Raw genomic sequence first — 102,685 nt, forward strand, 5'->3', positions numbered from 1 at the left:
AGACAAGGCCAATGAGCGAGATATTTATCGGACTGGGCGGCAATGGCGAGCGGCAGGTGCTCGACCTTACGCGCGCGAACCGGCACGGCATGGTCGCCGGCGCCACCGGCACCGGCAAGACCGTCACGCTCCAGGCCATCGCGGAGCAGTTCTCCGCAGCAGGCGTGCCGGTGTTCCTGGCCGACGTGAAGGGCGATCTTTCGGGCATTGCGATGGCGGGAAGCCCGCAGTTCAAGCATGCCGACACGCTGGAGGCGCGCGCCAAGGAGATCGGCCTCACCGACTATGCCTACAGCGACAATCCGGCGGTGTTCTGGGACATTTACGGCGAGCAGGGCCATCCGGTGCGCACCACCATCTCGGAGATGGGGCCGCTGCTGCTCTCGCGCCTGATGAACCTCAACGAGACGCAGGAGGGCGTGCTCAACATCGTCTTCCGCTATGCCGACGAACAGGGCCTGTTGCTGCTCGATCTGGAAGACCTGCAGGCGATGCTGGCCTATTCCGCCGAGCACGCCGCCGAGCTTTCCGCCAAGTACGGCAATATCACCAAGGCCAGCGTCGGCACGATCCAGCGCCAGTTGCTCTCGCTCGAAAGCCAGGGCGCGGCGCAGTTCTTCGGTGAGCCCGCGCTGGAGATCAACGACTTCATCCGCTGCGACGAGCAGGGGCGCGGCATCGTCAATATCCTCGCTGCCGACAAGCTGATGCGCAGCCCCGGCCTCTACGCCACGTTCCTGCTGTGGTTGCTGTCCGAACTGTTCGAGGCGCTGCCCGAAGTGGGCGATCCCGAAAAGCCCAAACTGGTGTTCTTCTTCGACGAGGCCCACCTGCTGTTCGACGAGGCGCCCAAGGCGCTGGAGGACAAGGTGGAGCAGGTGGTGCGCCTGATCCGCTCCAAGGGCGTGGGCGTCTATTTCGTCACCCAGAACCCGATCGACGTGCCCGAGGACGTCGCAGGGCAGCTCGGCAACCGCGTCCAGCACGCGCTGCGCGCCTTCACCCCGCGTGACAAGCGGGCGATCAAGGCGGCGGCGGAGACGTTCCGCATCAACCCGCAACTCGATGTCGAGAGTGCGATCACCGAACTGAAAGTGGGCGAGGCGCTGGTCTCGACGCTCGATGGCGAGGGCGCGCCGTCGGTGGTGCAGCGGACTCTCGTGGCGCCGCCGCGCTCGCGGCTGGGGCCGGTGAGCGACAAGGAACGCGCGGTGATCCAGTCGGTCAGCCCCTTCGCGGGCAAGTACGACACCCGCGTCAATCGCGAGAGCGCCGAGGAAGTGCTGGCGGCCAAGGCGGCGGATGCCGCGGCGACGGGCGCGGAAGTGGCCGACAAGGGGCGCGAGGAAGTCGGCAAGCGGGAACGCATCAGTCCCGGTCTGTGGGACGGCATCGGCGGCAAGGTCGCCAAGGCGGCGGCTGGCGCTGCGGCGGCCAGCGCGGGCTCGATCCTGGCGCAGACGATCCAGGGCAAGACCAGCCGTGCCAGCCCCAAGGCTTCGGCCGCCAGCGCGGCGGCGGGCGCGATCGGCGATACGCTGGGCCGCGCGGTGGGTTTTCCGGGGCTTGGCCGCTTCGCACGCAACCTGATCGGCGGGCTGATGCGCTGAGGTGAGCGCGGGCTGGGTTCAATCCCGGCCCGTACTCTCGATCAGTCCGAGGGGATTTCCAGCCGCGCCGTCAGGCCGACGATGGCGCCTCGCGCGTCGCGGCGGTTCGACAGCCTGAGCGCGCCGCCGTGCTGGTCGGCAATCGCGCGGGCAAGGGCAAGGCCCAGCCCCGCGCCGCCGGTGGCCGAATTGCGCGATGGATCGCCACGCGTGAAAGCGTTCATCATCAGGTCGATGTCCGCCTCGGGAATGCCGGGGCCGTCATCGTCGATCAGGATCACCGCGCGGCCCTGTTCGTGCTCCAGCGAGACGCGCGCGGTCTGGCCGTAGCGCAGGGCATTGCTGATAAGGTTGCGCAGCGCGCGGCGCAGCCATGTCGGGCGCACTTGCGCGGCGATGCGGCGCGTATCGAGCAGATCGACCGGCTCGCCCATGTCCTCGTATTCCTCGACCACCGAGATCACCAGCGAGGAGACTTCGGTACGCTCGATCGGATCACTCGGGCGGCCGACGCGGGCGAGCGAGAGAATGTCGTCGAGCGTGTGGACGATATCCTCGATGGTCATCGCCATGCGGGCGCGCTCGGTCTCGTCCTCGACCGATTCGATGCGGACGCGCAGCGCGGTCAGCGGCGTCTTCAGGTCATGCCCGATGGCGCCGAGCATCACGTCCTTTTCGTCCAGCATGGCCGAAATGCGCGATTCCATGGCGTTGTGGGCCTCGATCAGGCGGCGCATGTCTTCCGGGCCGGTCGGCTCCAGCTGATGCCGGACCTCGGGCGCGACGGCGAAGGCTTCAACACGCTTCGTGAGTGCCGCCAGCGGCCGGGTGATCCGGCGCAGGATCAGTGCCACTGCGCCGACCAGCACGATGTAGATCACCAGCGTCTGGAGGATGATCGGCACCAGCAGCATGTTGGCGGCCTGGGGGCTGCGGACCCGCGAGACCAGCCAGCTGCCGTTGCCGGTCGGTCGCACGCCGACAACCAGCAGATGATCGGCGAGCATGTTCTTCACCATGTCGGCGGAGAGATTCAGCCGTTCTGCCCGGTGGCGCGTGCTCTGCGCCGCGAAGGGATCGCTCGCCACGGTGCGATGCAGGACGACGATTTCGCTTGCCGGGAAGTTCTGGTTCTTGAGGATCTGGCGAAGGATGCCCTCGGCATGGGCGTCGCGCGTTTCGCCCTGCTTCTGCGGGGAATTGGTGCTGTATTCCAGACGGAAGCCGCGCGGCGGTGGTCCGCTGAACGGACCGCCCGGTCCACCGGGGCCGCCGTCACTGCCATCGCGATTGCGGTGGTGTCCGAAGGAACCCGGTCCGCGCGTCTCGTTGAGCAGGTTGAACGTCGCCCCGTTGAGCATGCCCGCCTCGTAGCCGTCGCGCTGGGCGCGATAGACCAGCGCGGCGCCGAGGCCCTGCACCAGCAGCAGCGCGGCGGCGACGGCCAGCAGCATCTGCCCCATCAGGCTGTGGGGGCGGGGCAGGCTGAAACGGCGAGTCGTGCTGGCGGTCATCGGGCGATCGTCACTCCGGCAGTGTTCATTCGGGCGCCTGTGGCCCGTTTCATTCGGGTGCCTGCGGCACCTTGCGCACGTCGGCTGCCAGCATGTAGCCGCCGCCCCACACGGTCTGGATCATCTGCGGATTGCGGCTGTCGACCTCGATCTTGCGACGCAGGCGGCTGACCTGATTGTCCACCGCGCGGTCGAACAGGTGCGCCTCGCGGCCCTGCACCATGTCGAGCAGGCGGTCGCGGTTGAGCACCTGACGCGGGTGTTCGAGGAAGGCCATCAGCAGCCGGAACTCGACCGAGGAGATCGCCACGGTGGCGCCGTCGGGATCGGTCAGGCGGCGCTTGAGCGGATCGAGGCGCCAGTTCTCGAACATCAGGTCCTCGTTCTCGACCGCAGGCGTGGGCACGCGCGAGGCCCGGCGCAGCACCGAGCGGATGCGGGCGACCAGTTCGCGCGGCTCGAACGGCTTGACCACGTAATCGTCGGCGCCGATTTCCAGCCCGACGATCCGGTCGGTCGCCTCGGCACGCGCGGTGAGGAAGATCACCGGGGTATCCTTGGCCTCGACCAGATGGCGGCACAGCGAAAGGCCGTCCTCGCCCGGCATCATGATGTCGAGCAGCACCAGTTCGTAGGATGTATCGCGCAGGCGCGAGCGGGCCTCTGCGGCGTTCGAGCACTGGTCGAGCGTGAACCCCTGGCGCGAGAGGTACTCGGCCAGAGGTTCGCGAAGGGCAGCCTCATCGTCGACAAGCAGCAGTCGGGGCAGCGCGGTATCGTTCATCACACTCCTGTTCCGCGCCCGCCGGTCACTGGCCGGGCGCCTGCTGGGCGGCTTCGGGCCGGTCGCCGTCGCGACGGTCCTTGCGCTCCATCCTCATTTTCTGGAACGCCGCCTGACGCTCCGCCTTGGTTACAGTGCCATCGTGGTTCGCGTCGAGCATGTCAAAGCGCTTGAGCGCGGCCGCGACGAATTCCGCCTTGCTGACGGCACCATCGCCATTGGTATCGGCCTTGCGCTCCATATCTCTGGCCATGCCCATGGGGCCCATCGGGCCATGACCATGCGGCGGGCCCTTGCGACCATGCCAGTCGCCATGATGCGGGCCGGGCTGTCCGTCCTGCGCGCCGGGCGGCGGGGGAGGCGGCGGCGTACCGTCATCGCCATCGGGGCCGCCGGGAGGCGGAGGCGGCATGTCGCCCTGCGGACCGCCATCGGGGCCATGATCGCCCTTTGGTCCATGGTCGCCATGCGGACCATGGTCGGCCATGAATTCGGCCTTGGAGATCGAGCCGTCGTGATTGGTGTCGAGGCGGTCGAACATCTTTTCGCGCATCTGCTGGCGCATCAGTTCGCGATCGGCCTTGTCGAGCTTGCCGTCGTGGTTGACGTCGAGGCGGTCGAACAGCTTCTCGGCGCGGGCCTGCGCTTCGGCGCGGGTTTCATCAGCCATCATCGGGCCGTGTCGTTCGCTGCCGGGGCCGTCGGGGGGCGGGCCATCGGGCGCCTGCGCATAGGCGAAACCGCCAAGGGAAAGTGCTGCGACCGAGAGGCCGAGCGAGAACTTGAGCATTCCAGTCATCGCGTGTCCCAATCCAACGTTAAAGTTTTCGGGAAAGCCGCGCGGCCAGTGAGGGGGTGGGGGGAAGTACCGCCGCGCGACTTTCTGATGTCCCGTCTAAAGAGGGACTGTCGCGCAGGTATCCCGGCAGAGCGCTTTATTGTCGCGATTTGTCACACGGGGGAACGGTCGTTCATTTTGCAGCAAAGTCCCGTAAAGATGGGCGTCAGTGTCGCCCGCGATGCCGGGTGCCTTGACCCGAGGTCACGAACAGTGCCTCTGCCGGGCCAAGCGTATTGGCGGTGTGCCACACGCCTGCGGGATTGATCGCGTACTGGCCGGGTTCGAGCTCAATCCGCCGCTGTCCGCCTTCGGGCAGCTCCTGCCACAAGGTGAACGCGCCGGAGAGGCACACGACCAGCTCGTCGCCGTCGGGGTGCATTTCCCACATCGCCCAGTCCTCGGCGAAGGCGTGGACCGAGACGAGGTGCCCGGCTGCACCGTCCTTCGCGGTGCTGGTCGCATAGTCCTCGTACCACCCCGCGCTGCCGGTGAAGGCTGCAAGCATGGCCGCGCCGCCCTTGCTGTCGAGATGGACGGGAAATTCGGAGAGCAGGGGCGCAGCCGGGGCTTCGGCGGACGGATGATCGTCTTGGAAGCCCCGGTTGCCCATCGCTATCAGGCCCTCAGAGCGCGGCGCACTGCGCGTCGAGCCAGGCGAGCGCCTCACCTTCGAGCTGCGGGGCGATGATCGCGTGGACCTGTGCGTGGTAATCGTTCCACCACGCGATCTCGGCGGGCGTCAGCAGGCCGGTATCGACCAGACGACGCTCGATCGGCACGAAGGTCAGGGTCTCGAAGCCGTAGTACTCGCCTTCCATCCCGGCGATGTCACGCTGTTCGACGAGCACGAGGTTCTCGATACGGATGCCGAATTCGCCGCTCTTGTAGTAGCCCGGCTCGTTCGAGATGATCATGCCGGGGCGCAGATCCTGCATGGTCCCGGCCTGTCCACCGGCAGGCTTGGCGATGCGCTGCGGGCCTTCGTGGACCGCCAGGAAGCTGCCGACGCCGTGGCCGGTGCCGTGGGCATAGTCGATCCCCGCCGACCACAGCGCATGGCGCGCCAGCACGTCGAGCTGGCCGCCGGTCGTGCCCTTGGGGAACACCGCCGTGGCGATGGCGATATGGCCCTTGAGGACGCGGGTGAAGCGGTCCTTCATTTCCGCCGTGGGCTCGGCGCCCGTGGGCGTATCGACCCAGACGGTGCGGGTGATATCGGTGGTGCCGTCGGGGTACTGGCCGCCCGAATCGACCAGATAGATGCTGCCCGGCGCCAGCGTCAGGCTGCTTTCGTCGCTCACCCGGTAGTGCGGGATTGCGGCATTAGGCCCCGCGCCCGAGATCGTGTCGAACGAGAGGTCGCGCAGGTCGCCGCAGGCCTCGCGGAAGGCGTGGAGGCGGTCCGATGCGCTCATTTCGGTGACGGTGCCCTTGGGTGCCTCGACGCTCAGCCAGTGGAGGAAGCGCGAGACGGCGGCGCCGTCGCGATGTTGCGCATCGCGGTGGCCCTGCTGCTCGACCGGGTTCTTGATCGCCTTGGGCAGCACGCACGGATCGCTCGCCTCGACGACGATCGCGCCCGACTGGTGCAGGCGCTCGAAGATCGCGGCGACCGCGCTCTGCGGATCGAGACCGACGCGCAGCCCCGCCAGCGCGTCGAGCCCGGCGACGAAATCGTCACGGTTGGCGATCTTCACCGCGTTGCCCAGATGCTGGCGCAGTTCGGGCGTGACTTTCGCCTCGGCGATGAACAGCTCGGCGGTGCCGTCCCTGCGCGCGATCACGTAAGACAGCGCCACCGGGGTACGGTCCACATCGGCACCGCGAATGTTGAGCAGCCAGGCGATCGAATCGAGCGCGGTGACGATCGTCGCGTCGAGGCCCTGTTCGGCCAGCCATTCGGAGACGGCGGCGCGCTTGGCCTCGCTCGATACGCCGGCCAGCGCATCGGGCTGGACGAAGGCGAGCGCGGGCGAGGGCAGCGGCTGGTCTTCCCACACCGCGTCGATCGGGTTGGTTTCCACCGCGACGAGCTTGCCGCCCTTTGCGGCGATGGCTGAATCGGCAGCCTCGACCCACTTCGATCCGTGCAGCCAGGCGTCGTAACCGATCACCGCACCTTGCGGGGCGTGCTGCTTCAGCCACTCGGCAGCGCTGGTCTGCGGCACGCTTTCATAGGCATAGAAGCGTCCGTCCACCTGATCGCGAACCTGCAGGGTATAGCGCCCGTCCACGAACATCGCGGCGGCGGGAGAGAGCGCGGCGTCGGTCAGCACCACGGCGGTTCCGGCCGAGCCGCCGAAGCCGGTCAGCCAGGCAAGGCGCTGGGCATAGCCGCCGACGTATTCGCTCATGTGCTCGTCCGAGATCGGGATCACGAAGCCGTCGAGGCCGCGCGATTTCAGCTCCTTGCGCAGGGCATCGAGACGGGCTTCGTGGGTATTCATCAGCATGGGTTTTGGTATCCGACTTGCGGGTGTGATGCGGCCAACATAGATGGTGGTGATGGTCAATTCCACCCAGACCCTGTCCGGTCCTCCATCGGCGGTGAAAAAACCGCACTCCTTCACCCATCACGGACGCACCGTGGCCGACGATTACGCCTGGCTGCGCGATCCCGGCTACCCGGAGGTGAAGGATGCCGAGGTGCTGGCGCATCTGGAGGCGGAGAACGGCTGGTTCGAGCACCGCATGGCGCCGCATCAGGGCCGGATCGACGCGCTGTTCACCGAAATGCGCGGGCGCATCAAGGAAGCCGACACCTCGGTGCCGCAGAAGGATGGCGACTGGCTCTACTGGATCGAGTTCGAGGAAGGCGCCGAATACAAGAAGTGGTGGCGCCGCGCTGTCTCGGCGGGCGACGATGCTTCCGCGAACGAGCTGATCCTCGATGAAGTGGCGCTGGCCGAGGGGCTGGAATACTTCCGCCTCGGCGCCATCGCCACCAGCAACGACGGGCGCCTGCTGGCCTATTCGGTGGACGACAACGGCTCCGAGCGGTTCACCGCGCGGATCAAGAACCTGGAAACCGGCGAGCTTCTGGCGGACGAGATTCCCGGCACGCTGTCGGGTCTGGTCTGGGTCGCAGGCGACAAGGGCATCGTCTATTCGCTCGCCAACGAGCAGTGGCGTACCGACAACGCCCGCCTGCACTGGCTGGGCGAGCCGCTCGACAAGGATGTCGAGCTGTTCCACGAGGATGACGAGGGCTTCCGCGTCGGCGCCTCGCTGTCCGCCAATGAGGAATGGCTGCTGATCGGGACCAGCGATCACGAGACCAGCGAAGTGCGTCTGGTCCGCGCCGCCGATCCGCTGGGCGAGCAGATCCTTGTGCGCGAACGCGTCAAGGGCGTGGAATACGATGTCGACGTCCACACCGACACGCTGTTCATCCACACCAACCACACGCACGAGAACTTCGCGCTGGCGACCGCGCCGCTCGCCGATCCGTCGAACTGGACGGTGGTGATCGAGGGGACGGACCACTTCTACCTCACCGGCGTCGACGTGTTCCGCGACTTCTACGTGATCGAGGGCCGCGAGCGCGGGCTCGACCGGATCGAGGTGCGCTATTACGACGATCCCGCACGGATCGAGCCGATCGCCTTCGCCGATGCCAGCTATTCGGCAGGCCTTGGCAGCAATCCCGAATGGCATGTCGAGAAGCTGCGGCTGTCCTACGAATCGATGGTGATGCCCAGCTCCGTGCTCGATTACGAGGTGGCGACGGGCAAATTCGAGACGCTCAAGGTCCAGGAAATCCCCTCGGGCTACGACGCCGATCTCTACGCCACCGAGCGGCTGGAAATCACCGCGCGCGACGGTACCGCGATTCCGGTCTCGATCATGTATCGCAAGGACCGCGCGGAGAACGGCAACGGAGCCGGCCCGCTGCACCTCTATGGCTATGGCGCCTACGGCATCAGCATCGATCCGGGTTTCTCGACCACGCGGCTCAGCCTTGTCGATCGCGGCTTCGCCTATGCCATCGCGCATATCCGGGGCGGCGACGACATGGGCCGCGCCTGGTACAAGGCGGGCAAGCTGGAGCGCCGGACCAACACGTTCAACGATTTCGTGGACGTCGCCAAGGGGCTGGTCGACCTCGGCTTCACCGCGCCGGGCCAGATCAGCATCTCGGGCGGTTCTGCGGGCGGCGAGCTGATGGGCGCTGTCATCAATTCCGATCCCGAGCTGTGGGGCGCGGTCGTCGCGCATGTGCCCTTCGTCGACGTGCTCAACACGATGCTCGACGAAAGCCTGCCCCTGACGCCGGGCGAGTGGCCCGAATGGGGCAACCCGATCGAGGACGAAGCCGCCTTCGACCTGATCCTGAGCTATTCGCCCTACGATCAGGTCTCGGCGCAAGCCTATCCGCCGCTGATGGTGACGGCAGGCCTCAACGACCCGCGTGTGACCTACTGGGAGCCCGCCAAGTGGGTCGCGAAGCTGCGCGAGTTGAAGACGGACGGCAACGAGCTGATCCTCAAGACCAATATGGGTGCAGGCCACGGCGGCAAGTCCGGGCGCTTTGAAAGCCTGAAGGAAACGGCGGAGGAATTCGCCTTCATCCTGTGGCAGCTGGGCATCGAAGGTTAAGTCTGCCGCTTTCTCCCCTCCCCTTCAGGGGAGGGGCAGGGGGTGGGGGATTGCCTCTATCGCAAAGGTACGATCATTGAGCGCCGATCGCTTCACACTGACCTTCACCGCGCAGGCAGAGCACATCGATGTGATGGGCCACGTCAACAACGCGGTGTGGGTGCAGTGGATGGAAGCGATGGCCACCGCGCACTGGGAAGCGGTGGCACCGCCCGAGCATCAGGCGGTATGGGCCTGGGTCGTCACCCGGCACGAGATCGACTATCGCGGCAATATCCGCGAGGGCGAGAGTGTGACCGGGGAGACGTGGATTCCCGAGGGGCCGCAGGGCGCGCGGTTCGACCGCTGCGTCGCCTTTCGCAACGCGGCGGGCAAGGTGATCATCTCGGCACGCACGACATGGGCGCTGATCGAGATCGCCAGCGGCAGGCTCCACCGCATCCCGCCCGAGGTCGCCGCGCCTTTCGCGCCGGTGGAGGGATAGACCCTCCTATCTCGGCTGGCCCTATCTCGGCTGAGGCGAGGTGATGATCCGGTCCTGCGCGACGCGCAAGGTGCCCGCCTCGAACTGGGCGGCGAAGCGTTCCTCGTCGTTGGTGCGGTACATCGCCTCGGCGCGCTCGATCTCCTGCACCGAAAGGCCCATGCCCTCCAGCGCCTGACGGGCGAGCACCACGGCGGATTCGACCACTTCGCGCACCATGAACGTCACGGGTGCCTCGTGCAGGCGCAGCACGGTGCGGCGGTCGAAGGCGCGCACGTGGATCGCGGCCTGCGGGAAGGCGGTGTTGACCGAGCGCAGGAATTCCTCGTCCAGCTGGTCCCCGTCCATGCAGAAGGCGATCAGCTGCGCATCCGCCGCGCCTGCCTGCCGCAGCAGGTCGATGCGGCGACCATCGCCGAAATAGACCTTGGCACCGAAGTTTCCGGCAATGTCGATCATCTCGATGTCGGTGTCGATCAGCGTCACCTCGATATCGGCGGCATTGAGGATCTGGCCGACGGTCTGCCCGAAGCGGCCATAGCCGACGACCAGCGCGCTGGCGCCGTCGGCGTTGGGGCCTTCGCGGGTCTCGGCCTTGCCCTGCGGCGCCTCGCGGATGCGGCGCGTGGCCATCATCAGGAACGGCGTCGTCACCATCGAGAGGGTGACGATGGCGCTGAACAGGCTGGAGGCTTCGGGGGCGATCAGGCGCGCGTCCTGCGCCTGTGCGAACAGTACGAAGCCGAACTCGCCGCCCTGGCTCAGCAGCAGGCCGAAAGCCAGCGCCTGCCGCCAGGGCATGCGGAACAGCATGCCAAGCCCGGTGATGATGCCGCCCTTCGCCGCGATCAGCGCCACGGCCATCGCGATCACGAAGACCGGTCGCTCGGCAATGGCGGACAGGTCCAGCATCATGCCCACCGACATGAAGAACAGGCCCAGCAGGATCGAGCGGAACGGCTCGACATCGGCTTCCAGCTCGTGGCGATAGGGGCTGTCGGCCAGCATGACCCCGGCGATGAAGGCGCCCAGCGCGGTCGAGAGGCCCAGGTACTGCATCAGCGCGGCAGCGGCGATCACCGTGAACAGCGCGGCGAACACGAACATCTCGCGCTCGCCCAGATTGCCGATCAGGCGGAACAGCGGGCGGATCACGAAGCGCCCGGCAACGATCAGGCCGACGATCGCGGCGACCGTCGTCAGCGCCAGCTGCCAGCCCGGAGGGCCTGCGGGCAGGTCCGGGTTTCGGTTCAGCGCGGCGATGAAGGTGATCATCGGGATGATCGAGAGATCCTGGAACAGCAGCACGGCAAAGGCACGCTCGCCCATCGGGGTATGCAGGCGGCCCGCGCTCTGGAGCATCGGCAGGACCTGCGCGGTCGAGGACAGCGCCAGCGGCAGGCCCAGCGCCAGCGAAGCGTCGAGACTGAAACCAACCACGAAATGCAGGATGCCGGTGATGGCAAGGCCGCAGAGCACCACCTGCAAAAGGCCAAGCCCGAAGATCTCGTGTCGCATCTGCCACAGGCGGCGCGGCGCCAGTTCCAGCCCGACGATGAACAGCAGCAGGGTGATCCCCAGCTCGGCAATGCCCATCTTACCTTGTGCATCGCCGACGAGGCCCAGCGCATAAGGCCCCAGAATGGCACCGGCGAGCAGATAGCCCAGCGTCGCACCCAGACCCAGCTTGCGGAACAAAAGGACGAACAGCAGGGCCGTGCCCAGCAGCATCGTGCCTTCGGCCAGAAGGAAGGTTTGTCCGCTATCGTGCACGCATCGCCTTTCGGGGGAACCGGGGCCTTTTGGGGAACCGGGGATCGCGACACCGCCTGCGCGACCTTTCGGCGTACCCTAGGCGGGAACGCCGCGCGGGCCAACCCATGCACGGGTAGGGGGGCGTTTTGTCATGACCGCCCGCTTGCGCCTCTGCCCAGGGCTCTGTTCGCATTGCAGGCTTGCATTGATCGAGGTCCGTGCGATGGTTGCGTTCATATACGACAGGGGGATTTTTCCGGATGCGACAGACACTTCTCGCGGGCGCCGCCACGGCGCTGGTGCTGCTTCCCATGGGCGCGGTGGAGGCCGCGCCATCGACGCAGAGCACGCCCGCACAGATCGACATCATCCTCGATCAGGGTCTCAGCCATAGCCAGGCGATGCTCGATGCAGGGCAACTGATCGATGTGATCGGCCCGCGCCTGACGGGCTCGGAGAGCCTTGCCAGGGCGCAGGACTGGGCGATGGCGCGCTTCAGCCAGTATGGCCTCAGCAACGTACACAAGGAAAGCTATCCGTTCGGCACTGCGTGGAATCTCGATAGCTGGCATGCCCGGATGTTGACGCCGCGCGGGCTCGACATGCGCTCGATCCCGGTGGCGTGGTCGCCCTCCACCGATGGTACGCTGCGCGCGCAGGTGGTGCTGGCGCCGATCACGAAGAAAGACCAGTTCGCAGACTGGAAGGGCAAGCTGGCGGGCAAGATCGTGCTTGTCTCGCTCCCCGGTACCGGCAGCGAGCCGGACAAGCCCGCGTTCCGCCGCTACGATGCAGCCGACATCGCCAAGCGTGACAGCTACGATCTGCCGTCCGACGATCAGGAGCCCTTCGCTGAATTCGCCGAACGCGTGCATTTTGCGCATGATCTATCGGAGTTTCTCAAGACCGAAGGCGCCGTGGCCATGGTGCGGATCAGTTCGCGCGATGGCGGGCTTGTGCATGGCGAGGGCTATAATTTCGTACCGGGACAGGGTCTTGCGCTGCCGTTCATGGAGTTGGGCGCGGAAGACTATCGCCGCCTTGCCCGCCTGACGATGATCGGCACCGCGCCCGAGATCGAACTGGCCATCGCCGCGCACGGTTCTGCCGGGATGACCGATGCCGCCAACGTGATCGCGGACATTCCGGGCCGTGATCCGAAAGCCGGATACGTGATGGCAGGCGGCCACTTCGACAGCTGGATCGCGGGTGACGGTGCCACCGACAACGGTTCGGGGAGCATCGTCGTGCTGGAGGCCGCGCGCATCCTCGCCACGATGCCGAAGCCCCGCCGCACCATCCGCTTCGCGCTGTGGACGGGCGAGGAGCAGGGGCTGCTCGGCTCGATCGCCTATATCGAACGACACTTCGCCACCCGCCCGCTTGGCGCCGATGTGCTGGGACTGGACCGTTTCGCGAAATGGACCACCGCCTGGCCGATCACCACGAAGCCCGAATATGGTGAGATGAAGGCCTACTTCAATCTCGACAACGGTTCGGGCAAGATCCGCGGCATCTATGCCGAAGACAACGTGGCTGCCGAGCCGCTGTTGAAGAAATGGCTTGCTCCGTTTGAATCGATGGGGGCTGGCAGTGTCGTGACCGGGCGCACCGGCGGCACCGATCACGAATATATGCAGGCGATCGGTCTGCCGGGCTTCCAGTTCATTCAGGACCCGCTCGACTATGGCAGCCGGGTCCATCACTCGAATCTCGATACCGTCGATCACATGAAGGCCGACGACATGCGGCAGGCCGCCACGATCATGGCCGCAATGCTGTGGCAGGCTGCCAATTCCGACGAAGAGCTGCCGCGCGGCCCCCTGCCAACGCAGCCGAGCAAGGCTGATCCCTTCGCGGTGAAGGATCCGGCGGAGAAGTAAGCGCGGAAACTTTAATTCCGAAGCAACTGGGCGATGGCAGCCCCAAGCTCGCCATCGCCCAGCTCGAGGCTGGCCGGGCCCATCGAGAGTTCGACCGAAAACCGGCCGGTCTCGCCCGGCACGGGTTTGAGATTCGCAAACAGCCAGATGCCGGTCTCGCCCGCCACCCGGTCACGCGCGGTGAGCAGGTCTTCGCGCTCACCGTCCAGATGCAGGTGGAACATGCTCGTGTGCGGCGGGTCGGGCAGCACATGGGCGCGGGGGTGGGCGCCGAACAGCGCGGCGACCTCGCGGGCGCGCTCGATCAGGCGCGGCATGCGATCGAGGCAGGCGGAAAGCCGCATCCGGGCCGAGACGATGTTGGCCATGGCCGAATGCAGCGTGCCGCCCTGTCGGCGCTGCCACACGGCCGCCTCGTCGATGAAGTCCTTCGGGCCGAGCAGCATGGCGCCCGCCAGCGCGCCGACGTCCTTGTAGAACGAGACGTAGACCGAATCGAACAGCGCGGCGATCTCGGCAAGGCTGCGGCCATAGGCGGGAGCGGCCTGCCACACCCGCGCGCCGTCGAGGTGCAGCCGGATGCCGCGCGCGCGGCACAAGCGGCTGAGCGTGGTCAGTTCGTCCCATGACGGCAGCTGGCCGCCGATCTCGCGCGCGGGCAGTTCGATCAGCAGGCTGGCGAGCCCCGTGTCGTGTGCCGCGCCGCCGGGCTCGATCAGCGCGAGCAGGTCGGCGGGTGTCGTCGGGCGGTGTGCCTCGCCCAGCAGGTGGGCGTGAAGCCCATGAAGTTCGCGGTAGCCGCCTTCCTCGTGCAGTTCGAGGTGCGAGGTGGGGTGAAAGGCGGTGGCCCTGTTGCCCGCGCGGTCGCTCCAGATGCGCAGCGCGATCGGCTGGGCCATGCAGCCCGACGGCATGAAGCGCGCGGCAGGCAGGCCGAACAGCGCGGCGACTTCGGCCTCGAAGTCCTCCACCATTGCGCCGGTCCCGTAGTTGTCGGGTTCCAGTCCGGGGGCGAACCCGGCGTCGGTGTGATGGGGGCCGTTTTCGCGCAGCCAGCCCGCGATGGCCTCGAAATGCTCGGCGGGACGGATAGGGCCAGCCCCGGCGAGGTGGCGGCAGGTCAGGCGCAGCCGGGCGCGTTCGGCGGTCAGGGCATCGGTATCGGTCATGCCCGGCTTCATGCGGCGGCGCTGGAATGCCTGCAAGCCCCTCCCTCTCGCCACTGCTGGGCAGACGGATGGGCTTGCCGCGCCTTTAGAGTTGATCGATCCTAGAGCGGGTTGCCGTTCTCGTCGCGGTAGATATCGCGGCGGCCGACGTGGTTGGCGGGGCCGACGAAGCCGTCGTTCTCCATGCGCTCCACCCACTTGGCGGCGGTGTTGTAGCCCACGCCCATCTGGCGTTGGAGCCACGAGACCGAGACTTTCTGGTTCTCGAACACCAGATGGCACACCTGCCGGTACTTGCGCTCTTCCGGCTGGTCCGAAGCCGTGGCGTCGAGGTCGTCGAAGCCGAAGCTGCCTTCCTCGGGCTCTTCGGTGACGGCATCGATGTAGTCTGGCTTGCCCTGCGTGCGCCAGTAATCGGCGACATGTTCGACTTCCTCGTCCGAAACGAACGGACCGTGGACGCGCTTCACCGGGTCGGAGCTGGGCTTGTAGAGCATGTCGCCCTTGCCCAACAGCTGCTCGGCGCCCTGTTCGCCCAGGATCGTGCGGCTGTCGATGCGGCTGGTGACGGCGAAAGAGATGCGCGTCGGCAGGTTGGCCTTGATGACGCCGGTGATGACGTCGACCGACGGGCGCTGTGTCGCCATGATGAGGTGGATGCCTGCCGCGCGGCTCTTTTGCGCAAGCCGCTGGATCAGCACTTCGATTTCCTTGCCGACCGTGACCATGAGGTCCGCCAGCTCGTCGACGATCAGGACGATCTGCGGCAGCACTTCGTAGTCGAACTGGTTCTCTTCGTAGAGCGGCTCGCCGGTTTCCTGATCGAAGCCGGTCTGCACGCGGCGGCCCAGCGGCTCGCCCTTGGCGGCGGCCTTGCGCACCTTGTCATTGAAGCCCGAAAGGTTGCGCACCGAAATCTCGCTCATCTGGCGATAGCGGCGCTCCATTTCCTCGACCGCCCACTTGAGCGCGCGCACCGCCTTGGGCGGCTCGGTGACGACGGGCGAGAGCAGGTGCGGAATATCGTCGTAGCTCTTGAGTTCGAGCACCTTGGGATCGACGAGGATCAGGCGGCACTGCGCGGGCGTCAGGCGATAGAGCAGCGAGAGCAGGATCGCGTTGAGACCCACCGACTTACCCGAACCGGTCGTACCGGCGACGAGCAGGTGGGGCATCGTCGCGAGGTCGGCGACGATCGGCTCGCCCGCGATATCCTTGCCCAGGATGATCGGCAGCAGGCCCTTGTGCGCGGCGAAGGCTTCCGAGGCGACCATCTCCTTGAACGAGACCATCTGGCGATTGGCGTTGGGCAGTTCGATACCCATCACCGTGCGTCCCGGAATCGAGGAGACGCGGGCCGAGATCGCGCTCATGTTGCGGGCGATATCGTCGGCGAGGCCGATGACGCGGCTGGCCTTGATGCCGGGCGCGGGTTCCAGCTCGTACATGGTGACGACCGGGCCGGTGCGCACGGCGGTGATCTCGCCCTTCACGTTGAAGTCGTCGAGCACGGTTTCGAGCAGACGCGCGTTGCTCTCCAGGCTCGACTTGTCGATCTTGGGCTGCGAGTTGGGCGGCGGATCGGCGAGCAGTTCCAGGCTGGGCAGCTCGTACTTGTCGAACATGTCCTTCTGGCGCGCGCCAAGGGCCAGCTGCGCGGGCGCGGGCGAGGCCTTGGGATCGCTGATCTCGGGCGCGCGGCGGGGCTTGTCCGGCGCGGAAGCGAGGTTCGCTTCGGGACGGGCCTTGGCCTTGGCGCGGGGAGCGGCGTCCTCGTCGTCGGTTGCGTTTTCCTTGGCGCCGCGCGCGAAGGGCAGGTCGGAAGCCGAGGGCAGCGCGTCGGTGACGCGGCCGATCTTGCCGGGCAGCGTCAGCAGACGCGCCCAGTCGAACGCGAAGACCCGGCCGACCAGCGCCACGCCGATCGAGGCGCAGGCGAGCGCGAGCACCAGCTTGATCCAGCCCGCCACGCCATCGGGGGCAAGGCCCGCCAGCGCGTCGATCCCGTGCGCGCCGAGCAGGCCGGCAAGGCCGCCCCACGAGGCGGGCAGGGTGCTGCCGGGCTGGGTGAACAACAGCGAGAGCACCGTGCAGATCAGTGCGATGCCGATTGCCAGCACCAGCACCGGGCGCCACCAGCGCTGGTTGCTATGCTCGATCTCCTGATCGTCTTCCTCGACCAGCAGCCACAGCTTGCGCGCGAAGACGTAGAGCAGCGGAAGGAACAGCGCGGAAACCGGCCCGAAGAAGAACAGCGCGCGCTCGGCGATCCAGGCGCCGGGCGTCCCCATCCAGTTCTGCACCGCGCCGCTGGCGGCGGCGGTGGAGGCGGACGGGTCGGTCTGGTGATAGCTCACCAGCGCCAGCGCGAGGTAGACCATCACCGCGAACAGCGCGATCGCGCCGCTCAGTTCGGTGGCGCGCCGCAGCGACCGGCGCAGGACGGCACGCCAGTCCGGCTTGGTCGCCCTTCGGCCGCTGCCCATGGGTCGTGTCGCCATTACAAAAATACCTTCCGAAATCTGCCCCGATTATGCCCGCCGGGGGGACTCGGCGTCAAGAATGGACCGTGAACATCGCTGTGGGCGGGAGATTTGGTTAAGCCCGTGCGGCGCTTGAGCATTGCCAAGGCGTGATGCGTCAGCATCTCAGCGCCTTGATTATAAGTGCCCATCGATGGCGGCCCATGCGTGCGGGGCCAGCGTAGTAGCGCGATGCTTTGTCATGCCGCCCAGCGCGATTACGGGAAGTCCGGCGCGCGCGGCCAGCAGGCGAAAGCGCAAGGGGCCGAGCGAAGGCGCGCCGGGGTGGGAGTCCGTCGCGAAGACCGGTGAGAGCAGCACTGCAACGGCGCGGGATCGCCGGGCTTGCGCCAGTTCGCGCAGCGAATGCGCGGTGACGAGGCGCAGGCCTGCCGCGCCGCGCGTGAGGCGTTCCGGCGCGCCATAGGCGCCGTCGGCGTGGTGGCGGCGCGCTTCGGCCATGGTTCCGGCGAACACCGCGCAGTGGCCGAAGCGGCGTGCGATGCGCTGCAGCCTGCGCCAGCGCGCCAGCCGTTCCTCGGGCGAAAGGTGGTAGTGGCGGAACACGAAGCCCGATCCGCGCGGCAGGCGGGCAAGCACGCGCTCCAGCCGCGCATCGTTGCGGGCGTCGCTGATGAGCCACATCGCGGGGCATTTGAAGGGCCTTGCGGCAAGAGGCGGGTGGCGGTTCGGCACGCAGGCGCTATAGCACCTGCCCATGGATCGAGAAGACATGACGACGCCCGCCACTCGCCCGCTCACCGCTCTGGAAGACATCCGCGCCCGCATCGCGCAGGCTGCCCGCATTGCCGGTCGCCCGGAAGACGCGGTCGAGCTGATCGCGATTTCCAAGACCCACCCCGCCGAGCTGATCGCGCCGCTGATCGCGCAGGGCCAGCGGGTGTTCGGCGAGAACCGCGTGCAGGAAGCGCAGGCGAAATGGCCCGCCCTGCGTGAGGCGCATGAGGGCATCGCGCTGCATCTCGTCGGCCAGCTTCAGTCGAACAAGGCCGAAGATGCGGTTGCGCTGTTCGACGGCATTCATTCGCTTGACCGGCCCTCGCTGGTCGAAGCGCTGGGCAAGGCGATGGACAAGGCGGGGCGCCGGGTGCCGTGCTTCGTGCAGGTGAACATCGGCGCCGAAGAGCAGAAGGGCGGCTGTGCGATTGCCGATGTGCCCGCGCTGCTGGGCGCCGCCCGCACCGCAGATGTGCCGGTGTCGGGCCTGATGTGCGTGCCGCCTGCCGACATCGAGGCGGCGCCGTTCTTCGCGCTGCTCGCCAAGATCGCGGTCGACAACGGCGTCTCGCAGCTGTCGATGGGCATGAGCGGCGATTTCGAGGTCGCGGTGATGCTGGGCGCGACGCATGTGCGCGTGGGCAGCGCGCTGTTCGGCGCGCGCGGATAGCACCTGACGGAGGGCGCCTGATGGCGGAGCGCAGCGAAAAGCAGAAGATGCTGGCGGGCGAGCCCTATCGCGCCTCCTGCCCGGAAATCGTCGCCGACCAGCGCGCCGCCGCCGAATGGATGATGCGCTACAACGGCCTTGTCGATGCGGACGAGCGTTTCGCGATGCTGCGCGAGCGCTTCGCCAGCGTGGGCGAGGGCGCGACGATCCGCCCGCCGTTCCACTGCGACTACGGCTTCAACATCGCACTGGGCGCGGGCGTGTTCCTGAACTTCAACTGCGTGATTCTCGACGTGGTGGCCGTCACCATCGGCGAGGGCACGCAGATCGGCAGCGGCGTGCAGATTCTCACCGCCGACCATCCGCGCGATCCGGTGGAGCGCGCCAGCGGCCTCGAATGGGGGCGTCCCGTGGTGATCGGACGCAACGTGTGGATCGGCGCGGGCGCCATCGTGCTGCCCGGCGTGACCATCGGCGACGATGCTCTTGTCGGCGCGGGCGCGGTGGTGACGCGCAACGTGGCGCCGGGCACGACCGTCGTCGGCAATCCTGCCCGTCCGCCTTACTCGTCGGTGGTGAGCGGCAAGTGTCAGGCTCCGCGATGACCGGCAAAGGTTTTGCATACCGTCTCCGCGCTCGTCTGACGGCGCTGGGCGAGCGCTATTTCGCGCCGATGCACTGGCGCGAGGGGCTGCTGGCGCTGCCCGCGCTGCCGCTGATCTTTCTGGGCGGCGTGGCGCTGGGCAACCCGGTGGGCGGGGCGATGGCGGCGGGTTCCGCCTTCAGCGTCGGCTTCGGTTCGGCGCACGATCTGTTCGGACGACGCTGGGCGGCGATGCTGGCCGCGCTCGCAGGAATGATGGCGGCGAGTTTTGCAGGCACGCTGCTGGGCGGGATCGCGCCGGTCTATGTGCCGATGACGGCGCTTCTGGCGGTGATCGTCGCCTGGCTGGCACTGCGCGATACCCAGCAATGGTGGGTAGCCTTGCAGGTCGCCATCGTGTTCCTGATCGCCGGGCACTTCCATGGGCCATTGCACAATGCGCTGTTCCGCACCGAGATGGTGCTGGTGGGCGGTGGCATTCAGGCGGCGATGGTGATGGCGCTGGCGTGGCTGTTTCCGCGCGCGGCGCATGCCTATGCCGGTGGCCCCGGTGAGCACGACGCCGACCCGCGCCTGATCCGCGCCCACATGTTGCGCGCCGCGCTCTGCGTGGTGGCGAGCCTGCTGGCAGGCGACGCGCTGGGCCTCGTCAATGGCTACTGGGCGCCGATGACCGCACTGTTGGTATTGAAGCCTCGCCTGCACGAAACCCGCACGCGCGGGCTGGAGCGGCTCGGCGGGACGTTCGTCGGCGCGGGTCTCGCCTCGGTGCTGTCGATCGCCTGCCGCAACGATACCTGGGTGCTGGTGACGGGCATGGCCATCGCTTCGTGGTGCGCGTTCTCGCTGCAGAAGGCGCACTATGCCGGGCTGTCCACCGCGATCACCGCCAGTGCAGTGCTGCTGGTCTCGCTGGGAGGGCTCGCCACGCCCGAGATCAACGCTGTCCATCGCCTGATCGCGACGATGCTGGGCGGCGGGATCGCGCTTGGCGTGGCGGCGCTGTTCCCGCACAGCCCGCTTCGGCCCTGGCGGCAGGCCGACGATACGCCGATGGGGTGAGGGAAAGCGGGAACGCCCGGTCCTGAGCGCTCCCGCCTATTCGGATTACTCCGCCGTATCCAGCTCGTTGCCGGTCAGCGTGACGACATGCAGCAGGTTGGTCGAGCCCGGCACGCCGAAGGGCACGCCGGCCAGCGTCACCAGCTTGGTGCCCGCCGCGCCGAAGCCATGGCGCAGCGCCATGCGCTTGCCCTTGGCGATCATCTCCTCGAAGCTGCCGATATCGCGGGTGGCAACGGCATGCGTGCCCCACAGCAGCGCGACGCGGCGCGCGGTGTCCATCGACGGGGTGAGCACCAGCATCGGTACCGAGGGACGCTCGCGCGCGACGCGGCGGGCCGAGATGCCCGAGCCGGTGAACACCACGATGCCCTCGATCGGCAGGGCATTGGCGATGCTGGCGCAGGCTTCGGCCAGCGCGTCCGCCGTGGTGGCATCGGGTGGTGTCTGCGTCAGGTGGATGCGCTGGCGATAGGTCTCGTCGGCCTCGGCCTTGGCGGCGATGCGGTCCATGATCGTGACCGCCTCGACCGGCCACTGCCCCGCCGCCGTCTCGGCCGAGAGCATCACCACGTCGGCGCCGTCATAGACCGCGTTGGCGACGTCGGAGACTTCGGCGCGGGTGGGCGAGGGGCTGGTGATCATCGATTCCAGCATCTGCGTTGCCACCACCACCGGCTTGCCGCTGGCGCGGGTGCGGGCGACGATGTGCTTCTGGATCGGCGGCACTTCCTCGGGCAGCAGCTCGACACCCAGATCGCCGCGCGCCACCATGATGCCGTCCGACAGTTCGATGATCGCATCGAGATTGCCGACCGCGGCGGGCTTCTCGATCTTGGCCATCAGTGCGCCGTGATTGCCCATCAGGCTGCGCGCCTCGGCAACGTCCTCGGCGCGCTGGACGAACGACAGGCCGATCCAGTCCGCCTTCTGCTCCACCGCGAAGGCGAGGTCGCGGCGGTCCTTCTCGGTCAGCGCGGGCACCGGCACGATGGCGTCGGGGATGTTCACGCCCTTGCGGTCGGAGATCGGCCCGCCGACTTCGGCGCTGCACAGGATCGAGTCCGGTTCTGCGCGAATGACGACGAGGCGCAGCTTGCCGTCGTCGATCAGCAGGCGCTGGCCCTTCTGGAGGATGCCGAACAGCTCGGGATGCGGCAGGCAGACGCGGTTGTCGTCGCCCGGCTCGGGATTGTTGTCGAGCGTGAAGTGCGCGGAATGGCGGATGAACGCCTTGCCGTCCTTGAACGTGCCGACGCGCAGCTTTGGCCCTTGCAGGTCGCACAGCACCGCGACCGGGCGGCCCACGTCCTTCTCGACGGCGCGGATGTTGGCGATCGTCTCGCGGTGGGTTTCGTGGTCGCCGTGGCTCATGTTGACGCGGAAGGCGTCGGCACCTGCGCGCAGCAGCTTCTCGATGGTCGCCTTGTCCCGGCTGGCAGGGCCGAGCGTGGCGAGAATTTTTACCTTGCGCTGGCGCGTGATCCCCCGGTGGTGCGGCGAGCGGCGATAGGTCTGAATGGCCACGGTGGTTCTTTCCTCTTTGCGTAGTCCCCGCGCGATATGGCAAAGCCTGCCCGACAAACCAAGGACGAACCGCCCACGATGACCGAAAACCGGACCGACCCGCTCGATACTCTCGACGATGCAACCGCCGCTGCCGCCTTCCGCCATCTGGTGCGCCATCTGCGCCACCGGCACGATGCGCAGAACATCGACCTGATGGGGCTTGCCGGGTTCTGCCGCAATTGCCTGGCCGACTGGATTCGCGAAGGCGGCTACGAAGGTGACAAGGTCGCCGCGCGCGAAGTGATCCACGGCATGAGCGCCGAGGAATGGAAGACGAAGCACCAGACCCCCGCGACGCCCGAGCAGCTCGCCCGGATGGAAGAGAGCCTGAAGAAGAACGGGTGAGGGGGCAGGGGGGGGTTTGTGTGAGAACACCCGCTGAATGCTGCCATCGTTTTCTAAATCTTCGTCATTCCCGCGTAGGCGGGAATCCAGCTTCGCTCTCTCGGTTTTGTCGAACGCTGCGTTGAATACGCCGACTGGATCCCCGCTTCCGCGGGGATGACGAAACGAGGGTGGGGAAGTCTGGATCTTGCCATTAGGCCAGGCAGAGAAAGCGTGTGGGTTTTGCCCCATTGCGGGCACGCAGATAAACAGGCAGCATCGCTGTATGACTTGGAAGCGCATTGCTTTTGCCATGATTTCAGGAGCGATCGCTCTTCCACTTGGCTACCTTGTGAGCGAAAGCGCCTTGACGCGATGGTATATGTATACCGAGCCCCATGGTGATGGGCAGGTTGGTTTATCAATCGTCTTTGGCAGTATGTTCAATGCGTTAATCTGTACAGTAGTGGTGGTGGGAATTATTCTGTTCCAAGGCCGTCGACGTCGATAACGGATAGTCTGCTCCCCACCCAAAGTCGCCCAGTATTCCACACCTCACAAGGCTCCGCCCCTCACGCCTCCACCAGCAGGCGTTCGTCGAAGGCGGCGCGGGCCTGGTCCACCTCGGCCATGTTCTCCATGGTCCAGCGATAGAGCGCCTTGAAGGGCGCCTGCAACGAGCGGCCAAGCGCGGTGATTTCGTACTCCACCGCGACCGGCGAGCCGGGGATGACCCGGCGATGGAGCAGCCCGTTGCGCTCCATCCGGCGCAGGCACAGGGTCAGTGATTTCTGCGTCAGTCCCTCGATCTGGCGGCGGATCGCGTTGAAGCGCATCGGTCCCTTGTCGAGCACGGTCAGCACCATCATTGACCACTTGTCGCTGATCTGGTCGAACAGCAGGCGGCTGGGGCAGTCCACGGTAAAGTGTATGCAATCGGGTTTGAGAGCGACGGACACGGGAGCGGTTTCCTTGGGTATACCTGGGTTATTCAAGGTGCGTTCTTGAACCCAGGTATCCATGATATACCTAACAGGCTTTCCCGGCAACGGAGCCAAGCCTCTCTCATGACCCAGACTTCCCCCGACGTCCTGTTTCGCCCGTTCTCGCTCGGCGCGCTGGAACTGCCCAACCGTATCGTCATGGCGCCGATGACCCGCGCACAGGCCGCAGACGGGATCGTCGGGCCTGCGCAGGCGGACTACTATCGCCGCCGCGCCGAGGGCGGTGTCGGCCTGATCCTGTCCGAAGGCACCGTGATCGACCGTCCCTCCTCGCGCAACGAGCCGGGCATCCCCTTCATCCACGGCGAGGCCGCGCTGGCGGGCTGGAAGCAGGTGATCGAGGCGGTCCACGGTGCAGGCGGCCGCATGGGCCCGCAGATCTGGCACACCGGCGCCACCAAGGGCATGAGCGGCTGGGAGCCCGAGAACCCGGTTGAAAGCCCCTCGGGCCTCAACGCGCCCGACCAGCCGCGCGGGGTGGCGATGAGCGAGGAAGACATCGCCGATGCCGTCGCCGCCTTTGCCTCTGCCGCAGCGGATGCCAGGAAGGTGGGCTTCGACGTAGTCGAACTGCACGGCGCGCACGGCTATCTGATCGACCAGTTCTTCTGGGCGGGCACCAACCAGCGCGAGGACCGCTATGGCGGCGCGACCATCGGCGAGCGTTCGCGCTTCGCCGCCGAAGTGATCGCCGCAGTGCGCGCCGCCGTCGGCCCGGACTTCCCGCTGATCATTCGCCTCAGCCAGTGGAAGCAGCAGGACTATGCCGCGCGCCTCGCCAATACGCCTGCCGAGATGGAAGCCTGGCTGACGCCGCTGGTCGAGGCGGGCGCGAATGTGCTGCACTGCTCGCAGCGCCGCTTCTGGCTGCCCGAGTTTCCCGAGATCGACGGCGAGCAGGGCCTGAACTTCGCAGGCTGGGCCAAGAAGCTGACGGGCGCGACCACCATCAGCGTCGGCTCGGTCGGTCTCTCGGGTGATTTCATGGCGGCCTTCGGCGGCGAAGCCTCGCAGGCGACCGGGCTGGACCAGCTGGTCGAGCGCATGGAGCGCGACGAGTTCGACCTCATCGCGGTGGGCCGTGCGCTGATCTCGGATGCGCAGTGGGTGGCGAAGGTACGCGACGGCCAGACCGATACGCTCAAGGGCTTCGAAGCCTCGGCGCTGGCTGAACTGGTGTAAGAAGGCGGCGGAGCGCGGCCGATCGGGGCGCGCTCCGTCCACCCCGTTCCCGTTTTCCCCCATCAACGCACCGATAGCGCTTTGCCCGAATCCGTGAGGGGCGCTATCAGCCCGGCCAACTGATTCTCACAGAACCTTGACCGGAGCACCAAACCCGATGGCCGAAAACACCGACGATCGTCTGCGCCTGCTGATCGAGCGCGTCGAGCGCCTTGAAGAAGAGAAGAAGGGTATCTCGGACGATATCCGCGACGTCTACAACGAGGCGAAGGCCGTGGGTTACGACGTCAAGATCATGCGCCAGATCGTGCGTATCCGTAAGCTCAAGCCCGACGACCGTCGCGAGATGGAAATGATTCTCGACACCTACAAGGCCGCGCTCGGCATCGAGTAAGGCCAAAGCCCGTGCGGCGCTTGAGCCTTTCCAAGGCGTGATGCGTCAGCATCTCAGCGCCTTGGCATAAGGCCTTGGATCAACGGGAAGGAAGGGCGGCCCTGCATGGCCGCCCTTTTTGATTCATCCGCCGATGATCTGCGCCACAAGGATCACCGATCCGTTGGCGAGAATATGCTGGAGCATCGAGGCGGGAAGTCCCAGTCGCTGGCGGGTGAAGCCCAGCATGATCCCGGCCCACAGTTGCGGCAGCACCAGCACGGCAGTCAGCGGTTTCGGGGCCGCGTAGTTCATCAGGTGCGCGCCTGCGAACAGCAGCGCGACGATCCAGTAGATCGCCGGAAACGCAGCCGCGAAGCCCGCGACCGGCGCCGACTTGCGCCGCAGGACCAGCCAGCCGACAAGCGCGGCCACCACGCACAGCAGCAGCACGCCCGCCGCCGCCAGCGGGGCAAGCCCGTGCGTCGAACCGTAAAGTGCAGCGCCGCCGACGATGGCGCACAGCAGCAGCCACAGCGCGCGCGGTCGCCCGGTTTGCCAGCCGCGAAACAGCATTTCCTCGATCACCGGCGCGATCAGCAGGGTGATCGGCAGCAGCCAGCCGGCGGAAATCTTGTCGAAGGCATCCGGCGCGTCGAGCCCCAGTCCCTTCTGCGCCCCGATGGACAGCGGCAGCAGCACCAGCAGCAGTACGGCCAGATGCAGCGCCAGCAGCGGGGCGAACGCGCGCCAGCCTGCGGCAGAGCGCAGCCCTTCGGGCGTCAGCAGGCGCGGACGGCGCAGGAACGCGGCGAGTTCGCGCAAGGGGGAGAGGAAAGGGCGGCGGGGGTCAGCCTCGGTCTCGGTCATGCAAGCGGCGTAGCCTTGCCAGCCTTGCCAATTCGTTGTCTTTTCCTGTGTGGAAGGGAATTTCGCACCATGTCCGCTCCTGCCGCGCCGACAATCCGCAACGCCACCGCGCAGGATGCTGCCGCCTGCGCGGCGATCTATGTCCCCTTCGTCACCGACACTTGCGTCAGCTTCGAACTGGAGGCGCCGGACGCCGAGGAAATGGCGCGGCGAATCGCGCGCTATGGTGGCTCCCACGGCTGGCTGGTCGCCGAGCGGGGTGGGGAAGTACTGGGCTATGCCTATGGCTCGCCGCACCGGGACCGGGCGGCCTATGTCTCTTCGTGCGACGTGGGTATCTATGTCGATCCGGTGGCGGCGCGGCAGGGGGTAGGGCGGGCGCTCTATGGCGCGCTGTTGCCCATGCTGGCCGCGCAGGGACGCCACGCCGCCTTCGCCGGGATCGCCTTGCCCAATGCCGCCAGCATCGCCCTGCACGAGGCCATGGGATTTTCGCCGCTGGGCATCTATCGCGAAGTCGGCTGGAAGCTGGGCGCGTGGCACGATGTCGGCTGGTGGCAGCGTCTGTTGTAGAAAGGGCTGCTCCGGCGCCCCTGTTCTCCAGCCGTTTCGCGCGAAGGTTGCCCTGCGGGGTTCGGCTGTTGTAAGGGCGCCCTCAACTTTACATGGACACAGCGCCCGCCGTCTTTCCTGGCCGGGCCAGAATGATGGGCAGACCAATGGCAGGCCATTCCAAATTCAAGAACATCATGCATCGCAAGGGTGCGCAGGACAAGAAGCGCTCGGCGCAGTTCTCCAAGCTCAGCCGCGAAATCACCGTGGCTGCCAAGATGGGCATGCCCGATCCGGACATGAACCCGCGCCTGCGCGCCGCCGTCAACGCCGCCAAGGCGCTGTCGATGCCCAAGGACAACATCCAGCGCGCGATCGACAAGGCTTCGAAGGGCGATGCCGAGAACTACGAGGAAGTGCGCTACGAGGGCTACGGCCCGGCCGGTATCGCCATCATCGTCGAGGCGCTGACCGACAACCGCAACCGCACCGCCACCAACGTGCGCACCGCCTTTGCCAAGAACGGCGGCAACCTTGGCGCCTCGGGCGCGGTTGCGCACGGGTTCGAGCGTCTCGGCCTGATCGAGTACCCCGGCAGCGTGGGTGACGAGGACAAGGTTCTCGAAGCCGCGATCGAGGCCGGTGCCGAAGACGTGCAGAGCGACATGGGCGACGGTGACGAGAATCCCGGCAGCCACCAGATCTGGGTCTCGGTCGATGCGCTCCACGAAGTCGCGCGCGAGCTGGAAAAGACGCTCGGCGAGGCCGAGGGCGTGAAGCTGGCATGGAAGCCGAACATCACTGTCGATGTCGACGCCGACACCGTCAGCACGCTGATGAAGCTGGTCGATACGCTGGAAGACGACGACGACGTCCAGACCGTCTGGGGGAACTACGCCATCTCCGACGAAGTCATGGAAACGCTGGGCTGATTTGGCCCATGCCGGGCTGCGAAAGACCCTCGTCTGCGCTTCCGGTGCTCACGTACTGAAGTACGCTGCGCGCCGGTTCTCGACGAGGGCCATTCTCGCTCCGGCCTGACCCAAATCCCCGAGCCATCCGGGCGGGGAAGCTTTAGACATGATCATCATCGGTCTTGATCCGGGTCTGACCTGCACGGGCTGGGGCATTGTCGCCAAGAGCGGCAGCCGCCTCAGCCATGTCGCCAACGGGCAGATCCGCACCGATGCCAAGGCCTGCATGGCCGACCGGCTGGTCGAACTCGACGCCGCGCTGACCGACGTGATCCTCCACCATCGTCCCGATGCGGGCGCGGTGGAGGAGGTCTTCGTCAACGTGAACCCGCAGTCGACGCTCAAGCTGGGGCAGGCGCGCGGCGTGGCGATGCTCTCGATCGCGCGGGCTGGCCTTCCGGTGGCCGAGTACTCCACAAAGGTCATCAAGAAGGCGCTGGTCGGCACCGGCAGCGCCGACAAGAAGCAGATCCAGGCGATGCTGAAAGTCCTGCTCCCCGGCGTGAAGCTGGCGGGCGAGGATGCCTCCGACGCGCTCGCCGTGGCGATCACGCACGCCAATATGCTGGGCAGCCACCGCTAAACCAGCGCGGCGGCACCGACAGGCCATGGGATACAGGGGTGGTAAACCCCGGTATGGCCCTCTTTTCCACTGGCCCCGCAAAACGCTTCCTGCCATAGAACAAACCATGATCGCGAAGCTGACCGGCCTCCTTGACGACACCGGACCCGACTGGGCGGTGATCGATGTCCACGGCGTGGGCTATCTTGTCCATTGTTCCGCCCGCACGCTCGACCATCTGGGCATTCGCGGCGACAAGGTCGTGATCCACACCGAGATGCAGGTGTCAGAGACCGATCAGCGCCTGATCGGCTTCGCCTCGGCGGCGGAGCGTAACTGGTTCCGGCTGTTGACGGCGGTGCAGGGCGTCGGCTCCAAGGTGGCGCTGGCGATCCTTTCGGCGCTCAATACCGAGGAATTGCAGCGCGCCTGCGCGGGAGGCGACGCGGCGATGGTGGCACGCGCCAACGGCGTCGGCCCCAAGCTCGCCAGCCGCATCGTCAACGAACTGAAGGACAAGGCAGGCGGCATGCCCACCGCACCGGGCGCGCCGGGAGCAACCATCGCCGCACCTGCGGGCTCGGCCAGCGCCGATGCCGTCTCCGCGCTCCAGAACCTCGGCTTCAAGCCCAACGTCGCTGCGATGGCCGTCGGCAAGGCGGTGGAGGAACTGGGCGAGCACGCCGGGCTCAATGACCTCGTGCGCGTGGCGCTGAAGCGGGCGGCAGGGTGATGGGGAATCAATCAGATGTTGGGCTCTGTAATGCTGCGTTGCGGGAAGCAGATGCTTTAGATGATTTAAGAAAAGGAATTTTGGAGCAGCATTCCCATTCCTACAAGTGGATCACAGCATCTTTGCTCGCGATAAACGGTGGTGCGGCTCTCGCAATTCTCGGGAAAGATAATCTAAATCCGTTGTTCAGATTATATTCTGGAGCGGCTTTTTCTGGCGGAATTTTATTGGCGTTGCTTGTGGCTGTGGTGTCTCAAAAGATAACTATCAGAATGATCCCTCCCCTTCAGAAGCAAATTGGGTATTGGGTTGGCGTGGCATCTGACGGTCAGCGTTCGGAGCAATTTGAATCGAGTTTAGCGCGCGAGTTGAAGAATTCGGCGCGTTTCACTTGGATCGTGCCCGCGATTGGATGGTGCTCTGCATTTTTGTTTGTCGTCGGGTTGCTGACTACCTCGTTAGCAATTTCAAAACAGATTGTACGGGGGGCTAGTGATAAAGATGCTCGCGTCAGTGCCGTTTGTGATCAGCCCCATGACCGATAACCCCATCCTTTCCCCCAATCGCCAGACCGAGGACGCCGATGCGGCGCTGCGGCCCAAGTCTCTCGAGGAGTTCGTCGGGCAGATCGCGGCCAAGGACAATCTGCGCGTCTTCATCGAGAGCGCGAAGTCCCGGCGCGAGGCGATGGACCATACGCTGTTCTTCGGGCCGCCGGGCCTCGGCAAGACCACGCTGGCGCAGATCATCGCGCGCGAACTGGGCGTGGGCTTTCGCGCCACCTCCGGTCCAGTCATCGCCAAAGCGGGCGACCTTGCTGCGCTGCTGACCAATCTGGAGCAGGGCGACGTCCTGTTCATCGACGAGATCCACCGCCTCAATCCGGTGGTCGAGGAAGTGCTCTATCCGGCGATGGAAGACCGCGCGCTCGATCTCATCATCGGCGAGGGGCCGTCGGCACGCTCGGTGCGGATCGATCTGCCGCCCTTCACGCTGGTCGGCGCGACGACGCGGCAGGGCCTGTTGCAGACGCCGCTGCGCGACCGTTTCGGCATTCCTGTACGCCTGCAGTTCTACACCGTCGAGGAACTGGAGAAGGTCGTCGCGCGCGGCGCCGGGCTGCTTGGCATCGGTATCGACCGGGGCGGCGCCACCGAAATCGCACGCCGCGCGCGCGGAACGCCGCGCGTGGCGGGGCGCCTGCTGCGCCGGGTGCGCGACTTTGCGCATGTGGCGGGTTCGGACCTCGTCACCCGCGCCATCGCCGACGATGCACTGACCCGTCTGGAGATCGATTCGATCGGTCTCGATTCGCAGGATCACCGCTATCTCCGGATGATCGCGGAGATCTACAAGGGCGGCCCGGTCGGTGTCGAGACGCTTGCGGCAGGCCTGTCCGAGCCGCGCGACACCATCGAGGAAGTGATCGAGCCTTACCTGATCCAGCTCGGCATGGTGGCGCGCACCGCGCGCGGACGCTGCCTCAACGATCGCGGCTGGACCCACCTGGGCATGACGCCGCCGATCCCCCCCGGCATGGCGGGGCCACAAGGTGGATTGTTCGAGGGCGAGGACTAACACCCCGAAATTACGCGCCTCGCGAATCACGTCCGATGTCGGCTGGGTGGGCGAAAGTCTGCCGACTTTGTTCACTGGAGCACGCAAGCGCGCGCAATTCCGTCCCAAATCAGTACAAGGGACTGGCGAAATCGCTCGTTAACCAATATTCGTCCCGCTATCGGGCAATTTCAGGCGAAACAGCGTTGCCCGGTTAACGCCTTCCTGCGTTGTCTCTGGCATAGAGAAGCAGGGCACGGCGTCTTGGCGGCGTTGTGCAGGGGTTTCGCGCAAGGGTCCGGGAAGGCCTTTGCCATGGGAAGAAGAAAGCAAGATCATGTCGGTACGCATGGCTCTGGCCAAACTGTCTGCATGTGCCGCCGGATGTGCGATCATCGGCGGTGGTGCAGTGCATGTTGCTGAAACGCAGTCCGCGGGGGAACTGCAGTACAGCAAGCACAAGCAGGCCAAGGTTGCGGCAGTCCAGAAGCCGCGCCCGCGTATCGCCCAGCGCCAGATCCCCAAGCGCCCGCCGCTCAAGCGTGAGCGCGAGATCGTCAAGCCGCCCGCACCGCAGATGGCGATGATCCCGCTGCCCCCGCCCTATATCCCGCCCGCCGCCCCGGTGAGCGCGGGCGGTGGTCCTGCTGCGCCTGTGGGCTGCAACTGCGGCGGTGGCAGCTTCGGTGGTTTCGGCGGCGGCTTTTTCGGCGGTTTCTTCGGTGGCAGCAGCGGCGGCGGTGGCGGCAACGTCATCATCAGCTCGACCACCACCGGATCGACGTCCGGCTCCAGCTCGACCTCGGGTTCCAGCTCCAGCTCCAGTTCGAGCGGCGGGGAAGGCACCACGACGACGACCACGACGACCACGACTTCGGGGAACGTATCGAGCACGTCCTCGACTTCGGGCAACGTGACCAGCACGTCTTCGACTTCGGGGAACGTGTCGAGCACGACGAGCACGTCTGGTAACGTATCGAGCACGACCTCGACGACTTCGGGCAACATCAGCAGCACCACGTCAACCACGTCGGGCAACGTGACCAGCACGACTTCGGGGAACATCACCAGCACCTCGGGCAACATCACGAGCACGTCGGGCAACATCACCAGCTCGACGACCACCTCGGGGAATATCTCGACGACCTCGGGCGATTTCAGTTCGAGCACGACCTCGTCGAGCAGCTCCAGCTCGTCGTCGTCGTCCTCGTCCAGTTCCAGCTCGTCTTCGTCGAGTTCGTCGTCGGGCGGGCATGACGGGCATCACCCGCACGATCCGCATGACGTGCCTGCGCCGCCGATGCTGATCCTGTTCGGCGCGGCCGCCGCAGCGGTGGTCGCACGCGGGCGCTTCGCAAAGCGCAAGCAGCAGGCCTGATACGGAGAAGGCGGGACCGCACATGGTCCCGCCTTTTGCTTGTGCCAGCGTGCCGCGCGGCGCGGTGAGGCGCGGGGCTTACCGATACTTGTCGGCGTTGATCTCGCGCCAGCGGTCGAGCCGATACCACTTGGTCAGGACGTGCTTCACGCCGCGGATCACCGGGGTTCCGGCGTGGATGGTGCGATCGTTCGGCTTCCCGTCGCGCCCCATGTTGTTCCAGATCACCAGCGTGCCGGGCACCGGCGGGAGGGCGACGCCAAGCTTGGTGAACTCGGTCTCGCCGCCTTCTTCGGGGGTGTTGAGGAACAGCATCGCGGTCCAGCTGCGCTGGCCGCCGCGCGGGGCTTCCTGCTGCCAGTAGGCCTGTCCCTGATGGAAATAGTCGTGATGCGGCTTGTACTGCTGCCCCACCTGATAGCGCTGGCCCTGGATCATCTCCGAATGGGCATCGTCGATCCCCATCAGTTCGGAAATGCGCGCTTCGATCCCCGCCGTCTGCTTGTCGCGCATCGAGAAGTAGTGGGTGAAGCTGGTGCGGAAGCCGTCGGGCTGGGGGCCTTTGAACAAGGTGGAAGGCGTCGCCTCCTTGTCGATCGCGCGTACCAGCTTGCGGCATAGCGCCGCGTCGGCAAAGCCGGGGAGGGTGAACAGATCCGCGCCTGCACATATGACCCGCTCGACGCCGGGCGTGCTCTCCAGCCGCGCCATGACCGTGCGCCCGACTTCGGCCAGCCGCTCGGGATCGGCGAACCGGGCGGTATCGTCGGTCATCGTGCGCGCCAGCCGGTGAAGCGGCCCGGACTTGTCGGACTGGAGCAGGGCGGAAAGGAACGGCAGCTTGGGCATCGGACAGGACTATAGCGGCTGGGCCGCGTTTGTCGCGGGGGTGTGTGTTTCCGAGTGTCGTCATCCCCGCGCAGGCGGGGATCCAGTTGCGCGCCACATGTAACAAGCCGCTACGACCGGGCCGACCGTGGTCCACTCTGGATTCCCGCCTGCGCGGGGATGACGAAGACGGGGCTGTCGCGCGTGGCCTTCGACAGGCTCAGGCTGAGCGGTTGTCGGGGGAGGGGCAGGGTGCCAGCCTGCTCTTCCCACGAAAAAGCCCCGCCCGGCGTGTGCCGGACGGGGCTTTTTTCTGTTTCGGACCTTAGCGGTCGAAGCGGATCAGGCCGCCAGCTTGCGCAGCACGTACTGCAGGATGCCGCCGTTCATGAAGTACTCGACTTCGTTGGCGGTATCGATGCGGCACAGCGCGGTGAAGGTGAAGGTCGAGCCGTCCTTGCGGGTGACTTCGACTTCCACGTCCTGGCGCGGCTTGAGGCTGGCAACGCCCTTGATCGTGAACGAATCGTCGCCGGTCAGGCCAAGCGACTGGCGGGTGTCACCGTCCTTGAACTGGAGCGGGAGCACGCCCATGCCGACCAGGTTCGAGCGGTGGATACGCTCGAAGCTCTCGACGATGACGACGCGCACGCCCAGCAGGTTGGTGCCCTTGGCAGCCCAGTCACGCGACGAGCCGGTGCCGTATTCCTTGCCGGCCACGACGACCAGCGGCGTGCCGTCGGCAGCGTGCTTCATCGCGGCATCGTACACGGCCATGGTCTCGCCGTTATACGACGAGAAGCCGCCTTCGGTGCCCGGAACCATCTCGTTCTTGATGCGGATGTTGGCGAAGGTGCCGCGCACCATGACATCGTGGTGGCCACGGCGCGAACCGTAGGAGTTGAAGTCCGCCTTGGCGACTTGACGCTCCATCAGCCACTTGCCCGCCGGGCTGTCGGCCTTGATCGAGCCGGCCGGCGAGATGTGGTCGGTGGTGACCGAGTCGGCCAGGATCAGCAGCGGCTTGGCGCCGATGATGTCCGAAACCGGTGCCGGGGTCATCTCCATGCCCTCGAAGTAGGGCGGGTTGGCGACGTAGGTCGACGCGGCCTTCCACGAGTAGGTTTCCGAACCGGTGACGTTGATCGCCTGCCAGTGCTCGTCACCCTTGTAGACGTCGGCGTAACGGGCCTGGAACATGGCGCGGTCGACGCAGGCGTTCATCGTCTCGTTGACTTCGAGGTTGGTCGGCCAGATGTCCTTGAGGAACACGTCCACGCCGTCCTTGCTCACGCCGATCGGGGTGGTGGTGAAGTCTTCCACCACGGTGCCCTTCAGGGCGTAGGCGACGACCAGCGGCGGCGAGGCCAGGAAGTTGGCGCGCACGTCCGGCGAGACGCGGCCTTCGAAGTTGCGGTTGCCCGAGATGACCGCCGAGGCGACGAGGCCGTTCTCGTTGATCGCCTTGCTGATCGGCTCTGCGAGCGGACCCGAGTTGCCGATGCAGGTGGTGCAGCCGTAACCGACGAGGTTGAAGCCGATGTTGTCGAGGTGCGACTGCAGACCGGCCTTGTTCAGGTAGTCGGTGACGACCTGCGAACCCGGTGCGAGCGAGGTCTTGACCCAGGGCTTGGGCTTGAGGCCCAGCTCGTCCGCCTTCTTGGCGACGAGACCTGCTGCCACCAGAACCGAGGGGTTCGAGGTATTGGTGCAGCTGGTGATGGCCGCGATCATCACGTCACCGTCGGTGATCGAGAAGTCCTTGCCTTCGACCTGCACGGTCTTGGGCGCCTGCTTGTAGGTCTCGGCCATGTCCTTGTTGAACACGTCGTCGACGTCGGTGAGGATCACCTTGTCCTGCGGGCGCTTGGGGCCTGCGAGGGTGGGGACGACGGTCGACAGGTCGAGTTCCAGCGTCGAGGTGAACACCGGATCGGCTGCGCCCGGCTCCATCCAGAAGCCCTGCTCCTTGGCATAGGCTTCGACGAGCGCGATCTGGTCTTCCTCGCGGCCGGTGAGGCGCAGGTAGTCCAGGGTCTTGTCGTCGATGCCGAAGAAGCCGCAGGTGGCGCCGTATTCGGGGGCCATGTTGGCGAGCGTCGCACGGTCGGCGAGGGTCAGCGAGGCGAGGCCCGGACCGAAGTATTCGACGAAGCGACCGACCACGCCGTGCTTGCGCAGCATGGCGGTGCAGGTGAGCACGAGGTCGGTGGCGGTGACGCCTTCCTTCAGCTCGCCCACGAACTTGAAGCCGACGACTTCGGGGATCAGCATCGAGACCGGCTGGCCGAGCATCGCGGCTTCCGCCTCGATGCCGCCGACGCCCCAGCCCAGCACGCCCAGGCCGTTGACCATGGTGGTGTGGCTGTCGGTGCCGACGCAGGTGTCGGGATAGGCGACCAGTTCACCGTTCTGGTCCTTGTCGGTCCATACGGTCTGGGCGATGTTTTCCAGGTTCACCTGATGGCAGATGCCGGTGCCCGGGGGAACGGCGTAGAAGTTCGAGAGCGACTTGGAGCCCCACTTGAGGAAGTCGTAGCGCTCCATGTTGCGCTGGTACTCGATCTCCATGTTCTCTTCGAACGCCTTGGGGTGTCCGAATTCGTCGACCATGACCGAGTGGTCGATGACGAGGTTCACGGGAACCTGCGGGTTGATCTTGCTGGTGTCGCCGCCGAGCGCCTTGATGCCGTCGCGCATCGCGGCAAGGTCGACCACGCAGGGAACGCCGGTGAAGTCCTGCAGAAGAACGCGGGCCGGGCGATACTGGATCTCGTCACCGGTGGTGGGGTTCTTCTGCCAGTCGGCGACGGCCTGAATGTGCTCGACTGCGACGGTGAAGCCGCCATCCTCGAAGCGGAGCAGGTTCTCAAGCAGCACCTTCATCGAGAAGGGAAGCCGCGAGACGTCGCCGATCTTTTCGGCAGCCTTCTTGAAGGAGTAGTAGGCGATCTGCTTGCCGCCGACTGTCATGGTGCTGCGGGTGCCGAGCGTATCCTGTCCGACCTGGGTCATGGTGGGCTTTTTTCCCTTCTTGATTATGCCTGCCGCGACAGTTCTCGAAATCGGGGCCCGGAAACCCCGGTTCCGTGCTGCACTGCGACAGGCGGATTCGTCGCCCCGCCGATGCGCGCTCCGGGGCCTCAGGTCAAGGGGGGCGCGTCGGGTGCAGAAGCGGGCGCGACCCCATCGTGGGACGGCTTGCCCCATGTGCCCACCCAGCAGCCCAGTACGATCAGCACGGTTCCCGCGATCGTGAGGCTGTCCACCCGCTCATCGAACATCAGCCAGCCGAGCAGCGCGGCCCACAGGAAGGCGGTATATTCGATGGGCACCAGAACCTGCGCTTCGGCACGGGCATAGCCCCATGACAAAAGCATCAGCGCGACGGTTGCCAGAGTTGCTGCGGCGAGGATTTCCGCCCACGTTCCGCTCTGCGGCATGGTCCAGAGAAATGGCGAGAAAACAAGGAAAATCAGGGCTACGCCAAGGTTCTGGAACAGCGCGACTTCCACCGGGCCCGCCACCAGCGCCTGCTTGCGCTGGACGGCCAGATTGGCGGCATAAAAAGTTGCAGACAGAAGTATTGCGATCACGCCTTTCAGGCTCTCGACATCGGCATGGCCGGTGCCGAGGCGGCCCGAGGCGATCACGACCACGCCGAGGATTCCGAGCAATGAGGCCCAGATCGCGCGGGGGCGAATGCGCTCTCCCAGCATTGCGGCGGCAAAATAAAGTGCAAGGATAGGTGAGATAAATGAAATCGCCATGCCCTCGGCCATCGGCAGTCGGACGAGGCCGTAGAAGAACAGCCCGGCCATCGCGGATGTGAGAATGGCGCGGAAGGCGTGGACGCGCAGCAGCACGGATAGCGTGGGCATGGGGCGCCCGGCGGCCAGCCACAAAGGCAGGGTCAGCAATGTTCCCAGTATGTTACGGCCCAGAAGCGCGCTGTAGACACCTACCGCCAGCGAGGCGCTCTTGATCGCGGCGTCCATGCCGCTGAACGTCGCGATACCGGCGATCACGGCCAGAACCGCCGCCAGAGTGTGCGGCTGCGGGGCATGGAGGCGGGGGGCAGAGACAGTCATCGTTCCTGCGCATTGTCGGGGAGCGGCGGCGGCTGCAAGCGATTCCCGCGCTCGCTGCAGGCGATTCCCTGGCCCGCTGCAAGCGATTCATCGCAAGGTCAGGACGAATGCTTGAAGATCACCGGCAAACGGGGCTAAGTCGGCGGCAACGGCGTCTTTTTACCGTGCGCCAAGGCTCTTGGCGGAGCGTATCTGGCGGGGGCGGGAACGCACCGCCATCCGGGGCATTTTGACCCCATAACATTTGGGCAGGTTTCTTCGATAATGGCAAATTTTGTTCGGGCAGTGCGGTGCGGTTCGCTGATGGCGGGGTCTGTTCTGGCCCGCAAGGTGATTCCCGCGCTGACCGTGACCGGTCTCGTGGCACAGCCGCTGGTGGCCGAGGCCGCGACCCAGCGACAGCCGGCCGACCTCCTGCCCCAGCAGATGTCGTCGCCGGAACCGACCGCGACCGCCACGCCAGCCACGCCCAGGGCGAAGTCGGGCAGCGCGAAAGCCGCTCCGGCTGCGGTGGCGACGCCTGCTCCCATCGAGACCTCGAAGCCCGTGGTCCAGCCGCTTCCGGCACCGGGCACCCCGGAAAGCGCCAACGGCCAGATCGTACCGGTGGTCGAGCCGGTCATGTCGTGGACGGTGGCGGACGCCAAGGCGCTGCTCAAGCTGATCCGCGGGATCGGTTCGGAAGGCCTGATCCCGGCGGATTACCAGCCCGACGCGCTCAACACCGCGATCATGGGCGGGGCCGGCGACGCGCTCGACCAGCAGGCGAGCCGCACCTTCGGCTGGCTGATCGAGGACCTGCGCGACGGGCGCACGCCGATGACCGATCGCGTGCAGTGGTTCGCGGTCGATCCCGATCAGGATACCACGCCGACCGAACAGGTCATGGCGCAGGCGCTGTCCAGCCATGACATCGCCGGGGTGGTGAGCGAACTGGCGCCGACGATCCCCGATTACCAGATCCTCAAGGACGCGCTGGCCGCCACGCCCAAGGCGCAGGTCGCCAAGCGCGCGCTGATTCAGGCGAACATGGACCGCTGGCGTTGGCTCAAGCGCGATCTGGGCGACGTTTACCTCATCACCAACATCCCCGAGTTCCAGCTGCGCCTGACGGTGAAGAACAACATCATCCGCACCTACAAGACGGTGGTGGGCAAGCCGGGGCGCACCGCGACGCCGCAGCTGGCCGAGACGGTGACGGACGTGGTGTTCAACCCGACCTGGACGGTGCCGCAGTCGATTTCGAAGGGCGAAGGGCTTGCCGCCAAGGTCGCCGCCAATCCGACCTGGGCGAAGAACAACGGCTACAAGCTGGTCCAGAACGGCACCGGTCCGGCGTGGGTGGTGCAGCAGCCCGGTCCGAACAACGCGCTGGGCATGATGAAGATCGACATGCCCAACCCGCACGCGATCTATCTGCACGATACGCCCGCCAAGTCCTACTTCAACGCCAAGGTCCGCGCCTTCAGCCACGGCTGCGTGCGTACCGAGCGGGCGGTGGAGCTGGGCATGACGATGGCGATCCTCGGAGCCCAGATGGACCCGGAAAAGGCGGCGGAGATCTCGCGCTCGGGCAAGTACACAAAGGTGAACATGACGCGCACCTTCCCGGTGTATCTGGTCTACTTCACCTATGCCCGCAACATCGACGGCACGCTGACGCAGTTCGACGACCTCTATGGCCGCGACAAGCCGGTGCTCGACAGCTTCAAGGCCCCGCGCGAAGTCCACACCACCCAGCGCGCCAGCGACGAGGCGGTGATCAAGCTGGACAATCCGCTCTGATGTGATGTGCCTCCTGCGGATGCAGGAGGCTTGCGGCACCGGCCCACGCCCCCACCCACCACCCGTTCAGGATACTCTCGTCGGGTGGTGGGTGGGGGCGTGGGCCGGTGCCGTACCGAACGGGTCTTAACCCGTTCGCAAAAGCCCCCTCACTTCAGCAGCATCCACAGCGCCATCGCCACCATCATCACGTTCTCGGTGAGCGAGACGAAGCCCAGCGGCACGTTCGAGCTGCCGCCCACGCAGGCGCACTTCAGCTCGCGCTTCTGGATATAGACGGCGTAGAACACCGAGACGGCGCCGACGCCGCCGATCACCAGCGCGATGGGCGCGGCCACGAACGTCAGCGCGCCCGAGATCATCAGCACCGCCGCCAGCGCCTCGGCGAAGGGATAGATCTTCGCATAGGGCACCCAGCGGCGGGCCAGCAGGTCGTAGCCCAGGAACATCGTCGAGAAGCTCTCGATATCCTGCAGCTTCTGCGTGGCGAGGATCGCCATGGAATAGGCGATGAACCATTCGCCCGCGCGCATCGTCAGCAGCGCGCCCGAAGTCGCCCAGCTGGTCGCCAGCGCCATCAGCGCCGCCATTGCGAAGATCGCGAGGACCGGGCGGTAGCTGGTCGCCTTGGGATCGCGCACCGGCTTGCCGAGGAACCGGCGCAAGTCGTCATGACCGCCGATCCGCTCGCCGTTGATGAAGGTCTGTGGCGTCGTCTTCACGTCATGCTCGCGCTTGAAGGCGTCCACCTCGTCGCGGTTGCGCAGCCAGTGGTCTTCGACCGCATAACCCTGTTTTTCGAGCAGGTACTTTGCCCGCAGACCCCAGGGGCAGACGTGCTTGTCGAACACCATGCGATAGAGCCGGGCGACGGGCTTGCCCGAAGGCGCGGTCTGGGCGGGAGAAGTAGCAGCAGTGGTCATCGTTTCACTTTCTCGAACAGGTCGACGAGTTCGGCGAACTTGGCGGTCTGTGCCGCCGGATCGCCCGAAGCGATCGCCTCGGCCACGCAGTGCGCGGTATGCTCGCCCAGAATTTCGCTCTCGGCCTTGCCCAGCGCTGCCTTCACCGCCTGCAACTGGTGCAGGACGTCGATGCAGTAGCGCTGGTCGACCAACATCTGCTGAAGCCCACGCACCTGTCCCTCGATGCGTTTCAGCCGGTTTATGGTGCGGGTGCGGTCGTGATGCATGATGTGAACTCGTCTATGCTTAGGGCTCAAAAATACCCATAGGGGGTATATGGGGTGGGGGTGGGACGTATCAAGACCCCACGCGCTGTTGCGCGAAGCCGCATCTGGCGGCACAAGAGTGACGACTGCGGTGGGGACCGATATGACAGATGCGATGATAGCGCTGCTGCTCGGCGGGACTTACGACGGCAGCGTGCAGCACTGCGTCATCAACTATGCGCTGTTGGCCGCGGGTGTCGGTCTTCACACGGTGCCGGAAGCATCGCCGGTCGAACAGCGCGGAGGCTGGGTTCCACTTGCTGTCGGTATAGCCATCTTGCAGGTGTTCCTCTGGCTGGCGGTCCATGCCGAAGGCGTATCGCTGGTGTGGTCGGCGCTATATGGCCATGCCTTTGCTGGCACCGTCTGGCGCGGCAGACCTTTGCGTCTGGCATTGCTGAGCGCCGGCGCGCTGGGCCTTGTTTATTACGCCGTCACATTCCCGCCGGTGACGACGGTGGCGCACCTGCTGGCGGCGCTGATAGGCGCGGGCTGGTTCTGGGGCTGGCGCATGATGGCTACGCGCAAGGTCGCGATTTAGGCATCGCTCGAAGCAGCGCGTCCTGCTGCTCGCCCGGCATTTCTCGGCCCTTCAGTTCTCGCGGATAGCCTGCAGGAACGCCTCGCCATAGGCATCGAGCTTGTAGGCGCCGACGCCGCCGATCGCCGCCAGATCGCTGCGGCTGGCAGGGCGCGTCTCGGTCATCTCGCGCAAGGTGGCGTTGGAGAAGATGTGATAGGGCGGCACGCCGGCTTCGGCGGCGAGCGAGCGGCGCAGTTCGCGCAGCGCCTCGAACAGCGGATCGCCGAACGGATCGGGGCTATCGTTGCCGCCCCTGCTGCCGCGCTTGCGGCGTTCGCTGCGCGGCGGCACGACGATCATCACGCTCGCCTCGCCTTTCAGGATATCGCGTGAATCGCCACCCAGCGCGAGGCCGCCGTGCTCGGTCGGCACCAGACTGCCGCGCGCCTGCAGGGCACGGGCGAGCGGCTTGAGCAGCGGGCGCTCGTCTTCGGTCAGGATGCCGAACACCGAAAGCTGGTCATGCCCGCGCTGGAGCACGCGGTCGTCGCTGACGCCGCCGAGCACTTTCTCCAGATGGCCGAGGCCAAAGCTCTGTCCAGTGCGGTAGACGGCGGAGAGCAGCTTGCGCGCCAGTTCGGTGACATCGTTGACCGAAGGGGGCGTCAGGCAGTTGTCGCAGTTGCCGCAAGTCGTGGGCGGTTCCTCGCCGAAGTGGCGCAGCAGCACCGCGCGGCGGCAGGCGGCGGTCTCGACCAGCCCGGCGAGCGCATCGAGGCGCTGGCGCTCGCTGGCAAGGCGATGCGGCTCGATCTCGGACAGGCGCTGGCGCGCGCGGGCGAAGTCGTCCGCGCCCCACAGCATGATCGCCACCGAGGGATCGCCGTCGCGCCCGGCGCGGCCGGTCTCCTGATAGTAGCCCTCGATCGACTTGGGGATACCGGCGTGCGCCACGAAGCGCACGTCGGGCTTGTCGATGCCCATGCCGAAGGCGACGGTCGCCACCATCACCATGTCTTCCGATGCCACGAAGGCGGCCTGATTGCGGGCACGCACTTCGGGGGAAAGCCCCGCGTGATACGGCAGCACCCGGCGTCCGGTATCGCGGGCAAGGCCTTCGGCCAGCTGCTCCACGCGGGCACGAGTGGAGGCATAGACGATGCCGGGGCCGGGGTTCTCGTCGAGCACGGCCTTCAGCTGACGCTGCACGGTCTCGCGCGGGCGGATCGCATAGCGGATGTTCGGGCGGTCGAACCCGGCGACGATCAGCCCGTCTTCGGCAATGCCCAGTTGCGTCAGGATATCGGCGCGGGTGTGACGGTCTGCCGTTGCGGTCAGCGCGAGGCGCGGCACGTCCGGGAAGGCATCGAGCAGCGGTTTGAGCAGGCGATAGTCGGGCCGGAAATCGTGGCCCCATTCGGAGACGCAGTGCGCCTCGTCGATGGCGAACAGCGCCACGCGCGCGCGAGACAGCAGTTCGCGGAAATGCGGCTGGCTGGCGCGTTCGGGGGCGACGTAGAGCAGGTCCAGCTCCCCTGCGCGAAAGGCGCGCATCGTCGCGTCGCGGTCGGTATCGGCGCTGGTGAGCGCGGCGGCGCGAATGCCGTTGGCGCGGGCCGAGCGCAACTGGTCGTGCATCAGCGCGATCAGCGGCGAGACGACGACGCAAGTGCCGTTCAGCAGCACGGCGGGCAACTGGTAGGTCAGCGACTTGCCCGCACCGGTCGGCATCACCGCCAGCGTGGAGTGGCCCTCCAGCACGCGGCCGACCACCTGATCCTGTACGCCGCGAAAGCCGGAGAAGCCGAACGTCTCGTGCAGCGCGCGCGAGACATCTTCGGGCGAGGGCGGCGGTCCGGCTTCGAGGATGGGAGCAGGAGCGAAGTCTTCGTAGTCGGCTACCGGCGCCCAGCCGTGGTCGCTGCCGTCATCTTCGGCGTACCAGGAGGTGGCCCAGGAGGTGGCGTCTGGCCAGTTGTCGTCGTTCTCGTGCTCGGTCACGGAGGCAGCCTATGCCAGATGCGCCGGGGCGATGGGAAGGCGGTGCAGGCGGTCATGCCCCGAATTTGCCGCCCTCTTTTTCGGCTCTCTTTTCCGGCGCCTTTACCCGCCACTTCGGGCGCGCTCCGGTGTTGCCCGGATGCCGCATTTTGCGCGGGCTGTTATGCCCATGCCGAAACCCGGGCACTTTTCGCGGCCACGGGAGTTTTACCAAAGACGAATGGACAACAGGGAGTCTTGCTTATGTCTGCCTACGTTTTCCGCAGCAGCCGCCCGCACGAGTCGGTGCTTCCTCGTTCGCACCGCGATGCGCACCAGCGCCTCAATACGTATGGACCGATCCAGCCGATGGACCAGCCCACCGGAATCCTGCGACGCCTGTTCGGTCGGGGGTGAGACGAGATCCTGCCGCACGAGCCGAGTCGGGTCGCACCACTTTTGTTCGGGTACGGCAAAGGTAAATTTTAAACGATTGCACTTCTCGTCGATCCGCGCTCTCGTCCGTTAGACGCGGCTTTGCGGCTGTGCGTCCAGAACGCCTCTCCAGAGGCGGCGGGCGATTCTCTCCCGTCGCGCAGGAACGGGAGTATCGCGTTATGGGTATCGACTGGAACGGCGCCTTCGTGCGGCGCCAGGAATTGCATGCGGCATGGCTCGGCGAGCATGCCTTTGCCGAAGACGCGCGCGCCGTGAAGGCGCTTGCGCGCCAGATGGGGCGAGACACCGCGCCGGCGCTGGATGAACTCGCCGCGCGCGGCCTTGCCTCGGCGCTGGCGGTCCTTGCGATGCAGGATGCCGCCGAGCTGTAGCCTTGTAGGCTGTTTGATAAATGCCCAGATGGGCATTTATGAGCCGGCACCGGCCCTCTCCCCCACCCGCAGGATAATACCGTTGGGTGGTGGGTGGGGGAGAGGGCCGGTGCCGCAAAATTCGCGTTCTGCGAATTTTCAAACGAACTCTTAGTGTAGCCTTACAGGCCTGCGCTCAGCAGCCACTCGTGGAAGATGCGCACGGGGCGGGTTTCCAGCGCCTTGGGGCGGCAGATGAACCAGTAGCGGTAGGGGCTGTCGACCTCGATATCGTAAAGGCGGGCAAGCCGGTCGTCATGCGCGCGGCGGAAGTGGTCGTCGTGCATGATGGCGATGCCGAGGCCCTGCGCCGCCGCTTCCAGAACCAGCTGGCCCGAATTGAAGCGGTCGACCGAGGCGGCCTCCAGCTTGTTCATGCCGATGGCGGTCTTCCACGCATCGAGGCTTTCGGGCAGGTCGTTGTGGATGAGGAAGGTCTGCTTCGACAGCTTCTCGCGGTCAGGCACCGGGCCGATCGCTTCGGCCAGCTCGCGCGAGACGATGGCGTAGACCTTGTTGTGATCGAGCTGCACCTTGTAGAACGCCGGGTCCGGTTCCTTCGAGAGGATCACGGCGGCGTCCAGCGTATCGCCGACGCGGCCTTCGAGGTTCGATCCGGTGTCGATGTCGATGTGCAGGCGGGGATGCAGCTTGCGCAGTTCGGGCAGGCGCGGGAACAGGCGCTGGCCGCCGAACAGCGCGGGCACGCCCAGATGCAGGCGCAGCACCTGACCGCGATCGATCTGCGATTCCACCGCTTCGGCCAGCTCTTCCAGCTTGGGGCCGACGACATTGTAGAACGCCATGCCCTCGTCCGTCAGCTTCATCGCCTGATGCTGGCGCGTGAACAGCCGCTTGCCGGTGAAGTCCTCCAGCGCCGCGACCCGGCGCGAAAGCGCGGAGGGGCTGAGCGCGAGTTCGTTGGCAGCCGCCTTGGCCGATCCCAGACGGACCACACGGACGAAAGCTTCAAGAGCGCGAAGGGGGGGGAGGCGACGAACGGGCAAGGTCTGTTCTTTTCTTCCGCTGGGCACCCGGTGAAGGGCGCACGTTTCAGGTTTGGGGGTCTCTCGCCAAATCGTCCTCGGGCGGATGGAGCCTGAGCCGGGAGACGTGGCGCTCGTTGCCGTCGATCACCTCGATACGCCAACCGCTGTCATGCTCCAGGATCGTGCCGACCTCCGGGACTTTCTCCGCGAGGACAAAGGCCAGTCCGCCCAAAGTGTCAACTGCTTCCTCCACTTCGGCGAGCCGGGTGTCTATTCTTTGCGCCACTTCTTCGAGTTCGACGCGGGCATCGGCCTCCCACATGCCGTTTTCCAGCGGCACCAGCAGGTCTTCGGGAGCATCGTCGTGCTCGTCCTCGATATCGCCGACGATTTCCTCGACCAGATCCTCGAAGGTGACGATGCCGTCGGTGCCCGAATATTCGTCGATCACCACGGCCAGATGGGTGCGGCGCGCGCGCATGTCGGCCAGCACGTCGAGCGCACCGCGCGCCTGCGGCACGAACAGCGGCTGGCGCATCAGCACGGTCCAGTCGGCGGGCGGCGCTGCCTTGCGGGCGAGGATGGGGAACACGTCCTTGATGTGGATCATGCCGCGAATCTCGTCGAGCGTCTCGCCATAGACCGGCATGCGGCTGTGGCCATGCTCGGCAAAGGCCTCGACCACTTCGTCCCAGCTGGCCGAGGCGGGCAGGGCGATGATCTCGCCGCGCGGGATCGCCACATCGTCGGCATCGTGTTCGGAAAAGTGCAGGAGGTTGCGCAGCATCTGCCGCTCGATCGGCGAAAGATCGCCCGATCCTGCAACTTCCGGAGTCTCGTCGCCCTCGTGATCGTCGATCACCTCTTCGAGGCGGGCGCGCAGCGACTGGTCGGCATCGGACTGGAAAAGCCTGCGGAAGACACGCCAGAGCGTGCCGCTACTGTCCGGTTCTCCCGAGCCGGTCTCGGTGGTGCGGCCATTGTCGGCCATGGTGGTGGAAATCCCCTGTAGAAGTGTCAGTTTCGATGCATTGCAGGCAATTGCGAAAAACGCCAGCCCTTAGGTGCGATCCCCATATGGGTCGGGAAGCCCGAGCAGGGCAAGCGCCTTTGTTTCGAGGGCTTCCATCGCGATAGCGTCCTCCTCGGAAATCTCGTGGTCGAGCCCCGCAAGGTGCAGCAATCCGTGGACGATCAGGTGGCTGGCGTGGTCGGCAACGGATATGCCCTTGTCCGCGGCCTCGCGCGCGCAGGTCTCGAAGGCCAGCGCGATGTCGCCCAGCATGTCGGGCGCGCCGTCGGGGGCGAGATCGAGCAGGTCGTCGCGCTCCATCATCGGGAACGAGAGGACGTTGGTGGGCTTGTCCTTGCCGCGCCACTCGCGGTTGAGCACCTGCACTTCGGCATCGCTGGTGAACAGCAGGCTGACCATCAGCCGCACGTTGTCGATTTCGGGAGCGACCTGCGCCAGCGCCTCGGCGGCGCGTTCCGCAAGGTCCGGCCAGTCGGTATCGCCGGGCCAGGGTTCTTCGATGTCGATTTCGAGATTCATCGCATCCGTCCTAGCCTGTGGGGCGGAGCGAGGGAAGCGGGGATGGCCGGGTTTTAATTCGTCTGTGGCGCGATGACGAAGCGGAAGAAGAAGGCGGGAATCCAGAGGCACAGGCGCGGCCTGCCCTCAATGCACCTTCGCCACGTCGGCAGCGTCGATCGGGCCTTCGTAGGCCTCGACGATGCGCCCGACGATCGGGTGGCGCACCACGTCCGCTGCCGTGAAGCGGGTGACGGCGACGCCTTCGACGCCCTCCAGCCGGTTCACGGCATCGGCAAGGCCCGACATGCGGTCGCCACCGGGGATGTCGACCTGGCGCGGGTCTCCGCACACCACCATGCGGCTGTTCTGGCCGAAGCGCGTGAGGAACATCTTCATCTGCTCACGCGTGGTGTTCTGCGCCTCGTCGAGGATGACGAAGGCATCCGCCAGCGTGCGACCGCGCATGAAGGCGATCGGGGCGATCTCGATCTCGCCATTGGCGAGACGGCGCTCCACCTGCTCGGGCGGCATGCAGTCATACAGCGCATCGTAGAGCGGGCGCAGGTAGGGATCGACCTTGTCCTTCATGTCGCCGGGCAGGAAGCCGAGCTTCTCGCCTGCTTCCACCGCCGGGCGCGAGAGGATCAGGCGCTGGACCGATCCGGTCATCAGCTGGCTGACCGCCTGTGCGACGGCAACGTAAGTCTTGCCGGTGCCTGCCGGGCCGAGCGCGAAGATCACGTCGGCCTTGGCCAGCTGGCGCATATAGTCGATCTGCGTGGCCGAGCGCGGCACGATCGTTTTCTTGCGCGTGCGGATCATGATGGGTGGCACGCCGGCCCCGGCATCGCCGGTGATGATGCCTTCGAGCGTGGGCTCGGTGCTCATCGCGATCAGCGATTCGATCGCGCCCGAATCGAGATCCTGTCCCTGCTCCAGACGGCGGTACATGCCGGTCAGCGTCTCACGCGCGCGGGCCACCGAATCATCGGGGCCTTCGATCATGATCTTGTTGCCGCGCGCGGAAATGTAGACGCCGAGGCGGTTTTCCACCTGCACAAGGTTGGCATCGAACTGGCCGAACAAGGCCCCCAGCAGCACGGGTTCGTCGAAATCCAGTTCGGCTCGGGCACGACGATGGGTTTCGGGACGGAGTTGCGCCGGGTCTACGGCACGGGCTGCTTTTCGGGCCATGCGCTCCTTTCGGGGTTCTCTCGCAAAGGACGGATGGAAAACGCCATTCGTCCTGTCCTGAAGATGGCTCCGCACATCGCGCCGCGCAAGGGCGCCCGTAGGGAGGAAAATCGTTTCATGGGGGATAATCGGTCGTTTCGGCGTCCTGTTACGCAACTGTAGCGCTGCTGCGACATTTCTTGCCACATGCTGCATTGCCGGTTCGATGCGAATTCAGCTTGGCAGGGGCAAACATGAATGCGTGGTCCCCGAACAAGGGGGCTCCGGAATAGAGAAGGAGAGCAACCATGAAGAAGATCCTGATGGCCGCCGTTGCTGCAAGTGTCGCGCTGCCCGCGCTGGCAGCACCCACGATCGCTTCGGCGCAGTCGCGTGCCGAAGTCCGTCACGACAACCGCGAGATCCGCCAGGACCGCCGCGACCTGCGCCATGACCGCCAGGAGCGCCGCGAGGACTGGCGTGACTATCGCAATTCGCACCGCGACGCTTTCCGCCGTCCCGCGTATGCAGGGCCGCGTGGCTACCGTTATGTCCGCGTCGGCGTCGGCCACCGCTTCGCGCCTGCCTATTACGGCCAGCGCTACTGGGTGAACGACTATGCCCGCTATCGCCTGCCCGCGCCGCGCGCCGGTGCCCGCTGGATCCGCTACGGCAACGATGTGGTGCTGGTGAACACCCGCACCGGCGTGGTGCTCCAGGCCTATAACGGCTTCTTCTGGTAAGCCGCCCTCAAAAAAGACACCCAAGTACGTTCTCCCGTACGCAGGAAGGCCCCGGTTCGCGCCGGGGCCTTTTTCGCATGCGACGAACGGGCTCAGCGGTCTGGCGAAACGGGCACCGCGCGCCGTTGCGGCAAGGCGGCGGCGGCGCTATCCCTTGCGCCATGAACACGCTTCGCATCATCGCCTGCTCGCTCGCCGCCGTTTCGGCGCTGGCTCTCGCCTCGTGCAAGGACAAGAGCGCGCCGCAGCCCGCGCCGACGCAAAGCGCCGCGCCGAGCGAGGCCGTGGTAACGCGCCAGTCGCCCGAGGCCTGGCTGAAGGCGCACTTTGCAGGCGATCTGCGCTCCGAGATCGATTCGCTGCGCTATGCCAAGGCGAGCGTCGACCTCAATGGCGACGGCAAGGACGAAGTGCTGCTCTACGCGGGCGGCTCGATGCTGTGCGGCAGTGGCGGCTGCGACCTGATCGTGCTGACGCCGGACGGCGACAGCTGGCGCATGGTCGGCGATCTCTCGGTCGTGCAGATGCCGGTGGGCGTACTCGACAGCAAGACCAACGGCTGGCGCGATCTGGCCGTCAGCGTGTCTGGCGGCGGCGCCGATGCGGGCGTGATGCGGGTGCCGTTCGACGGCAAGGCCTATGCCGACAATCCCACCGTCGCCCCTGCCGAGCCGAGCGACACCCTTGGCAAGGTGCTGATCCCGCAGGCCGAACTCCAGCCGCTTCCGGCATCGACGGCAGTTCCGGTGGACGGCGCCAGCCCTGCGAACTGATCCCTACCGCGCCAGCCATTCGCGCAGGGCGGCGTTGACCGCCTCGGGATGCTCCATCGTCGCCATGTGGCCGCAGTCGGGAATCTCGACATAGGCGCAGCCGGGAATCGCGTTTGCCATCTCGCGAGCGCGTTCGGGCGGGGTCACGCGGTCCTCGTCGCCGACCACCACCAGCGCGGGAACCGTGATGGTCGTCAGCGTCTCGCGCGAATCGATACGGTCCATGATCGCCTGTTGCTGCGCCATGTAGGTGCCAAGGCCGACGCGTTGGGCCATCTGCAGCACGCTCTGGAAGATCGGCTCCGGGCAATCGCGCGCGACGAAATGGCGCAGGCCGTTTCGCAGCATTTCGGCGTAGCCAGTGGTGCGGGCGCTGGCGATCGCCGCTTCGCGCAGGCGCGTGTCGCCCTCGGTATCGGCGCGGGCGCTGGTATCGATCAGTGCAAGGTGGCTGATCCGCTCGGGCGCCTGCCGCCACACTTCCATCGTCACGTAGCCGCCCATCGACAGCCCGGCGATGGCGAAGCGCTCGGGCGCCGAGGCCAGCAGGCGCGCGGCCATCAGCGCAATCGAATCGTCGTTCAGCGTATCGGCGATGGAAGCGTCCGCCACGTCGGCAAGGCCTGCCCGCTGCGCGGCCCACAGCGCCGCATCGCAGGCAAGGCCGGGTACGAGAACCAGCGGTGTCTTCACGGTCATGCGGTGATTTCGGCCGGAACCTTGAGCACACCGGCCAGGCTGTTCGGCCCGGCGCTGGCGATCTCCACCGTCACCAGATCGCCGATCGCCGCCTCACCGATGAAGTGGACCGACTGCAACCACGGCGACTTGCCCAGCCACTGGCCGGGAAGCTTGCCGCGTCGTTCGACCAGCACGGTGCAGGTCTTGCCGACGGTCGAGGCATTGAAGGCGGCCTGATCGCGGTTGAGCGCGGCCTGAAGGCGCTGGAGCCGCTCGTCCATCACGGCGGCGGGCACCTGATCGCCCATCGTCGCCGCAGGGGTTCCGGCGCGCGGGGAATACTTGAAGCTGTAGCACTGCGAATAGCCGACCGCGTCTACCAGCTTGAGCGTATCCTCGAACTCGGCCTCGGTCTCGCCAGGAAAGCCGACGATGAAATCGCCCGACAGCGCGATGTCCGGGCGCACGGCCCGCACCCGGTCGAGGATCTTGAGATAGCTTTCCACCGTGTGGCTGCGGTTCATGGCTTTCAGCACGCGGTCATTGCCCGCCTGCACCGGCAGATGGAGGAACGGCATCAGCTTGGCGTTCTCGCCATGCGCGTCGATCAGCCCCTGCGTCATGTCGTTGGGGTGGCTGGTGGTGTAGCGGATGCGCGCCAGCTCGGGGATTGCCGCCAGTTCGCGGGCGAGGCCATCGAGGCCCACCGGGCGACCCTTCGCGTCTTCGCCGCTCCACGCATTGACGTTCTGGCCCAGCAGCGTGATCTCGCGCGCGCCCGCCTCGACCAGCCGCTTGGCCTCGTCGATCAGGGCCGCATAAGGCCGCGAGATTTCCGCGCCGCGGGTATAGGGCACCACGCAATAGGTGCAGAACTTGTCGCAGCCTTCCTGCACCGTCAGGAACGCCGACGGACCGGACCTGCGACGACGCGGCAGCGCGTCGAACTTGGTCTCGGCAGGCATGTCGGTATCGGTGGCGCGGCGACCGGCGACGGCCTCGGCAACCATCTGCGGCAGGCGGTGATAGGCCTGCGGGCCGACGACCATCTTTACGGCGGGCGCGCGGGTCATGATCTCCTCACCCTCGGCCTGCGCGACACAACCGGCGACCGCGATCAGCGGCGAGGTGCCATCGTCGCGCTTCAGACGGCCGATGTCCGAATAGACCTTTTCCGCCGCCTTCTCGCGAATATGGCAGGTGTTGAGCACCACGAGATCGGCATCCTCACCCTCCGGCGCAGGGGCGATGCCCTGTTCGGCCAGCAGTTCGGCCATGCGCTCGCCGTCATAGACGTTCATCTGGCAGCCGAAGCTCTTGACCCGGTAGGTCTTCGGATTGGCAACAGGAGAGGAAGGTGTCTGCATGGCCGCGCCGATACCGGAAAACTGTGGGCTTGGACAGGGGGGGGGTGGACAGGGGTTGGACAGGGGGGGGTGGACAGGGGTTGGACAGGGGGGAGGGCAGAACGCAAAGCTGACATGGCCTGCCTGTTTGCAGAACAGCCGCCTTCCAATCCGTTTTCCTACAGCCTGTGCCTTCCGGTATTTTCGCGGGCATGGATAGCTCTCCCCGCCCCGCTCGCCCTTGCTCGCAACCCGTGCCCAACAGCGAATATCGCTGGACGCAGGAGAAGGTGCTTGTGTTCCTGCGCGCGCTGGCTTTCGGGCACTCGGTCGCGGCGAGTGCGCGGCTGGTGGGGATGAGTCGCCAGTCGGCCTATCGCCTGCGCGAGCGGCTGGGAGAGGTATTTGCCGAGGCGTGGGACGAGGGGCAACGCGTCGGGGCGCTGCGGCGGGCGCAGCACTATGCACGGGCGCCGCAAGGTGACACTCCGGGGCCAAGGTGACACTTTGCCTCTGGACCGTGTCAACTGTGTCAACCAGAGTGTCACCTTGGGTGAAGGGGGCGCCTGCATTTCGGGTCGCATAAAGCGTGATTTCCCGCTATCCGCGCGCGTCATGAGCAAGACCGAAACTTTGTACGCCGCCTTTGCAGGCCACCTGAACGCCGCGCTCGATGCGCTGGAAGCGGCCGGTTCGCTGCCGGGCGGCCTCAAGCGAGGGGCGATCACGGTCGAGCCGCCGCGCGATCCCTCGCATGGCGACCTGTCCACCAACGCGGCGATGGTGCTGGCCAAGCCTGCGGGCATGAAGCCGCGCGACGTGGCCGAGGCGCTGGTGGCCGAACTGGCCAAGCTGGAGGATGTCACCTCGGCCGAGATCGCCGGGCCGGGCTTCATCAACCTGCGCCTCTCGCCCGCCGCCTGGATCGCCGAACTGCGCGCGATCGGCACGCTGGGCGCCGATTACGGCCGCTCGACGATGGGCGGCGGCAAGGTGGTGAACGTCGAATACGTCTCGGCCAACCCCACCGGTCCGATGCACATGGGCCACTGCCGCGGCGCGGTGGTCGGCGATGCGCTGGCCAGTCTGCTGGAGTTCGCAGGCCACAAGGTGGTCAAGGAATACTACGTCAACGATGCGGGCGCGCAGGTGCAGGTGCTCGCCCGCTCGGCGCATGTCCGTTACCGCGAGGCACTGGGGCATGATGTCGGCGCGATCCCCGAGGGGCTCTATCCGGGCGAATACCTGATCCCGGTGGGCGAGCAGCTCGCCGCCGAGTTCGGAGACAAGTACGCAGCCGCTCCCGAATCGGAGTGGCTGGTGCTGTTCCGCGAAAAGGCGGTCGCAGCGATGCTGGTGATGATCAGGCAGGATCTCGCCCTGCTCGGCATCCACCACGACCTGTTCTCGTCGGAGGCCGAACTGCAGGCCTCGGGCAAGCCGGACGAGGCCGAGGCGTGGCTGCGCGCCAAGGGCCTGGTCTATGACGGCGTGCTCGAAGCGCCCAAGGGCAAGACGCTGGACGATTGGGAAGCGGTGGAACTGCCGCTGTTCAAGTCGACCGCGTTCGGCGACGATCAGGACCGCCCGATCAAGAAGTCGGACGGCACCTGGACCTATTTCGGCGCCGATCTCGCCTATCACTTCCAGAAGGCGCAGAGCGCCGATGCGCTCGTCGATATCTGGGGCGCGGACCACGCAGGCACCGTCAAGCGGATCAAGGCCGCCGTTGCGGCGATGACCGGCGAGAACGGCGAGGAGACCCCGTTCGAGGTGAAGCTCGTCCAGATGGTCCAGCTGCTGCGCGATGGCGAGCCGGTCAAGATGTCCAAGCGCTCGGGCAACTTCGTGACGCTGGCCGATGTGGTGAACGAAGTGGGCAAGGACGTGGTGCGCTTCACCATGCTCACCCGCAAGCCCGAAGCGCAGATGGACTTCGACTTCGCCAAGGTCGTCGAAGCCTCGAAGGACAACCCGGTGTTCTACGTGCAGTACGCCAATGCCCGCGTCCACTCGACGCTGCGCAAGGGTCTGGCCGAAGGCAACTTTGTGCCCTCGGCGGACGATCTGGAGCTGCTGGGGCCTGAGGAGCTGGAGCTGGTCAAGCTGGCCGCGCAGTTCCCCCGCATCGTCGAGGCGGCAGCGGTGGCGCGCGAGGCGCACCGCATCGCCTTCTTCCTCGGCGATCTGGCCGCCGCGTTCCATGGGTACTGGAACCTCGGAAACGACCGGATCGAAAAGCGCTTCGTTAACGTGCAGGATGGTAAGCTGACGGCAGCGCGGCTATTTCTGGCTGCACAGATGGGGCAATTGATCCGCAACGGTCTGGCCCTGCTCGGCGTCGAGGCCGTGGAGGAAATGTAAGGGCAATGGTGAATCCGTTCGGGGATCAGGCGTTCGGCGCGCAGGGCAATGGTCGCGACGAGGCGGGCCGCAACGCGGGAGACGGGTTCTTCCACGAGGCGCCGCCGTCCGGCGTGCAGGGCTTTGCGCCGGAACCTTTCGACGAGCCCGAACGGCTGAACCCCCAGTTTTCGGAGGCGCCCTCGGAAGCCCGGCGCCTCGACATGGGCGAGCCCGAAGTGCGTCTGCCCTGGCTCGAAGGCGACGACGAGGACGAGGATGACGAGCGCGGTGGCCTGAGCGCGCAGGGACTGGTGCTGATCGGCCTCGGTCTGGTGGCGGTGATCGCCATCATCGGCGCGGTGATCTGGGCGACGCGCGGCCATGGCGATCAGGAACTGGTGGCGGTTGGCGGCGTGATCGAGGCGCCCAGGACGCCCTACAAGGTCCGTCCCGACGATCCGGGCGGTCAGGTGGTCGACGGCACCGGCGATTCGAGCTTCGCGGTCGCCGAGGGACAGAGCCGCCCCGCGCGCATCGATGCGATGAACGGCGATGGCGGCAATGCTGCCGCGCCCGCGCAGCCCGGTTTCGACAGTGTCGGCGCCAAGCCCGGTGCGGCAGCTTCGCCTGCGCCGACGGCTTCGGCCACCCCCGCACTGGCCGGTGTCGGCGTGCAGGTCGGCGCCTATGCCAATACAGCGGCGGCGGAAGCGGGCTGGGCGGTGCTCAAGAAGCGCTACGACGGTCTTTCGGCTTTCCAGCACCGTGTGGTGCAGGGCACGGCGGATATCGGCACGGTCTATCGCCTGCAGGCGGTGACGGAGAATGCGGCGGCCGCCCGCACCTTGTGCGCGGGGCTCCAGCAGGCAGACATTCCCTGCCAGGTGAAGAACTGAGACGCTGAAGACCTGAAAAAGCGCCGGGAAAACCCAAGGGCATAGGGTATCCATCTCCCGCGATCTTGCGGGAGGCCCCCTGTTCGTGCGACGGATCGGCCATGGTTCCTGCAATCTTCGGCCTCTCCGGCCTGACCCTCAGCGCCGACGAGCGCGCCTTCTTCGCCGATGCCGATCCCGCGGGCTACATCCTGTTCGGCCGCAATATCGAGAGCCGCGAACAGGTTCGCGCACTGACGGATGAGTTGCGCGCGATCCACGGGCGCGACCGGTTGCTGATCTCGATCGATCAGGAAGGGGGGCGCGTCGCCCGGATGAAACCGCCGGTCTGGCCGGCCTATCCGGCGGGCGAGGCGTTCGACCGGCTCTACGAGATTGCGCCTGCCAGCGCCATCGAGGCCGCGCGGCTCAATGCCGAGGCGCTGGGGCTGGACCTTGCCGAAGTGGGCGCCACGCTCGATTGCCATCCGCCGCTCGACCTGCGCCAGCCCGGTGCGCACGATATTGTCGGCGACCGTTCGCTGGGCCACGACCCGATGCGCGTCGCCGCGCTGGGCCGGGCGATCCTCGAAGGGCTGGCGCTCGCCGGCGTTGTCGGGTGCGTCAAGCATATCCCCGGCCATGGACGGGCGATGGCGGACAGCCACAAGGAACTTCCCACCGTCACCGCCAGTGCCGAGGAACTCGAACGCGATATCGAACCCTTCCGCACGCTGAGCGCCGGGCCTTTCGTCGCCCCGGTCGGCATGACCGCGCATGTGCGCTATACCGCGTGGGACGATGCGCTGCCCGCCACGCTTTCACCCACGGTGATCGCCGAGATCATCCGGGGACGGATCGGCTTCGACGGCCTGCTGATGAGCGACGATCTCGACATGCAGGCGCTGTCGGGCAGCGTGCCGGATCTCGCCGGGCAGGCTGTCGCGGCGGGCTGCGACATCGCGCTCAACTGCTGGGCGAAGATGGAGGACATGACCGGTATCGCGCGGGCTCTGCCCGACATCGCCCCTCGCGCTGCCGAGCGGCTGGCGGCGGCGATGGCTTCGGTCACACCGCGCGTCTTCACCGAAGCAGACCGCGCGGCACATGCCGATCTCATCGCCCGGCGCGATGCGCTGCTTGCGCTGACGCCTGCGCCCGCCTGACCGCGATGGAGCAGGGGGCGCTACCGGGGATCGAGGAACATCATGCCGAGGCGCGGGCGGCTGCCGAACGGCGCGATGCGCTGTACCTCGAAATCGACGGCTGGGAAGGTCCGCTCGACCTGCTGCTCGATCTCGCGCGGCGTCAGAAGGTGGACCTGCGCACGATCTCGATCCTCGAACTGGTCGATGCCTACCTGACTTATGTCGAGGAGGCCGAGGCGCTGCGGCTGGAACTGGCCGCGGACTATCTGGTGATGGCGGCCTGGCTCGCCTACCTGAAATCCGCGATGCTCCTGCCCAAGGAGGAGCAGGAAGACCCCAGCCCCGAGGAACTGGCGTTGCGCCTGCAGATGCGTCTGCAACGCCTCGCCGCCATGCGTGAGGCGGCGGCGCGGCTGATGGGGCGTGACCGGTTGGGGCGCGACGTGTTCCTGCGCGGCGCGCCCGAAGGGCTGCGGGTGGAACGCAAGGCCCTGTGGCAGGCCTCTTGGTACGACCTTGTGCGGGCCTATGGGGACGTCAAAGTGCGTTCGCAGCCGGTGGTCCACATGGTGCGCGAACGCATGGTTATGAACCTCGACACTGCGATCGAGCGGGTGTCCTCGATGCTCGGCGTGGCGGTCGACTGGATGGAGCTGCGCGATTTCCTGCCGCCTGCGCACGACGCCTGGGCGAACCCGCAGCTGCGCCGGTCCGCGCTGGCCTCCAGCTTCGTCGCGGCGCTGGAACTGGCGCGCACGGGGCGGGCCGAGATCGTGCAGGAGCAGGTGTTCGGTCCGCTGCGGCTGAAAGCGATGCCTAGGGAGAGCCGGGCATGAGCGCGGGCGATCCGGCGCTCGATGCGCTTGTCCGGGCGGTCGAGGCGACCTTGTTTGCGGCGGAAACGCCGATGAGCGTGGAGCAGATTTCGACGCATCTTGGCGGCGCGGCGGTGCGACCGGCGCTGGTGGAATTGCAGCGCCATTACGCGATGCGCGGCGTGCATCTGGTCGAGCGCGGCAGGCGCTGGCACTTCGAGACCGCGCCCGATCTCGCGCACCTGTTGCGGCGCGAGAAGGAAGAGCCGCGCCGGTTGAGTCGGGCGGCCACCGAGGTGCTCGCCATCGTCGCCTATCACGAGCCGGTCAGCCGCGCGCAGATCGAGCAGATCCGCGGGGTGCAGACCGCCAAGGGCACGCTCGACGTGCTGATGGAGGCGGGCTGGGTGCGTGCGGCAGGGCGGCGCGAAGTGCCGGGACGCCCGGTGATCTATGCGACGACGCCCGAATTTCTCGACCATTTCGGCCTTGCCTCGCTGCGCGATCTTCCGGGTGTGGACGAGCTGCGCGCCTCGGGCCTGCTCGATCCGGTGGACGACGACATGATCGAGCGCGCGCTTGGTGGGGGCAGTGAAGGTCCCGATGAGGATCAGGACGATCACGCGACTGGGGACGAAGAGGGCCTGTAAGGCTTCCTGCGCAATAGTCGGGCTGGTATCGGGGCCGGAAAGTGCCTAGATGAATCGAGGTGGGCCCGGAATCGGGCATTCGATTACTGGAGTTAGGTTTATGGGTAGCTTGTCGATCTGGCACTGGCTGATCGTTCTGGTGATCGTGCTCGTGCTGTTCGGTCGCGGCCGCGTCTCGGAAATCATGGGTGAGTTCGGGAAGGGCATCAAGAGCTTCAAGGAAGGCGTGAACGAGGAAGAGGCGAAGAAGGGCACGGTAACGCCGCCGCCCGCGCCGGTGGCTCCGCCTGCGCAGATTACCTCGACGGAAGTTCCGCCTGTCGCGCCGCCAGTTGCCCCTCACGTCGGCACCACCGAAAACAAGACCGAGCAGAACTGACCGCAAGACCGAACGGATAACAGGCGATGTTCGACATCGGCGGCTCCGAATTACTGTTGATCGTCATCGTGGCGGTCGTGGTGATCGGCCCCAAGGATCTGCCCGTGGCGCTGCGCGTCGCGGGCCGGTGGATCGGCAAGATGCGCAAGGTCTCCAACCACTTCCGCGCCGGCATCGATGCCATGGTGCGCGAGGCGGAGCTGGAGGACATGGAGCGCAAGTGGCGTGAGCAGAACGAGGCGATCATGAAGGCCGCCCCGCAGCTGACCGGCACCGGCGCCGAAAGCGCAGAGGCGATGCAGCCGCCGATCGCGGAGCCCGATCCGGTGCCCCCGCTCCCGGCTGCCGCACCGGCACCGACGACGGCTGAGACCGCAACTCCGACGCCCGCAGCACCAGCGACGCCGGTGGCCGAAGCAAAGCCGTCCAGCGAACCGCAGCTCCCGCTCGATACCCCGCAGGAGCATCGCTGACGTGGCCTTTCGTATCTCCGACATCGACGATTCGCAGGCGCCGCTGCTTGAACATCTGGTCGAACTGCGCACGCGGCTGCTGCGGGCGTTCATGGCCTTCGCCGTGGCGTTCGCGGTGTGCTTCTATTTCTCGGGCAAGCTGATCGGTTTTCTCGTGCGTCCGCTGGTCGAGGCCGGGCAGGACAAGCTGATCTACACCAAGCTTTACGAGGCGTTCTTCGTCGAAGTGAAGGTGGCGCTGTTCGCGGCGGTCTTTGTCAGCTTCCCGGTGATTGCCAACCAGATCTGGGCGTTCGTGGCACCGGGGCTCTATGCCAAGGAAAAGCGGGCGTTCCTGCCGTTCCTGATCGCGACGCCGGTGCTGTTCACGATGGGCGGCGCGCTGGCCTACTATGTGGTGATGCCCACTGCGTTCCACTTCTTCCTGGGTTTTCAGGGGCAGACCGGCGGCCTCAAGCTCGAAGCGCTGCCGGGCACGGGCGACTATCTGGCGTTGGTGATGCAGTTCATCCTCGCCTTCGGGATCAGCTTCCTGATGCCGGTGCTGCTGATGCTGCTGAACCGCGCGGGGATCATCACCCGCGATCAGCTGAAGGGCGCGCGGCGCTACGCCATCGTCGGCATCTTCATTATCGCCGCCGTGGCCACGCCGCCCGATGTCGTCTCGCAGCTATTGCTCGCGGTGCCGTTGCTGATGCTGTTCGAGGGCACGCTGATCGTGATGTGGTTCACCGATCGGAGCGCGGCAAAGGCCAGGGCAGCGGAAGAGGCCGCTGCGGAAGCCGAAGCTCCTGCGGCCTGATACCGAGCATTTCTATCCGACATAAAAAAGGGCCGGTTTTTCCGGCCCTTTTTCGTATCAGCGGGGTTTGTCCTTGTCGCCTTCGCCGATGACGGTCTTGGCGTCCTCGGGCATGACCTTGTCCTGCGCGGCCTTGTCCTGCGCCGCGCTCCACGCCATCTGGCCGCCGATCCAGGTTTCCTCGACCCTGGCGATGCGCAACTGCTGCGGGGTGGCGGCGGTCGGGTCCTGATCGACGAACAGGAAGTCCGCGCGATAGCCCGGCGCGATACGGCCCAGCCGGTCGTCGGCGAGCAGTGCATGGGCACCCCCGGAGGTATAGGCCGTCAGCGCGGCCTCGCGGCCCAGCACTTCCTGCGGCTGCCATCCGCCGAACGGCTGGCCGCTGGCATCGGCGCGGCTGGTAGCCACGGCCATGCCGACGAAGGGGGCCGGAATACGCGCAGGGGTGCCTGAGCCGAAGGCCAGCGTCGCCCCGCCGGTCGCCACCGACTTCCACGCGAAAGCCTCGTTCAGACGCGGAGCGCCCAGCGCGGCCTCGGCCACGGTGCGCTCATCCGCCATGTCGCCCGGCTGCATCGCGACGGTGACGCCGGCCTTGCCGAGCCGCGCCACGTCGAGCGGGTCGATGGCATCGGCCCCTTCGATCCGCCAGCGCCGGTTGCCCTTGTAGGTGTCCGACAGTTCCTGGATCGAATCGAGCACGGTGCGCACGGCGGCATCGCCATTGGCCCGCACGGCAACCTGGAAGTTGTCGATTGCCGCGCGGCTCATCAGGTTGCCGAGCTGCGTCTCGTTCATCTGCGGCAACCCGCTGGACGCAGCGTCATCGGCATAGGGCTTGAGCAGCCACGCCCCGTGCGAACCGAGGCCGCCGTCGAGCGTCAGTTCCACGCCGTTCATCTTGAGCCGGTCGTCGTAGAGCCACGGCGAGGGGCCGGGGCCGCCGATCAGTGCCATGTCGGCCACATTGTCGGCATAGGCGACCACGCGCAGGCGCAGGCGTCCGGCGTCGGCGGCGCGGCGCATCGCCTGCCAGTCCTCGATCGAAGTGCCCATCGCCGAGACCGTGGTCACGCCCTGTGCCAGGAACAGCAGTTGCGCGCGGCCCAGCGCGGAATCGATATCCTCCGGGCGCGGGCGCGGCACTCTGGCTTCGACCGGGGTCATGGCGGTGGCCATGAGCACGCCGGACGGTTGCTTGCCGCCTGCGATCCGCTCGATCCGACCGCCCACAGGGTCCGTGCTGGCGGCAGAGACGCCGCCTTCCCGGAGTGCGGCGGAGTTCGCCCATCCGGCCTGTCCGTCGGCACTGAGCAGCCATGCCGGGCGCCCGCCGGTTACGCCGTCCAGGTCTTTCGCGCTCGGCATATGGCCGAGGCCCCAGGCGTTCTGGTCCCATCCGCGCCCGAGAATCCACGGCAGGTCGGGGTGGGCCGCAGCCCACGCCTGCACGCGCGAGAGGGCATCCTCCAGCGAGCGGGCCTGCGTCAGGTCGAGCGTCATCTTCGCGATGCCGGTGGCGATCACGTCTGCATCGGCATCGATCATGCCCGGCACCACGATGCGGTGCTTGCCGTCGAGCTTGTAGCGCACGCGCTCGGGCAGCTTGTCGCCGTGCTGGAACGTCTGCACCACGCGGCCATCGTCGCCGATCAGGAAAGCCTCGAAGCGGGCGATGCCGCCGTGGCCGTCGGGCGTCAGGCCCTGCACGTTGTCGATCAGCGTTCCGGTGGCGGGAACCTCCGGCACCTTCTTCTTGGCGAACGCGGTCGTCGGCAGCACACCGCAGAGCGCGGTGGCGAGGAACAGGGCGCGCAGGGCGCCGCTCTTGGATGTCACTTGGAGCCTTTCCGTGGCAATCGCTTGATGATGGCGCTGGTATCCAGACGCCCGCCGCCCATCGCCTGGATGTCGGCATAGAACTGATCGATCAGGGCTGCGACCGGCATCGACACGCCAAGGCTGCGGCCCTCTTCCATCGAGAGGCCCAGATCCTTGCGCATCCAGTCGATGGCGAAGCCGAAGTCGAAGCGGTCCTCGTTCATCGAATGCCAGCGGTTGTCCATCTGCCAGGACTGTGCGGCGCCGCCCGAGATCGCCTCGTAGACCTTCTCCATGTCGAGGTGCGAGGCCTGCGCGAAGCGGACCGCTTCGGCCAGCGCGGCGACGTTGCCCGCGATGCAGATCTGGCAGGCCATCTTGGCGGTCTGCCCCGCACCTGCCTTGCCGACGTGGACGATACGGGCCGAATAGGCCTCCATCACCGGCTTTGCACGCTCAACGGCATCCTTGCGGCCTCCGCACATCAGCGTGAGCGTGCCGCGCTCGGCGCCGATCTGCGATCCGGTCATCGGCGCATCGATGCAGTGCAGGTGCAGATCGCGCGCCTCGACCGAGATCTGCCGGGCGATCCGCGCCGAGACGGTGGTATGGTCGATGAACACGCTGCCCGGCGCCATGGCCCGGAACACGCCGTGGGGGCCAAGCACCACTTCGGCCAGATCGTCGTCATTGCCGACGCAGGTGATGACGACATCGGCGCCGCGCGCGGCGTCGGCGGGGTCTGTCGCGACGCGCACCGCGAATTGCGGGTTTGCCGCCTGCCACGCGGCGATGCGGCCGGGCGAGCGGTTGTAGATCGTCAGTTCGTGGCCGGCCTCGGCGATGTGGCGCGCGATCGCGCTGCCCATCACGCCCAGGCCGAGGAAGGAAACCTTGCGTCGTTCGCTCATGCGATCCGTCTTCTACTGCTTTGGCCGCGATTGCAAATCGGCTTCGCGGTGGATTCGGAAATGTTCCGTACGCGCGTGAGTTGCGCATTTTTCTTTCATCACCGCCCCCTCTTCGCTTTTCATCCGTTCCGCTTTCCGGTAGTCGCGCCTGCACTATGGAACAGCCAGAGCTACAGATCGCTACGGCCCCCGAAAGGGCGCTGCTGACCGCAGAGGACGTTCGCGGAGCGGCTCGGCGAATTAGCGGCAAGGTCGTTCGCACGCCGACGATGCACAGCAAGACGCTGAGCGCGATTACCGGCGCCGACATCTGGCTCAAGTTCGAGAACCTGCAGTTCACCGCCGCCTACAAGGAGCGCGGGGCGCTCAACGCGCTGATGTTGCTGGAGGATTCGCGCAAGGCCCGTGGTGTGATCGCCGCGTCTGCAGGCAACCACGCACAGGGGCTGTCGTATCACGGCACGCGTCTGGGCGTGCCGGTCACGATCGTCATGCCGCGCACCACGCCGATGGTGAAGGTGATGCAGACCGAGAGCGTGGGCGGCAAGGTCGTGCTCGAAGGCGAGACCTTCGACGAGGCCTATGCCCATGCCCGCAAGCTGGAAACCGAGCTGGGCCTCACTTTCCTGCATCCGTTCGACGATCCGCATGTCGCCGCAGGGCAGGGTACGGTCGCGCTCGAAATGCTCGAGGATGTGCCCGAGATCGATACGCTGGTGCTGCCGGTGGGCGGTGGCGGCCTTGCCACCGGCATGGGCACGATCGCGCGGGACATCCGCCCGGACATTCGCCTGATCGGTGTCGAGGCACAGCTCTATCCCTCGATGTTCAACCTGCTCAAGGGCACGCGTCTGCCGGTCGGCGGCGATACGCTGGCGGAAGGTATCGCGGTGGCGGAGCCGGGGCATTTTACCTCGAAGGTGCTGAAGGAATCGCTCGACGATTTCCTGCTCGTCAGCGAGGCCAGCATCGAAAGCTCGCTGGCGCTGTTGCTGCAGATCGAGAAGACGCTGGTCGAAGGCGCGGGCGCGGTCGGCCTTGCCGCCGTGCGCGACAACCCGGAACTGTTCGCCGGTCGCAAGGTGGGCATCGTGCTGTCGGGCGGCAATATCGACACTCGCCTGCTGGCGAACGTGTTGCTGCGCGATCTGGCTCGCTCGGGCCGTCTCGCACGGTTGAAGATCGGCCTTCAGGATCGTGCAGGCGCGCTGTTCAAGGTGGCCAAGGTCTTCCACGAGCACAACGTCAACATCATCGAAGTCTTCCACCAGCGCATCTTCACGCACCTGCCCGCCAAAGGTCTCGTCACCGAGATCGAGTGCGAGGCGCGCGACAGTGCGCAGCTTCACGCCCTGATCGGAAGCCTTCGCCGCGAAGGCTACGAAGTGAAGCTGGTCGAGACCGAGTAGGGAGAGGCGGGCGCGCGCCCGGTCCGCAGACGCCCCGAGCCGGCTTCAGACCGGCCGTGGGCAGATCGGAGCGCGCCCGCACGATCTCTACCGGAAACCACTTTGCGTCCTGAAGCATTGCAAAGGGTGAACGTTTCGCTCTGACGTAGCCGGATGTGCAGGTATCGCAGGCTGTTTGTTAACGTTTGTCGGTGCCTTCTGGGCTGAGGAACGCCCCGAACCGGGACAGGAGAGTACGTCAGAGTGCCATCCTGGGGCAAATTCGGACCCGATGGCTCCGAATTTGTGGTTAAGGCTCTTTCAAGCCGGTGCCAGTGTGGCATATTTGGCTTTCAGGCGCAGGGCGTAGACCCCATTGGCAGGGCAAAAGCCCGAATAAAGGACAGCAGGCCTCGTGACGGCTCCGGTTCGATTTCCCCGCTTCTTCGTGACGAGCCCCGCGCCGTGCCCCTATCTGCCGGGCCGCAGTGAGCGCAAGGTATTCACGGAACTCAAGGGGCCGCAGGCGGATTCGCTCAACGATGCGCTGGGCCGGATCGGCTTCCGTCGCAGCCAGACCGTCGCCTATCGTCCCTCGTGCCTTGACTGCAACGCTTGCGTTTCCGTGCGCGTGGTAACGGGTGAATTTGCGCCGTCTGCTTCGCAGAAGCGCACGATGAAGCGCCATGATGACCTGATCGTCACCGTCTGCCGTCCCTGGTCCACCAGCGAGCAGTTCGAACTGCTCCAGCGCTATCTCGCCTCGCGCCATCCCGATGGCGGCATGGCGAACATGGACGAGGTCGATTTCGCCGACATGGTGGAGCATACGCCGGTCACGACATATTTCATCGAATATCGCGAGCCGTCCACGGACGGTATCTCCCCCGGTCGCCTCATCGGCGCCTGCCTGACCGATCGGCAATGCGATGGGCTTTCGATGATCTACAGCTTCTACGAGCCCGATCATCCGGCACGCGGCAGCCTTGGTAATTTCATCATCCTCGACCATATCCGACGCGCCGGGGAGATGGGGCTGGATTACGTCTACCTTGGCTATTGGGTCGAGGGGTCTGGGCGGATGCAGTACAAGATCCGCTACCGCCCGATGGAGCGCCTTGGTCGCAACGGTTGGGAACGGATCGGCTGCGAGGAGCATGACCGGCTGATTGCGGGGGCCGTGGCGCCGCGCAAGGACAGCGATGAGCCTGTCTCGCATGGCGCCAAAGACGGAATGCCGCGCGTCGGCATCTGATCGAGGCCGCCAGATACTTTTCAGGCGCCGTTGTCAGGTGTCGTCGGGCCGGGCGTAAAGCGCCGCCTCTTCCGCGCGGCGGCGGCGCAGTCCTTCCATCGCCCGGCCGCCTGCATTGATCCAGCGCAGGAATTCGGCCCGTACGCCTTCATGGTCGCCCGCGCGGTGTTTGCGGGTGAGAGTGGCGCTGGCGATCTGCCCCGTGTTGTAATGGAAGGACACGAGGGCATCGAACTGGTTGCCGGTGGTGGGCGCTGAACCGATCGCGCGGCTTACTTCCCTGGCGAACCGCTGAAGATCGCTTTCCAGACGGGCATCGCATTGCGCCTGTGTCCATACTGTTCCGCGCACGATGCCTGGCCCGGTCGCGCCCCAGCCGATCGTCCATGGCGCTCCGCCTGTACCGGGATCGGGATACGCCTCTATCCTGCCATCGCTGCGTTTGCGTGCGCAGCCCTCCCATTTTCGGACGAGCGCGATTCCGGCCGCACCGACAGGGCGAACGGAGGCGGCCAGCGATTTGAATTCGCTCTTGATGGCAACGGCTGGCGCGAAAGTGGCGGACATGGGCAGGACTCCGGCTCAAGAGGGTGGCCGAGGGAATCCTGCACAGGTGTCCCGGTTGTAGGACAGTTACCGTCTTGTAAAGCTTGCTGTGCCGCCCGGGCCGGGGTCACAGCTTCTTCAGGACGGCATCGACAGGCAGCGCCAGACTTTCCTTGCCGGCCACGGCGTCGCCGGACAGGGTGGCGGTGCTGCCGTCGGGCGCGGTGACCGTGATCACGTCGCCGGTCCTGGTGAAGGTGAGCGTCGTTCCTGCCATGTCGGTCATGGTCGCAGCCGCCTTGCTGCCGCTGGCCTCGATCGCGGCGGCGATGTCGTCGCGGGTTACATAGCCGGGCAGGATGTGTGCCTTGAGCAGCGCGGCGAGCGCGGACTGGTCGGTCGAGCCGGTGATTGCCTTTGTGGCATCGCCCGCCGCCGCGAAGGCATCGTCGCTGGGGGCGAGCAGGGTATAGCTGGCCTTGCCTGCGAACACTTCGTCAAGCCCGGTAGTCTTGAGAGCTTCCGCCACCGTCTGGAGGCCTGCGGCATTGTCGAGCGCATCGGGAAGCGAGGTATCGCCGGGGACGACAGCGGCCAGATCTTCTGCCGCACTGGTGGAGGCATCGGCGCTGGGCGTCCTGCCGGAACAGGCAGAAAGCCCTGCTGCCAGCAGCAGGACAAAGGCGGTGGTGCGGGGTGTCATGCGCATAGGGGGCTGTCCTTGCTCTGGCCGTCAGTCGAGCATTTCGATGGCGGCGCGCACCATCCGGGTTTTCGGGTCGAGTTGGTAGATATATCCGTCGCTGTAGCGATAGAGCGCGTCTGGCCCGTCAACGTACTGGTCGCGATAGCCATAGGGCACGTTGTAGATGTCATAGCCGGCAGGCATCACCTTGCCGACCGCGATGGTGTTTCCCGTCAGCAGCGCGGCAATGGCGGTTATCGCATTGCCCTGCGGGTTCACGCGGTAAAGTGCATCGTCGTAATAACGATAGGTGTCCGCTGCCCCCAGACCGAAATAGGTGCTGTAATAGTCGGGCAAGGCAGCGCTCTGCACAGCGGCAGGCCAGATCGCGCCGACGGCCAGCGCCCCACCCAGCAGTGGCACATAGCTGGCGACGGTGTTTCCGGTGCCCATGCGCAGCAGGTAGCCATCCGAGTACGTATAGGCCTGATTGCGGTCATAATCGCGCAAGTACCAGTCAGGCTGGCTCCAGGCGCTCGGCGGTGCCGGGGTGGCGAGCGAGGCAGGCAGAATTGAAGGCGTCGGTGGGGCGCAATTCGGCCCCTTGGTCAGGGCCGGAGGGCACCCCTGCAACGTCTGTCGCTGGTCCAGCGCACCCCAGTCGAACGCCTTGCGGTCGGTGACGACCCGGACGCGGGTGTTGGTGGGCACCTGAAAGGCACTGCCATGGGCGTCGCGAAAGCGGCTCTGCTTGAGGTCATGGCGCAGCGCGCGACGGGCTGCTGCGCGGCGCTCGGTGTGGGCCGCTTCACTTCGCGCGCTGCCGTGTGGCTCGGGATGCGGCACGGTTGCGACTGCGGAAGGCGCGGCAGGCTGCGATACGGTTTGCGATGATGCCTGACCGCCGCGATCCGAGACGGGCGTTCCGGCACGCCCGGCGTTCGTCGATCCCGCGCTGGTATCGCGATCTTTCGAGGAAGCGGGTTGGGCGGTCTGGTGTGCAGGACCGGTCATGCCGGAGCCGGGCGATCTGGTTGCCGGTGCCGTCTGTCCACCTTGTTGGGAATTGTCCTCCTGGCGAGGCTTCCCCGATGCTGTCGCGGCGGTGGCAGGATTGTGGGCTCCATTCGCAGCGTCCTGATCGTGCGGAGCAGCCTGAATTTGCGTTCCTGACTGAGCGCTAGCCACGGTGCTCAAGGCCAGCGAAGCCGTGGCGGTGCCGACCGAGAGGGCGATGAGCACGGGCCGCAGGGCCGGGACGGGAACGGTCGGTCGCATCGGGCATCTCCTCTGGCCAGAGCAAACGCGGAAGCGTCCTGTCAGGTTCCTCCCCGTCGGGTGCTCTCCGGCTGTGGCGAGAGGTTCGATGGCCTTGCCGTGATGAACCAAGGCTTGCCGACCGGTGTCGGCTCGACGTTCGTGGCGAGTGTTTGCAAACAAAAGGAAAGGGCGTCCGGATCGCTCCGGACGCCCCCCTCGGTGATCTCTTCTTTCCGTGCTCGCAAGAGCGCAGAAAAGCGCGATCAGGCGCTGTAGTACATGTCGAACTCGACGGCCGACGGCGTGGTTTCCCAGCGCAGCACTTCGGGCCACTTGAGTTCGAGGTAGGCTTCGATCTGGTCCTCGGTGAACACGCCGCCTTCGAGAAGGAAGGCGTGGTCGGCCTGGAGCGATTCGAGAGCTTCACGCAAGGATCCGCACACGGTCGGAACTTCGGCGAGCTCTGCCGGCGGCAGGTCGTAGAGGTTCTTGTCCATGGCTTCGCCGGGGTGGATCTTGTTCTTGATGCCGTCGAGGCCAGCCATCAGCAGCGAGGCGTAGCACAGGTACGGGTTGGCCATCGCGTCGGGGAAGCGGAATTCCACGCGCTTTGCCTTGGTGCCGGCACCGTAGGGGATGCGGCACGAGGCCGAACGGTTGCGCGCCGAGTAGGCGAGCAGAACCGGAGCTTCGTAACCCGGAACTAGGCGCTTGTAGCTGTTGGTGGTCGGGTTGGTGAAGGCGTTCAGGGCCTTGGCGTGCTTGATGACACCGCCGATGAAGTACAGGCAGGTCTCCGACAGACCGGCATAGCCGTTGCCCGCGAAGGTGTTCTCGCCCTCGTTCCAGATCGAGATATGCGTGTGCATACCCGAGCCGTTGTCCTTCATGATCGGCTTGGGCATGAACGTTGCCGTCTTGCCGTAAGCCTGTGCGACCATCTGCACGACGTACTTGTAGATCTGCATCCGGTCAGCGGTGGTGACGAGCTTGCCGAAGGTCAGGCCGAGCTCGTGCTGGGCAGCCGCCACTTCGTGGTGGTGCTTGTCGCAGGGCAGACCCATCTCGATCATGGTCGAGACCATCTCTGCACGGATGTCGACAGCCGAATCGACCGGCGCGACCGGGAAGTAGCCGCCCTTGGCACGCGGGCGGTGGCCCAGGTTGCCGACTTCGTATTCCTTGGCGGTGTTGGTCGGCAGCTCGATGTCGTCGATCTTGAAGCCGTTGCCGTCGTAGCCGTCGTAGAACTTCACGTCGTCGAACATGAAGAACTCGGCCTCGGGGCCGACGAACACGGTGTCGCCGAAACCGGCCGACTTGACGAACGATTCGGCGCGCTTGGCGGTCGAACGCGGGTCACGGGCGTAAAGCTCGCCGGTCGAAGGCTCGACGATGTCGCAGAACAGGATCATCATCGGGGTGGCCGAGAACGGATCGGTGTAGACGGCTTCGAGGTCGGGCTTGAGGATCATGTCCGACTCGTTGATGGCCTTCCAGCCTTCGATCGACGAACCGTCGAACATCAGGCCGTCTTCGAGCTCGTCCTCACCCAGGACGCTCGAAACCATGGTCAGGTGCTGCCACTTGCCCTTGGGGTCGGTGAAGCGAAGATCGACCCACTCGATCTCCTCGTCCTTGATCTTCTTCAGGACGTCCTTTGCAGTTGCCATCGGCTTGGTACTCCAGTGTTGCTCCCCCGATCCCGGAGAAGTCGTGAGGGTATTGGCTGTCCGGTCGGCCGGCCCCCCTGCCAGCGTGAACCCGGTCCGGTTTCAACCGGAAATGTATGACCGGCGATCCCGGCCCAGGCCTCCCATCCCATCGTCGTGACGCGGCCGGAGCCGGGCAAGCGCGATGCGATGGATGCCGGTCGGAACCGGGACGGTGCGCGGCTTAGAGCGCGTCGTCGTCCCGCTCGCCGGTGCGGATGCGCACGGCGGTCTCGATCGCGGTGACGAAGATCTTGCCGTCGCCGATGCGCCCGGTCTGGGCGGCGTCGGCAATGGCTTCCACCACGCGGTCGGCCAGAGCGTCGGGAACGACGACTTCAAGCTTCACCTTGGGCAGGAAATCGACGACGTATTCGGCGCCGCGATAAAGCTCGGTGTGGCCTTTCTGGCGGCCGAACCCCTTGGCTTCGGTGACGGTAATGCCCGACACGCCCACTTCGTGGAGGGCTTCCTTCACCTCGTCCAGCTTGAACGGCTTGATGATGGCTTCGATCTTCTTCACGCGTATTCGGACCTTTTGCATGTGCTCTCGGACGGCGAATTTGGTGCTGTCCGCGACCAGATGCCTCGCGCGCGAATCCAATCAAGATTCGTGCCAAGGCCAATGCGCTCTTGGTAGGACATGGAAGGGGTCGCGAAAAGAGCGGAATTGCACGATTTGCCGGGTCAACTAACGATTGTGCCCGTTTTTCTGCATCGCGATCGCGCAAGGATTGTTCAAGATTTGTGCAGGTGCTGCCTTGAAATTGTGCATCTGCGTCGAGGAGGGCAATTAGCGGGCAATTATCGCGTAGACCCGGCGCGGGCATGAAAAAGCCGTCCATCTGTGAGGATGAACGGCTATTGCGTGCATATGAAACTTTTATGAAGCTTCGCGCAGGAAAGTTCGCGCGCCTGCGATCACCCCAGTCGCAGGCCTGCGGTCTCGGGCAGGCCCGCCATGATATTGAGGTTCTGGACAGCAGCGCCGCTCGCCCCCTTGCCGAGATTGTCGAGGCGGGCAGCGAGGCGTGCCTGCCTGCCGTCGGCTGCGGCGAAGACCGAGAGTTCCAGCGTATCCACAGGCTGCATCGAGGGGCGCAGCAGCAGTTCGCTCGGGCGCTCCTCGCTGACCGAGACCACAGGGCTGCCGCGATAGGCCTCGACAAGTGCCGCGTGCAGCACGTCGGGCGAAGCGGCATTGGGCATGGCTTCGAGATGCAGCGGAACTTCGACCAGCATGCCCCGGTGCGCGGGCACCACGGCGGGCGCGAAGATCGGGGCGATGGTGATGCCGGTGTGCGTCTGCATTTCGGGCACGTGCTTGTGGCCCATCGCCAGACCATAGGCGCGATAGGCGATGTCGGTGTCTTCCTCGAACCGGGCGATCAGCGCCTTGCCGCCGCCCGAGTAGCCCGAAACCGCATGGCAGACATAAGGCCACTCGCGCGGGAGCATTCCTGCCGAGGCCAGCGGAGCCAGCAGGCCGATGAAGCCGGTGGGATAGCAGCCCGGATTGCTGACGCGCTTGGATTGCGCGATCAGGTCATGCCCGATCACCTCGGGGAAGCCGTAGGTCCAGCCGATCGCGGTGCGGTGGGCGGAGCTGGCGTCGATCACGCGGGTACGATCGTTGCGGATCATCGCCACCGAATCGCGCGCGGCATCGTCGGGCAGGCACAGGATCACGAAGTCGGCGTCGTTGATCGCCTCGGTGCGGGCGGCCTCGTCCTTGCGGCGGGCCTCGTCCAGCGTAATCAGCGCGAATTCCTCGCGGCCCGCGAGCCGCTCGGCGATTTCGAGGCCGGTGGTGCCGGCAGCACCGTCGATGAATACGCTGTGGATCGTCATGCCGAAATCACTTCCAGTTCGCCAAGGGCTACGTAGCCGACCGGACCGTCTTCGCCGAGCTGGCCCCAGGCCCATGCTCCGGCGATGTCGAGAACCTCGAAGGTGGCGCCTTCGTCGAGCGTGCAGATGGTCTCGCCATCCGCATGGCCGGTAGCGCGCAGCACGGCACCGGCGCGCGCGCTATGCGGCATCGGCACGGCATAGTGCGGCACGAAGTAGCGACCGGCGAGGCGGATATGCGCCAGATCGCCGCGCACCGGCAGATGGCCGGGCTCCACCGAGACGCTCGGGCCGGTCATGGCAAGCATGCCGTCGATCGCATAGGGGCGGTTCTGGGTATCCTGGGTCGCCAAGGCGCGTCATTCTCCGTGTTCTGGGATGCGCGCGCTTAGCCTTGGACCGTCGATTCCGCAAGGTTTGCGTCGAATTGGGCCAAGCCTGTGGCGAAATTGCCATCGGGCAGGGCCTTTGCGACCCCGCCCGACGACTTCTATTTCATGCCGTAGCGGGCCTTGAGCATGTGCCATGCAGCGCGCAGGGCCAGCGCTTCGCCGCCCTTGGGCCGACCGGGCTTGGAGGAGGGACGCCAGGCGAAGGTGTCGAAATGCGCCCAGTCGATCCCTTCGGGCACGAAGCGGTCCATGAACAGCGCAGCGGTGACGGCGCCTGCGAACCCGCCCGATCCGGCGTTGTTGATATCGGCCACGTCGCTTTTCAGCATTTCGCGATAGCCGTCGTGCAGCGGCAGGCGCCAGACGGGATCGTCATACGCGGTGCCTGCATCGAGCAGTCCTTGCGCGGTTTCGTCGCGGCGCGCGAACAGCGCGGGCAGATCGGGGCCGAGCGCCACGCGGGCGGCACCGGTCAGCGTCGCGAAATCGAGCAGGAGATCGGGCTTGGCCTCGCCCGCGCGGGTCAGCGCATCGCCCAGGATCAGGCGGCCTTCGGCATCGGTATTGCCGATCTCGACCGAGATCTTCGCGCGGCTACGCAGCACGTCGCCGGGGCGGAAGGCATTGCCCGAGATTGCGTTCTCGACCGCAGGCACCACCAGATGCAGCCGCACCGGCAGGCGCGCGGTCATCACCAGCTTCGCCAGTGCGATGGCATGGGCCGCGCCGCCCATGTCCTTCTTCATCAGCAGCATGCCTGCCGAGGGCTTGATGTCGAGGCCGCCCGAATCGAAGCATACGCCCTTGCCGATGATGGCGAGGCGCGGATGGGCCGGATCGCCCCACTCCAGTTCGATCAGGCGCGGGGCATGACTGCGGCCCGCCGCGCGGCCGACGGCATGGACCATGGGATAATCGCGCTCCAGCACGTCCCCGCGCACGACCTTCACGTCTGCGCGGTGTGCCTTGCCCAGGGCCTCGATCTCGGCTTCGAGCTGGGCAGGCCCCATGTCCTCGGGCGGCGTGTTGACGAGATCGCGCACCAGCTCGACGGCTTCCGCCTCGGCGATGGTCGCCTCGATCCCGGCGACGGCAGTGGTGAGGAGGACGCGCGGGCCTTCCTCGGACGGTTCGCTGAGGTAGCGGTCGAAGGCGTATTGGCCGAGGATCCAGCCGATACCAGCCACCATGGGCTCGGCGCCGGTGCAGCGATAGGTTCCGGCGGGGAGCACCTCGGCGAGTTTCGCAAGGCACCAGGTGCCGGGCGCAGCGGCATCGGTCACGCCTGCGGCGACGAACCAGCCTTCGCCATCGGGCACGATCGCATGGCTGCCGGGCGAGGCCTTGAACTTCTGCGCCTCCAGCGCGGCACGCTGGCCGCCGCTGCGGGCCTTCACGAAGGCGTCGAGCCCGGCCTTGTCCACAAGGTGGATCGCCGTTGCGCTCTGTCCGCGGTCAGGTTGTATCAATGCGGGCTTTATCAAAGGGGTCTTTTCGCTCATGTCGGGGGTGATCCTAGTCCCGACCGGGCGCAAGTTGCGAGAGAAAAAATGTCCCGTCCCGTGCTTCTTCCGCTCCTCGGTCTGGCGCTGTGCCTTGGTCTTGCCGCCTGCGATTCCTCGGTGAAGCAGGCGGGCGAGAACAGCGACGGCAGCCAGTCCGATTCGCTGACCGGCGTGGAGACGCCCAGCGCGCCCGATACACCGCCGATGCTGGGCCCTGCGCCCGATGCGCCGACCGATGGTGCCAGCGATGCGCCGGGCGTCGGGGCAGGGCGCTCCGTGCAGGTGCAGAACGACCTGTACAACTTCGCCTACAGCTATCCCGATGCGGCAGGTGGGCTGCCGGGCCTGAAGGCGATGCTCGATGCCGATCTGGCCCAGCAGCAGGGCAAGACGCGCCGTCTGGCGCAGGCGGACCGCGATGCCTCGGACAAGTCGGCGGCGGATCAGATTGCCGGCAGCACGAACACGCCGATCCCGTTCCATGCGGGTGAACGGCAGATCAACTGGAAGGTCGTGGCGGACCTGCCGAACTGGCTGAGCCTTTCGGGGCAGGGCTATGCCTATACGGGCGGCGCGCACGGCAATTCGTGGTTCGGCGAAATCCTGTGGGACAAGAACACCAATCAGGAGCGCAAGCCGATGGACCTGTTCACATCGCCTGCGGACTTCCTGAATGCGATCAACGCCCCGTTCTGCGCGGCACTGAACCGCCAGCGGGCAGCCAAGCGCGGCGGACAGGCCAACATGGGCGGCACCATCAGCGAGTTTTCCCAATGCATCGACCCGACCAAGGAGACGGTGATCTTCGGTTCTTCCAACGGGCAGGCGTTCGACCGCGTCGGCATCCTGATCCCGCCTTACGAGGCCGGGCCGTACTCGGAAGGGACCTATGAAGTGACGCTGCCCGTCACGCCTGCACTGATGAATGCGCTCAAGCCGCAGTACCGGGCGAGCTTTTCGCCGGCCGGGTAATCGCTGACGAGTGGGGGGGAGCGCTGAGCCGCCCCCCCTCTCGGTCTTACTTGCCCAGCGCGCCGTGCAGCAGGGTGAGCGTTTCGTTGAGGTCCGAGACCTTGATCTGGCCGGGCGCCGAAGGATCGCCGAGCGCGCCGAAGCTCAGCGACGATCCGAACATCTCGCCCGCCACGCGCGACACGGTGCCAAGGCCGCCCATCGCCATGGTGATCAGCGGGCGGTCGCCATAGTCGCGGCGCACCGTCCACGTCGCATCGAGCAGGCGCAGCACGTCGCCCGGATCGTGCGGCATCACCGCGATCTTGCAGATATCCGCGCCCAGCGCCTGCTGGCGACGCAGCAGCGCGACCATGACCTCGGTCGAAGGGGTGGTCTGGAAATCGTGGTGCGACATGATGACCTTGCGGCCCATGCCCTGCACGCGTGTCTTGAGCGCGGCGACGGCGGGATCGGCCATCAACGCGGCTTCGATGTCGATCAGGTCGCCCGCGCCGCTGTCGAGCACGGCATTGTAGACGGCGGCATACTGTGCAGGGGTGATGGCCTTCTGGCCGCCTTCGGCCTTGGTGCGGAACGTCACGACCAGCGGCTTGCCCTTGATGGCATCGGCGACGGGGCGCATCGTGGCGGCAACGGCCTGCGGGTCGAGTGCGGCATCGAGGAAGTCGATGCGGTATTCCACCACGTCGATCTCGGCCATGGCGCCCATCAGCCGTGCGCGCGACAGCACCGCATCGGGAGTCGCCTCGATCAGCGAGACGATGGTCTTGGTGCGGCCGGTGCCGATCTCGACATCGCGGATGCGCACGGGCTGCATCTGGACGGGAACCGGAGCTGCCTTGGTGGTGGTGGCGCTCGCCGCGCTGGAGAGCAGGGGAAGCATCCCGGCCACAGCTCCAAGGGAAAGGGTTTCGCGGCGCTGCAACAGGGGCATTTTTCCTACTCCACTTATAAAGACGGCGCGATTTGATGCTCGCGCCCTGACTATGAACTATCCGGTACAAACATATTTTGGTCCTGTCACCGGGTGTTTTTTGCAAGTGTGTGGAATTGAGCGAGGACAACCGTTTGCATCGATCACGGTTATTATTGCTTTTGCACGCTATGAATATCGCAGGAATGGCTCTAGGCCGACTGGGTAGCGGCGGTTGGTCGCGCAAAGTCAGGAGAGCGGCCGAAAGTGTCCGAGCAGCAACGCGCACAGGGTGCGACCGCAGGCGACGTATTCCGTATCGCCAGCGGCAACTTCCTCGAAATGTACGATTTCATGGTGTTCGGCTATTTCGCCGCCGCCATCGGGCAGGCCTATTTCCCGAGTGGAGACAATGCCAGCGCGCTGCTCAAGTCACTGGCGACGTTCGGTGCCGGGTTCCTGATGCGTCCTCTCGGCGCGATCGTGCTGGGCGGGTTCACCGATCGCCATGGCCGCCGTGCAGGGTTGCTGCTGACGCTGGCGCTGATGAGCGTGGGGATCGTCACGCTGACCTTCACGCCCGCCTATGCGACTATCGGCGTGCTGGCGCCGGTGCTGGTGCTGTTCGGGCGCCTGATCCAGGGTTTCTCGGCAGGCGCGGAACTGGGCAACGTCTCGGTCTACCTCGCCGAGATCGCGCCGCCGCAGCACAAGGGCTTCTTCGTATCGTGGCAGTCCGCCTCGCAGCAGGTGGCGGTGGTGTTCGCGGCCGTGGTCGGTGTGGCGCTGTCGCGCGTGCTGGGGCCGGATCAGCTTGCGGCCTGGGGCTGGCGCGTGCCGCTGGGCCTCGGGTGTCTGCTGGTGCCGCTGCTGTTCCTGCTGCGCCGCCATCTGAAAGAAAGCGACGAGTTCGAGAACCGTCCGCCGCCCGCCAGCCTCGGCACCGTGCTGGGCCACCTGTGGAAGTCCAAGGGCATCGTGCTGACGGGCCTCGGCATGGTGATGATGACCACGGTCAGCTTCTACATGATCACTGCCTACACCCCGACTTTCGGCACGCTGCTGCACCTTCCTGAAGAAGCGAACCTGTGGGTGACGGCGGGCGTCGGTGCCTCGAACCTGATCTGGCTGCCGCTGATGGGCGCACTGTCCGACCGGATCGGACGCAAGCCGATCCTGCTCGCCTGCACGGTGCTGATGCTGCTGACCGCCTACCCGGCGATGGTCTGGCTGGCAGGCGAGCCCAGCGTGGTGCGTCTGATCGTGGTCGAGCTGTGGCTTTCGGCGCTCTATGCCAGCTACAACTCGGCGATGGTCGTCTACCTGACCGAGATCGTGCCTGCCGAGGTGCGCGCCTCTGGTTTCAGCCTCGCCTACAGTCTGGCGACGGCGGTGGGCGGGTTCACCCCGTTTCTGGTGACCTGGGCGATCGGCGCGACGCATAACCGCGCCATTCCCGGTGTGTGGCTGAGCGTCATCGCGCTGGTGAGCCTGATCGCCGTGCTGGCAGCGGGACGAGCGCGCCGGAGCGCTTGAAACAGCGGCGCGCCGACCCTCGCAATCCGCGACCATCGGCGCTATATCGCCCGGCATGACCGAATATCAGACAGTCGAGCCGGGCGACACGCTGCTGCGTGACGGGACCATCAAGCTGCACGGGCCGGACGGCTTTGCGGGCATGCGCAAGGCCGGCGCGCTCGCCGCCGCGATCCTCGACGAGATCGCGCCGCTGATCCAGCCGGGCGTCACCACCGCCTCGATCGACGACAAGGTGCGCGAGATGACGCTCGATGCGGGCGCGGTGCCGGCGACGATGGGCTATCGCGGCTATGCGCATTCGTGCTGCATCTCGATCAACCATGTCGTGTGCCACGGCATTCCCTCGGAAAAGACCTTCAAGAGCGGCGATATCGTCAATGTCGACGTGACCCCGCTGGTCGATGGCTGGCATGGCGATACCAGCCGCATGTACCTTGTCGGCGATGTCCCGCTCAAGGCGCGCAAGCTGGTCGATGTCACTTACGAATGCCTGATGATCGGCGTGAACATGGCGCGTCCGGGCATCCGTCTGGGCGATATCAGCGCGGCGATCCAGGAGCATGCCGAGGCCAACCGTTATGGCGTGGTGCGCGATTTCTGCGGTCACGGCGTTGGCCGCCTGTTCCACGACGCGCCCGAGGTCGTCCACGCCGGGCGCCCCGGCACCGGCCCGGAACTGCGCGAGGGCATGTTCTTCACCATCGAGCCGATGATCAACCTCGGCAAGCCCGCCGTGAAGATGCTTAATGACGGCTGGACGGCAGTGACGCGCGACAAGTCGCTCTCGGCGCAGTTCGAGCACTCGATCGGCATCACTGCAGACGGCGTAGAAATCTTCACCCAGAGCGCCAAGGGCTGGCACCAGCCGCCTTACGTGTAAGGGGCCCCTTTTATTTCGTCATTCCCGCGCAGGCGGAAATCCAGCTTCGACGTTTCGCCTGCGCGCAACCGCAGACTGGATCCCCGCCTTCGCGGGGATGACGAACAGTAGTTTACCCCCGTGCCTCACGCATAGGCATAGCGCCCGCCCGCTTCGAGCGCGCGCTGATAAGCCGGGCGCGCGTGGACTTTCGCCAGCCACGCAGCGGCGTGGGGATAGCGCTGGGCGTCCATCCCCGCGCGGGATCGGGCGGCCTCCACCGGAAAGCTCATCATCACATCGGCCGCGCTGATGCTGTCCCCGGCAAACCAGGGCCGCTGCGCCAGTTCGCTTTCGATATAGTCCAGATGCACCGCGATCATCGGCGCCACGCGCCTGAGCGCGATCCTGCCCATGATCGGGATGCGGCTGAGCACCAGCTTGAGCAGCAGCACCGGCATCACCGATCCTTCGGCATAGTGCAGGAAGAAGCGATAGCGCCGGGCGCCGTCATCGTCGGCAGGTGGACCGAACCGGCCACCCGCCTTCTCCACCAGATATTCGACGATGGCGCCGGTTTCGGCGAGCGTCAGGCCGGTCTGGCTATCCTCGATCACCGGAGACTTGCCCAGCGGATGGATACGGCGCAACTCGGGCGGGGCGAGCATCGTCTTGCGGTCGCGCGCATAGCGGCGCACCTCGTAAGGCAGGCCCAGTTCCTCCAGCAGCCACAGCACACGCTGTGAGCGCGAGTTCTCCAGATGGTGGACAAGGATCATGCGTCGGGCCTCCCCATGCGGCGCGGCGTCACATCCGCCGCACCTCTTGAGGAAATCAAGCGCGCGAGCGCCTCACCCGTTCCCGAACACTTCAGAACCGCGCGGCAGCCTCGGCGATGGCGGCCCATACGCTGTCGAGCTGATCGTCGGAGATGCCGTAGGGCGGCATCACGTAGACGGTATTGCCCAGCGGACGCAGCAGCACGCCCTGTTCACGGAAGAAGGCGACAAGGCGCGGCTGGCGGGTGTCGAGATAGCCGCCGCTGGTTTCGCGCACCGGCAGGTCCACCGCCGCGATGGTGCCGCAGCGGCGCGGGTTGTCGATGGCGCCGGTGGCGGCCAGCGCGTCCAGCCGCTGCTGCTGGCGGGCGCCGAGATCGGTGATTCGCTCCAGCACCGGCTCTTCGCGCCAGATGGCGAGGTTCGCGGCCGCCGCCGCGCAGGCGATCGGGTTGGCGGTGTAGCTGGAGGAGTGGAAGAACATTTTCGCCCGGTCGTTCGACCAGTGCGCCTGGAAGATTTCCTCGCGCGCCATGGTGACGGCAAGCGGGACCGAACCGCCGGTCAGCCCCTTGGACAGGCACAGTATATCGGGCACCACGCCCGCCTGCTCGCAGGCCAGCAGCGTGCCGGTGCGGCCCCAGGCGGTCATCACCTCGTCGGCGATGAACAGCACGCCGTGCGCGGCGCAGATCGCCTGCATCGCGGCGAGCATCTTGGGCGAATAGAACAGCATCCCGCCCGAACCAAGCACCAGCGGCTCAACGATGAACGCCGCCACGTCGCCCTGCGCGCACAGCGCTTCCAGAGCATCGAGCGTCGCCTGCTCCGCGCCTGCCGCCGGAAAGGGCACGCGGCCCACGTCGAACAGCAGCGGGCCGTAAGGCTGGGTGAACACGCCGCGCTCGCCCACCGACATCGCGCCGATGGTGTCGCCGTGGTACGAATGCTCCATCACCACGATGCGGTGGCGCGCTTCCTTGCGGGCCTGCCAGTAGCCGAGCGCCATCTTCAGTGCGACTTCGACGCAGGTGGAGCCGCTGTCCGAGAAGAACACCCGCGTCAGGCTTCCGGGCATGATCGCGCGCAGGCCTGCCGCGACCTCCTCGGCGGGGGCGTGGGTGTATCCGGCGAAGATGATCTGGTCGAGCTTGCCCGCCTGCGCGGCGATGGCCGCCATGATGCGCGGGTTGGCATGGCCGTGAGTCGTCACCCACCATGAGGAAATCGCATCGATGAGTGTGCGCCCGTCGGCCAGATGGAGCAGCGCGCTCTCGGCCCGGTCCACCAGCGGGATTTCCTCGCCCAGACCATGCTGCGTGAAGGGGTGCCAGATGGAGGAGCCGCTCATGCGAGGAAGTCCTCCAGCCTGAACGCAGCAGCGAAGGCCGCGCGCAGCGTTTCGGGATTGAGCGAATCGAGTTTCGGCAGGCGGCCGAGGCGCTTTACGCCGCCCATCGCGCAGATCGTCGCCTCGCTGTCTTCCACGTTGTCGCCCACGAAAGCGACGCCGAGGATCGCGATCCCGCGCGAACGCAGCGCCTCGATGGAGAGCAGCGCGTGGTTGATCGCGCCCAGTTGCGTGCGCGAGACCAGCACCACAGGGGCGCCCCAGCGGGCGAACTGGTCGGCATAGGTCGTCTGCCGGTCGAGCGGGACCAGCGCGCCGCCCGCGCCTTCGACCACCAGCGGCCCGCCGACCTGTGGCAGCGCGAGGCGGGCCGGGTCGATGGTCACGCCGTCGATCTCGGCGGCGAGGTGCGGAGAGCAGGGGGTGGTCAGGCGATAGGCGTCGGGCAGCACCCGCTCGGAGGGCAGACCGGAGAGGCGCGCCACGCGGTCGCGGTCGCCACCGTCGGCTTCGAGCCCGGCCTGTACCGGCTTCCAGTAATAGGCGTTGCCCTGCGCGTTCAGCGCGCCTGCCAGTGCGGCAGCGAAGACGGTCTTGCCGATTTCGGTATCGGTGCCGGTAACGACGATGGGGCGGAAAGAAGAGAGGGTAGTCATGCCTGCTCCCTGCCAGCTTGCAGGTGTACCGTCACCACCTCGTAGTCGGCACAGGCTCCCGATTTCTCGAACTGCGCCATCACCGCGCGCAACTGGCGCGGGCTGAGCGGGCGGTGTTCGCTGGCGGCATGTCCTGCACCGATGGCCTTGACCGCGCGCAGGAAGGCATGGGCATCGGCGTGCTGCTCGGTCAGGGTTTCGACGGTGATTTCTCCGAGCGCACGGAACGTGTCTATGGGCGCGAAGGCGGGGGTGCCGGGGGCAAGCCCTTGCGCTTCGTGCGCCGCGCGCCAGTGCGAGAAGGTCTTCGGGCCGAGGGTCGTCACCATGAGATGGCCACCGGGGGCCAATTGCTCGGCCAGCCGGGCGAGCGCGGCGGGCGCATCGTCGAACCACTGCACGGCAAGGCTGGAGACGATCAGGTCGAACGGGCTGCCCTCGGGCGTCTCGCGCTCGCCGTCGAGCACCGCGAAGCGATGCGCTGCGCTGCCTGCCATGCGCGCCTCGCACCGCGCAACCATTTCGGGGGCAAGGTCGGTGACGAGCCACTCGCCCGCGATACCGCGTTCGTGCATGGCCTGCGTCAGGAAGCCGGTGCCGCAGCCGATCTCCAGCCCGCGCACGGGGCGGGGCAGGCCGAGGGCGGCGATCCGTGCGGCGAGCGCTTCGGCGATGCGCTTCTGGACATGGGCATTGCCGTCATAGTCGCGCGCGGCGCCGAAGCGGTGGGCGACTTCCTCATGCGGGATCGGGCTCATGCCGTCGCGGTTCCTGCGGGCAGCGAGGCGATCATGCCCCGGATCGCGGCGGCACACAGCGCCGGGTTCTCGCGCGGCAGCAGATGCCCGCCCTCGGGCGAGTCCATCCGCCGCGCCGGATGGGCTCCCCGCGTGAACGTGGCGGCGCGCAGGTCCGGGGGAAGCAGCGGATCGGCGCTGCCGTGGATCGCCAGCACCGGCACCGGGCTGACGACAAGGTGGGCATCGCGCATGGCGAGCAGGTCTTCGCGCAAGGGCTCGGGCTCGCACATCTCGAAATCGTCGTGGCAGCCGATCTGGCGGCGGAACTCGGCGAGTACGGGGGCCGGGTCTTCGTCGAAGCGGCGCAGCATCCGGTCGAGCACGCGCATCGGCACGCCGGGACGGTCGGGCCGGGCGGAGAAATGGTCGAAGCCGTTGATGGCGACAAGGCCGACAAGGCCCGGCGGCGGATCGACGAGCAGGCGCATGGTGCCGAACGAGTGCGTCACGGCCAGCAGCGGAGTGCCCATGCGGTCCGGCGTCAGCGTGCGCGGATCGCCGAAATAGCCGCGATCGTCGGCTGCCTGCGCATATTCGGGCAGGGCCGCGCGCAAGGGTTCCCAGAACGAGGCGTCGAAGCCCCAGCCGTGGAGGAACAGCAGCTTCATGCAGGGTTTGCCTTCACCGCCTCGGCCAGCGCGATCAGCAGCGCGTCGACGTCTGCCAGCGCGTGGGTGGCGCGTAGTGCGATGCGCAGGCGACTGGTTCCGGCAGGGACGGTCGGCGGGCGGATCGCGCCGGTGAGGAAGCCTGCGGCTTCCAGCGCGGCGGCGACGGCCATCGTGCGCGCCTCGGTGCCCAGCACGGCGGGGACGATCTGGGTCGAGGACTCGCCATGGTCCAGCCCCAGTGCAGTCAGCCCCCCGCGCAGCCGCTCGCCCAGCGCGGCCAGATGCGCGCGCTCGGCGTCCATCGTCGGCACCAGATCGAGCGCGGCATCGAGCGCGCCGAGCACGGCGGGCGGCGGCGCGGTGGTGAAGACGAAGCCGCTGGCGGCATTGGAGAGGTAGTCGATCAGCACTTGCGATCCCGCGACATAGGCGCCGAACCCGCCCAGCGCCTTGCTGAACGTGCCCATCACCACGTCCACGCCCTCTGGTACTCCGGCGCAAAGCCCCGCGCCCTGTGGCCCGAGCACGCCGGTTGCATGGGCCTCGTCGACATAGAGGATCGCATTGTGACGGCGGGCGATGGCGGCGAGTTCGGCCACATCGGCGCGGTCGCCGTCCATCGAGAACACGCTTTCGGTCAGGATCAGCCGGGCCGGGGCCTCGGCGCCTTTCGTGGCGAGCAGTTCTTCCAGATGCGCGAGGTCGTTGTGGCGGAAGCGCTGCTGGCGCACGCCCGACGACGCGATCCCGGCGTGCATTGAGGCGTGGATCAGCCGGTCGCTGAACACCGCGACGCCAGGCATCGCCGCGATCAGCGCGGGGATCGTCGCGGCATTGGCCTGCCAGCCCGAGGCGAAGATCATCGCCGCCTCGCAATGCTTGAACGCGGCGAGCCGGGCCTCCACGGCGAGATGGGCCGCGCTGGTGCCCGTCACGAGCCGCGAGGCGCCCGAGCCTGTGCCCAGTTCCTGCGCCCACTCACTCGCGCGCTGTGCGGGCAGCGGATGGGTGGCAAGGCCGAGATAGTCATTGCTGGCGAAGTCCACCAGCTCGCGCCCGTCGCGCACGATGCGTCCTTGCGGAGCCATGGCGGCAGCACGCAGCACGCGGCGGCGGCCAGCCTGTTCGATCTTGTCGAGCGCCTGGCGAAGAGGGGCATCAAGGGGGGAATGGGGCCTGCTCATGATGCTGCCGGGTAGGCCAGAGGGCGCAGCGGGGCAATGGGATTAGGAGGCATTGTGGGGCAGGGCACTTGCGCGAATTGTCGCAGGCGGGCGGCGGGATGGCGCTGCGGTTCTGCGCCGTGCGGCACCTTCGGGAGATCTTGTGCGTTATCGGGGCATGGACAAGACCAATACCATCCTGATCTCCGGTCGCCTTGTCAGGGGCCGCCTTCCGTTGCTCTCGTGTGCGCTCGTCGCCGGACTGCTGGCGGCGTGCCATCCCGATCCGGGCAAGGCCGAGAGCGATCAGCCCGGCGCCGCGCCTGCCGCTACTCCCGCCCCGGCGAGCGCCCCCGATCCGGGCGTGGCGCTGGCCACCAGCATGGCCTTCCGCCCGGTCGCCAATCCGGGGCCTCCGCCCGCCGCCGCGACACCGGCGATGCAGGCACAGGTCGTGCTGGATCGGCTGGGCTTCTCTCCGGGCGTGATCGACGGCAAGCCGGGCGCTTCGTTCAAGAAAGCGCTGGCCGGTTTCCAGAGCGCCAACGACATCGCCGCGACGGGAGAGCTGGACGATGCAACCCGGCAGGCTCTCGCGCGCTGGCAGCAGGTGGCGCCTGCCGTGCTGGTGACGGTGCCCAAGGCATTCGTGACGCAGAAGTTCTATCCCGATCTTCCCACCAGCGAGAGCGGCATGGCGAAGTTCGACCACCTCGGCTACCGCACCATGGCCGAGGCGCTGGCCGAGCGGTTCCACACGACTCCCGAAACGCTGATCGCCCTCAACGGCGCGCAGGCCATGATCGCGGCGGGCAAGCCCTTGTGGGTGCCCAATATTCCCGACGTGAAGCCCGAAGGGTTCGAGAAGGACGCGCGCGACTGGAACGAGACGCTGGTCTCGCTCGGCGTTTCGCCCCGGCAGGCAAAGGCCGATCATCTGGTGGTCGACAAGTCCGACGGCGTGCTGCGCGTGTTCGACAGGCAGGATCGTCTGATCGGCCAGTTCCCCGTCACCACCGGGTCCGAGCACGATCCGCTGCCGATCGGCACCTGGACGATCCAGGGCGAGGCGCGCAATCCCGATTATCAGTTCAACCCCAAGCTGTTCTGGGATGCCTCGAAGAACGCCAAGGCCGCGCGTCTTCCGCCGGGGCCTAACGGGCCGGTCGGCGTGGTGTGGATGGACCTGTCCAAGCCGCACTACGGCATCCACGGCACACCTGAGCCGCAGAACATCGGCCACACCGAAAGCCACGGCTGCGTGCGTCTGACCAACTGGGATGCCGCGCGCGTGGCCGAGATGGTTTCGGCGGGTACGAAAGTGGTGTTCCAGCCCTGATGCAGCACGCCTGAGGGACGAGGCGAGTCCTGCGCGGGGCGAGCCGCGACGGCAGGGCTTGTCGCTCGTCGCCCGGCGGGAGTAGCCGGGTCAGGACAGGGGAAGGCGCGGAAATACGCGCTTTCAACACGATATGAGGGAAGTTTCGTATGAACAACGCACGCGTGGTGCTGGCAGCGGCGCTGTCGGTCTCGGGCCTTGCGGTCATGGCAGCGCCTGCCTCGGCGCAGGTCACGGCAGAAGCCAATGTGGCCAAGTCCGAAGGCCAGTGGGGCGGTGAACTTGGCGTCGGCATGCCGATCGTCAACGACGGCCCGATCAAGGTGACGCCGATGGTCGGCGTATTCGTCTACGACCGCGATCACCCCGGCTATTACAAGGACGACGGCGCCTGTTATGCCAATTCCGACGACAGCGAAGTGGGCGGGCACCACTGCGACGGCAGCGGCACCAAGCTCTATGCCCGCGTCGAGGCGACCTACAGCCTGCCGATGGCATCGGTAGGCCTGGGCGCGCGCTGGATGGGCGACAACCTGCGGCCTTACGGCACGGTCGCGGTGCCGATCGCGCCGCTGTTCTCGGTGAAGGGCGACCTTGGCGACCACTATCTGGCGGCGGGTATCACGGCCCACTTCTGAAGATTGGGAGCGGGGGCTGGCAGCGACCTTACCCCGTTCGGGTGATGCCCAAGGGCATGCGCGAACGGGGGTCAGCTCTCGATCAGGTCGAGATAGGCCACCACGTCGTTGTCGGTGGCGATGAACAGGCCGTCCTGCACCTCTTCGGGCTGAAGCTCGGCGATGCGCAGCGCTTCGGTGAGCGAGCCGTAGAACAGGGTGTTGGCAGCACCGCCTTCGGCTCCGCCATCGAGGTGATAGAGCCGGACGGTGGCCTCGCCATAGGTCGTGCGCATCAGTCCTGCTCCTTCTCGCGTTTCGCGCCGTCCAGAGCCTTGCCGATCCGGGTGACTTCGGCGCGGGTGGCGGTCTTTTCGGCCTTGGTGCGACCATGCTGCGCGCGGGCGGTGTCTGCCTGAACGCTGGCGGTGGCGCGGGCCTTGGCCTTGCGGGCCATGCGAAGATTGACGATTTCGGCCATGACAGCCGCTACTCTACGCCTCGACCGGGGCCGTCGTCACCCCCAGATCGGGCAGCGCGACCGAACGCTTGCCCGAAAAATCGGTGCGCACAACGATCAGGCCGTCCTTTTCCAGATAGTCGAGCAGGCGCTGCACGCGGCGCGGGCTGCTGGTGCCGTAGATCCGCGCCAGTTCCATGTCGTCGGGGCAGGGGCGGTTGTCCATCGCGAACTTGGCGATGGTGTAGAACGTCGCCAATGCATCGTCGGGGACGTGCTTGGCCAGATTGACCAGATCGGTCCAGCGCTCGTCGTCAGGGTCTTCGATCCCGGCGAGTGCGGCAGCGAAGCCCCGGCGGAAGGCGGTGGCATCGAGGCCGCGCACCGAGATGCCCTTCATCCGGCAGCGGATCGTGTAGTCCTGGAACAGCGTGGTGGCCGACTGGAAGGTGCAGTCGGGCTCTGCCGCCATGCCGTTCAGGATTTCGAGCATCGCCGCGCGGTTTTCTTCGGGCTCGGGCTCGGCGCGTTCGGGGCGCGGCACGGCGCCGCCAAGGCTGTCGAGCGCGGAAATCCGCTCGGACAATTCCTCGACATCCTCGACCACGCGCGGGGCGGGGCGGGGGAACTCGGGGCGCTCGGTCTCCACGTGCAGGTTGGCGTGGAGCAGCTCGCGCATGTCTTCGGTGCTGGCGGTCGGCAGCGGGGCGAGGCCGGGTGTGACCGACTTGGCGCCGGTACGCACCGCGCCGATGTTCACCGCCACCGGACGGCGGCTGATCGCCGGGCCGAGGCCGAGGAACTGCCCGCGCGCAAGGTCGCGGATCTGCTCGGCCTGACGGCGTTCCATGCCCAGCAGGTCGGCAGCGCGGATCATGTCGATGTCGAGGAACGTGCGGCCCATCAGGAAGTTGCTGGCTTCCGCCGCCACGTTCTTGGCCAGCTTGGCCAGGCGCTGGGTGGCAATCACGCCGGCCAGACCGCGCTTGCGGCCACGGCACATCAGGTTGGTCATCGCGCCCAGCGAGATACGGCGTGCTTCCTCGGAAACCTCACCGGCAGCGGCGGGCGCGAACAGCTGCGCCTCGTCCACCACCACCAGCGCGGGATACCACTGGTCGCGCGGGGCATCGAACATGGCGTTGAGGAACTGCGCGGCGCACTTCATCTGCTGGTCGATTTCCAGCGAATCGAGCGCCAGCACCACCGAGGCGCGATGCTGGCGGATGCGCGCGCCCAGCCGCACGATCTCGGCCTCGCCATAGGCGCCCGCGTCGATTACGACATGGCCGAATTCCTCGGCAAGGCTGACGAAATCGCCTTCCGGGTCGATCACTACCTGCTGGACGATCCCGGCGCTCTCTTCCAGCAACCGGCGCAGCAGGTGCGACTTTCCGGACCCGGAATTGCCCTGCACCAGCAGGCGGGTCGCGAGAAGTTCGGTGATGTCGATGTCGATCGCGTCCCCGTTCGGGGTCTGGCCGATCACGATGTTCGCTTTCACAAGCGGCGGGATACGCAAAGCAAGGCCGCGATGCAAAGGGGGAGGGGGCGGCTTTCCCCAGAGCGTCGTGCCATGGCCTGTACCTGTCGCGTTGGCGATACGATTTAGCGCTTGAAGGTCTACGCGAAACTGCCACTCTCACGCGATTGAGAGGCGCTCGCAAGCAGTGCCCCAAGGGATGCCCAAATGGGCGTTCCAGTGGACAAGGGACTTGAGAATAACCATGACAAGCGTGGAGAAATACAACGGCGTCGCGCGGGCGTTGCACTGGTCGATTGCGGTGCTGATCATCTGCAACCTGCTTTCGGGCATCCTGCACGAGCCGCTGCATATGGGCGCGGTGCTGATCCCCTCGCACAAGGCGATTGGCTTGACCGTGCTGGTGCTTTCGGTCGCAAGGCTGCTGTGGCGCCTGACCTGGACGCATCCGCCGTACCCCTCGCACATGCCCGGCTGGGAGCGTGGGGCTGCCACGCTGGTCCATGTGCTGCTGTATGTTGGCATGATCGGGATGCCGTTGTCGGGCTGGATCTTCGCGTCGGCCAGTCCGCGCGATCTTTCGTGGTTCGGGCTGTTCGACTGGCCCAAGCTGCCGTTCGCCAAGGGCGATGCGCTCGTCGGCTTCAGCCACGAATTCCACACCGTGTTCGGCTATTCGATGGCGGTGGTTCTGGTGCTGCACATCGCGGCGGCGCTGCGCCATCACTTCGTGCTGCGCGATACCGTGCTGCGCCGGATGCTCTGAGGGATACTTGACGGGCACCGAACCCGCCTTGCGGGAATTGTGTGCAGTTTCATGCGTTGTACGCCTTGCGATCCGGGGCTGCGTACCCAGATCGCAAGGCATACCTTGTTGCAGAACGGAGCCCGTCGCATGTCCAGTCCAGTTCAGCCCAGTCCGGCCCTGATCGTTACCTACCTGACCCACGACGGCGCGCATTTCGACCGCGCCTATTACGACGAGCATCACATGGGGCTGGCACGCGAGGTCTGGGGCGCGCACGGGCTGACCGGCACCGAGGTGTTCTATCCCACCGATCCCGCGCAGCCCTATGCCTGCATCTCGGTCCTGCGCTTCCGTGACGAGACGGCCATGGCCGCCGCGCTTGCCGACGCGGGCACGGCGAAGCTGGTTGCCGACGTCGCCAATTTCACCGACATCGTGCCGCTGAACTATACTGCGGCCAGCTGAACCGCCGGGAACCTGCCGCCAAAGTCACATCGATGTCATGTCGGCGGGGCATAGGCGATGGACCATGCAGCGCCGTTTTCCGCCGTTTCTTCCTGATTTCGTTCCGCAATGTCCGGAGCTGACGGCATGACCGCGCTGGATAGTCCGGTGTTGCTGGTCGTGCTGGCGGGACGCCGCGCGGGCGAGGCCGATCATCTGGCGCAGCGCTTTGCGGTCAGCCACAAGTGCCTCGTCCCGCTCGGCGATCGCCCGCTGATCGCCCGCGTGCTCCAGACCGCTGCGGCACATCCGCGCATCGACAGTCTGGCCGTTTCGGTCGAGCCCGAGGCGTTCGCGCCGATCTATGACGTGCTCACCCACCTGCCGGGGCGCGGCACCTCGCGGCTGGTCGATGCAAGTGCCGACCTTGCCGACAGCGTGCGCGCGGCGGCAGAAGGCTGGGACGGGCGCATTCTCGTCACCACCGCCGATCACGCGCTGTTGACCGCCGGGGCGATCGATACCCTGATCGATGCGCTCGACCGTGCCGACCTGGCGCTGGCGCTGGTGGCGCGGCGCGATGTTCTGGCGGTCCATCCTGCGGCACACCGTCGCTTCCTGCGCTTTACCGATGGTGACTATGCCGACTGCAATCTGTTCGCGGCGTCCGGCACGCAAGCGCTTGGTGCGGTCGAGCTGTTCCGGGGCGGCCCCAGCGGGGCGTGGAGCGCGTGGAGGATCATGCGCGCGTTCGGGCTCGGCGCGGGCTTTCGCTTCGCCATGGGCCTGCTGTCTTTGGAAGACGCGCTCGAACACGCTTCGCGCCGCCTTGGCCTGAAGCTGCGCGCACCGGTGCTGGCGGACGGACGGCAGGCGATCGATGTCGACGATGATCGCACTTATGCCATCGTCAGCGATCTGCTGGCGGGGGAGAACGAGCCGGTCGATCCCGCGATGAAAGCCCCGGCACGCTCGATCGCCTGAAGACAAAGCGATCGCTGGCAACAAAAAAGGCCCCGCCGGATGATCCGGCGGGGCCTTTTTGCGACATCCTTCCCCCTTACATCGAAACCGAGATGTTGAGGAAGGCAGAGCGTCCGGCCGAGACCCAGTAGAGCGGATCGTCGGTGGCCGACTGCGTGCCTGCGTAGTCCACGATCTTGTGCAGGTTGAACAGGTTGGAGACCTTGAGGCTGATCGTGGTCTCCTTCTTCATGTCCAGCAGGCGATCGAGATGGACGCCGAGCGCGAGGTCGGTGGTCATGTAGGTGTCGAGCCTGGTGGTCGGATCGTTGGCGAACACCGGCTCGCCGTTCGCATCGGTGCCGTCGGTATCGAGGCCGTAGCGCGGGCCGATCCACTTGGCGATGATCGAGGCATAGGGACCGGTGCGGTTATCGTAGAGAACGCCCGCCGCAGCCGTCCAGCGCGGGCTTTCCGCGATCCAGACGTCGGTGTGCTTGTACTTGGCCGAATTGAGCGAGGCGTTGCCGTAAAGCGAGAAGCCCTTGCCGACGACGTACTGCACTTCGGCTTCCAGGCCCTTGTACACCGCGCCGCCGCCGTTGGTGTAGGTCGAGACCACGCCATAGTCGGGATCGTCGATGTTCACCGAGGTGATGTAGTTGTTGAAGTCGATGTAATAGGCATCGGCGCCAAGCACGAGGTTGCCGATGTGGGCAGCGGTGCCGACCTGGTAGTTGGTGGTGCGTTCGGGCGAGACGCGCTGGATCACCTGCGTCTGGAAGGTGTCGAGCGGCGGCGCGAGGAACCCGCGCGCGACCTGCGCATAGACCGACCAGTTCTTCAGGATCTTGTAGTTCGCCGCGATCGACGGCTGCCAGGCGTGATAGCTTTCGGTGAAGTTCTCGGGCGCGGGCGGCGAGACCGAGTTCAGCGCGGCGTCCAGCTTGCGCTGGAAGTAGGTGAAGCGCACGCCCGGCGTCAGCGTCAGGCCCGAGGCGGGCGTCAGCACCAGTTCGGCATAGGGCTGCAGCGTGTTGGCGGTGTCATGGTAGATGTACTTGTACGGGGTGCCGTATTTGGTGTTCACCAGATCGCCGGTCATCACGTCGGTGGTCGCCGACCAGCGGTCGTCCACGGTGTGCTCGGCCCAGAGCCCGACATTCAGCTTGCCAATGGCGCCCAGATCCTTCGAGACGCGCAGGGTGTCGCCATAGGCGCGGTAGTGCGCGTTGGTCTGCTTGCCGGTGATGTCGGTCGCGGCATTGGCGGGCTGCGGCGAGAGTTTCTTGCCGTTGTCGTCGTAATAGGTGACGCCCACATCCGCCGGATTGTTGTCCGAGGCGTCCTTCGATTCCTTGTAATCATGCGTGAAGGACGTCGTGTAGAGCGTGTTGTCCACCGACCAGCCGCCGCCAAGCCCGGCTTCCAGACGGGCATATTCGAAGTCCGAGGAATAGTTGCTGGGCTGGTACTTGTAGTAGTTCTGCAGGCTGGGATCGTTGCCCAGCGAGTAGTTCCAGCCGTATTCCTTGATGTTCGCCAGCGTGGTGCCCTGCGTGGTGTACTCGTGCGAGTGGTTCCAGCTGGCCAGCAGCGTCAGCTTGATGTTGGGCGCCAGCTGCGAGACGGTCTTGGCCTCGATGTTGGTGCGCTGCTCCTGCGCATAGGAGAGGTAGCCGTCACTCTCTTCATGCTGGACGTCGATGAAGGCCTTGCCGAACTTCGTCTCGCCGGTGTCGACCTCGGTGCCGAGCGACCAGGTGTCGAAGCTGCCGACCGTCAGATACGGATTGACAGTGAAGGTATCGAGCGGTGCCTTGGTGTTGAAGTTCATGCTGCCGCCGAACGTCGCGTTGCCGATCGTCGAGGCGGTGCCGGGGCCGCGGTCGACCGAGGCGTCGAGCAGGTCATGGGCGATGAACAGCGCCGAGGAGGTATGATGCAGGTCGGTCGAATCGCCGAACGGGATACCGTCGTAGGTGACGTTGAACTGGCCGTCCTGAAAGCCGCGCAGGCTCAGCGTTTCGGACTTGCCGAGGCCGGGGCCGTTGGGGCTCTGGTCCCACACGCTGGGGGCGAACTTCACCACGTCGTCATAGCTCGACAGCGGGGTGATGTTGTTCTTGATGAAGCTGCGGTCGATGTTCGAGGTCGGCTGGAGCGCATCGAGCGGCGTCGTCGAAGGGGCGACGGCGATGGCCTGGCCGATCACGACGATCTGGTTGGCGCGCGCACTGTCGTCATCGGTCTGGGTATCGGCCGAAGACGCGCCGACCGGCTCCCCCGCAGGGGCCGCCGTCAGGTGCAGGCTGATGGTGTTGCCGCTGCGGCCTGCGACCGAAAGGCCGGTGCCCGCCAGCAGCTGGGCCAGCGCAGCGTGGGTCGGAAGATCGCCGCGCACTGCGTTGGTGCGCACGCCGTCGAGATGGGCGGCGGGGGCCACGATCTGGATACCGGCCTGACGCGCGAAAGCAGGGATGCCCTTCAGCGCGCTCTGGGCGGCAAGGTTGAAGTGGCGCGGGCTGGACAGCTCGGCATCGGCCTGAGCGCCGGTTTGCGTGCCGGTCTGGGCAAGGGCCGGGTTGGCGATGCACAGGGCGGCAACCGAAGTCGCCAGCCCGAAAAAGGCTACTTTCATGAAAGTCCTCACAGCAACCGGCGCGATCGCGCGGGTTTCAGGGGCTAGATGCGTGAGGGAGAAAGTTCCGCCCGTGCCTTGGGCAAATTTTTTTACGAAGCAGCAATGATGTTGACCAAGGTTCGTTGGGCAGGGCCGTTTTTCAGCGGGTCAGACGGATCACGCCGTCCTGATGCGAGACATGGGCGTCGAGACTGAGCGCCACGGCATCGGCGAAGCCGGCAGGGTCGGTCGCCGCGAACAGGCCGGTGATCGGTTCGCGCGCGAGTTCGGGCGAGGCGATCTCGATGGCCGGGCTGGCATAGCGGCGAAAGGTCTCGGCGGCATGGGCCAGCGTCTCGCCTTCGAACGCGAGTTGCCCCTGCCGCCATGACAGCAGCCGATCGACTTCGGCAGGCGGCAGCGGTGCAAGGCGCGTGGGCAGGGCATCGGCGGCTTCGCCGGGAAGTCCTGCGCTCTGCACCGCGCGGATACCCGGCCCGATGCTCTGGCGCAGGTCGTTGCGGGCGCCGTTGCTTTCGGCGCGCGCAAGGGCGCGGATCACGCCGCGCGTCACCAGCACCGTGACCGGCACGCCCGACAGCGCGTGGACCGAGAACGCCGCCGCGCCTGCTTCCAGCGAGAGTGCGCCTGCCTCGACAACGAACGGGCGGGCCTCAGCCGCGGCGGTCTCGAAGTAGGCACCGCCGGCATGCAGCAGGACGCGGCGTTCGGTGTCGGTGAAGCGCAGCGTCAGGCTGGTCGCGGTGTCGAGCGTCACCACGCTGCCGTCGAGCAGCGGCACCCGGCGGATCTCGCCGATCCCGGTCGCAAGCTGGCGCCCCTGCGGCCACAGGCGCAGCGGCGAGAGCGTCAGGGCAGCAGCACTTGCTGCCAGCGCGCCGATGCCGATCAGGGCATTGCGGCGGGACAGGGCATTGTGGGGAAACAGGGCGTGGCGGTGTGCGGCGGGATACTGTTCGGAATCGGGACGCAAGTCGATCAGCGGCGCCAGCGATCCGGCCTGCTCGGCATGGACCCAGATCGCCCGTGCCCGTGCCAGGGCGCCGACGTGGCGGCTGTTCGCGGCCAGCCACGCTTCGAGCTGCGCTTCCTCGCCCGCGCTCAGCCCGCGATCCATCCGGGCCGCCCAGGACGCGGCATCGGCGTCGATGGCCTTGGCGGGCGAGGGAGGAATCATGGTGGGACGGGTGGCTCCGGTGGGACTTTGCTTCGTGCCGGATTTTCCCGGCGCGAGCCCTAGATGCAGCGGGATCGATGTTTCCGCCACCGGGGCGCGAAATATTTCCGGTCAGGAGGCTTCGGCGCGACGGGATGCGTGCTCGGGAGCCACGATGGAGGCAGGTGCGACGCGCTGGTCCCGCCGCCCGAACTGCTTCATCAGCGCGCGGATGCCACGGGCGATGTGCTTTTCGACCGTGTTCTCGGACAGGCCGAGAGCCCCTGCGATCTCGCGCTGCGACAGGCCCTCGACGCGGCGCATCTGGAACGCGCGGCGGGTCTGGGGTGGCATGGCGGCGATGGCGGCGGCCACGCGGGCGAACTCGTCGCGCGCCAGGGCCTGGTGCTCGGGGGAGGGCGTGTCGGTAGCAGCGCCCAGCCGGTCGAGATCGTCGAGCGCGCCCAGCGCCACCACGCGCGAACGGCGCAGCTGCTGGAGCAGCACCGAGCGCGCGACCTGAAACAGGTAGCTGCGCGGATCGCGGATCGAATCGACTTCCGCACGTCCGACGAGAATCGCGTAGGATTCCTGCACCAGATCGTCGATCTGGTCACCACCGATATCCGACGAGCGCGCCAGCCAGCGGCGCAGCTCGGGTTCGTGGGGCAGGATGTGGCGCGCGAGCCAGGCACTGCGCGCTTCGACGGCGTGAAGCATCCGCGCCCTTTCGCAGAGCAACATGACACTTTTAAAACGCTGTCGGAAAAAGTTGCAGATGCGCGCTGGGCGCTATGCTGCCGGGCGCGGCCGGAAGTCGCCCGAGAGACAGGCGCAGGCTTTAAGTCGTAGCCAGCCAGTGGCCCGAAGGCGTTGATTGTTCCGAATTTTCAGGAAAGATGGTGCGGTCGAGAAGACTCGAACTTCCACGGGCTTTCGCCCACAACGACCTCAACGTTGCGCGTCTACCAATTCCGCCACGACCGCACGATCGACGGGGCCGTTTGACGGTGCCCCGTGGTAGGAGCGCGCCTCTAGCAAAGGGTTTCGGGGTCGGCAAGCGCATTAGCTGCGGATCGCGAATTTTTTTGACGTTTCGTTGACGGAGCCGGGAAAACCGCCGGATTTCCGGGGCTTTTGGGCACGTCTCGGCGTGCCGCTCACAGTCCTGCGGGCGCTGCGAGGCGTCGATCGGAAGAGAATCAGTCGGGCTTCCAGCCGATTTCGGCAGCCGAAGCGGCCTTGGGAATGTCGGTCAGCGCTTCGTTGATCGTCTCGGCCTCGCCCGGCATCAGCTTGGCCTTGGAGGGGACGATTTCCTTTTCGTAGACGATGCGGTCGCGCTTGTCGCGCAGCACTACCAGGATCGAGGGGACGTCGCGCGTCTCGCCGCCGATGTTGGTGACGGTGCCGCTGACGCTGAAGAACTGCGTGCCGTCGGGCAGGGTTTCGCGATCCTGGCGGCGGGCCGGGAAGTCCAGTTGCAGGTCGCTCTGGCCTTTCACGAAAGTCGGGTGCGGCAGCGGCAGCCAGTCCGGCAGGCCGAGCATGGCAACTGCGCCCGCCAGTGCCAGCGTGACGACGGCGAAGATGCCCGCCGCGTATGTCCCGATCTTCGTCCAGTTGCGGCGGGGGCGGAACGGCGGCGAATGCTCGAAGCTGGAGGTCTGCTCGTCGGCATACCGCCCGTTCGCCGCATCGTCGTAGAACGCGGGCGGCGCGGCGCGCTTTTCCGCCGCGCGTGCCTCGGTGGCGGCGGGGGGGACGCGAACCGGGGCGGGACGGGCCTCCTCGTGCCCGGCGAACGGCACCGGCGTTTCGGGAACCGGAGGCGGCGGGGGAGAAGGCGGAGGTGGTGGGGGCGGAGGCGGAGGCGGAGGCGGAGGCGCCGCAACCGGTTCGGCATAGACGGGTGCCGCTGCTGCCGGGGGCGCCATCGGTGCTGTCGCCGGTGCTGCCGCTGGTGCTGCCATGGGCGCGGCATGCGCCATGACCGGGGCGGTCATCGCGGGAGCAGGTTCAGGCGCGGGCTGGGGAACGAAGTCCGGCCCTTCCTGGAACCAGCTGTGCCTGCACTTCGCACAGCGCACCGTCCGGCCTTCGGGGCCGATCGCGCTATCGGGCACGGCGTAGCGTGTCGTGCAGGCGGGGCAGGCGATAATCATCGTTCATCAGCTAAAGCACGCTTGCACGAAGCGCGACAAGCAGCCTGTGCACGACTAAGCGGCGCATGGCCCTTTTTTCCACATACATTGCTCGCTATAGCCGCGCCAACGGCCTCTTCGGGCCGCTTCGCCTGCTTGTCCTGTCCGCCCGTCAACGGAAGTAACGCCGCTCGATGACCACCGCCGCCGATGGGGAGATCGTCCACTTCGACAATGTGGGGCTGCGCTATTCGGCCGAGCGCGAAGTTCTGGCGGACCTGAGCTTCACGCTGTTTGCCGGGCGTTTCTATTTCCTCACCGGGGCGAGCGGTGCTGGCAAGACCTCGCTGCTCAAGATGCTGTATCTTGCGCAGCGCCCGTCGCGCGGGATGATCCGCATGTTCGGCACCGATGCGATCACCCTGCCGCGCCGACGCCTGCCGGCGATGCGCCGCCGCATCGGCGTGGTGTTCCAGGACTTCCGGCTGGTGCCGCACCTCTCTGCCTTCGACAACGTGGCGCTGCCCTTGCGCGTCGCCGGGATCGCCGAGCGCGAGATCGAGAAGCCGGTGGCCGATATTCTCCAGTGGGTGGGGCTGGCCGAGCGCCGCGATGCGCCGCCTGCCGCGCTTTCGGGCGGGGAGCAGCAGCGCGTCGCCATCGCCCGCGCGGTGATCGCGCGCCCTGCCATGCTGGTGGCGGACGAGCCGACCGGCAACGTCGATCCCGAGATGGCGCTCAAGCTGCTGCGCCTGTTCGAGATGCTCAACCGGCAGGGGACCACGGTGGTCGTCGCCACCCACGACCTGGACCTTTTGCGCAAGGTGCCCGACAGCCTCATCATGCGGCTGGACAAGGGGCGTCTGTCCGACCCCACCGGCATGCTGCGCTATCCGCCGAGGCGCACGCCATGAGCGGTGCCCTGACGAAACGGACCGACAGCGGCGTGCTGTCGCGCCTGATGGCGCCTCTGCACACTGGCCGCCTGCAGGGCGGTGGCGGGCAGCGGCTGGCCGGGCGCGACCTGTTCCCGCAGGCGCGGCTGACCGGGCCGATGCCCTGGGTGATCGCCATCATGGTGGCGCTGACCGCGATCGCGCTGGCGGGCGGGCTTTCGCTCGGCAACGCCGTGTCCGCCGCGCGGGCCGAGATCGATGGCGGCGTGACCGTGCAGGTGCTTGAACCGCGCCCCGAGATCCGCGATGCGCAGGCCCGCGCAGCCACGCGTCAGCTGGAGCACATGGCCCATGTTACCGGGCTGCGGCTGGTGCCGCAGGCCGAGACCGATGCGCTGATCGCGCCGTGGCTGGGGACGGGTGCCAGCGACGAGGATGGTGTCTCGGTGCCGGTGCCTGCGCTGATCGACGTGCGTCTCGATGCCGCCGCAACGCCGAGCCGCGTCGCGCTGATCGCCCGCGCGCTGCACGATGTGGCGCCGGCGGCGCGCGTCGATGCGCAGTCGGACTGGCTCAAGCCGGTGTTCCGGGCGATGCAGTCGCTGCGCCTGCTGGCGGCGGCGCTGATCGTGCTGTTGGCAGGAGCGCTGGCAGCCGCCGTGCTGCTCGCCTCGCGCTCGGCGCTGGGGGCGAGCCGCGAAGTGATCGAGATCGTCCACCTGCTCGGCGCGACCGACCGGCAGGTGGCAGGCGTGTTCCAGCGCGCGACGGCAACGGATGCAGGCGCGGGCGGAGCGCTGGGGCTGGCGCTGGCGGTCGCGGTGATTCTCGGCCTCGGCCAGCGCTTTGCCGGGCTGGGCGCGGGGCTGGTCGATTACGGCGCGCTGGTGTGGAGCGACTGGGCGCTGATCGTGCTGGTGCCCGTTCTGGCAATGCTGCTGGCAATGGTGACCGCGCGCATGACGGTGCTGCACGCGCTGCGCAAGATGCTATAGTGGACACAGCATGTTTCGCCGTACCGCCGCCTTTGTCCTGCTGATCTGGCTTTTCGGGTTCGTCTGGTTCGCCGTCGCACTGCCGGGGCCGCTGGGCGCGCGCCAGACCGACGCGGCCATCGTGCTGACCGGCAGCGGCGGGCGGATCGAACAGGCGATTGCCGTGCTGAAGCGTGGTCAGGCGCCGCGCCTGCTGGTCTCGGGCGTCGGGCGCGAAGTGAAACCGCGCGAGTTTCGGGTGGAATACAAGGTGCCGCCGCGGCTGATGGCGTGCTGTATCACGCTGGGGTACGAGGCCTTCGACACGCGCTCCAACGCCATCGAGGCGGGGGACTGGGTGGCCGCGCATCATGCGCGCACGGTGCGTCTCATCACCGCAGACTGGCACATGCGCCGCGCCGAACTGGAACTGCGGAGGGAACTGCCCAAGGGCGTTACGCTTTACCGCGACGCGGTGCCCTCGCGGCCGAGCCTGGGCACGCTGTTCCTCGAATATCACAAGCTGCTCGCACGCGAGCTGACGACACTGTGGGGCGCCTGATGCGAACGAGCGCGGCGGACGTGATCCGCTCCCTTGCCTTCTATATCATCTTCTATCTCGGCACGCTGGCGATGGTGCTGGTGACGCTGGTCGCCGCGCGGATCGACCATGATCTGCTGGTGCGGATGGTCGCGCACTGGGCCGGGTTCCACCGGGGCTGCGCGCGGATGCTGCTGGGCATCGAGGTGCGGGTCGAGGGCCAGATCCCGACCGACGGCGTGCTGGTGGCGATGAAGCACGAGAGCTTCTTCGAGGCGATCGACCTGCCGCTGCTGTTCGACCGTCCCGCGCCGTTTCCCAAGGCCGAGCTGACGCGCCTGCCCGGCTGGGGCAAGGCCGCGCTGGCCTATGGCGTGGTCCCCGTGGAGCGCGATCAGGGCGCGAAGGCCTTGCGCGCGATGGTGGCGCAGGGGCGCGCCTTCGCCGCCGAGGGCCGCGCGCTGGTGCTGTTTCCGGAAGGGACGCGCGTGCCGCATGGACAAAGGCCGCCACTGCAATCGGGGTTTGCGGGGCTCTACAAGATGATCGGCGTGCCGGTGGTGCCCATCGCGGTCGACAGCGGGCGGCTCTATCACCGGCTCTGGAAGAAGCCCGGCGTGATCACCTTCCGGGTGGGCGCGCGGATCGAGCCCGGCCTGCCGCGCGCCGAAGCCGAAGCGCAAGTGCTCGCCGCGATCAACGCGCTGAACGGGTAAGAAGAAGGCATCCGGTCATGGCTTTCCATCACCGGCTGATCGGATCGCTGGCCCGCCTGTTCTGGCGCGTGACGAAGCCCCGCACCATCGGCGTGCGCGCGGTGCTGACGGACGCGCAGGGCCGGGTCGCGCTGGTGCGGCATACCTACACCGCGCAGTGGTATCTGCCCGGCGGCGGCGTGAAGAAGGGCGAGAGTATCGCCGATGCCCTGCTGCGCGAGTTGCGCGAGGAAGTGGCGATCACCGATCCGGTGATCGAGCGCGTGCTCGGCGTTTACCACAGCCGCCGCGAGGGCAAGGACGACCACATCGTCATCTTCGCCGTGCGCACCGACGCGCTGCCGACCGCCGATCTCGCCAAAGCCGACCCGCTGGAAATCGCCGAAGCGGGCTGGTTCGCGCTCGACGACCTCCCCGACACCACCTCCCCCGCCACCCGCCGCCGCATCGAGGAATACCGCAAGGGCGTGACGGGACTGGGGGGTGGTAGGGTTCTGGCCGGCAGACGACTGACCGGTTTGGGGTCAACACGCAGGGATAGCTGACGCTCACGCAGCGTCGTAAACCTAGACTACACAATCAGAACATGACAAAAGTTCATGTTCAATGATCGAGCTACAGCCCCTTGCGATTTTGCGCGAAATCAGCCGATCCGGCAGCCTTACCCAGGCGGCAGAGCAGTTGTGCCTCTCGCAATCGGCAGTCAGCCACGCGATCCGACGGTTCGAAGATCGCTACGGCGTCAAGCTGTGGGAGCGTGAAGGGCACAAGTTGCGCTTTACACAGGCAGGCGAATATCTCCTGAGCGTGGCGCAGCGCGTGTTGCCGCAACTGGAGCATGGTGCTGCGGTCCTGGAAGATTATGCGCGCGGGCGCCGCGGGGCGATCCGGGTGGGGATGGAATGCCATCCCTGCCAGGACTGGCTGATGCGGGTGGTGGACCCCTTTCTCGCCGAATGGGAGGATGTCGAACTGGATGTGACGACGGCATTCCAGTTCGGCGGGCTGGCCGCGCTTCTGGGACATGAAATCGACCTTCTCGTCACTCCGGACCCGATCGATCGGCCGGGCATCTTGTACCGGTCCGTGTTCGATTACGAACTGGTGCTGGCTGTGGGGGAGGGCCATCCTCTCGCAGGGAAGGCCCGGATCGAACCGGCAGACCTCGCAACCGAAACCCTGATCACGTATCCCGTCTCGCCCGAGAGGCTGGACATCTACACCCAGTTCCTCGTCCCCGCCCATGCCTTGCCGCGCCGTCACCGGACCGTCGAGACGACGGATCTGATGCTGCGCCTCGTGGCCTCGGGCCGCGCTGTCAGCGCGACGCCCAACTGGCTGTTGCGCGGGGTTCAGGGCGTGAAGGGAGTGCGGATCGGAAGGGGCATCTTCAAGTCGATCCATCTGGGGCATCGCATCGGGGCTACCCCCCGTTATCTCGATGCCTTCGTGGATCTGGCAGCGACCGTCCGGGTCTGAATCGTGCCAACATGACGGTGCGTCATGGTTTTTCAAATTATTGTCATTTGAGTTCATGTTCGATCTTCAGGATAGCGGCCTCGCAAGCACCGCCCTGCTGTTGAAGGCAGGCGGCGGCACCCTGATCGAGAAACCGGACCCCGCTCATGACGACCAAGGATTTCACCTTCACGACCTCGCGCACGCGGTTCGATGAGGATTACTCGCCGGCTGACGGCACCCGTCTCACCACCAATTTCGCCAATCTGGCACGCGGCGAATGGCGACAGAAGAACCTGCGCAATGCCTTGCGGATGATCGACAACCGCTTCAACGATCTTGCATCGTGGGATAACCCCGAGAATGACCGCTATACGGTCGAACTCGACATCATTTCCGCCGAGCTGCATATCGAGGAGGAAGGCAAGACCTTCCCGACCATCGAGGTTCTCAAGACGACGATCCTCGACCGCAGGACCGATGCGCGGATCGATGGCATCGTGGGGAACAGCTTCTCGTCCTATGTGCGGGACTATGACTTCAGCGTTCTGCTGCCCGAGTATAACAAGGGACGTTCGGGTTTCGGTATTCCCGGCGATTTTGGCGAACTGCACGCAAAGATCTTCAAGGCGCTGGTCGAATCCCCCGCTTTCACGCAGCAGTTCGCCAAGTCCCCGGTGGTCTGCCTCAGCGTCTCGGAGAACAAGGTCTATCACCGTACCGCGAACCGGCACCCCGTCCTCGGGTTTGAGTACGCGGTCAACGAACCCTCGCTGACCGAGCAGTATTTCCGGAAAATGGGCATGCAGGTGCGCTATTTCATGCCGCCCAAGAGCGTCGCCCCGCTGGCGTTCTACTTCTTCGGCGATCTGCTCAACGATTACACCAATCTGGAACTGATCGGTACGATCAGCACGATGGAGACTTTCCAGAGGATCTATCGTCCCGAAATCTACAACGCCAACTCGGTGGCCGGCGAAGTCTTCAGGCCAAGCCTGAAGCATGAGGACTATTCCAACACGCGGGTGGTCTATGACCGCGAGGAACGCGCTCGCCTGGCTACCGAGCAGGGCCGGTTTACCGATGAGCATTTCATCAAGCCGCACCGCGCTTTCCTCGACCAGTGGTCCGCCCAGTACGCCCTTTGAATTGAGACGTAACTTTTATGAATGAAATTCTTCCTACCTCGACCGCCGGCAGCCTTCCCAAGCCTTCCTGGCTTGCAGAGCCGGAGAAGCTCTGGTCTCCCTGGAAGCTGGAGGGCGACGAACTCGTCTCCGGCAAGCAGGATGCCCTGCGTCTGGCCGTGGACGATCAGCGTCAGGCCGGCATCACCATCGTCGGTGATGGCGAGCAGACCCGCCAGCACTTCGTCACCACGTTCATCGAGCATCTGAGCGGCGTTGATTTCGAGAAGCGCGAGACCGTGCGCATTCGCAATCGCTATGATGCCAGCGTGCCCACCGTGGTCGATGCCGTCTCGCGCCCGAAGCCGGTGTTCGTCGAGGATGCCAGGTATCTGCGCGCCCAGACCGATCAGCCGATCAAGTGGACGCTGCCCGGCCCGATGACGATGATCGATACGCTCTACGATGCCCACTACAAGAGCCGCGAGAAGCTGGCCTGGGAATTTGCCCGGATCCTCAACGAGGAAGCCCGGGAACTGGAAGCTGCGGGCGTCGATATCATCCAGTTCGACGAGCCTGCCTTCAACGTCTTCTTCGACGAAGCCAACGACTGGGGCATCGCCACGCTGGAGAAGGCCGCCGAAGGGCTGAAGTGCGAAACCGCTGTCCACATCTGCTATGGCTACGGCATCAAGGCCAACACCGACTGGAAGAAGACCCTGGGTTCGGAATGGCGGCAGTACGAGGAGACCTTCCCCAATCTGCAGAAGTCGAAGATCGACATCATCTCGCTGGAGTGCCACCACTCGCACGTGCCGATGGACCTGATCGAACTGATCCGCGGCAAGAAGGTGATGGTCGGTGCCATCGACGTGGCTTCCGACACGGTCGAGACGCCCGAGGAAGTGGCGGACACGCTGCGCAAGGCTCTCCAGTTCGTCGATGCCGACAAGCTCTATCCCTCGACCAACTGCGGCATGGCGCCGCTCTCTCGCGAAGTGGCGCGCGGCAAGCTGAACGCGCTTGGCGCCGGTGCCGCGATCGTTCGCAAGGAACTTGGGGTCGCGTAACCCTTGATCGTACTCGGAACCGGTTTGCCTGCGGGCAGACCGGTCCGCGTTCTTCCATCCCATTACAGCAGCAAAGCCGCCCCATGTCCGACATCGCCGAAATCGACACCATCGACCCGCGCGCCTTGCGCGATTGCTGTGGCCGTTTCCCGACAGGCGTCACCGTCATCACAACCCGCACGCCCGAGGGGGATCACGGCATGACGGTCAGCGCTTTCATGTCGGTCTCGCTGGAACCGCCCCTGATCTGCATCTCGATCGACAACCGTTCGAAAATGTTGCCCAAGGTCCGCGCTTCCGGGCGATATGCGGTCAATATCCTTTCCGATGCGATGCGCGACCATGCGCTGCATTTCGCAGGCCGCTCGAACGAGGCGTTGACGGACCTGTTCCACGAACAGCACGGCCTTCCTGTGTTGCGTGGCGCGGCGGCTGTTCTTGTGACCGACGTCGCTCAGGAGATAGCAGCAGGCGACCATGTCTTGCTTGTCGGTCAGGTCCGCTATCTCGACAGCGAGCCTGCCGCGAAGCCTCTGGTGTATCATGGCGGCCAGTTTGGCGCCATGTCTGCCTGACATTTGCGTTGAAAAGGCAAACTCAAGCGCGATGGCTGGTCTTTCCGTCCATTCCAACCCGGCAGCGATCGCGCAAAGTCTCTTGAGCGGCTATTCGCTGGAGGTGACGGCAAAGGACATGCCGGGCCTCACGCTGGCTGCATCGGGTATCACCCCCGGTACGTTGGTCTTCATCCCGTACTTGCCGGGGGAAAGTGACGCAGAACGGATCGCTGCGGTGCGCACCGTGCGGGGCCTTGGCTTTGAGCCTGTGCTGCACCTTTCAGCCCGGAGAATGGTGTCATCAACGGTTCTTGAAGGCATTCTGGCGGCTTGCGGCGATGCTGTGCTCACGCATTGCCTTGTTCTGGGGGGCGATCCATCCACTCCCCAAGGCCCGTTTGCTGACAGCGGATCGCTGATCGCTACCGGCCTGTTCGAGCGTTACGGGATCACGCATATCGGTATTGCGGGCCATCCCGAAGGTCATGCGGCGATGGATGAGGATCAATGCTGGGCTGTGCTCGAGAGCAAGTGCGCCGACATTGCAAATCGCGGCATGATGCCGTTTATCGTTACGCAATTCGCTTTCGATGCCAACCGGATACTGGTCTGGCTGGAGGTGTTGCGTGAACGCGGGTTGGACTGCCCGGTCCGGATCGGCGTTCCAGGCCCTGCGGGCGTCGCCACTCTCATGCGCTTTGCGGCCCGATGTGGCGTAGGCGCCTCTGCATCGATCCTGTCGAAATACGGCATCTCGATTGGCAAGCTGTTGGGAAGTGCGGGACCGGAAAGCTTCCTCAATTGCCTGTCGACAACCTTGGTCGCCGAGCATGGCTCGGTTCGCCTGCATTTCTATCCCTTCGGCGGAACTGGCAGGACAGTGGACTGGATCGAGCGTTATGCAGGCCTTGCTCCGTTGCCGGTTCGCGAGCTTGACTCCGCAGGGTGAATGCCTTTTACCGCTCCTGTCGAGGTTCCCCCTCCTTGCTCTGAAAAGGGTGGGTCGGGGCTAAGATGGGAAGCCGGTGCGATGCCGGCGCTGCCCCCGCAACTGTAAGCGGCGAGCGGGCGATCCAATAATGTCACTGGTGGCTTCGCCGCCGGGAAGGCCGGATCGTCAGCGTTGACCCGCGAGCCAGGAGACCTGCCAGCGACGCGATAACGTTCCTCCGGCGGGGTGTCCGGGCGAGACGCTCTTGCGGCGCGCCGGGTTCTTCGATGCGTGACGCACTTGCGTTCGTCTGTCTGCTTCGCCTTGTAACAGGCTGAGACGATGGGCACGCAAGCTGACGAAGCAAGCATCATGGTGACGGGAACAGGCGTTCAACTGATCGACATGGTGTTCCCCACCGACACCAATCATCACGGTACGTTGTTTGGCGGAATGGCCCTGGCGCACATGGACAAGGTCGCCTTTCTGGCTGCGACACGTCACGGCCGCGCGCCTTTCGTCACGGCATGCAGCCAGCAAATCGACTTCGAGGCCCCCGCCCGCGTCGGCGACATGATCGAGGCCACCGCCCGCGTGGTTCGGGTCGGTAACAGTTCCCTCGATGTCGAGGTGGAACTGGTCGCCGAAGTCCCCGTCAGTGGTGAGCGGCGGCGCTGCACGCGTGGGCGTTTTACGCTGGTCGCGGTCAAGGGGCCGGGCGTGCGCCTCCCGCTGCCACCGTTAGGGGCCAGCCAAAGCGTCGACGAAGCCGACGGGTTGCGCATGGTGGAGATGATCTTTCCCCAGCAGACCAACCACTACGGCACGCTCTATGGCGGCGATGCGCTGAAGATGATGGGCAAGGCGGCCTTCATCGCGGCAACGCGACATGCGCGTGCCGTGATCGTCATGGCGGCATCCGAGCGCATAGATTTCCGCTCGCCGGTAAAAGAAGGCGAAATGATCGAACTGGTCGCCCGGATCGCCAGGGCCGGGCGCACCTCGATGACGGTCGATGTGGATCTTTGGGCCGAAGTCCTGCTGACAGGCGTGCGGCGCCATGCCGCCACGGCGCGCTTCACCATGGTAGCCGTCGATGAGTCCGGGCGACCAACCTCCATTCGGAATGAAAAGGTGTTATGATGAGTTCTCTCGATCGCCCGATGCTGGCTCCGCCGGCGGGAGAAAAGAAGGTGCTCCTGCACAGTTGCTGTGCGCCGTGCTCAGGCGAGGTGATGGAGGCGATGAGCGCGAGCGGAATCGACTATACGATCTTCTTCTACAATCCCAACATCCACCCCAGGGAAGAGTATCTCCTGCGCAAGGACGAGAACATCCGGTTTGCCGAAGAGCACGGGGTTCCCTTTATCGATGCCGATTACGATACCGCCAACTGGTTCAAGCGTGCCCGTGGCCTGGAATGGGAGCCCGAGCGCGGCGAGCGATGCACCATGTGTTTTGACATGCGTTTCGAGCGGACAGCGCTTTACGCCCATGAGCAGGGGTTCCCGGTCATCACGTCCTCGCTCGGAATCTCGCGCTGGAAGAACATGACGCAGATCAACGACTGCGGGGAACGGGCTGCGGCCCATTATCCCGGCATCGCCTACTGGACATTCAACTGGCGCAAAGGCGGCGGGGCCGCGCGGATGATCGAGATTTCCAAACGCGAGCGGTTCTACCAGCAGGAGTATTGCGGCTGCGTCTATTCCCTGCGCGACAGCAATGCGCACCGCGTCAGCCAGGGGCGCCCGGAAATCGACATCGGCAAGCTGTTCTATGGCGATGAGCCCGGCGATCAGGAAATCTGAGCATTTATGGCAAGGTCCACGCCATGTCTTCCAGATACGCGGCATTGTCAGCACCGCCCTCAGCCGCGTACGGTAAACCCCGGCCGGAGTTCGGAGCGGCGGTATGACACGATCGCCTCGGGTATTACGCTGATCCCGCAAGGCGGGGCGATCGGCGTATCCTTTAACAGGTTGCGGAAAAAGGCTTGGCAGAGCCGGCCATTGGCCCCGTTTTCGCGGTTTTCTAGCCCACAGCGTCAGTCATTCCGGGAGGTAACTTCCCGAAGCCGGTCGTTTTTGACCGG

General features: G+C 66.2%; 104 protein-coding genes, 1 tRNA gene and 1 riboswitch. Of the genes, 55 read left to right on the plus strand and 50 right to left on the minus strand.

Features of this window, described 5'->3' with window-relative positions; all coding sequences use genetic code 11:
- The first annotated feature begins 11 nt into the window (after window positions 1-11).
- Entirely contained in the window at window positions 12-1,610 is a 1,599-nt protein-coding gene (locus tag AC3EC3_RS13700; protein WP_488490161.1) for a helicase HerA-like domain-containing protein, read from the plus strand.
- Window positions 1,611-1,651: 41 nt separating this feature from the next.
- On the opposite strand, the gene AC3EC3_RS13705 is transcribed toward AC3EC3_RS13700, so the two are convergent.
- From AC3EC3_RS13705 to AC3EC3_RS13725, 5 genes are all read right to left on the minus strand, one after another.
- A complete protein-coding gene (locus AC3EC3_RS13705) occupies window positions 1,652-3,124 on the minus strand; it encodes an ATP-binding protein (protein ID WP_488490162.1) in 1,473 nt (490 codons plus the stop codon).
- 49 nt (window positions 3,125-3,173) lie between these two features.
- Window positions 3,174-3,908 (minus strand): response regulator, encoded by a 735-nt coding sequence (locus AC3EC3_RS13710; RefSeq protein WP_488490163.1) that lies wholly within the window; start codon window positions 3,906-3,908, stop codon window positions 3,174-3,176.
- 25 nt (window positions 3,909-3,933) lie between these two features.
- Window positions 3,934-4,707 (minus strand): EF-hand domain-containing protein, encoded by a 774-nt coding sequence (locus AC3EC3_RS13715; RefSeq protein ID WP_488490164.1) that lies wholly within the window; start codon window positions 4,705-4,707, stop codon window positions 3,934-3,936.
- Between the two features lie 205 nt (window positions 4,708-4,912).
- Window positions 4,913-5,359, minus strand: coding sequence for a cupin domain-containing protein (locus AC3EC3_RS13720; protein WP_488490165.1), 447 nt, complete (start codon window positions 5,357-5,359; stop codon window positions 4,913-4,915).
- 13 nt (window positions 5,360-5,372) lie between these two features.
- Entirely contained in the window at window positions 5,373-7,202 is a 1,830-nt protein-coding gene (locus AC3EC3_RS13725; RefSeq protein ID WP_488490166.1) for an aminopeptidase P family protein, read from the minus strand.
- Window positions 7,203-7,254: 52 nt separating this feature from the next.
- On the opposite strand from AC3EC3_RS13725, the gene AC3EC3_RS13730 reads away from it, so the two are divergent.
- Window positions 7,255-9,348 carry a S9 family peptidase gene (locus AC3EC3_RS13730; RefSeq protein WP_488490167.1) on the plus strand — a complete coding sequence of 698 codons (2,094 nt, stop codon included), beginning with the start codon at window positions 7,255-7,257 and terminating at the stop codon, window positions 9,346-9,348.
- 76 nt (window positions 9,349-9,424) lie between these two features.
- Window positions 9,425-9,832 carry an acyl-CoA thioesterase gene (locus AC3EC3_RS13735; protein ID WP_488490168.1) on the plus strand — a complete coding sequence of 136 codons (408 nt, stop codon included), beginning with the start codon at window positions 9,425-9,427 and terminating at the stop codon, window positions 9,830-9,832.
- Window positions 9,833-9,853: 21 nt separating this feature from the next.
- Here the strand turns inward: AC3EC3_RS13735 and AC3EC3_RS13740 are convergent, their stop codons facing one another.
- Window positions 9,854-11,563, minus strand: coding sequence for a cation:proton antiporter domain-containing protein (locus AC3EC3_RS13740; protein WP_488490258.1), 1,710 nt, complete (start codon window positions 11,561-11,563; stop codon window positions 9,854-9,856).
- 284 nt (window positions 11,564-11,847) lie between these two features.
- Here AC3EC3_RS13740 and AC3EC3_RS13745 point away from each other — a divergent pair, with 284 nt between their 5' ends.
- The gene (locus tag AC3EC3_RS13745; protein ID WP_488490169.1) at window positions 11,848-13,470 is read left to right on the plus strand and encodes a M20/M25/M40 family metallo-hydrolase; all 1,623 of its coding nucleotides are present in this window, start codon (window positions 11,848-11,850) and stop codon (window positions 13,468-13,470) included.
- 11 nt (window positions 13,471-13,481) lie between these two features.
- Here AC3EC3_RS13745 and AC3EC3_RS13750 read toward each other — a convergent pair whose 3' ends face one another.
- From AC3EC3_RS13750 to AC3EC3_RS13760, 3 genes are all read right to left on the minus strand, one after another.
- Complete coding sequence (locus tag AC3EC3_RS13750; protein ID WP_488490170.1) at window positions 13,482-14,639, minus strand: threonine aldolase family protein; 1,158 nt, start codon at window positions 14,637-14,639, stop codon at window positions 13,482-13,484.
- Between the two features lie 101 nt (window positions 14,640-14,740).
- Window positions 14,741-17,140, minus strand: a complete 2,400-nt coding sequence (locus AC3EC3_RS13755) for a DNA translocase FtsK (protein WP_488490171.1) — start codon at window positions 17,138-17,140, stop codon at window positions 14,741-14,743.
- A gap of 159 nt (window positions 17,141-17,299) precedes the next feature.
- Complete coding sequence (locus AC3EC3_RS13760) at window positions 17,300-17,806, minus strand: thiamine phosphate synthase (protein ID WP_488490172.1); 507 nt, start codon at window positions 17,804-17,806, stop codon at window positions 17,300-17,302.
- Window positions 17,807-17,894: 88 nt separating this feature from the next.
- Here AC3EC3_RS13760 and AC3EC3_RS13765 point away from each other — a divergent pair, with 88 nt between their 5' ends.
- Genes AC3EC3_RS13765 through AC3EC3_RS13775 form a run of 3 tightly spaced genes read left to right on the plus strand, consistent with a single transcriptional unit; the run spans window position 17,895 to window position 20,235 of the window.
- Window positions 17,895-18,569, plus strand: a complete 675-nt coding sequence (locus AC3EC3_RS13765; RefSeq protein ID WP_488490173.1) for a YggS family pyridoxal phosphate-dependent enzyme — start codon at window positions 17,895-17,897, stop codon at window positions 18,567-18,569.
- Between the two features lie 20 nt (window positions 18,570-18,589).
- Entirely contained in the window at window positions 18,590-19,174 is a 585-nt protein-coding gene (locus tag AC3EC3_RS13770; RefSeq protein WP_488490174.1) for a sugar O-acetyltransferase, read from the plus strand.
- A complete protein-coding gene (locus AC3EC3_RS13775; protein WP_488490175.1) occupies window positions 19,171-20,235 on the plus strand; it encodes an FUSC family protein in 1,065 nt (354 codons plus the stop codon). Before AC3EC3_RS13770 ends, AC3EC3_RS13775 begins: the two co-directional genes overlap by 4 nt.
- 45 nt (window positions 20,236-20,280) lie before the next feature.
- On the opposite strand, the gene pyk is transcribed toward AC3EC3_RS13775, so the two are convergent.
- A complete protein-coding gene (gene pyk, locus AC3EC3_RS13780) occupies window positions 20,281-21,762 on the minus strand; it encodes a pyruvate kinase (RefSeq protein WP_488490176.1) in 1,482 nt (493 codons plus the stop codon).
- Between the two features lie 78 nt (window positions 21,763-21,840).
- Here pyk and AC3EC3_RS13785 point away from each other — a divergent pair, with 78 nt between their 5' ends.
- Both AC3EC3_RS13785 and AC3EC3_RS13790 read left to right on the plus strand, forming a co-directional pair.
- Window positions 21,841-22,149 carry a DUF1244 domain-containing protein gene (locus AC3EC3_RS13785; protein ID WP_488490177.1) on the plus strand — a complete coding sequence of 103 codons (309 nt, stop codon included), beginning with the start codon at window positions 21,841-21,843 and terminating at the stop codon, window positions 22,147-22,149.
- Window positions 22,150-22,414: 265 nt separating this feature from the next.
- Window positions 22,415-22,639, plus strand: a complete 225-nt coding sequence (locus AC3EC3_RS13790; protein ID WP_488490178.1) for a hypothetical protein — start codon at window positions 22,415-22,417, stop codon at window positions 22,637-22,639.
- 61 nt (window positions 22,640-22,700) lie between these two features.
- Here AC3EC3_RS13790 and AC3EC3_RS13795 read toward each other — a convergent pair whose 3' ends face one another.
- The gene (locus tag AC3EC3_RS13795) at window positions 22,701-23,087 is read right to left on the minus strand and encodes a winged helix-turn-helix transcriptional regulator (protein WP_488490179.1); all 387 of its coding nucleotides are present in this window, start codon (window positions 23,085-23,087) and stop codon (window positions 22,701-22,703) included.
- A 108-nt stretch (window positions 23,088-23,195) separates the two neighbouring features.
- Here AC3EC3_RS13795 and AC3EC3_RS13800 point away from each other — a divergent pair, with 108 nt between their 5' ends.
- Window positions 23,196-24,314 carry an NADH:flavin oxidoreductase gene (locus AC3EC3_RS13800; RefSeq protein ID WP_488490180.1) on the plus strand — a complete coding sequence of 373 codons (1,119 nt, stop codon included), beginning with the start codon at window positions 23,196-23,198 and terminating at the stop codon, window positions 24,312-24,314.
- A 157-nt stretch (window positions 24,315-24,471) separates the two neighbouring features.
- Window positions 24,472-24,708, plus strand: a complete 237-nt coding sequence (locus tag AC3EC3_RS13805; RefSeq protein WP_260926574.1) for a DUF2312 domain-containing protein — start codon at window positions 24,472-24,474, stop codon at window positions 24,706-24,708.
- A gap of 123 nt (window positions 24,709-24,831) precedes the next feature.
- Here AC3EC3_RS13805 and AC3EC3_RS13810 read toward each other — a convergent pair whose 3' ends face one another.
- The gene (locus AC3EC3_RS13810; protein WP_488490181.1) at window positions 24,832-25,557 is read right to left on the minus strand and encodes a CPBP family glutamic-type intramembrane protease; all 726 of its coding nucleotides are present in this window, start codon (window positions 25,555-25,557) and stop codon (window positions 24,832-24,834) included.
- A gap of 69 nt (window positions 25,558-25,626) precedes the next feature.
- Here AC3EC3_RS13810 and AC3EC3_RS13815 point away from each other — a divergent pair, with 69 nt between their 5' ends.
- From AC3EC3_RS13815 to ruvB, 6 genes are all read left to right on the plus strand, one after another.
- Complete coding sequence (locus tag AC3EC3_RS13815) at window positions 25,627-26,130, plus strand: arsinothricin resistance N-acetyltransferase ArsN1 family B (RefSeq protein WP_488490182.1); 504 nt, start codon at window positions 25,627-25,629, stop codon at window positions 26,128-26,130.
- Window positions 26,131-26,276: 146 nt separating this feature from the next.
- Window positions 26,277-27,041, plus strand: a complete 765-nt coding sequence (locus AC3EC3_RS13820) for a YebC/PmpR family DNA-binding transcriptional regulator (protein WP_488490259.1) — start codon at window positions 26,277-26,279, stop codon at window positions 27,039-27,041.
- Window positions 27,042-27,189: 148 nt separating this feature from the next.
- Complete coding sequence (gene ruvC / locus AC3EC3_RS13825) at window positions 27,190-27,666, plus strand: crossover junction endodeoxyribonuclease RuvC (RefSeq protein ID WP_488490183.1); 477 nt, start codon at window positions 27,190-27,192, stop codon at window positions 27,664-27,666.
- Window positions 27,667-27,772: 106 nt separating this feature from the next.
- On the plus strand, window positions 27,773-28,378 hold the full coding sequence (gene ruvA / locus AC3EC3_RS13830) for a Holliday junction branch migration protein RuvA (protein WP_488490184.1): 606 nt from the start codon (window positions 27,773-27,775) through the stop codon (window positions 28,376-28,378).
- Window positions 28,378-28,923 carry a hypothetical protein gene (locus AC3EC3_RS13835; protein WP_488490185.1) on the plus strand — a complete coding sequence of 182 codons (546 nt, stop codon included), beginning with the start codon at window positions 28,378-28,380 and terminating at the stop codon, window positions 28,921-28,923. Before ruvA ends, AC3EC3_RS13835 begins: the two co-directional genes overlap by 1 nt.
- Complete coding sequence (gene ruvB, locus AC3EC3_RS13840; protein ID WP_488490186.1) at window positions 28,913-29,956, plus strand: Holliday junction branch migration DNA helicase RuvB; 1,044 nt, start codon at window positions 28,913-28,915, stop codon at window positions 29,954-29,956. Before AC3EC3_RS13835 ends, ruvB begins: the two co-directional genes overlap by 11 nt.
- A gap of 138 nt (window positions 29,957-30,094) precedes the next feature.
- Here the strand turns inward: ruvB and AC3EC3_RS13845 are convergent, their stop codons facing one another.
- Complete coding sequence (locus AC3EC3_RS13845) at window positions 30,095-30,286, minus strand: hypothetical protein (protein ID WP_488490187.1); 192 nt, start codon at window positions 30,284-30,286, stop codon at window positions 30,095-30,097.
- Between AC3EC3_RS13845 and AC3EC3_RS13850 the strand changes: the two genes are divergently transcribed.
- Window positions 30,285-31,313: a PEP-CTERM sorting domain-containing protein gene (locus AC3EC3_RS13850; protein WP_488490188.1), complete on the plus strand. Its 1,029-nt coding sequence runs from the start codon at window positions 30,285-30,287 to the stop codon at window positions 31,311-31,313. The two genes, AC3EC3_RS13845 and AC3EC3_RS13850, sit on opposite strands and share 2 nt — an antisense overlap.
- A 78-nt stretch (window positions 31,314-31,391) precedes the next feature.
- Here the strand turns inward: AC3EC3_RS13850 and AC3EC3_RS13855 are convergent, their stop codons facing one another.
- The 3 genes from AC3EC3_RS13855 to AC3EC3_RS13865 form a co-directional block, all read right to left on the minus strand.
- Complete coding sequence (locus tag AC3EC3_RS13855) at window positions 31,392-32,162, minus strand: prolyl hydroxylase family protein (RefSeq protein WP_488490189.1); 771 nt, start codon at window positions 32,160-32,162, stop codon at window positions 31,392-31,394.
- 321 nt (window positions 32,163-32,483) lie between these two features.
- Complete coding sequence (gene acnA, locus AC3EC3_RS13860) at window positions 32,484-35,156, minus strand: aconitate hydratase AcnA (protein WP_488490190.1); 2,673 nt, start codon at window positions 35,154-35,156, stop codon at window positions 32,484-32,486.
- 128 nt (window positions 35,157-35,284) lie between these two features.
- Window positions 35,285-36,232: a DMT family transporter gene (locus AC3EC3_RS13865; RefSeq protein ID WP_488490191.1), complete on the minus strand. Its 948-nt coding sequence runs from the start codon at window positions 36,230-36,232 to the stop codon at window positions 35,285-35,287.
- A 303-nt stretch (window positions 36,233-36,535) separates the two neighbouring features.
- Between AC3EC3_RS13865 and AC3EC3_RS13870 the strand changes: the two genes are divergently transcribed.
- On the plus strand, window positions 36,536-38,017 hold the full coding sequence (locus AC3EC3_RS13870) for a L,D-transpeptidase family protein (RefSeq protein WP_488490260.1): 1,482 nt from the start codon (window positions 36,536-36,538) through the stop codon (window positions 38,015-38,017).
- Window positions 38,018-38,166: 149 nt separating this feature from the next.
- On the opposite strand, the gene AC3EC3_RS13875 is transcribed toward AC3EC3_RS13870, so the two are convergent.
- Both AC3EC3_RS13875 and AC3EC3_RS13880 read right to left on the minus strand, forming a co-directional pair.
- The gene (locus AC3EC3_RS13875; protein WP_488490192.1) at window positions 38,167-38,940 is read right to left on the minus strand and encodes a MauE/DoxX family redox-associated membrane protein; all 774 of its coding nucleotides are present in this window, start codon (window positions 38,938-38,940) and stop codon (window positions 38,167-38,169) included.
- Window positions 38,937-39,209, minus strand: coding sequence for a metal-sensitive transcriptional regulator (locus AC3EC3_RS13880; RefSeq protein WP_488490193.1), 273 nt, complete (start codon window positions 39,207-39,209; stop codon window positions 38,937-38,939). Before AC3EC3_RS13880 ends, AC3EC3_RS13875 begins: the two co-directional genes overlap by 4 nt.
- Window positions 39,210-39,351: 142 nt before the next feature.
- Here AC3EC3_RS13880 and AC3EC3_RS13885 point away from each other — a divergent pair, with 142 nt between their 5' ends.
- Window positions 39,352-39,789 (plus strand): hypothetical protein, encoded by a 438-nt coding sequence (locus AC3EC3_RS13885; protein ID WP_488490194.1) that lies wholly within the window; start codon window positions 39,352-39,354, stop codon window positions 39,787-39,789.
- Window positions 39,790-39,840: 51 nt separating this feature from the next.
- Here AC3EC3_RS13885 and recQ read toward each other — a convergent pair whose 3' ends face one another.
- A complete protein-coding gene (gene recQ, locus AC3EC3_RS13890; protein WP_488490261.1) occupies window positions 39,841-41,640 on the minus strand; it encodes a DNA helicase RecQ in 1,800 nt (599 codons plus the stop codon).
- 375 nt (window positions 41,641-42,015) lie between these two features.
- On the opposite strand from recQ, the gene AC3EC3_RS13895 reads away from it, so the two are divergent.
- Together AC3EC3_RS13895 and AC3EC3_RS13900 are read left to right on the plus strand one after the other, a co-directional pair.
- Window positions 42,016-42,168, plus strand: a complete 153-nt coding sequence (locus AC3EC3_RS13895; RefSeq protein WP_488490195.1) for a hypothetical protein — start codon at window positions 42,016-42,018, stop codon at window positions 42,166-42,168.
- Between the two features lie 200 nt (window positions 42,169-42,368).
- Complete coding sequence (locus tag AC3EC3_RS13900; protein WP_488490196.1) at window positions 42,369-42,581, plus strand: hypothetical protein; 213 nt, start codon at window positions 42,369-42,371, stop codon at window positions 42,579-42,581.
- Between the two features lie 161 nt (window positions 42,582-42,742).
- Here AC3EC3_RS13900 and AC3EC3_RS13905 read toward each other — a convergent pair whose 3' ends face one another.
- The 4 genes from AC3EC3_RS13905 to AC3EC3_RS13920 all read right to left on the minus strand — a co-directional run bounded on the left by AC3EC3_RS13905 (window position 42,743) and on the right by AC3EC3_RS13920 (window position 46,337).
- On the minus strand, window positions 42,743-43,627 hold the full coding sequence (locus AC3EC3_RS13905; RefSeq protein WP_260926606.1) for a LysR substrate-binding domain-containing protein: 885 nt from the start codon (window positions 43,625-43,627) through the stop codon (window positions 42,743-42,745).
- Between the two features lie 46 nt (window positions 43,628-43,673).
- Window positions 43,674-44,600, minus strand: a complete 927-nt coding sequence (locus AC3EC3_RS13910; RefSeq protein ID WP_488490197.1) for a hemolysin family protein — start codon at window positions 44,598-44,600, stop codon at window positions 43,674-43,676.
- A 69-nt stretch (window positions 44,601-44,669) separates the two neighbouring features.
- Window positions 44,670-45,161, minus strand: a complete 492-nt coding sequence (gene ybeY / locus AC3EC3_RS13915; protein WP_488490198.1) for an rRNA maturation RNase YbeY — start codon at window positions 45,159-45,161, stop codon at window positions 44,670-44,672.
- 126 nt (window positions 45,162-45,287) lie between these two features.
- Entirely contained in the window at window positions 45,288-46,337 is a 1,050-nt protein-coding gene (locus AC3EC3_RS13920) for a PhoH family protein (RefSeq protein ID WP_488490199.1), read from the minus strand.
- Between the two features lie 287 nt (window positions 46,338-46,624).
- Between AC3EC3_RS13920 and AC3EC3_RS13925 the strand changes: the two genes are divergently transcribed.
- Together AC3EC3_RS13925 and AC3EC3_RS13930 are read left to right on the plus strand one after the other, a co-directional pair.
- On the plus strand, window positions 46,625-47,059 hold the full coding sequence (locus tag AC3EC3_RS13925; protein WP_488490200.1) for an RcnB family protein: 435 nt from the start codon (window positions 46,625-46,627) through the stop codon (window positions 47,057-47,059).
- Window positions 47,060-47,220: 161 nt separating this feature from the next.
- On the plus strand, window positions 47,221-47,832 hold the full coding sequence (locus AC3EC3_RS13930) for a hypothetical protein (RefSeq protein WP_488490201.1): 612 nt from the start codon (window positions 47,221-47,223) through the stop codon (window positions 47,830-47,832).
- A 3-nt stretch (window positions 47,833-47,835) separates the two neighbouring features.
- On the opposite strand, the gene AC3EC3_RS13935 is transcribed toward AC3EC3_RS13930, so the two are convergent.
- Window positions 47,836-48,531 carry an alpha/beta fold hydrolase gene (locus tag AC3EC3_RS13935; protein ID WP_488490202.1) on the minus strand — a complete coding sequence of 232 codons (696 nt, stop codon included), beginning with the start codon at window positions 48,529-48,531 and terminating at the stop codon, window positions 47,836-47,838.
- The gene (miaB, locus tag AC3EC3_RS13940) at window positions 48,528-49,880 is read right to left on the minus strand and encodes a tRNA (N6-isopentenyl adenosine(37)-C2)-methylthiotransferase MiaB (protein ID WP_488490203.1); all 1,353 of its coding nucleotides are present in this window, start codon (window positions 49,878-49,880) and stop codon (window positions 48,528-48,530) included. The genes AC3EC3_RS13935 and miaB overlap by 4 nt, the downstream gene beginning before the upstream one ends.
- A 233-nt stretch (window positions 49,881-50,113) precedes the next feature.
- Here miaB and AC3EC3_RS13945 point away from each other — a divergent pair, with 233 nt between their 5' ends.
- The 9 genes from AC3EC3_RS13945 (at window position 50,114) to tatC (ending at window position 57,347) form a co-directional block, all read left to right on the plus strand.
- Complete coding sequence (locus AC3EC3_RS13945) at window positions 50,114-50,362, plus strand: hypothetical protein (protein ID WP_488490204.1); 249 nt, start codon at window positions 50,114-50,116, stop codon at window positions 50,360-50,362.
- Between the two features lie 112 nt (window positions 50,363-50,474).
- A complete protein-coding gene (argS, locus tag AC3EC3_RS13950) occupies window positions 50,475-52,223 on the plus strand; it encodes an arginine--tRNA ligase (protein WP_488490205.1) in 1,749 nt (582 codons plus the stop codon).
- 5 nt (window positions 52,224-52,228) lie between these two features.
- Window positions 52,229-53,101 (plus strand): SPOR domain-containing protein, encoded by an 873-nt coding sequence (locus AC3EC3_RS13955; protein WP_488490206.1) that lies wholly within the window; start codon window positions 52,229-52,231, stop codon window positions 53,099-53,101.
- 101 nt (window positions 53,102-53,202) lie between these two features.
- Complete coding sequence (nagZ, locus tag AC3EC3_RS13960) at window positions 53,203-54,246, plus strand: beta-N-acetylhexosaminidase (protein WP_488490207.1); 1,044 nt, start codon at window positions 53,203-53,205, stop codon at window positions 54,244-54,246.
- A 5-nt stretch (window positions 54,247-54,251) separates the two neighbouring features.
- The gene (locus tag AC3EC3_RS13965) at window positions 54,252-55,064 is read left to right on the plus strand and encodes a segregation and condensation protein A (protein ID WP_488490208.1); all 813 of its coding nucleotides are present in this window, start codon (window positions 54,252-54,254) and stop codon (window positions 55,062-55,064) included.
- Window positions 55,061-55,693 (plus strand): SMC-Scp complex subunit ScpB, encoded by a 633-nt coding sequence (gene scpB, locus AC3EC3_RS13970; RefSeq protein ID WP_488490209.1) that lies wholly within the window; start codon window positions 55,061-55,063, stop codon window positions 55,691-55,693. Before AC3EC3_RS13965 ends, scpB begins: the two co-directional genes overlap by 4 nt.
- Window positions 55,694-55,793: 100 nt before the next feature.
- Window positions 55,794-56,072 (plus strand): twin-arginine translocase TatA/TatE family subunit, encoded by a 279-nt coding sequence (locus tag AC3EC3_RS13975; protein WP_488490210.1) that lies wholly within the window; start codon window positions 55,794-55,796, stop codon window positions 56,070-56,072.
- Window positions 56,073-56,098: 26 nt separating this feature from the next.
- On the plus strand, window positions 56,099-56,545 hold the full coding sequence (gene tatB, locus AC3EC3_RS13980) for a Sec-independent protein translocase protein TatB (protein WP_488490211.1): 447 nt from the start codon (window positions 56,099-56,101) through the stop codon (window positions 56,543-56,545).
- 1 nt (window position 56,546) lies between these two features.
- The gene (tatC, locus tag AC3EC3_RS13985; protein ID WP_488490212.1) at window positions 56,547-57,347 is read left to right on the plus strand and encodes a twin-arginine translocase subunit TatC; all 801 of its coding nucleotides are present in this window, start codon (window positions 56,547-56,549) and stop codon (window positions 57,345-57,347) included.
- Between the two features lie 57 nt (window positions 57,348-57,404).
- On the opposite strand, the gene AC3EC3_RS13990 is transcribed toward tatC, so the two are convergent.
- The gene (locus AC3EC3_RS13990) at window positions 57,405-59,189 is read right to left on the minus strand and encodes an amidohydrolase (protein WP_488490213.1); all 1,785 of its coding nucleotides are present in this window, start codon (window positions 59,187-59,189) and stop codon (window positions 57,405-57,407) included.
- Window positions 59,186-60,082 carry an NAD(P)-dependent oxidoreductase gene (locus AC3EC3_RS13995; protein ID WP_488490214.1) on the minus strand — a complete coding sequence of 299 codons (897 nt, stop codon included), beginning with the start codon at window positions 60,080-60,082 and terminating at the stop codon, window positions 59,186-59,188. The genes AC3EC3_RS13990 and AC3EC3_RS13995 overlap by 4 nt, the downstream gene beginning before the upstream one ends.
- 155 nt (window positions 60,083-60,237) lie before the next feature.
- Here AC3EC3_RS13995 and AC3EC3_RS14000 point away from each other — a divergent pair, with 155 nt between their 5' ends.
- Window positions 60,238-61,491, plus strand: coding sequence for a threonine ammonia-lyase (locus AC3EC3_RS14000; protein ID WP_488490215.1), 1,254 nt, complete (start codon window positions 60,238-60,240; stop codon window positions 61,489-61,491).
- Between the two features lie 394 nt (window positions 61,492-61,885).
- The gene (locus AC3EC3_RS14005) at window positions 61,886-62,725 is read left to right on the plus strand and encodes an arginyltransferase (RefSeq protein WP_488490216.1); all 840 of its coding nucleotides are present in this window, start codon (window positions 61,886-61,888) and stop codon (window positions 62,723-62,725) included.
- A gap of 33 nt (window positions 62,726-62,758) precedes the next feature.
- Here the strand turns inward: AC3EC3_RS14005 and AC3EC3_RS14010 are convergent, their stop codons facing one another.
- The 8 genes from AC3EC3_RS14010 to AC3EC3_RS14045 all read right to left on the minus strand — a co-directional run bounded on the left by AC3EC3_RS14010 (window position 62,759) and on the right by AC3EC3_RS14045 (window position 70,673).
- A complete protein-coding gene (locus AC3EC3_RS14010; protein WP_488490217.1) occupies window positions 62,759-63,292 on the minus strand; it encodes a lysozyme in 534 nt (177 codons plus the stop codon).
- Window positions 63,293-63,398: 106 nt separating this feature from the next.
- The gene (locus AC3EC3_RS14015; RefSeq protein ID WP_488490218.1) at window positions 63,399-63,980 is read right to left on the minus strand and encodes a fasciclin domain-containing protein; all 582 of its coding nucleotides are present in this window, start codon (window positions 63,978-63,980) and stop codon (window positions 63,399-63,401) included.
- Between the two features lie 24 nt (window positions 63,981-64,004).
- Complete coding sequence (locus tag AC3EC3_RS14020; protein WP_488490219.1) at window positions 64,005-64,970, minus strand: hypothetical protein; 966 nt, start codon at window positions 64,968-64,970, stop codon at window positions 64,005-64,007.
- Between the two features lie 509 nt (window positions 64,971-65,479).
- Complete coding sequence (gene glnA / locus AC3EC3_RS14025; protein WP_488490220.1) at window positions 65,480-66,889, minus strand: type I glutamate--ammonia ligase; 1,410 nt, start codon at window positions 66,887-66,889, stop codon at window positions 65,480-65,482.
- A gap of 223 nt (window positions 66,890-67,112) precedes the next feature.
- A complete protein-coding gene (locus tag AC3EC3_RS14030) occupies window positions 67,113-67,451 on the minus strand; it encodes a P-II family nitrogen regulator (protein WP_260926643.1) in 339 nt (112 codons plus the stop codon).
- Between the two features lie 398 nt (window positions 67,452-67,849).
- Window positions 67,850-68,779 carry an N-acetyl-gamma-glutamyl-phosphate reductase gene (gene argC, locus AC3EC3_RS14035; RefSeq protein ID WP_488490221.1) on the minus strand — a complete coding sequence of 310 codons (930 nt, stop codon included), beginning with the start codon at window positions 68,777-68,779 and terminating at the stop codon, window positions 67,850-67,852.
- A complete protein-coding gene (locus AC3EC3_RS14040) occupies window positions 68,776-69,132 on the minus strand; it encodes an SH3 domain-containing protein (protein WP_488490222.1) in 357 nt (118 codons plus the stop codon). The genes argC and AC3EC3_RS14040 overlap by 4 nt, the downstream gene beginning before the upstream one ends.
- 137 nt (window positions 69,133-69,269) lie before the next feature.
- On the minus strand, window positions 69,270-70,673 hold the full coding sequence (locus AC3EC3_RS14045; RefSeq protein WP_488490223.1) for a leucyl aminopeptidase family protein: 1,404 nt from the start codon (window positions 70,671-70,673) through the stop codon (window positions 69,270-69,272).
- 60 nt (window positions 70,674-70,733) lie between these two features.
- On the opposite strand from AC3EC3_RS14045, the gene AC3EC3_RS14050 reads away from it, so the two are divergent.
- Complete coding sequence (locus tag AC3EC3_RS14050) at window positions 70,734-71,648, plus strand: DUF3298 and DUF4163 domain-containing protein (RefSeq protein WP_488490224.1); 915 nt, start codon at window positions 70,734-70,736, stop codon at window positions 71,646-71,648.
- Window positions 71,649-71,694: 46 nt separating this feature from the next.
- On the opposite strand, the gene aroD is transcribed toward AC3EC3_RS14050, so the two are convergent.
- Complete coding sequence (aroD, locus tag AC3EC3_RS14055) at window positions 71,695-72,585, minus strand: type I 3-dehydroquinate dehydratase (protein ID WP_488490225.1); 891 nt, start codon at window positions 72,583-72,585, stop codon at window positions 71,695-71,697.
- Window positions 72,586-72,831: 246 nt separating this feature from the next.
- On the opposite strand from aroD, the gene tcuC reads away from it, so the two are divergent.
- Window positions 72,832-74,100, plus strand: a complete 1,269-nt coding sequence (tcuC, locus tag AC3EC3_RS14060; protein ID WP_488490226.1) for a tricarballylate/proton symporter TcuC — start codon at window positions 72,832-72,834, stop codon at window positions 74,098-74,100.
- A 55-nt stretch (window positions 74,101-74,155) separates the two neighbouring features.
- On the plus strand, window positions 74,156-74,983 hold the full coding sequence (gene map, locus AC3EC3_RS14065) for a type I methionyl aminopeptidase (RefSeq protein WP_260926658.1): 828 nt from the start codon (window positions 74,156-74,158) through the stop codon (window positions 74,981-74,983).
- Between the two features lie 125 nt (window positions 74,984-75,108).
- On the opposite strand, the gene AC3EC3_RS14070 is transcribed toward map, so the two are convergent.
- From AC3EC3_RS14070 to AC3EC3_RS14095, 6 genes are all read right to left on the minus strand, one after another.
- Entirely contained in the window at window positions 75,109-75,741 is a 633-nt protein-coding gene (locus AC3EC3_RS14070) for a glutathione S-transferase family protein (RefSeq protein WP_488490227.1), read from the minus strand.
- A 91-nt stretch (window positions 75,742-75,832) separates the two neighbouring features.
- Entirely contained in the window at window positions 75,833-77,092 is a 1,260-nt protein-coding gene (locus AC3EC3_RS14075; RefSeq protein ID WP_488490228.1) for an adenosylmethionine--8-amino-7-oxononanoate transaminase, read from the minus strand.
- The gene (gene bioD / locus AC3EC3_RS14080; protein WP_488490229.1) at window positions 77,089-77,748 is read right to left on the minus strand and encodes a dethiobiotin synthase; all 660 of its coding nucleotides are present in this window, start codon (window positions 77,746-77,748) and stop codon (window positions 77,089-77,091) included. Before bioD ends, AC3EC3_RS14075 begins: the two co-directional genes overlap by 4 nt.
- On the minus strand, window positions 77,745-78,506 hold the full coding sequence (locus AC3EC3_RS14085) for a methyltransferase domain-containing protein (RefSeq protein ID WP_488490230.1): 762 nt from the start codon (window positions 78,504-78,506) through the stop codon (window positions 77,745-77,747). The genes bioD and AC3EC3_RS14085 overlap by 4 nt, the downstream gene beginning before the upstream one ends.
- Window positions 78,503-79,156, minus strand: coding sequence for an alpha/beta fold hydrolase (locus tag AC3EC3_RS14090; protein ID WP_488490231.1), 654 nt, complete (start codon window positions 79,154-79,156; stop codon window positions 78,503-78,505). The genes AC3EC3_RS14085 and AC3EC3_RS14090 overlap by 4 nt, the downstream gene beginning before the upstream one ends.
- A complete protein-coding gene (locus AC3EC3_RS14095) occupies window positions 79,153-80,343 on the minus strand; it encodes an aminotransferase class I/II-fold pyridoxal phosphate-dependent enzyme (protein ID WP_488490232.1) in 1,191 nt (396 codons plus the stop codon). Before AC3EC3_RS14095 ends, AC3EC3_RS14090 begins: the two co-directional genes overlap by 4 nt.
- Window positions 80,344-80,500: 157 nt before the next feature.
- On the opposite strand from AC3EC3_RS14095, the gene AC3EC3_RS14100 reads away from it, so the two are divergent.
- Window positions 80,501-81,661 carry a L,D-transpeptidase family protein gene (locus tag AC3EC3_RS14100; RefSeq protein ID WP_488490233.1) on the plus strand — a complete coding sequence of 387 codons (1,161 nt, stop codon included), beginning with the start codon at window positions 80,501-80,503 and terminating at the stop codon, window positions 81,659-81,661.
- A 149-nt stretch (window positions 81,662-81,810) separates the two neighbouring features.
- Complete coding sequence (locus AC3EC3_RS14105; RefSeq protein ID WP_488490234.1) at window positions 81,811-82,299, plus strand: hypothetical protein; 489 nt, start codon at window positions 81,811-81,813, stop codon at window positions 82,297-82,299.
- Between the two features lie 71 nt (window positions 82,300-82,370).
- Here AC3EC3_RS14105 and AC3EC3_RS14110 read toward each other — a convergent pair whose 3' ends face one another.
- Genes AC3EC3_RS14110 through AC3EC3_RS14120 form a run of 3 tightly spaced genes read right to left on the minus strand, consistent with a single transcriptional unit; the run spans window position 82,371 to window position 84,242 of the window.
- Entirely contained in the window at window positions 82,371-82,574 is a 204-nt protein-coding gene (locus AC3EC3_RS14110) for a hypothetical protein (protein WP_260926672.1), read from the minus strand.
- Window positions 82,574-82,759, minus strand: coding sequence for a DUF4169 family protein (locus AC3EC3_RS14115; protein ID WP_488490235.1), 186 nt, complete (start codon window positions 82,757-82,759; stop codon window positions 82,574-82,576). Before AC3EC3_RS14115 ends, AC3EC3_RS14110 begins: the two co-directional genes overlap by 1 nt.
- A gap of 13 nt (window positions 82,760-82,772) precedes the next feature.
- Window positions 82,773-84,242, minus strand: a complete 1,470-nt coding sequence (locus tag AC3EC3_RS14120) for a helicase HerA domain-containing protein (protein ID WP_488490236.1) — start codon at window positions 84,240-84,242, stop codon at window positions 82,773-82,775.
- A gap of 223 nt (window positions 84,243-84,465) precedes the next feature.
- On the opposite strand from AC3EC3_RS14120, the gene AC3EC3_RS14125 reads away from it, so the two are divergent.
- From AC3EC3_RS14125 to AC3EC3_RS14135, 3 genes are all read left to right on the plus strand, one after another.
- A complete protein-coding gene (locus tag AC3EC3_RS14125) occupies window positions 84,466-84,987 on the plus strand; it encodes a cytochrome b (protein WP_409934935.1) in 522 nt (173 codons plus the stop codon).
- A 129-nt stretch (window positions 84,988-85,116) separates the two neighbouring features.
- Window positions 85,117-85,434, plus strand: a complete 318-nt coding sequence (locus AC3EC3_RS14130) for an EthD family reductase (RefSeq protein WP_488490237.1) — start codon at window positions 85,117-85,119, stop codon at window positions 85,432-85,434.
- A gap of 126 nt (window positions 85,435-85,560) precedes the next feature.
- On the plus strand, window positions 85,561-86,397 hold the full coding sequence (locus AC3EC3_RS14135) for an NTP transferase domain-containing protein (protein WP_488490238.1): 837 nt from the start codon (window positions 85,561-85,563) through the stop codon (window positions 86,395-86,397).
- Between the two features lie 76 nt (window positions 86,398-86,473).
- Here AC3EC3_RS14135 and AC3EC3_RS14140 read toward each other — a convergent pair whose 3' ends face one another.
- The 5 genes from AC3EC3_RS14140 to AC3EC3_RS14160 all read right to left on the minus strand — a co-directional run bounded on the left by AC3EC3_RS14140 (window position 86,474) and on the right by AC3EC3_RS14160 (window position 92,341).
- On the minus strand, window positions 86,474-89,017 hold the full coding sequence (locus AC3EC3_RS14140) for a TonB-dependent receptor (protein WP_488490239.1): 2,544 nt from the start codon (window positions 89,015-89,017) through the stop codon (window positions 86,474-86,476).
- Window positions 89,018-89,159: 142 nt separating this feature from the next.
- Window positions 89,160-90,197 (minus strand): FecR family protein, encoded by a 1,038-nt coding sequence (locus tag AC3EC3_RS14145; RefSeq protein WP_488490240.1) that lies wholly within the window; start codon window positions 90,195-90,197, stop codon window positions 89,160-89,162.
- A gap of 111 nt (window positions 90,198-90,308) precedes the next feature.
- Window positions 90,309-90,896: an RNA polymerase sigma factor gene (locus AC3EC3_RS14150; protein ID WP_488490241.1), complete on the minus strand. Its 588-nt coding sequence runs from the start codon at window positions 90,894-90,896 to the stop codon at window positions 90,309-90,311.
- Window positions 90,897-91,076: 180 nt separating this feature from the next.
- Window positions 91,077-91,163, minus strand: a tRNA-Leu gene (locus tag AC3EC3_RS14155).
- A 215-nt stretch (window positions 91,164-91,378) separates the two neighbouring features.
- Window positions 91,379-92,341 (minus strand): zinc-ribbon domain-containing protein, encoded by a 963-nt coding sequence (locus AC3EC3_RS14160; RefSeq protein WP_488490242.1) that lies wholly within the window; start codon window positions 92,339-92,341, stop codon window positions 91,379-91,381.
- A 173-nt stretch (window positions 92,342-92,514) separates the two neighbouring features.
- Between AC3EC3_RS14160 and ftsE the strand changes: the two genes are divergently transcribed.
- From ftsE to AC3EC3_RS14220, 12 genes are all read left to right on the plus strand, one after another.
- On the plus strand, window positions 92,515-93,234 hold the full coding sequence (gene ftsE, locus AC3EC3_RS14165) for a cell division ATP-binding protein FtsE (RefSeq protein WP_260926690.1): 720 nt from the start codon (window positions 92,515-92,517) through the stop codon (window positions 93,232-93,234).
- Window positions 93,231-94,211, plus strand: a complete 981-nt coding sequence (locus tag AC3EC3_RS14170; protein WP_488490243.1) for a cell division protein FtsX — start codon at window positions 93,231-93,233, stop codon at window positions 94,209-94,211. Before ftsE ends, AC3EC3_RS14170 begins: the two co-directional genes overlap by 4 nt.
- A 10-nt stretch (window positions 94,212-94,221) precedes the next feature.
- A complete protein-coding gene (locus AC3EC3_RS14175) occupies window positions 94,222-94,752 on the plus strand; it encodes a YdcF family protein (protein WP_488490244.1) in 531 nt (176 codons plus the stop codon).
- Window positions 94,752-95,447, plus strand: a complete 696-nt coding sequence (locus tag AC3EC3_RS14180) for a lysophospholipid acyltransferase family protein (RefSeq protein ID WP_488490245.1) — start codon at window positions 94,752-94,754, stop codon at window positions 95,445-95,447. The genes AC3EC3_RS14175 and AC3EC3_RS14180 overlap by 1 nt, the downstream gene beginning before the upstream one ends.
- Before the next feature lie 17 nt (window positions 95,448-95,464).
- On the plus strand, window positions 95,465-95,992 hold the full coding sequence (locus tag AC3EC3_RS14185; protein ID WP_488490246.1) for an NUDIX domain-containing protein: 528 nt from the start codon (window positions 95,465-95,467) through the stop codon (window positions 95,990-95,992).
- A gap of 61 nt (window positions 95,993-96,053) precedes the next feature.
- Window positions 96,054-96,926 (plus strand): LysR family transcriptional regulator, encoded by an 873-nt coding sequence (locus tag AC3EC3_RS14190; protein ID WP_488490247.1) that lies wholly within the window; start codon window positions 96,054-96,056, stop codon window positions 96,924-96,926.
- A 146-nt stretch (window positions 96,927-97,072) separates the two neighbouring features.
- Window positions 97,073-98,053, plus strand: coding sequence for a DUF1852 domain-containing protein (locus AC3EC3_RS14195; protein WP_488490248.1), 981 nt, complete (start codon window positions 97,073-97,075; stop codon window positions 98,051-98,053).
- Window positions 98,054-98,070: 17 nt separating this feature from the next.
- Window positions 98,071-99,102, plus strand: a complete 1,032-nt coding sequence (locus AC3EC3_RS14200; protein ID WP_488490249.1) for a methionine synthase — start codon at window positions 98,071-98,073, stop codon at window positions 99,100-99,102.
- An 83-nt stretch (window positions 99,103-99,185) separates the two neighbouring features.
- Complete coding sequence (locus tag AC3EC3_RS14205) at window positions 99,186-99,677, plus strand: flavin reductase family protein (RefSeq protein WP_488490250.1); 492 nt, start codon at window positions 99,186-99,188, stop codon at window positions 99,675-99,677.
- Between the two features lie 31 nt (window positions 99,678-99,708).
- Entirely contained in the window at window positions 99,709-100,608 is a 900-nt protein-coding gene (locus tag AC3EC3_RS14210; protein ID WP_488490251.1) for a methylenetetrahydrofolate reductase, read from the plus strand.
- 5 nt (window positions 100,609-100,613) lie between these two features.
- Window positions 100,614-100,826, plus strand: a riboswitch (cobalamin riboswitch).
- Window positions 100,827-100,932: 106 nt separating this feature from the next.
- Window positions 100,933-101,733 carry an acyl-CoA thioesterase gene (locus AC3EC3_RS14215; protein ID WP_488490252.1) on the plus strand — a complete coding sequence of 267 codons (801 nt, stop codon included), beginning with the start codon at window positions 100,933-100,935 and terminating at the stop codon, window positions 101,731-101,733.
- Complete coding sequence (locus AC3EC3_RS14220; protein WP_488490253.1) at window positions 101,730-102,401, plus strand: epoxyqueuosine reductase QueH; 672 nt, start codon at window positions 101,730-101,732, stop codon at window positions 102,399-102,401. The genes AC3EC3_RS14215 and AC3EC3_RS14220 overlap by 4 nt, the downstream gene beginning before the upstream one ends.
- Window positions 102,402-102,685 lie beyond the last annotated feature (284 nt).

It is taken from the genome of Novosphingobium sp. BAM6, from assembly GCF_057784955.1.

Coding starts and splice junctions, on each gene's coding strand:
- AC3EC3_RS13700 (WP_488490161.1), top strand. CDS start 12: ATGAGCGAGATATTTATCGGACTGGGCGGCAATGGCGAGCGGCAGGTG.
- AC3EC3_RS13705 (WP_488490162.1), bottom strand. CDS start 3,124: ATGACCGCCAGCACGACTCGCCGTTTCAGCCTGCCCCGCCCCCACAGC.
- AC3EC3_RS13710 (WP_488490163.1), bottom strand. CDS start 3,908: ATGAACGATACCGCGCTGCCCCGACTGCTGCTTGTCGACGATGAGGCT.
- AC3EC3_RS13715 (WP_488490164.1), bottom strand. CDS start 4,707: ATGACTGGAATGCTCAAGTTCTCGCTCGGCCTCTCGGTCGCAGCACTT.
- AC3EC3_RS13720 (WP_488490165.1), bottom strand. CDS start 5,359: ATGGGCAACCGGGGCTTCCAAGACGATCATCCGTCCGCCGAAGCCCCG.
- AC3EC3_RS13725 (WP_488490166.1), bottom strand. CDS start 7,202: ATGCTGATGAATACCCACGAAGCCCGTCTCGATGCCCTGCGCAAGGAG.
- AC3EC3_RS13730 (WP_488490167.1), top strand. CDS start 7,255: ATGGTCAATTCCACCCAGACCCTGTCCGGTCCTCCATCGGCGGTGAAA.
- AC3EC3_RS13740 (WP_488490258.1), bottom strand. CDS start 11,563: ATGCTGCTGGGCACGGCCCTGCTGTTCGTCCTTTTGTTCCGCAAGCTG.
- AC3EC3_RS13745 (WP_488490169.1), top strand. CDS start 11,848: ATGCGACAGACACTTCTCGCGGGCGCCGCCACGGCGCTGGTGCTGCTT.
- AC3EC3_RS13750 (WP_488490170.1), bottom strand. CDS start 14,639: ATGACCGATACCGATGCCCTGACCGCCGAACGCGCCCGGCTGCGCCTG.
- AC3EC3_RS13755 (WP_488490171.1), bottom strand. CDS start 17,140: ATGGCGACACGACCCATGGGCAGCGGCCGAAGGGCGACCAAGCCGGAC.
- AC3EC3_RS13760 (WP_488490172.1), bottom strand. CDS start 17,806: ATGTGGCTCATCAGCGACGCCCGCAACGATGCGCGGCTGGAGCGCGTG.
- AC3EC3_RS13765 (WP_488490173.1), top strand. CDS start 17,895: ATGACGACGCCCGCCACTCGCCCGCTCACCGCTCTGGAAGACATCCGC.
- AC3EC3_RS13770 (WP_488490174.1), top strand. CDS start 18,590: ATGGCGGAGCGCAGCGAAAAGCAGAAGATGCTGGCGGGCGAGCCCTAT.
- AC3EC3_RS13775 (WP_488490175.1), top strand. CDS start 19,171: ATGACCGGCAAAGGTTTTGCATACCGTCTCCGCGCTCGTCTGACGGCG.
- AC3EC3_RS13785 (WP_488490177.1), top strand. CDS start 21,841: ATGACCGAAAACCGGACCGACCCGCTCGATACTCTCGACGATGCAACC.
- AC3EC3_RS13790 (WP_488490178.1), top strand. CDS start 22,415: ATGACTTGGAAGCGCATTGCTTTTGCCATGATTTCAGGAGCGATCGCT.
- AC3EC3_RS13800 (WP_488490180.1), top strand. CDS start 23,196: ATGACCCAGACTTCCCCCGACGTCCTGTTTCGCCCGTTCTCGCTCGGC.
- AC3EC3_RS13805 (WP_260926574.1), top strand. CDS start 24,472: ATGGCCGAAAACACCGACGATCGTCTGCGCCTGCTGATCGAGCGCGTC.
- AC3EC3_RS13810 (WP_488490181.1), bottom strand. CDS start 25,557: ATGACCGAGACCGAGGCTGACCCCCGCCGCCCTTTCCTCTCCCCCTTG.
- AC3EC3_RS13815 (WP_488490182.1), top strand. CDS start 25,627: ATGTCCGCTCCTGCCGCGCCGACAATCCGCAACGCCACCGCGCAGGAT.
- AC3EC3_RS13820 (WP_488490259.1), top strand. CDS start 26,277: ATGGCAGGCCATTCCAAATTCAAGAACATCATGCATCGCAAGGGTGCG.
- ruvC (WP_488490183.1), top strand. CDS start 27,190: ATGATCATCATCGGTCTTGATCCGGGTCTGACCTGCACGGGCTGGGGC.
- ruvA (WP_488490184.1), top strand. CDS start 27,773: ATGATCGCGAAGCTGACCGGCCTCCTTGACGACACCGGACCCGACTGG.
- AC3EC3_RS13835 (WP_488490185.1), top strand. CDS start 28,378: ATGGGGAATCAATCAGATGTTGGGCTCTGTAATGCTGCGTTGCGGGAA.
- ruvB (WP_488490186.1), top strand. CDS start 28,913: ATGACCGATAACCCCATCCTTTCCCCCAATCGCCAGACCGAGGACGCC.
- AC3EC3_RS13850 (WP_488490188.1), top strand. CDS start 30,285: ATGGCTCTGGCCAAACTGTCTGCATGTGCCGCCGGATGTGCGATCATC.
- AC3EC3_RS13845 (WP_488490187.1), bottom strand. CDS start 30,286: ATGCGTACCGACATGATCTTGCTTTCTTCTTCCCATGGCAAAGGCCTT.
- AC3EC3_RS13855 (WP_488490189.1), bottom strand. CDS start 32,162: ATGCCCAAGCTGCCGTTCCTTTCCGCCCTGCTCCAGTCCGACAAGTCC.
- acnA (WP_488490190.1), bottom strand. CDS start 35,156: ATGACCCAGGTCGGACAGGATACGCTCGGCACCCGCAGCACCATGACA.
- AC3EC3_RS13865 (WP_488490191.1), bottom strand. CDS start 36,232: ATGACTGTCTCTGCCCCCCGCCTCCATGCCCCGCAGCCGCACACTCTG.
- AC3EC3_RS13870 (WP_488490260.1), top strand. CDS start 36,536: ATGGCGGGGTCTGTTCTGGCCCGCAAGGTGATTCCCGCGCTGACCGTG.
- AC3EC3_RS13875 (WP_488490192.1), bottom strand. CDS start 38,940: ATGACCACTGCTGCTACTTCTCCCGCCCAGACCGCGCCTTCGGGCAAG.
- AC3EC3_RS13880 (WP_488490193.1), bottom strand. CDS start 39,209: ATGCATCACGACCGCACCCGCACCATAAACCGGCTGAAACGCATCGAG.
- AC3EC3_RS13885 (WP_488490194.1), top strand. CDS start 39,352: ATGACAGATGCGATGATAGCGCTGCTGCTCGGCGGGACTTACGACGGC.
- AC3EC3_RS13895 (WP_488490195.1), top strand. CDS start 42,016: ATGTCTGCCTACGTTTTCCGCAGCAGCCGCCCGCACGAGTCGGTGCTT.
- AC3EC3_RS13900 (WP_488490196.1), top strand. CDS start 42,369: ATGGGTATCGACTGGAACGGCGCCTTCGTGCGGCGCCAGGAATTGCAT.
- AC3EC3_RS13910 (WP_488490197.1), bottom strand. CDS start 44,600: ATGGCCGACAATGGCCGCACCACCGAGACCGGCTCGGGAGAACCGGAC.
- ybeY (WP_488490198.1), bottom strand. CDS start 45,161: ATGAATCTCGAAATCGACATCGAAGAACCCTGGCCCGGCGATACCGAC.
- AC3EC3_RS13920 (WP_488490199.1), bottom strand. CDS start 46,337: ATGGCCCGAAAAGCAGCCCGTGCCGTAGACCCGGCGCAACTCCGTCCC.
- AC3EC3_RS13925 (WP_488490200.1), top strand. CDS start 46,625: ATGAAGAAGATCCTGATGGCCGCCGTTGCTGCAAGTGTCGCGCTGCCC.
- AC3EC3_RS13930 (WP_488490201.1), top strand. CDS start 47,221: ATGAACACGCTTCGCATCATCGCCTGCTCGCTCGCCGCCGTTTCGGCG.
- AC3EC3_RS13935 (WP_488490202.1), bottom strand. CDS start 48,531: ATGACCGTGAAGACACCGCTGGTTCTCGTACCCGGCCTTGCCTGCGAT.
- miaB (WP_488490203.1), bottom strand. CDS start 49,880: ATGCAGACACCTTCCTCTCCTGTTGCCAATCCGAAGACCTACCGGGTC.
- argS (WP_488490205.1), top strand. CDS start 50,475: ATGAGCAAGACCGAAACTTTGTACGCCGCCTTTGCAGGCCACCTGAAC.
- AC3EC3_RS13955 (WP_488490206.1), top strand. CDS start 52,229: ATGGTGAATCCGTTCGGGGATCAGGCGTTCGGCGCGCAGGGCAATGGT.
- nagZ (WP_488490207.1), top strand. CDS start 53,203: ATGGTTCCTGCAATCTTCGGCCTCTCCGGCCTGACCCTCAGCGCCGAC.
- AC3EC3_RS13965 (WP_488490208.1), top strand. CDS start 54,252: ATGGAGCAGGGGGCGCTACCGGGGATCGAGGAACATCATGCCGAGGCG.
- scpB (WP_488490209.1), top strand. CDS start 55,061: ATGAGCGCGGGCGATCCGGCGCTCGATGCGCTTGTCCGGGCGGTCGAG.
- AC3EC3_RS13975 (WP_488490210.1), top strand. CDS start 55,794: ATGGGTAGCTTGTCGATCTGGCACTGGCTGATCGTTCTGGTGATCGTG.
- tatB (WP_488490211.1), top strand. CDS start 56,099: ATGTTCGACATCGGCGGCTCCGAATTACTGTTGATCGTCATCGTGGCG.
- AC3EC3_RS13995 (WP_488490214.1), bottom strand. CDS start 60,082: ATGAGCGAACGACGCAAGGTTTCCTTCCTCGGCCTGGGCGTGATGGGC.
- AC3EC3_RS14000 (WP_488490215.1), top strand. CDS start 60,238: ATGGAACAGCCAGAGCTACAGATCGCTACGGCCCCCGAAAGGGCGCTG.
- AC3EC3_RS14010 (WP_488490217.1), bottom strand. CDS start 63,292: ATGTCCGCCACTTTCGCGCCAGCCGTTGCCATCAAGAGCGAATTCAAA.
- AC3EC3_RS14015 (WP_488490218.1), bottom strand. CDS start 63,980: ATGCGCATGACACCCCGCACCACCGCCTTTGTCCTGCTGCTGGCAGCA.
- AC3EC3_RS14020 (WP_488490219.1), bottom strand. CDS start 64,970: ATGACCGGTCCTGCACACCAGACCGCCCAACCCGCTTCCTCGAAAGAT.
- glnA (WP_488490220.1), bottom strand. CDS start 66,889: ATGGCAACTGCAAAGGACGTCCTGAAGAAGATCAAGGACGAGGAGATC.
- argC (WP_488490221.1), bottom strand. CDS start 68,779: ATGACGATCCACAGCGTATTCATCGACGGTGCTGCCGGCACCACCGGC.
- AC3EC3_RS14045 (WP_488490223.1), bottom strand. CDS start 70,673: ATGAGCGAAAAGACCCCTTTGATAAAGCCCGCATTGATACAACCTGAC.
- aroD (WP_488490225.1), bottom strand. CDS start 72,585: ATGCCCCTGTTGCAGCGCCGCGAAACCCTTTCCCTTGGAGCTGTGGCC.
- map (WP_260926658.1), top strand. CDS start 74,156: ATGACCGAATATCAGACAGTCGAGCCGGGCGACACGCTGCTGCGTGAC.
- AC3EC3_RS14070 (WP_488490227.1), bottom strand. CDS start 75,741: ATGATCCTTGTCCACCATCTGGAGAACTCGCGCTCACAGCGTGTGCTG.
- AC3EC3_RS14075 (WP_488490228.1), bottom strand. CDS start 77,092: ATGAGCGGCTCCTCCATCTGGCACCCCTTCACGCAGCATGGTCTGGGC.
- bioD (WP_488490229.1), bottom strand. CDS start 77,748: ATGACTACCCTCTCTTCTTTCCGCCCCATCGTCGTTACCGGCACCGAT.
- AC3EC3_RS14085 (WP_488490230.1), bottom strand. CDS start 78,506: ATGAGCCCGATCCCGCATGAGGAAGTCGCCCACCGCTTCGGCGCCGCG.
- AC3EC3_RS14090 (WP_488490231.1), bottom strand. CDS start 79,156: ATGAAGCTGCTGTTCCTCCACGGCTGGGGCTTCGACGCCTCGTTCTGG.
- AC3EC3_RS14095 (WP_488490232.1), bottom strand. CDS start 80,343: ATGAGCAGGCCCCATTCCCCCCTTGATGCCCCTCTTCGCCAGGCGCTC.
- AC3EC3_RS14100 (WP_488490233.1), top strand. CDS start 80,501: ATGGACAAGACCAATACCATCCTGATCTCCGGTCGCCTTGTCAGGGGC.
- AC3EC3_RS14105 (WP_488490234.1), top strand. CDS start 81,811: ATGAACAACGCACGCGTGGTGCTGGCAGCGGCGCTGTCGGTCTCGGGC.
- AC3EC3_RS14110 (WP_260926672.1), bottom strand. CDS start 82,574: ATGCGCACGACCTATGGCGAGGCCACCGTCCGGCTCTATCACCTCGAT.
- AC3EC3_RS14115 (WP_488490235.1), bottom strand. CDS start 82,759: ATGGCCGAAATCGTCAATCTTCGCATGGCCCGCAAGGCCAAGGCCCGC.
- AC3EC3_RS14125 (WP_409934935.1), top strand. CDS start 84,466: ATGACAAGCGTGGAGAAATACAACGGCGTCGCGCGGGCGTTGCACTGG.
- AC3EC3_RS14130 (WP_488490237.1), top strand. CDS start 85,117: ATGTCCAGTCCAGTTCAGCCCAGTCCGGCCCTGATCGTTACCTACCTG.
- AC3EC3_RS14135 (WP_488490238.1), top strand. CDS start 85,561: ATGACCGCGCTGGATAGTCCGGTGTTGCTGGTCGTGCTGGCGGGACGC.
- AC3EC3_RS14140 (WP_488490239.1), bottom strand. CDS start 89,017: ATGAAAGTAGCCTTTTTCGGGCTGGCGACTTCGGTTGCCGCCCTGTGC.
- AC3EC3_RS14145 (WP_488490240.1), bottom strand. CDS start 90,197: ATGATTCCTCCCTCGCCCGCCAAGGCCATCGACGCCGATGCCGCGTCC.
- AC3EC3_RS14150 (WP_488490241.1), bottom strand. CDS start 90,896: ATGCTTCACGCCGTCGAAGCGCGCAGTGCCTGGCTCGCGCGCCACATC.
- AC3EC3_RS14160 (WP_488490242.1), bottom strand. CDS start 92,341: ATGATTATCGCCTGCCCCGCCTGCACGACACGCTACGCCGTGCCCGAT.
- ftsE (WP_260926690.1), top strand. CDS start 92,515: ATGACCACCGCCGCCGATGGGGAGATCGTCCACTTCGACAATGTGGGG.
- AC3EC3_RS14170 (WP_488490243.1), top strand. CDS start 93,231: ATGAGCGGTGCCCTGACGAAACGGACCGACAGCGGCGTGCTGTCGCGC.
- AC3EC3_RS14175 (WP_488490244.1), top strand. CDS start 94,222: ATGTTTCGCCGTACCGCCGCCTTTGTCCTGCTGATCTGGCTTTTCGGG.
- AC3EC3_RS14180 (WP_488490245.1), top strand. CDS start 94,752: ATGCGAACGAGCGCGGCGGACGTGATCCGCTCCCTTGCCTTCTATATC.
- AC3EC3_RS14185 (WP_488490246.1), top strand. CDS start 95,465: ATGGCTTTCCATCACCGGCTGATCGGATCGCTGGCCCGCCTGTTCTGG.
- AC3EC3_RS14190 (WP_488490247.1), top strand. CDS start 96,054: ATGATCGAGCTACAGCCCCTTGCGATTTTGCGCGAAATCAGCCGATCC.
- AC3EC3_RS14195 (WP_488490248.1), top strand. CDS start 97,073: ATGACGACCAAGGATTTCACCTTCACGACCTCGCGCACGCGGTTCGAT.
- AC3EC3_RS14200 (WP_488490249.1), top strand. CDS start 98,071: ATGAATGAAATTCTTCCTACCTCGACCGCCGGCAGCCTTCCCAAGCCT.
- AC3EC3_RS14205 (WP_488490250.1), top strand. CDS start 99,186: ATGTCCGACATCGCCGAAATCGACACCATCGACCCGCGCGCCTTGCGC.
- AC3EC3_RS14210 (WP_488490251.1), top strand. CDS start 99,709: ATGGCTGGTCTTTCCGTCCATTCCAACCCGGCAGCGATCGCGCAAAGT.
- AC3EC3_RS14215 (WP_488490252.1), top strand. CDS start 100,933: ATGGGCACGCAAGCTGACGAAGCAAGCATCATGGTGACGGGAACAGGC.
- AC3EC3_RS14220 (WP_488490253.1), top strand. CDS start 101,730: ATGATGAGTTCTCTCGATCGCCCGATGCTGGCTCCGCCGGCGGGAGAA.